Origin of the sequence: Ideonella flava, assembly GCF_051857595.1 — a bacterium.
In the GTDB taxonomy this organism is placed as follows: Bacteria; Pseudomonadota; Gammaproteobacteria; order Burkholderiales; family Burkholderiaceae_C; genus Ideonella.
On record NZ_JBPZHD010000001.1, the window covers coordinates 460,709 to 572,181 of the forward strand.

Consider the following 111,473-nt stretch of genomic DNA (forward strand, 5'->3'; position numbering starts at 1 on the left):
CGATGGCGATGGCGATGGCGATGGCGATGGCGATGGCGATGGCGATGGCGATGGCGATGGCGATGGCGATGGCGATGGCGATGGCGATGGCGATGGCGATGGCGATGGCGATGGCGATGGCGATGGCGACGGGGATGGAGACGGAGACGGAGACGGAGACGGGGACGGGGACGGGGACGGGGACGGGGACGGGGACGGGGACGGAGCGGGGGCGGGTGGCGGCGGTGCCGACCCGACGGGCTCATGGCCCGAGCCACCCCCGCCGCAGGCGCTGATCGTCAGCGACAAGGTCAGCCACAAGCCATTCAATCGGCGCCATCTGTTCATGTCTTTCATGGGCGGCATGATTCCGGCCGGCGTGCGAAGGGTCATGATGCTTGGCTAACGATTCGCCGATGAGGCTGCGACATTTGTCACCGACCGTACGGCCGCGTCCGACCCTGGCGCGGGGGCGGCGAAGGCGGGGTTCATTCGTAGTCCAATACCGGTTGCCACACGAAGACAAGCATGACCACCCTCGAACTCATCGAACAGATGACCGCCCGCCTCGAACAGGCGGGCGTTTCGTTTGGCCACGGCACGACCAACGCCTTCGACGAAGCCGCCTGGCTGGTGCTCTGGGCGCTGGGCCAGCCGCTGGATGGCCTCGACATGGTCGCCGACCAGGCTGTCACCGAGGGCAAGGCCGCGGCCGCCCGGGCCCTGGTCGAGCGCCGCATCAGCACCCGCAAGCCTGCGGCCTACCTCACCGGCGAGGCCTGGCTGCAGGGCGTGCCGTTCAGCGTCGACGAGCGTGTCATCGTGCCGCGTTCGCTGATCGCCGAGTGCATCGCCGAAGCCACGATAGACCCCTGGCTCGGCGCCGAGACCCAGCGCGTGCTGGACCTGTGCACCGGCAACGGCAGCCTCGCCGTGCTGGCCGCCATGGCCTGGCCGGACATCGGCGTCGTCGCGGCCGATCTCTCCGAAGACGCGCTGGCCGTCGCGCGCACCAACGTGCGCCGCCACGAGCTGGCCGATCGCGTCACCCTCGCGCAAGGCGACGGCCTCGCCGCTGTCGCCGGCCAGCCGCCCTTCGACCTCATCCTCTGCAACCCGCCCTACGTCAACTCGGCCTCGATGGCCGCGCTGCCGGCCGAGTACCGTGCCGAGCCGGTGCTGGCCCTGGCCGGTGGCGAGGACGGCATGGATTTCGTCCGCAAGCTGCTGCGCGAAGCGCCAGCGCACATGACCCCCGAAGCCGTGCTGGTGCTCGAGATCGGCCACGAGCGCGAGCACTTCGAGGCTGCCTTTCCTTCGCTCGACGTCGTGTGGCTGCCCACCAGCGCCGGCGATGACCACGTCCTTCTGGTGACGCGCCAAGCGCTGACCACCCTCTCCCGATGATCACTCTTCGCAACCTGACGCTGCGGCGCGGCACCAAGGTCGTGCTCGACAGCGCCTCCGTGACCCTCAACCCCGGCGAGAAGGTCGGCCTCGTCGGCCGCAATGGCGCGGGCAAGTCCAGCCTGTTCGCCCTCGTGGCCGGTCGCCTGCATGCCGATGCGGGCGACTTCGAGATGCCGCCGCGGTGGCGCATGGGCGAGGTCGCCCAGAGCATGCCCGAGACCGACGACCCGGCGACCGAGTTCGTGCTCCAGGGCGACATCCCGCTGGTCGAGGCCCAGGCCGAGCTGGCGCAGGCCGAAGCCGCCGACGACGGCGAGGCCATGGCGCACGCGCATCTGGCGCTCGAGGAGGCGGGCGCCTTCGATGCCCGCTCGCGAGCGCAGACCCTGCTGCTGGGCCTCGGTTTCAGGAAGGAGCAGCTCGACGCGCCGGTCAACAGCTTCTCGGGCGGCTGGCGCATGCGGCTGCAGCTGGCACGCGCGCTGATGTGCCCGGCCGACCTGCTGCTCCTGGATGAGCCCACCAACCACCTGGACCTGGATGCCCTGGTCTGGCTCGAAGGCTGGCTGCAGCGCTACGCCGGCACCCTGCTGGTCATCAGCCACGACCGCGAGTTCCTCGACGCCATCACCGGCGTCACGCTGCACCTCGACGACGCCAAGCTGACCCGCTACGGCGGCAACTACACCACCTTCGAGGAGATGCGGTCCGAGCGCCTTTCGCAGCAGGCCTCGGCCTTCGCGAAGCAGCAGGAGCGCATCGCCCACCTGCAGCGCTTCATCGACCGCTTCAAGGCCAAGGCGACCAAGGCCAAACAGGCCCAGAGCCGGGTCAAGGCCCTGGCGCGAATGGAGAAGCTCGCGCCGGTGCTCACCGCCAGCGACTTCAGCTTCGAGTTCCGAGAGCCGAACAACCTGCCGAACCCGATGCTTGCGCTGCGAGACGTGGTCTGCGGATACAAGCACGGCAACGAGGACGGGAGCGACAAGCCCATCGTCCATAACATCGACCGCACCGTGCTCGCGGGGCAGCGCATCGGCATCCTCGGGGCCAACGGCCAGGGCAAGTCCACCTTCGTCAAGACGATCGCCCGCGAGCATCCCGCGCTGGCCGGCACCATCACCGAAGGCAAGGGCCTGGCGATCGGCTACTTCGCGCAGCAGGAGATGGACCTGCTGCACGCCGACGACACGCCGCTGCAGCACATGGTGCGGCTGGCACGCACGGCCGGGCCGGATGCGCGCGAGCAGGAGCTGCGCGACTTCCTCGGCCAGTTCCGCTTCGTCGGTGAGATGGTCCACCAATCCATAGGCACGCTCTCGGGCGGCGAGAAGGCCCGCCTGGTGCTGGGCTCGCTGGTCTGGCAGCGCCCCAACCTGCTGCTGCTGGACGAGCCGACCAACCACCTGGACCTGAACACCCGCGAGGCGCTGTCGATGGCGCTCAACGAGTTCGAGGGCAGCGTCATGCTGGTCAGCCACGACCGCGCCCTGCTGCGCGAGGTCTGCGACGAGTTCTGGCTGGTCGCCGACGGCAAGCTCAGCTCCTTCGACGGCGACCTGGACGACTACCAGCGCTGGCTGCTGGAGCGCAGCCGCGAGGCCGCTCGGGCCCTGTCAGGCAAAGGCACGCAGGCTGCGGCACCTGCCCCGGCGCCGGCCCCCAAGGCCGCAACGCCCGCCGCGGCACCGGCCCCCGCCCCTGCCGGCAACCGCGACGACCGCAAGGCCGCGGCGCTGGCCCGCTCGCGCCTGGCCGACAAGACCCGGCCCCTGCGCAACGAGGTCGCCGCGCTGGACAAGCGGCTGGAGAAACTTCACGGCGAGAAGAACGAGGTCGAGGCGCAACTGGCCGCCCCCGGCCAGACCGGCGAGCAATTCGCCGAACTGGGCCGCCGCCTCGCCCACATCCAGGCCGAGACCTCCATGCTGGAGGAGCGCTGGCTGGAGCTGCAGACCGAGATCGAGACGATCACGGCGAATGGGTGACACAGGCCGGCACCGCTGGGCCGTCCAGGGAGGTCCCCGCAGCGGCCGGGCTCACCCGATCCGCTCGAAATCCATCTCCCAGTTCGTCTCCCAGGTCTTGCCGCCGTCGGTGGAGAAGGCCTGCTCCCAGCGCGGCGTGGGGGTGGTCGTGCGCAGCCACAGGAAGCGCACCTTGATGGGCTGGCCGCGCAAGCTGTCGTCGGCGTAGAAGACGCCGTCGCCGCCCTCGAAGCGGCCGACCATCGGCACGTCGATCTGCCCGGGGAAGCGGGCATCCAGCCACCAGATCGACCAGTGCTTGTGCACGGGATCCCAGCAGCGGATCGTCGAGGCCCGGTAGCGGCCGGCCGGCAGGTCCAGCACGTTGTGGTCGACGTTGCCCTGGCCGCCCATCAGCGGCTGCATGTGGCTCACGCCCTCGAACAGCTCCCACTCGGTGCAACCGGCCAGGCGTTCGCGCAGGCGGCGGTGGTGCACGCGCCAGTCGCCGAACAGCGGGTCGAAGTCGTGGCAGGTGCCTTCGTGGGCGGCGGTGAGGTCATGGAGGGTGGGCATCAAGGTCTCCTTGCAGGGTGGAAGCAGCGCTCAGGCGCGGGGTGATCGGGGCGTCGGCAGCAGGTCGAGCACGAGCGGATCGGCACGCAGCCAGCGGCCGAAGGCGGCGAGGCCGGGCACCGGCAGTTCGTGCCGCCAGGTGGCCAGCAGCACCAGCACCGGTCCATCGCTGCGCACCGGCAGGCGGGGGAAGTTGTTGGGCGAGGGCTCGGTCTCGAAGACCGCGGGCAGCTGCGCACCGGCGTCGCGGCACACTTCGAGCCAAGGCCGCACGACACGCTCGCGCAGGTCGTCTCCCAAGGCCTCGGCCAATGGCAGCACGACCGCCCGCCAGTCCCGGGCAGGCCCGTGACGGCCGGCCAGGCCGAGGCCGGGAAGGCCCGCGATCGGGCGCAGAAGCAGCACGTCGTCGGAATCTTCCATCGTCGCGTTGGCCGCCTCGCGGTGCGCCTTCCACACCGGGCCGCCGTAGAACGCGTTCAGCGCCTTCTCGCGGGTCGCCATGCTGGCGTAGCCGCGCAACCACGTGAACCGGTCCGGATCTCCAGCCTCCCTGAAGATGCCCAGCACGGGCATCCCCACCGCCGCCTGCGGCTCGATGAATTCGCGCTCGAACAGCGCCACGAGATCGTCCCGCCGGCCGGACTTCATCCGGTAGCGGCGCAGTTCGATGACCGAAAGTGATGGCTCTTGGTAGTTCATGGCCGCCATCGTGCGCGGCGAATGCTGACAAGGTATGTCAGACTTTCGGACCAGGGGTGCGCACGCGGCCCTTCGACAGGCTGAGGGCGAGCGGTGTGGAAAGCTCAGTGCGAACGAAGCTGGAGTTTCGAGATGGGACCGCGATCCATTGGTGATGAGACTCCCCTCCCCGTTCGGTCTGAGCCTGTCGAAGCCAGCGACGTGCCCCTGGGCCCTTCGACAGGCTCAGGGCGAACGGCAGTGGAAAGCTCAACGCGAGCGGAGCTGGAGTTCGAGATGGGACCGAGATCCATACGCGATGGGGCCCCCTCCCCGTTCGGGCTGAGCCTGTCGAAGCCAGCGACGTGCTCCTGAGCCCTTCGACAGGCTCAGGGCGAACGGAAGTGGAAACCTCAACGCGAGCGGAGCTGGAGTTCGAGATGGGACCGAGATCCATACGCGATGAGACTCCCCTCCCCGTTCGGGCTGAGCTTGTCGAAGCCTCCTTGTGCCGCGCACTTCCCTTCGACAGGCTCAGGGCGAACGGTGGGAATTCGGGCTGAGCCTGTCGAAGCCCCGGTGAACTCCAAACCTGCCGATCCATGAAAGCCAGTCGACTCCTGTCCATCCTGATGCTGCTGCAGACCCGCGGCCGCTTGAACGCGCAAACGCTGGCAGATGCGCTGGAGGTCTCTGTGCGGACCATCTACCGCGACGTCGATCACCTGAGCGCCTCCGGCGTGCCGATCTGGGCCGAGAACGGGCGGCTGGGGGGCTTCGAGTTGCAGGCCGGATGGCGCACGCAGCTCACCGGCCTCACCGTGCCGGAAGCACGCGCGGTGTTCCTCGCCGGCCTGCCCGGCCCGGCCGCCGAACTGGGCCTCGGCGAGGCGATGGCCTCCGCGCAGCTCAAGCTCATGGCCGCCCTGCCAGACGGCTGGCGCAGCGATGCCGACCAGGTCGCCAGCTGCTTCCATTTGGATCCGGCGGACTGGTACCACGCGGCCGTGCCCTCGCCGCACCTGCGCGAGGTTGCTACCGCCGTCTGGAGCCGCCAGAGAATCCGCATGCGCTACGAGAGCTGGCGCCAGGTGGCCGAGCGGACGGTGGAGCCGCTGGGCCTGGTGCTCAAGTCGGGCCGCTGGTATCTCGTCGCCCGCAGCGCACGCGCCGATGCCGAGCCGCGCATCCACCGGGTCGATGCCATCCAGACGCTGGAGCTGCTGCCCGAGCACTTCTCGCCGCCCAAGGCATTCGCCCTGCCCGCCTGGTGGGCGGAGTCCACGGCCCGCTTCGAGGACGAGCTCTACCGCGCCAGCGCCACTCTGCGCGTCACCGAGCGCGGCATGAGCCGCCTGACCCAGATGGGCACCCGCATCGCCGAGTCCGCCCTGGCCCACGCCAGGCCGTGCGAGCGCGAAGGCTGGGTGGAGACCGAGGTGCCTATCGAATCAGTCGAGCACGCCGCACGCGAGCTGCTGCGCCTGGGCGACCAGGGCGAGGTGCTGGCGCCGATGGAGTTGCGCCAGCGGCTCGCCGAGGGGCTGAGGCAGGCCGCGGCGCTGTACGAGGCGTGACGCCGGCAGCGGCCAGGCCCTGAACGAGACTCAGGCACCCGGCCCGCAATCGAGGCACCGCTCCACCGGCGGCGGGCCCATTCGAAGCGCGCGCTGCACGATCCGCAGCGCGGTGCGCAAGCCCTCTTCCACCACCGGGTGGTAGAAGGGGCTGTCCAGCATCTGCTGCACCGTGTCCCCGCGCTGGATCGACCAGCTCAGAAGGTGGCCCAGGTGCTCGGCCGCCGGGCCGAGCATCTCGGCGCCCAGCAGGCGGCCCGTGCCGTGCTCGGCATACACGCGCAGGGCGCCGTGGTTCTTCAGCATCACCCGGCTGCGCCCCTGGTCTTCGAACGAGACCTCGCCCGTCTCGAAGGCCAAGCCGTCATGCCCCAGCTCGAGGTGGCTGCGGCCGGCAACCATGATCTGCGGGTCGGTGAAGGCCACCGCCAGCGGCGCCCGGCGAGGCCGCTCGCGGACATCCGGAAAGCGCCCGGCGTTGTCGCCGGCGATGCGGCCTTCATCGGCAGCCTCGTGCAACAGCTCGACTTCGCTGTTGGCGTCACCGGCGATGAAGACGTGGCTGTCGCCGATCTGCCCGGTGCGGCGATCGAAGCGAGGCACGCCTTGGGCATCCAGCGGCAGATGGGTGTTCTCCAGGCCCAGCTGGCGCAGGTTCGGCGCACGGCCGGCGGCGGCGAGGACCCATTCGAAGCGCTCCTCGCCGGCCTCCGTCTGCACGATCACCTCTTCGCCCTCGCGCCGCAGGTGCAGGTTCTTGGCCTCCAGCTGGAGCGGCAGCTCGGCGCTGAAGACCTCGCGCGTCAGCGCCTGCAGGGCCGGGTCCGTCAATGGGCCGATGCGGCCACTGCGGCCGTACAGCCGGATCCGCACGCCCAGGCGATGCAGGGCCTGCGCGAGCTCCAGCGCGATGACGCCGGCACCGAGCACCGCGACCGACTTCGGCAGCGTGTTCCACGCGAAGACATCGTCGTTGACCAGCAGCCGGTCGCCCGCCGCCTCGCGCCACTGCACGGGCACGCTGGGATGCGAGCCGGTGGCGATGACGATGCGGTCGGCCTGCACCCGGGTGTGCTCACCCACCTGCAGCAGGTGGTCGTCGACGAAGCGGGCGAAGCCGTGCAGCCGGTGCTCGGCGGGCCACTGCTCGACCGCCTCGAGCACGAAGCCGACGAAGCGGTCGCGCTCTTCGCGCACCCTGCGCATCACGGCCTCGCCGTCGATGCGCACCGGCCCGCAATGCACGCCGAACGCGCTCGAATGTGTGGCCGTGTGGGCAGCCTCTGCCGCGGCGATCAACAACTTGCTGGGCATGCAGCCCACCCGGGCGCAGGTGGTGCCGTAGGGGCCGCCCTCGATGACGACCACGTTGCGCGTGTGCGCCAAGGCAGAACGGTAGGCCGTCATGCCCGCCGTGCCTGCGCCGATGATGGCGACGTCGACCTGCCGTTGCTTCATGGACTGCCCCCGTGGGATGCGGATCGCCGCAGCGTACTGCAGGACTTTGGATCCCGCCAAGGCGGCACGCGCAGCTCAGACCCCATCGGCGCCCGCCGGGGCCCGGCTGAAGGCGTTGTTGCCGCGCACCAGGGTCAGGAGCATGCGCATGAACTCGGCCCGCTCGGGCGGCGGCAGCGGCTGCAACATGCGCTCCTGCGCACGTTGCATCGCCGGCACCACCCGGGCCAGCATGGCCTCGCCCTCGGGCGTGAGCGCCAGCAGGCGCACCCGCCGATCGGCCGGATCCAGGCTGCGTTGCACCAGGCCGCGGGCTTCGAGGCGGTCGATCACGCTGGCGATGGTGGAGGTGTCGAAGCCGATCGAGCGCGACAGCGTGCGCTGATCGACCCTGGGGCTGTTGGCCAGGGCCTGGAGCGCCGCGAACTGCACGGGCGTGATGCCGGTGGATTCGGCCTCCTGCAGGAAGATCGCGACGGCAATCTGCTGCATCCGGCGGATGGCGTTGCCCGGCAGGGCGTCGAGGTCGATCTCCGCGGCGTGCGGTGCGGGATCCAGGGATAGGGGGGAGTTCGTCACCATCCGCCGCACTGTATCGCCGGGCGCGAGCGGCCCTGCGCGGCTTGTTCGCAGCCGGCCCCGTGGACAGTCAGTAGTGCGGCGGCAGCTCGTCGCGCAGGCTCCGTGGCGTGCCCGCGCTGTCGCTGGGCACCTGCTCCCGCAGGTGCATCAGCTCGCGCGTGAGCAGGTCGATCTGCTGCTGTTGCCGCACGATGGCGGCGTTGAGGTGGTCGATCAGGTCTTCGCTGAAGCTGGCCTTGATCTCCAGCTCGGTCAGGCGGCGGTCGGTCTCGCGTTGCTGTGCGGCATCGTCGTCATCGTGCGGGGCGCTCATTCCGCTATTGGACAACAGCACATCACTCGACCGGCCGCCGCCTGGCAGCGTTGGTGGGGCGGCGCTGGGCGCGGCCCCGCCCTGGGGCAATCAGAACTTGAAGTTCAGGCCGACCGTGGTCTCGCCGATGCCCGGCTTCTGCTCGTAGGCGTTGGTGTACATGTAGCGGTCGTACTTCGCCCGCAGGCCCAGGGCCGGCGTCAGCTGGTACTGCACACCGGCGCCCAGCTTGAAGGCTGAACTCGAGTCATCGCCGTTGGTCGTGTCGAATCGTCCCTGCGCCACACCCGCCGAGCCCAGCAGCGAAAAGCGCTCGTTCAGCGGATAGGAGCCCACGGCATCCAGGTACGCGCCACGCACGTTGGCCTTGCCGGTGGAGTTGTCGATGTGGCCGAGCTCGTAGGCGCCCAGTTCGACCGCGAAGTTGGGGTTGAACTGATAGCCGCCGTACAAGTTCACACCGGTGCCGCTACCGCCGCCCACCACGCCGTTGATGCTGCTGTGGTAGTCGGGCACGCCCACGCCGCCGCCCACATAGATCCCCTCGGCCTGCGCCGCGCCGATCGCGCCAGCCAACAGGGTCGCGCCCAACGCCAGCTTGGCGATCGCGAATTGCTTGTTCTGCATGAGAAGACTCCTTTTGCTTCGATTGCGACGCATCGACCTGATGCGCTGGGCCTCATGCTCACGAGGCCGCATTGCCCCTGCGTTGCGCCGTCTGCGCGGCACATGACAGCTGAAACCGAAGCGGCAAAGAAGCTTTACTTCCCTAAGCTGCTGGATGGCCGGCCAGGACCTGCGGCGTAGAGTGGCCTGTGCAAGGAGGTGCGTGCCATGTCGTTCCCGCTGAGGCAGTACTCGCCGCTGGACGTGATGCTCGGTCGACAGGGCGCCGACGACTTCCCTCAGCACCCTCGCCGCTTTCTCGCCCAGGGGGACTCGTGGTTCTCGTTCGGCTCCGCGAACCCAACCCTGACCGGCAACATGATGGACGGCATGGCGTTCGAGAAGGACAGCTGCGTCGTCAACTGCGCCCATCCGGGCGACGTGCTGCACCACATGGTCGACAAGCGGCGCGAACCCTTGTTCGCCAACCTGCTGTTCGGGCCCATGGCCTGGCGTTGGGATGCGATCCTGCTGTCGCCGGGCGGCAATGACCTGATCGACTTCATCCGCGTGCCCTTCGTGGATGGGCAGGGCCTGCCGGTGCCCCCCTTCCTGCGCGCGCTGCTGACGCCCGAGGAGCGCGGCGGCGATCCGGACCGCGCCTCGTCCTATGTCAGCGAGCAGGGCTGGGAAACCTTCATGCAGCACATCACGCCGCAGTTCCAGGAATTCATCGCGATGCGCGATTCACCGGACAGCCAGAGCCAGGGCGTGCCCATCTTCGTGCACACCTACGACTTCATCACCCCGCGCGATGCGGGTGCGGGCGCCGGCAGCGGGCCGTGGCTGTTCCCGGCCCTGCAGGCCTATGAGGTGCCGCAGGCGGTGTGGCTGGCGCTGACCCGTCTGTTCCTGTCTCGGCTGACCGGCCTGATGCGAGGCATGAACCTGCCCAACTTCCAGGTCGTCGACACCCAGGGCACGCTGGTGCCGGCGGACCTGGGCAGCACCGGCGACGACCACGACTGGGCCAACGAGATCCACCCCAATCCCGGGGGCTATGCCAAGCTCGGCGCGGTGTTCGCGGCGGGCATCGAGGCGCTGATGCCTTGACGCCCGCCGGAGTGAGCGTGCTTCAGTGCGCCGGCTCCGCCACTTCCTTCTTGGCACCGACCTCACCACCACACCAGGCGGCTTCCTTCTTGGCACCGACCTCGCCACCACACCAGGCAGCCTCCTTCTTGGCACCGACCTCGCCGCCGCACCAGGCAGCTTCCTTCTTGGCGCTCACCTCACCGCCACACCAGGCAGCTTCCTTCTTGGCACCGACCTCACCGCCACACCAGGCAGCTTCCTTCTTGGCACCGACCTCACCGCCACACCAGGCAGCTTCCTTCTTGGCACCGACCTCACCGCCACACCAGGCAGCTTCCTTCTTGGCACCCACCTCGCCGCCACACCAGGCAGCTTGCTTCTTGGCACCGACCTCGCCACCACACCAGGCAGCTTGCTTCTTGGCACCGACCTCGCCACCACACCAGGCAGCTTTCTTCTTGGCGCCGACCTCGCCACCGCACCAGGCGGCTTCGTTCTTGGCGCCCACTTCGCCGCCGCACCAGGCCGCCGCGTTCGCCGGCACCTGCTCGCCGAAGTCCTTGGCAAACGACTCGTGAAGGGCCACGGCGGCGTGGTCGCGTGCGAGCTCGTCGTCACGCAGGCCGAGGTAAGGATCGTGGTGAAGGAACTCGCCGAAGATGCGCTGGCAGTCGGCGGCATATTGACGGGTGTCGAGGATGTGCGCGTGCCAGAAGGTGTCGATGTCACGCGTCGGTGCGACCGTCGTGCCGGGGTGACCGGCCAGCACCATCAGGAACTGCCGATAGGCGCGTTCGATCTTGTCGGCGTGCTCCGCGGTCCAGCCCGGGCCTTCGCCCTCGTGGGCGAGCTTGCGGCGGACCATGGAAAGGTCCAGGGCTTCGATCTCGGCCTTCGATCGGGCGAGTTGTTCTTGTTCGTTGTGCAGGGTGGGCATGGTCAAGACTCCCTAGTCGCGTTGAGGATCAAGAGGAAAAGCCGTCGGCCCGATGAGGCTCCCGGCGGGGCACCTGAAGCCCGGTGGAATGCGGCGCTCAAGCCGCCACCGCCGGGCTCAAGAGGTGTCTGACGTCGCGGCCGAGGAAGTGGCTCATCTCGTCCGCGGTGATGGGCTTGCTGAGGAAGAAGCCCTGGATCTGGTCGCAATGGCTGGCGCGCAGGAAGCCCAGCTGCTCCACCGTCTCGACGCCTTCGGCCACCACCGTCATGCGCAGGCGCTGCGCCAGGCCGATGATCCCGGACGTGAGCGCTGCGGCGTCGTCGTCGCCGGGCAGGTCCTTGATGAAGGAGCGGTCGATCTTGAGCGTCGACAGAGGGAAACGCTGAAGGTACGACAGCGACGAGTAGCCGGTGCCGAAGTCGTCGATGGCCAGCGACACGCCCAGCTCCCGCAGCTCGCGCAGCTGGGCCGCCGCGCGTGCCGGGTTGCGCATGACGCCGCTCTCGGTGATCTCCAGCTCCAGCCAGCGGGCGTCCAGCGCCTGCGCCGCCAGCACCTGCTGCACCTCTTCCACCAGGGCCGGACGATTGAGTTGCCGCGGCGACAGGTTGACGCTGACCTGCACCGGGTGGCCTTCGTCCTGCCAGCGACGCGCGTCGCGGCAGGCGACCTCGAGAGCCCATTGGCCCATGGTCTCGATCAGGCCCGAGTCCTCGGCGATGGGGATGAACTGCGCCGGCGAGACCATACCCAGCGTCGGATGGTGCCAGCGCATCAGCGCCTCCACGCCGGTGATGCGTCCGGTCCGCAGCTCCATCTTGGGCTGGTAGACCAGGTACAGCTCCTCGCGCTCCAGGGCCCGGTGCAGGCTGCTCTCCAGCACCAGCCGCTGCTGCCCCTGCGAATGGCCCTGCGTGGAATGGAACTCGTAGCTGCCGGCGCCCTTTTCCTTGGCCCGGTACATCGCCTCGTCGGCGTGCATCAGCAGGGCTTCGACGTCCTGCCCGTCGTCGGGGTACATGCTGACGCCGACGCTGGCGCTGGGCGTGATCTCGCGGCCGTTGATTTCCACCGGCATGCCGATGCGGTTGAGGACCTTGGACAAGGGCGCGACCACGTCGGCGGCGCCGGAAAGGCCCTCGAGCAGCACCACGAACTCGTCGCCGCCGAAGCGCGCGACCGTGTCGCTCTCGCGCACGCATTCACGAAGGCGCTGGCCGCACACCCGCAGCAGGGCATCGCCGGCGCTGTGGCCGAGGCTGTCGTTGACGTGCTTGAAGCGGTCCAGGTCCATGAACAGCACCGCAACGCGCGTGCCGAGCTGGCCCGCGCGCTGGGTGGCCTGGGTCAGGCGGTCGTGCAGCAGCGCCCGGCTGGCCAGGCCGGTCAGCGCATCGTGGTTGGCCACGTGGCGCAGCGCCTGTTCGGCCTGGCGACGCTGCAGATACTGGGAAAGCTGCGCGGCGACCGAGCGCATGAAGCCCTCGATGTCGCGGTCCGTGCCGAGCGCGCCGTGCTCGAAGAACTCCAGCGCCACGCACTGCCTGCCGGCCAGCACCGGGACGACCAGGGCCGACCGCAAGTCGAAGTCGGCCGCGAGGCGATCCACGTCCTGCGTCGCCCCGATGGCCGGGATGCTTCGCCACGTAGGCTGGCCACTGGACCAGGCCGGGTCCAGGTGGAGCTCGCCTCCGCTCTCCATCCGCGAATGGAAGGCCGCGGCAAAGCGCGCCGAATCCTCGGGCAGGCCCTGGGCCCAGGCGTGCAGGCAGCGCACGCCGCCGGCCGCATCGCGCAGCCAGCAGGCTGCCGCCCGCCAATGCAGCTGCGTGGCGATGGTCGACATGACGAAGACCATGGCGCGCTCGGGATCGTCCTCGGCCGCCAGGCGCTTGGCGATCTCGTGCTCGAGTTCCAGGCGCTGGGCGGCCTTGCGGCGCGCCGTCTCGTCGCGAACGGTGGCCCGCACCTGCTGGCTCTCGCCCGCCTCGGCGTCGCTCACCCGCTGCAGCGTCACGTGGACCCAGCGCTCGGCGTCCGCCGCGCCGTGCAGGGGACGCACCGCGTGATCGATCTCGACCGGCACGATGGAGTGCTGCGCCTGCTCGACCGCTTCACGCACGGCCGCTCGCTGGGGCTCGGGCACGAGGGTCAGCAGGCCGGCCAGGCTCATCGGCCCGCGCGGGCTGCCGTAGATGCGGCAGGCCTCGCCCGAGCTTTCGATGCGCCCGCTGGCCACATCCAGCACCCAGCTGCCGAGCCGTGCCAGCGACTGCGCCTCGGCCAGGCGTTGTTCGCTGACGCGAAGGCTTCGCGTCATCTCGTACGCAATGCCCAGCGCCCGCCGCTTGGAGCCCATGAGGCTCAGCAGCACGCCGGCCAGCAGCACGCTGATGATGCAGCCGCCCGCGACGATCACCACGGGCAGCATGCGCTCGGAAGGACTGACGCCGGCGTCCAGGGGAGCCGATGACTCAACCAGCCACACGCGGCCGCCGAGACGGAAGGACTGCACCTGGTACTGCCCGTTCTTGTCGGTCGGGGTGTCGGTTGCGCCGGCCTTGGCGGTGTCGAACAACAGCTTGTCGGGCTGGACCACGGCGCCCGGCCGCGCGGCCGCCTCGGGGCCACCATCGAAGACACGCAGGCGCAGCTCCGGCGAGATGCCCGGCAGGTCCTGCAACATGCGCGTGACCAGGAACCCTGCGCCGACGCTGCCCACGTAGGCCTCGCGGCGCTGCTCGACCGTCTGCAGCGGCAAGCCCGGCCGGTACACCGGCAGGCGCATCGCCAGCCCGATCTGGCCTTCCTGGCCGCGGACCTGGATCATCTTGCCGGAGGCACTGAGCCGCCCGGTGTCGCGCGCGCTTTCCAGCGCCTTGCGCACGTCGGGGAAGGCGGCGATGTCCTTGCCGATGTAGCGCTCGTTGCCCGCCAGCGGCTCGATCATCGCGATGGGCTGGTACTCGTCGCGCTCGCCGGCGGGCGTGATCGCGTAGCGGCCACCCGCAGGTGCGCCGAGCTCGCGCTGCAGCGACTGCTCGAACGCCTGCCGGTCGCTGCCCGGCACCTGCGGCGCGAAGTTGAGCACCTGGAAGCCGGGGAAGCTGCGCTTGAGGTCCAGCGATTCGGCGTACAGCGCGAAAGCCTCGCGCGGAACTTCGCCGGTGCTGAACAGCGCCCGCAGGCCGGTCAGGACCTCGACATAGGCTTCGAAGCGCCGTTCGACCTCGTCGCCGCCGGACAGCGCCGCCGCCTCGAAGCGCACCTGGGCGTTGCGACGGGTGTCCTCCCGCGCCGTGTGGCTCATGGCCAGAGACAGCGCGAGACCGCACAGCAGGACCAGCGCAACACCGAGCCAGTGCGTCCCGTGCAATCGTCGATCAGCCTTGATCATGGGTTCTCCCTGAGCTGAGGGCCGGTTTTCGAGTGATGGGGTCCGGGCCTCACGTGAGCCAGTTTCGGCAGGGGTGATCGGAAACTGTTGAGGCGAATCAAGCGTCGGGACGCCTGGAACACCACTTGCCAAGGACTCCCCACAGGCCCTCGCGCCGGCCCTGTCCGGACCTCAGGTGAACACGTGTAAAAGCGCACGGATCCCGTCGGCGGGGGCGCATGCCGCGGCGTTAGCCGGGCATGTTGCAGTCGAGAAGAAGGTTGCTGTCATGAACACGCGCAGACGTTCGATCCTCGGGCTGGCCGCCGCAGCCGGTGCCAGTGCCCTGCTGGCCGGTTGCTATGTGGTCCCGGCCCGTCCCTATTACGCCGACGACGGCTACGAATACGGCCCCGTGGTGGGCGTTGCACCGCCAGCGCCCCAGGTCGAGGTGATGGGTGTCGCGCCCTACCCCGGCGCCGTCTGGATCGGCGGCTACTGGGGCTGGTACGGCGGCCGCCATGTCTGGATCCGCGGGCGCTGGGACGCTCCGCGCCCGGGCTATCGCTACGAGCCGCACATGTGGCGCCGCGACGGCAACGGCTGGCGCGAGGCGCCCGGCCGGTGGGTTCGCTGACCCGCAACGTCCCTTTCCCGCACCGTTGTTTCAATTGACCGGCCCCTGGCGTTGAATCCGTCGCAGGGGCCCGCGGCGTTCGCATGAACAATCGGCGGATGCCGAAGCACCCCGCCGAAACCAGCCATGACCTTCAGGCGCTGCGAGAGGAGGTGGAGCGCCTGCGGCGCTTCAACCGCGACGTGGCGCATGAAATGCTCGGCGCCGTCGCCTCGATGACCCACCTGGCCGCGTTGGGCGAACTCGCGCTGCATCGCGGCGACCCAGCCCGCCTCGAGACCATGTTGCGGCTGATGCGCGAGGAGGCTGCCGCGGCCACCGGCCTGGTCGACGGCCTGGTGGCGCTGGGCGAGCATGCCCTGCCTCCGGCCTCGTGCGAGGTCGTGTCGCTGGCCGGCTGCGTGGCCAAGGCGCAGCGCAATCTCATCCTCGACCGTCGCCACGAGGCGACCGCCAACATGCCGGTCCACGTGGGCCATCTGCCGCGCGTCTGGGGCCACGAGACGCTGCTGGTGCAACTGTTCACCAATCTCATCGGCAATGCCCTGAAGTTCACGCAGCGCAACCCCAGCGGGCGGGTCGAGGTGTTCGCCGAGGGCTACGGCGACCAGATCGCCGTGTGCGTGCGCGACAACGGCATCGGCTTCGATGCCCGCCAGGCCGACCGCCTGTTCGAGCCCTTCCACCGCGGCCACGGCGCGTCCTATCCGGGGCACGGCCTGGGGCTGAGCGTGGTGCGCTCCATCACCGAGCGCCATGGCGGCCGCGTCTGGGCCGAATCCGAACCCGGCCAGGGCGCCCGCTTCTACGTCTGCCTGCCGATCTGCTCCGACATGGGACTGGCCGGCGGCCCGCCGCCGGCCCCACGCCGCGCCGCGGACGAATCCGAAGACGAAGCCGACCGGGAAGAGCTCGACGACGTTCGGCTCGGCGACTGGGCGCAGGCCTTCGTGGCCAGCCCCGACCAGGTGCGCGACGCCGTGCGGCGCGTCGGCACCGACCTGCAGGCCATGGGACGCTACTTGCTGGGCCTGCGTCCGTCCACGCCGCAATAGGTCGGCTGCAGGCCGCGGCTGGCGGCGCTTGCAAGCCGCCTGGCCACCCTCATCTTGGTCGTCACGGCACTGCCCGATCGGGCAGTCCGGCGCCTGCCCACCCGGCGGAGGCGCGCGGTCGCGGCTCGGCGCACGATGCACTCCGATGCCTGACGCCGGAGATTGCGCATGACCCCCTCGCCCGACCCGTCCTCCTCCTCCTCGCTGGCCGACGCCGTCGAACGCGTCGCCCCGGCCGTCCTCAACGTCTCCACCCGCCGCGCCACCGGCACCGGCCTGGCGTGGCGAGACGGCGTCGTCGTGACCAGCGCACGCCTCGTCTGGCGCACGCGCGAGGTTTCGCTGCTGGCGGCCGATGGCGAGCCGCTGCCGGCTGAGATGGCCGGCGTCGATCCCTCGACCGACCTGGCCGTCCTGCGCGTGACCGGCGCCACCGCCTTGCCCGCGGCGCGAGTCGCCTCCGACGCGCCCCACCCGCGCGTCGGCGATGCGGTCTTCGCGGTGGCGCGGGATCCGTCGGGCCTGTTGCACGCGAGCTTCGGCCGCCTGGGTGCGGTCGGCGGAGCCTGGCGCACCTGGCAAGGGGGCGCCGTCGACCAGTTGCTGCGCCTGGACGGCGGCCTCTACCCCGGGATGGAAGGCGCGCCGGTGGCCAACGCCGCAGGCGAGGTGCTGGGCGTGGGCAGCTCGGCCTTCTCGCGCCACCATGGCGTGGTGGTGCCGGCCTCCACCGTCGAACGGGTGGTGGACGAGTTGCTTGCGCACGGCCGTGTCGCCCAGGGCTACCTCGGCATTGCGGCCCAGCCGGCCCAGGCCCGGCTCGGCGAGGAGCGTGTCGAGGGCCTGCTGCTCACCTCGGTGGCCGAGGACGGCCCCGCCGCTCGAGCCGGCCTGCTCGTCGGCGACATCATCGTGAGGGCCGGCGACGAACCGGCCACGGCGCTGGACCGGCTGCGCGCGCGGCTGCAGGTGGGCTCCAGCCTGGCGCTGACCGTGGTTCGCGGCGGCCAGTCGTTGACGCTGGCCCTCGAGGTCGGTGAGCGGCCCGAGCCGCCGGAACGAGGCGAGCGGCGCGGGTGGCACGGCGGGGGCTGCCGGCCATGAGCGCTTGCGCCCTCCCGTCCGGCGGTGCCGCGAGCCACGGCCCTAAGGTGCCGCGGTGAGCCTTCCACGCGTCATCGTCGTCGGCGACTCGCCGCTGATGGTGCAGGGGGCCGTGGCGGCCCTCGCCGCGTCGGACGAGTGGCAGGTGGCCGCGGGCCTGCGCAGCGATCCGGCTGAGGCCTGGGTGCTGCTCGACGACGGCATCACCGTGCTCGGCCATGCCGACGACGGCGTGCCTGCCCAGCACGTGCCTTCTGCGCTGCTGTCGGCAGAAGCCGACCCGGAACGCCTGCGCGTGGCCGTGGCGGCCGTGCTCCAGGGCCTGTCCGTGCGCGAGCACGCCTGGGCCCCGCAGGCGGTCGACGGCCCTGCCCATGAGCCGCTCACGGCTCGCGAGCTCGAGGTCTTCGAGTTGCTCGGCAAGGGCCTGTCCAACCGCGACATCGGCGGCGTGCTCGGCATCTCGGCGCACACGGCCAAGTACCACGTGGCGCAGATCCTCGCCAAGGTGGGCGCCGCCACGCGCGCCGAGGCCGTGCGCGAGGGCCTTCGAAGCGGATTGATCGGCCTGTGAACGACGACTTGACCCTGCTCGACGCTTATTCGCAGGCTGTCGTCCGGACGCTGGAGGGCGCCCGCGGCAGCGTGGTGTCGCTGGCATTGCGGCAGCGGCGCGGCGGCCGTGGCGGCGCGGGAGCGGGCTTCCTGCTCACGCCCGATGGCTACGTGGTCACCAACCAGCACGTGCTCGAGGCTGGCGACGAAGTCCGTGCCACGCTGGACGATGGCCGCGAGCTGCCGGCCGAGAAGGTCGGCGGAGACGTCGCCACGGACCTCGCCCTCCTGCGCGTGCAGGCCAGTGGCCTGCCCTGCCTGGCCCTGGGCCCCTCCGCCGCCCTGCGGGTCGGCCAGGTGGTGATCGCCATCGGCAACCCTCAGGGCCTGTCGCACACGGTGACGACCGGGGTGGTGTCGGCGCTGGGCCGCAGCCTGCGGTCGCGCGATGGCCGGTTGATCGAGGGCGTCATCCAGACCGACGCCAGCCTGAACCCGGGCAACTCCGGCGGCCCGCTGCTGGACACGCGCGGGCAGGTCGTGGGCGTCAACACCGCGATCGTCGCGGGTGCGCAATGCCTGTCCTTCGCCGTGCCGTCGGACACGGTGCGCTGGGTCGCCAGCGAGTTGCTGCGCCACGGCCGGGTGCGTCGGGCCTGGTTGGGCGTGGCCGCACAGACAGTCCCGCTGGCGCGCCGGACGGTGTTGCACCACGGCCTCCTGACCGCCAGCGCCGTCGGGGTCGACGAGGTGACCCCGGGCGGGCCGGCGGCGCAGGCCGGCGTCCAGTCGGGCGATCGCATCGTCGGGGTCGACGCCACGCCCACCGAGGACGTCGACGCCCTGCACCGCCTGCTGGGCGGCGAGCGCATCGGCCGCGCCGTCCGGCTGGATCTTCTGCGCGGCACGCGCCGGATGGCGCTGGAGCTGGTGCCGGGCGCGCGCGCCTGAAATCAAGCCGTCAGAGCCGCTCGAACACCGCGGCGATGCCCTGGCCGCCGCCGATGCACATCGTCACGAGCGCATAGCGGCCCCCGGTGCGCTGCAGCTCGTAGATCGCCTTGGTGGCGAGGAAGGCGCCCGAGCAGCCGATGGGGTGGCCGAGGGCGATCGCGCCGCCGTTCGGGTTGGTCTTCTTCATGTCGAGCTCCAGCCCCCGCGCCACCGCGATGGCCTGGGCGGCGAAGGCCTCGTTGCTCTCGATGACGTCCATCTGGTCCAGCTTGAGGCCGGCCTTCTTCAGCGCCAGCTTGGAGGCCGGGATGGGGCCTTCGCCCATGATCTCGTTGGGCACGCCCGCCACGGCGTAGCCGGCCAGGCGCGCCATCGGCTTGTGCCCGGCGTTGGCGGCCACCGTGGCGTCGGCCAGGACGAAGAAGGCGGCGCCGTCGTTGATGCCCGAGGCATTGCCGGCCGTCACCGAGCCGTCCTTCTTGAAAGCGGGCTTGAGCTTGGCCAGGCTCTCCATCGTCGTGCCGGCCTTGACGTGCTCGTCGGTGTCGAACACCACCTCGCCCTTCCTCGTCTGCTTGACGATGGGCACGATCTGGCTCTTGAAGCGGCCCTCGGCGATGGCGGCCGCCGCGCGCCGGTGCGATTCGACCGCCAGTGCGTCCTGCTCTTCGCGGGTGATGCCCCACTTGGTCACCAGGTTCTCCGCGGTGATGCCCATGTGGCCGACGCCGAACGGGTCGGTCAGCGTCGCCACCATGGTGTCGATCAGCTTGGTATCGCCCATTCGGGCACCGGTGCGCATGGCAGTGCTCAGGTACCCGCCGCGGCTCATCACCTCGACCCCGCCGCCGATGCCGTAGTCGCAGTCGCTCAGCAGGATGTTCTGCGCCGTCGTCACGATGCCCTGCAGCCCGGACGAACACAGGCGGTTGACGGCCATGGCCACCGAATCCATCGGCAGGCCGGCCTGGATGGACGCCACCCGGGCCACGTAGGCGAAGCGGCTCTCGGTCGGGATGGTGTTGCCCACCGTCACGTAGTTGATCGCCTTGGGATCGACGCCGGAGCGCTCGACCGCCGCCTTCATCACCTGGCCGGCCAGCTCGGCCGGCTCGATGTCGGCCAGCGCACCGCCGAAGGTCCCGATCGCCGAACGCGCCGCGCCCAGTACCACCACATCACGCTTGCTCATGCCTGATCTCCGAAGTCGATTGCGATGCCACGATGATGCGCCCGGCCGACCGCCGACAGACCAGGGGGGCGTTACGCGAGATTGCTTAATCGCAACCCCGCAGAAGGTTCGCGCAACGGACCGTGCGCGAAAGTGCTATGGCGGCTACAATGCCGTGTTGCCGCGTTTTGCTCTCTGTCGTGGCAGCCTGCCTGCGGCAGAGGCGGCACACCGCCCCCAAGCTCGCAGCAGCGTGTCGCCTGACACGGCCTCGCAGCCCACGGCTGCACCCGCCGCCTCTGCCGACCGGGCCCGCCCCTTGCCGGGGCATGCCATCACCGCGGCGAGCCCAATCCGGCCCTCATCACTCCTTTCAGGCCGGGCACCGTCGGCCTTGACCAGGCCTGTTTCCCCTGATCCGGCAATCGCCACGCGCGATACCCATGCCACCTCTTCATGGTTGGCGCCCACCAGGCGCTGCCAACGAATGACCACCATCCGCGAAAAGACGTTCTCGGTGGGCAAGTATCTTGTCTCACCCCTCATCCGCCTCACCGACAGCGGCGAATACGCCGCCTCGCTGTCCATCCGCAGCGGCAGCGGTACCAGCGCCCACGACAGGGTGTACCGCTTCATCCCCCAATTTGCCACCCGGGCCGGCGCCCGCCGCTACGCCATCGAGCAGGGCATGACCTGGCTCGGCGAAATGCGCGCCGCCTGACCGCTTCCATTCACGAAGGACGAAACCATTGGCCAAGGAAGAACTCATCGAAATGCGCGGGCTCGTCGAGGACGTGCTCCCCGATTCGCGCTACCGCGTCGTGCTCGAGAACGGGCACGTCCTGGTCGCCTACACGGCCGGCAAGATGCGCAAGAACCACATCCGCATCCTGGCGGGTGACCGCGTCTCGCTCGAGCTGTCGCCCTACGACCTCAGCAAGGGCCGGATCACCTTCCGCCACCTCGATGGCGGCCGGCCCTCCGGCCCCTTCACTCGTCGCCGCTGAACCCGGCGGCCTGAACCATTTCCCCTCGCGTGCGACCTCGCACGCTTCACTTGAAAGGCACCCTCATGGGTAACAAGCTCTACGTCGGCAACCTCACTTACACGATGCGCGACGACGATCTCCAACAACAATTCGCCGCGTTCGGGTCGGTGACGTCCGCCAAGGTCATGATGGATCGCGACACGGGTCGCTCCAAGGGCTTCGGCTTCGTCGAGATGAGCTCGGACCAGGAAGCCCAGGCGGCCATCCGTGGTCTCAACGGTCAATCCATCGGTGGGCGTCCCCTGGTCGTCAACGAAGCTCGTCCCCGTGAGGAGCGTCCGGGCGGCTTCGGTGGCGGCGGCGGCGGCGGTGGTGGCTACCGCTCCGGCGGCGGCGGCGGCGCCGGCGGTGGTGGCGGCTACGGCGGTGGCCGTCGCAGTTACTAAAAAGGTGCCCCCACGGGCTGGGCTTCGCCCGGCCCGCCCCCCAGCGGGGATGTCAAGCAGGTGGCGGAGCCACCTCAGCTTGAGAGATTCTTGAAGGCGGCGCTCAGCCGCCGCGCCTGCGCGCCAGGGTGAGTCCATCGCCCACGGTCAGCAAGGCCACCTCGACCCGCTCGTCGCGATGCAGCTTGTCGTTGAGCGCCTGCAGCGCAGCGGTGTCGGCGTCCTGCGCCGGCCGCGCGACCAGACCGGACCAGAGCGTGTTGTCGAAGGCGATCAGACCGCCGGGGCGCACCAGCTGCAGGCAGCGTTCGTAGTAGTCGTCGTAGGCGCTCTTGTCCGCGTCGATGAAAGCGAAATCGTAGGCACCGGCCTCACCGGCGGCGAGCCGCTCGTCCAGGGTCTTTAGCGCCGGCGCGAGCACCAGCTGGATCTTGTGCTCGACACCGGCCTGGCGCCAGAACGGCCGGCCGACCCGCGTGTATTCATCGCTGATGTCGCAGGCCAGCACGCGCCCGTCCGGCGGCAGCGCGAGCGCCACGGCCAGCGCGCTGTAGCCGGTGTACGTGCCGATCTCGATCGTGCGCCGGGCGCCGAGCAGCCGTACCAGCATCGCCATGAACTGGCCCTGGTCCGGTCCGATCTGCATGCCCGAGTGCGGCACGGCCGCCGTGGCCTCTCGCAGACCCGCCAATGCCGGGTGCTCGCGCACCGAATGGTCGATGACGTACTGGTAGATGCGATCGTCTACGGGTAAGGTGCGCGAGGTCACGGTCACTCCTTGGTCTGTCGACAGTTCAGGGGCAAGTACACATCCTGCACGTCGGTCCGGTCGGTGCCTTGCGCCACCATCTTGCCGGGCACACGGCCACCCGCGCAGACCCACGCGACCGGCACCAACGGCGTGTCGGGCACCACCGCCGGCCGCAAAGTCAGCACGCGCCCCTTGATCGCCCCGTTGGCGCTGTTGCCGAAGGTGAGGTGGATGGCGCCGTTCTCGACGGTGACGGCGCTCACGTAGGTGCCGACGAGCTTCTCCGCCACGGGCAGGCCGGCGTCTTCATTGTCGGCCGGCATCGCCGCGCTGGCGGCCCAGGCGGCCGCAATGGGCGGCTTGGCCACGTCCGCCAGCTTCGCTCCTTCCACGATCTGCTCGCGCACCAGCCGCGCCTGGATGCTGGGCACGGCCATCACGGCCAGGATGCCGATGATCGCCAGGGCGACGATGATCTCGATCAGCGTGAAGCCGCGGCGGGATCGTTGGGAGGCTGGTGGCACGGCGGCGAGGGTCTGGTGCGAAAAGCGGGCTACTGTACGCCGCCGCTGGCCGGTGGACCGGCCGGTTCGGGCGTGTCGCGGCGCCGGGCGTCGAACCAGCGCAAGGCATCTTCCAGCGGCGTCGTGTCCAGGACGTGTCCGCCGGGGACGAACTCGAGACGCAGGTGGCGAAAGCCGTCGCGGGCGAGGTCGGATTCGATCGCGCGGTGCTGCGCCGGCGTGGCCACGCGGTCGCGCGTGCCTCCTTGAAGGAACACCGGCACCTCTCGCAGCGAATCGTCGAGGATGCCGAACTGGCGAGCCGCCTCGCCGAAGGTGTTCTGGTTCACGCCGGCCATGTAGACGCCGGCCAGCCGCGCCCCCTGCCGGCGGAACAGCGCCGCGAGGTAGCCCGAGTACTTCGCGCCGCCGGAGAAACCCGCGAAGGCGAGCGGCGCGCGGCCGGCGTCCTTCCACTGCGGCTTCAGGGCGACCAGGGTCGCCAGGTCCAGCGCGAAGCGCAGCATGAGCTGGTCGTCGCCCTGTGACACCGCGGGCTCGGGATCGGCGGCGACGATGATCCAGCCCGCAGCAGCAGCCGCTGCGCGATAGGCACGAAGCAGCTGGCGGCTGGAGCTGTAGCCCGGGTCGGACGTGGCGTTGACCACGAGCACGGGCCACTCGCGACCAGGATCGAAATGCGAGGGCGGCGCGACGGCCACCAACGCGTGCGTGACCGGCGTCGGGTGGCCGCGCTGGCCGGCCAGCTCGCGCAGCTCGGCGGGCAGTTCGATGCGAAACTCGGTCAGCTCGCCAGGCACGAGTGCCGGCGCGGCGCCTCGGGCGCCAGAGGGAGCGGCCCCCGCGGCCAGGCTAGAGGAGATCCAGGCCAGCCAGGCGCGCCGCGAGCGCTTGAAAGGGAAATCCATGGTGGACGACATCATGCCGGCCGCCTCGCCACGAGGCCAGAATGCGGAGATGCGCCGTCACCTGCGACTGCTGGCCGTCGTGCTCTTCTTGGCCCTGCTGTGGGCCTTGTTCGAGTGGAGCGGGCTGCGCGGCCATGTCACGCCGGCCTTCCTGCGCGAACGCTTCGAGCACGATCTTTTCTGGGGCATGCTGGCCTATTCGAGCCTGTTCGCCCTGGGCAACCTCGTGCAGATCCCCGGCATGATCTTCCTGGCCGCGGCGGTGCTGGCCTTGGGCCGCGTGTGGGGTGGAATCGCCACCTATGTCGCGGCGTGCCTGTCCTGCTGCCTGAGCTTCTGGGTGGCCCGCTGGCTGGGCGCGGATGCCTTGCGCGAGCTGCCGGGGCGCTTCGCCCGGCGGGTGCTCGCGCGACTGGATTCGCACCCGGTCCAGAGCGTGGCGGTGCTGCGCTTGATGTTCCAGACGGCGCCGGTGCTCAATGTCGCCCTGGGCTTGTCGGGCGTGGGCTTTCGGCCCTATGTCCTCGGCACCTTGATCGGGCTGCCGTTGCCCATCCTGCTGCTGACCCTGTTCTTCGATTCCATTTCACGCCTGGTGAGGTGACCCATGCTGCTCGAAGGATCCTGCCATTGCCATGCCGTGCGCTTCTCGGTCGAATCGCACGAGCCGATGCCCTTCATGCGCTGCTACTGCTCGATCTGCCGCAAGACCGCCGGCACGGGCGGCTTCGCGATCAACCTGGGCGCCGTGAACTCGACGCTGAAAGTGGTGGGGCGCGAGCACCTGGCCGTGTACCGCGCCACGCTGGACGACGGCCGGCGCAGCACCGGCGAGCGCCACTTCTGCCGGCTGTGCGGCACGGCCCTGTGGCTGTGGGATCCGACCTGGCCGGAGCTGGTGCATCCGCACGCCGGGGCTGTCGACACGCCGCTGCCCGAGCCGCCGTCGGTGACGCACATGATGCTGAGTTCGAAGCCCGGCTGGGTGGAGGCCCACGTGAAGCCCGGCGACGAGACCTTCGACGAGTACCCCGAGGAGTCGCTGGCCGACTGGCACCGGCGCCACGGCCAGGCGTTCTGAGTGCCCCCAGGCCTGCACCGCGGGTTCAGAAGCCAAGCAGCGGCGGCCCGCTCCTCGCTCAGGCCGTCACCGTGACGACGTGCGCCTGGATCCAGCTCTCGATCTCGCCCGTGCCATAGCGCTGCGCCAGCAGCGCTTCAGCCGCGCGCGTGGCGGCGGCCAGGCCCTGATCGCCACCACGCTTGACGATCTCGTCGCGCATCGGCGTGCCCTGGCAGATGGCCACCGCCGGATGCAGTGGCGAAGGCGCGCGGCTGCGCTTGGCCACCGTGTCGATGCGAGGCTCCTCGGCGAAGCCACCGGCGGCCACGTCGCGCCTGATGGCCTCGATGTCGAAGTAGCCATGCGGCGTGCGCGCCATGAACCGAGGAGGATCTTCGGGGAAGAGAGCGGCCAGCGCCTCCATGACGGTGGCCGTGAATTCGTTGCGCTCCAGCGAGTCCCACACGTTGAATGCCAGCGTGCCGCCCGGCCGCAGCACGCGCCGCGCCTCGGCAAAGGCGCCGGGCTTGTCGGGGAAGAACATCGCGCCGAACTGGCAAACGACGAGGTCGAAGCTCGCATCGTCGAAAGGCAGAGCCTGCGCGTCGGCGAGTTGCCACTGCACCGGTCGCGCAGAGCCCAGGGCCTGGGCGCGCGCCAGCATCGGCGGGTTCAGGTCGGTGGCCGTGATCTCCGTCTCGGCGGGCAGCGCCCGGGCCAGCGCCCGCGTGACCACGCCGGTGCCGGCTGCCGTCTCGAGCACGCGCCGGGGCGACAGGGCCGCAGCGCGACGTGCCATGTCACCGGCATAGGGCGCGAAGATGAGCGGCACCATGTGCGATTCGTACAGCTCGGGCACCGAGCCGGCGAAGGTGGCGTCGCCTTGGGGATGTGGCGTGCTGGACATCGGAGCTCCTCGGCAGGGGCTGCCGGGGGTGGGCGCTCGGCTCAGGCCGTCGCCGTGCTCACCTGCAGCAGGTGTCGGCCCAGCGCCTCGGCCACCTCGATGCCGTCGACCCCGGCGGACATGATCCCGCCAGCATAGCCAGCGCCCTCGCCTGCCGGATACAGGCCCCCTACGTTGAGGCTCTGGTAGTCCCGGCCCCGGGGGATGCGCAGGGGCGAGGACGTGCGCGTCTCGACGCCGGTCAGCACGGCATCGGCCATGGAGAAGCCGCGGATCTGCTTCTCGAAGGCCGGCAGCGCCTCCCGGATGGCCGCTAGCGCGTAATCGGGCAGGCTGCCGCGGCCAGGTTCGGCCAGGTCGGTGAGATGGACGCCGGGCTTGTACGACGGCAGGACGCTGCCGAACTCCCGCGCCACCTGCGCGCCGTGGCGGCCGGCGACGAAATCGCCCACCAGCTGCCCCGGGGCCCTGTAGTCGCCACCGCCCAGCTCGTAGGCTCGCGATTCCCACAGGCGCTGGAACGCGATGCCGTCCAGCGGCGAAACGGGCCCTTCATCGCGCCCGTCCTGGCGGTAGTCCTGCGGGGTGATGCCGACCACGATGCCGGCATTCGCATTGCGCTCGTTGCGCGAGTACTGGCTCATGCCGTTGGTGACGACGCGCATCGGCTCGGACGTGGCCGCCACCACCGTGCCGCCCGGGCACATGCAGAAGCTGTAGACCGACCGGCCGTTGCTGGCGTGGTGCACCAGCTTGTAGTCGGCCGCGCCGAGGATGGGGTGGCCGGCATTGGGCCCGAAGCGCGCCTTGTCGATCACGCTTTGCGGGTGCTCGATGCGGTAGCCGATGGAGAAAGGCTTGGCCTGCATCTCGACACCGCGCCCGTGCAGCATGGCGAAGGTGTCCCGGGCGCTGTGGCCGAGCGCGAGCACGACGTGGTCGGCGTCGAGCTGCTCCCCGCCGGCGAGCACCAGCCCGCGTACGTGACCGTCTTCGATCAGGATGTCCGTCACCCGCTGCTCGAAGCGGATCTCGCCGCCCAGCGCCTCGATGTCCGCCCGGATCTTCTCGACCATGCTGACGAGGCGGAAGGTGCCGATGTGCGGCTTGCTGACCCAGAGGATCTCTTCCGGCGCACCGGCCTTGACGAACTCGGTCAGCACCTTTCGGGTGAGGTGACGCGGGTCGCTGATCTGGCTGTAGAGCTTGCCGTCGCTGAAGGTGCCGGCCCCGCCTTCGCCGAACTGCACGTTCGACTCCGGGTTCAGCACGCTCTTGCGCCACAGGCCCCAGGTGTCCTTGGTGCGCTCGCGCACCGGCTTGCCTCGCTCGAGCACGATCGGCCTGAGGCCCATCTGCGCCAGGATCAGCGCCGCGAAGATGCCGCAGGGTCCGAAGCCGACGACGACCGGCCGGGGCCGGCCGCTGGCGTGGAAGTCGGCCGGCGCGGTGCCGACGGGCTGGTAGCGGGTGTCCGGGCTGGGCCTGACGTGCGGGTCGCCGGCGTGGCGGGACAGCACCGCCGCCTCGTCGATGCCCCCGGCCAGCGTGCAGTCGATGGTGTAGATCAACACCACCGCGGTCTTCTTCCGCGCGTCGTAAGCGCGGCGGAAGACCGTGAAATCGGCGAGCTCCTCGTCGCGCAGCTTCAGCCGCGCGAGGAGGGCCGGCCGGAGGGCGCCCGGCTCATGGTCCAACGGCAGCCGCAGTTCAGTGACACGAATCATCGCAATCAGGCGGCGGGGCCCCCGCGCCGCGACGCAGGCCCAGGCGCTCCTCAGGAGCCGCCGCATTCAAGTGGCGTGCGCGGATCCGGCTGCAGCCGGGCCGCTGCGCGAGCCGCCCTCAGGGGCGGCCCTCGGAGGGGGCGTTGGGGGCCTGGCTCACCCGCCCTTGTGGGGGCGCTTGCCGGGGTTCTTCTTGCTGCGGGTGTGCGAGCCGCGCTCCAGGCTGCTGCGCTGGCCACGGCCCTCGGTGTAGGTGACGCCGGTCGGCGTGGTGACGCGCGGGCTGGCCTTGCGGTCGGCTTCGGTGACGATCTTGTTGCCCATGATGGCTCCGGTCGAAGGGGTTGGAAGAAGGCGAAAGGCGTGATTATCAACGCTGCCGCCCTCCCTTCCCTCCGGCCGCCCGCCGCGAGGTGTCCGGAGCCGCCCATGACCTCGGCCCAGACGCGGCCGAGCCGCCCATCGAAGCCCTGTCGGGCTCAGGTCAGCTCGACGGGGTCCAGCCGGCGGTGCGGCACGTGCACGAGCTCGCGCCGGTGCCAGCCCCGGCCCGGCCGGATCGGGTACTGGGCGGCGTACCGGCCGTCCGCCGAAGCGATCTCGAGGTACAGGTGCGGGCCATCCTCGGCGCCTCCACGCTCGCAGACATAGGCGAACAGCGATTCGGGCCGCTGCTCCGCCAGGAGCCTGTCGAAGGCCTGGCGACGGCGGGCCGGGTCCGCCAGTGCCACCGGGTCGTCGAGGCCGCGCATCGAGGGCGGGATCCAGTCGGTGCCCAGCAGTTCGCCGGGCACGCAGGCGTCGAGCTCGATGCCGTAGATCTGGCCCTCGTTGCTCATGCCACGGCGGATGGCCGTGCGCAACGGGCCGAACAAGGCCCGGAAGGCGGCGTTGATGTCGGCCGATTCCATGTAGCGGTGCATGCGCCCGCCCGGATGCTCGCCCTCGGGCGCCACGCGCAAAAACAGATCGCGGATGTCCATGCCCGGCGTCTTCGGCGAGCCCGCGCGGGAATTAAGTCCGGTCCGTTTCGCCTGGAAACGAGTGTCAAGGACTTGTGCAATTTCGCTTGCTGAAGTAGCTACTGCACAGGAACGCGCCTTGCCGCATCGCGGGCTGCATCCAAGGAGTCATGCGATGGACAGCCCCCACCTTCTCGACAAGCTTTCACCGGCCATCACCCGGATGATCCGCATGGATCATTCCCATGTGCTGGTGCTCTCCCACAAGTTCACGGCCAGCGCCTCGCCCGACAGGAAGAAGGCCATTGCCGATGCCGTCTGCCTGGCGCTCGAGATCCATGCACGGCTGGAAGAGGAGATCTTCTATCCGGCCCTGCGGGAAGTCGACGGCGCCAACGAGGTGCTCGGCAAGGCCCAGCCCGAGCACGACGAGATGCGCCGCCTCATCGACGTGCTGCGAACCATCGGGCCGACGGACGTGCACTACGACGCCACCTTCCACCAGCTCATGCGCAACGTCACGCATCACGTGGCGGACGAGGAGGCCGTCCTCCTGCCCGCCGCCGAGCGCCTGCTGGCCGACCGCCTGGGCGAGCTGGGCATGCAGATGACCCGCCGCCGCCTGCAGCTGGCCAGGCCGCATGCAGGCCAGCTGGTGGTGGCTCAGGCCCGGACCATGCCGGCGACGACCATGCTGATGGCCGGCGGGCTGCTCGCCGGCGCCTGGTGGCTGGGCCGGCGCGGCCTGGAGCACTATCAGCGTCACCACTGACCGAAGGCGACCGTGAAACACGCCCTGCTCCCTGCGGCCCTGGCCCTTGTCATCGCCATCGGCGCCGTCGCCACTCAGGTCTGCCCGGTCGACAAGACCACCATGACGGCGACCGGCGAGACCCGCGAGGAAGAGGGCAAGACGCTCGCGGAATACCGCTGCGAAAAGGGGCACGTCTACTGGATCGCGGTCGACTGACCGGCGTTGCGCCGCGCCGGGCACGCGAAATCGCCAGTGGCGCCGGCCACTGGCGCGCCACGGCTCAGTGCTTCAAGGCCTCGGGAACCTTGCCGCCGTTCTCCCCCAGCTTCTGCATGACCTGCTTTTGCAGCCAGATGTTCATCGTGGCGGAATCGTGCATGTCGCCGGTGTAGCCCAGCTCTTTCGCGAGGCTCTGGCGATTCGCCAGGCTGCTGTCCAGGTCGAGCAGCTTCATCAGGTCGACGATCGACGTCTGCCAGTTGAGCTTCTGCGGATTCTTCTGCGCCAGGGCACTCAGGACCGCCTCTACGTCGACGGGCGGAGCCGTCCGTGCAGAAGAGGCCGCCGAGCCCGGCGCCGCGCCGGCCGCAGGCGTTGGAGCCGCCGTCGCGGTGGCCCCAGGCGCCGTCGACGGGGCAGGAGCGCCCGTCACCGCCGGATGGTGGGAGGGAAAGATCTTGCGGAGGATGTCACCAAAGATGCTCATGTCTAACTCCAGGCTGATGGGTCACTTCATGCGCTTGGCCATCTGCCCGAGCGCGATCGCCAGCACCGAACCTCCGAGGATCTTGAAGACCTCGGGGTGCTGGGCATAGAGCTCACCGACGCGGTCCGGCAGGCTGGGGTCCTTCCTGGCCGCCTCATCGGCGATTTCGCGCACCTGCTCGGAGCTGACTCCGGCTGCGTCGGCGGCGGAGACCTGCGGCTGCGCGCCGGCGCCCTGCCCCAGACGGGCCAATGCTCCGCCCGCGATGCTCGAAAGGAGGCCCGGCCCCAGGCTGCGGATCAATTGGCCCAGCAGTCCTGCGCGCTGGTTCGGATCCGACTGGCCGAAGAGCCGGCTCGTCAAGTCCGCGAAAGCCGGCGTCTGGTCCGAGCGCATGGCCTGCGCCATCCCGTCACTCAGCACATCCCTGGGAACTTCGCGCGCCACCTCGTCGAAGTCGGTGTGCGTGTCCGTCGGCCGCTCGGCGTACTGCCGAAGAATGTCCATGACGCCCAATTCGGTACCTCCGGGAAACAAGCTGTGGATCGGGCAAGCCCTGTACCCGGTCCGTCTTCAACGGTCGTCAGGGAACGATCTGGCCACGCAGCTCACCTTGTTTGTAGGCGATGCTGGAGACGGTGACGTAAAGCGCGCCTGCGCGGAAGGCGTTGATCTGCGGCGGGCTCAGGCGGGCGCCGGCGACGACCGTCCAGGTGTTATCGCCCGTCTTGGTCAGGTAGCCGACCAGGGGTCCGTTGCGCCCAGGCTCCGCCAGGTGGAGCTCGGCCGAGACGGCGGTCATGTCAGTGACCGTGACGCTGCCGCTGACCGTGCCGTCGGTGGACACGTCGATGCTGCCGTAGCCGCTGGCAGAGGACTGCGATGGCGGCACCACCAGGTTGCCCGAAAGCTTGAAGTCGGCCGGCCAGGCCGGCGATGCCAGAAAGATGGCGGCCATCGTGAGGGCTGGCCAGACTGCAATTCGGGACGTACGCATGGATGCTCCTGCTGCGCGTTACACGCAGCAGGAGCATCCGGCATGCCCGGCAGGTTCAGGGCACGGTCTGCCCGCGGAGCTCACGGAAGCGGGCGACTCCGTCGGCCTGGGGCGCCGTCTAATCCACGGTGGCGCCGGATTCCTTGACGATGCGGGCCCACCTGGGCAGCTCTTCGCGGATCAGGCTGGCGAACTGCTCCGGCGTGCTCTTGAAGGGTTCGCAACCCACGCCAGCCAGCTTTTCCTTGACCTCGGGCGCCTCCACGGCCTTCGCCACCTCGGCCTGCAGCTGGGCGACAAGCGCCCTGGGCGTGCCCGCCGGGGCGAACAGGCCATACCAGGGTGTCGAGCCGAAGCCCTTGATCGTCTCGCCGATGGTGGGCACGTCAGGCAGCGCGGCCACGCGGTGCTCGTTGACCACCCTCAGCACCTTGAGCTTGCCGGTCTTGATGAAGGAGATCGACGACGGCAGGCTCTGCACCGAGAGCTGGACCTGGCCGCCCACCACGTCCGTCACCGCCGCCGAAGCCCCCTTGTAGGGAACGTGCATGAGCTCGATCCCGGCCGAGCGCTGGAGCATCTCGGCGATCAGGTGGTTCAGCGTCCCGTTGCCTGCCGAGGCGATGGCCAACTTGCCCGGCTGGGCCTTGGCGGCCGTGACGAGCTCCGCCACGTTCTTCGGCGCGAAGGCCGGGTTGGCCACCAGCACGTAGCCGGCGGTGGCGACGGGCGAGATGGGCTCGAAGTCCTTCACCGGGTCGAAGCCCGGCTGCTTGTACAGGGCCGGGTTGATGACGTGGGCGCTGTTGACCGTCAACAGCAGCGTGTACCCGTCCGCCTTGGCCTTGGCGGCCGCCGCGGTGCCGATGTTGCCCCCGGCGCCCGGCTTGTTGTCCACCAGGAACTGCTGGCCCGTCTGCTCCGACAGCTTCTGCGCCACGATGCGCGCGATGGTGTCGTTGGCGCCTCCAGGGGCCTGCGGAACGATGACCGTCACCGGCTTGCCGGGGTACTTTTCCTGCGCGACGGCCTGGAAGGTGGCCAGGCCGGCGAGAACGGCCAGGGTGACGCGGCGCGAGAGCTTCATGGGTTTGTCTCCGTGCGGGCTCGTGAAGTGGCCCGACGCGGATTCTGCGATCCGCTTCCTCGCGGCGGAATGGCGGCGTGGCGAGCCGAGCTTTCGCGAAACGCGAAAGCCAGGTCGCTCAGCGCTTCACGGCCGCCAGCATCGTGTCCATCACCTGCTGGCGCACCCGCTCCAGTTCTCCACTGGCCTGCATGGTGCGGATGACCTGCCCGACCTTGGGCACCAGATCGCGGTGGCGCTCGTGCAGGAAGTGGTGCAACGGGATGTGCTCCAGCGGTGGGTCGACCGGCTGCACCTTGCCTTCCAGGCCCAGCTTCCTGATCACCAGCAGCCCGCTGAAACGGTCATTCACCGCCACGTCGAAACGGCCGGCATCCAGCGACTGCATCAGGTTCTCCATGGTGGTCACCGGCTGCACCGAGGCCATGCCTTGCGTGCCTCGCTCCGACGAGCCCACGCCGCGCACGATGCCGATGCTGTGCTGTGCGATCGACTTCCAGCCGTCCACACGCAGAGTCACGCCGCTGCGCACGAAGGCCGCCGGCTCGATGGAGTTGAAGCTCGGCTGCACGGCCAGCAGCGTGGGGTACTGCTCCTGGACGGCCAGGATGCGCTGGACCTCGCCATCGACCCGGCCTTCGCTGGATTCGAGCAGCGAGCGCTTGGCCGGAAGGTCGACGAATTCGACCGTGATGCCCAGCCGCTTGTAGATGGCGACCAGCATTTCGCCGCCGAGGAACTGGTCGGGCACGTTCTCCAGCCGGGAGATGCGCACGACGGTCTGTGCGTGCGCCAGGCCGAACGCGCCGAGCAGGCATGCGCCGGCGCCGGCCTGGAGCCAGCGTCGCCGCGCCGCCTCGTTGCTTGTCTTCACGCTCTTGCTCCTCTCAGAGGGGGCCGGCCGGCGATGATGCGCCGTCCAGCTCCTGTTTCAAGGACTGGCGCCGAGGGCCCAGCCAGCGGGCCAGCGTCGAAAACATCTGGCCGACGTTGATCGGCTTGGCGATGTGGTCGTTCATCCCGGCGTCCAGGGCTTTCTGTCGGTCGCTCACCATCGCGTTGGCGGTCATCGCGATCACCGGCAGGTCCGCCAGCTCGGCACGCTTTCGCAAGGCCCGCGTCGCCGCGAAGCCGTCCATCACGGGCATCTGGCAGTCCATCAGCACGGCGTCGAAGCGCTCGCGCTCCAGCATCTGCAGGGCCTCGCGGCCGTCGAAGGCAACCGCCACGCTGATGCCTTCGTCGGTGAGCAGCTCGAGCGCGAGTTCCCGGTTGACCTCGTTGTCCTCGACCAGGAGCAGCCGAGCCCCCTGGAGCCTGGCCTGGTGTTCCACCTGGGCCTTCTGTCGCCGCTGGCCCCTCAGCGCTGCCGCCGATGCCACGCCCAACGCCTGGCAGCTGGCATCGAACAGGGTGGAAGGCGTGACGGGCTTGGTCAGCAGCGCGGCGACCTGCACGCGCTGGTCCGCCAGCCTTCGCAGCACCTCGTCGCGCGAGAAGGCCGTGAGCATCATCACTGTGGGCGGGCGCGGGTGCGACCGGGTGAGCTCGTGCAGGCGTCTTGCGCAATCGACACCGTCCATGCCGGGCATCTTCCAGTCGAGCAGGACGATGTCATAGGCCGTTCCTCCGGCTTCAGCGGCGGCGACCTTCTGCAAAGCCTCGTTGCCATCGACTGCCCAGTCGGCCTTCAGCCCCAGCATTTCAACCATCTCGACGAGCAGCTCGCGCGCGCAAGCGTTGTCGTCCACGACCAGCGCCCGGCTGCCCAGCAGGCCTTCCTGCCGCAGCGGCACGGGGCCAGGCTGCTTCGCCTGCAGCGTGAAGCGCAACGTGAAGAAGAAGCGACTGCCCCGCCCGGGCTCGCTTTGCACTTCGAGCTCGCCGCCCATCAGGCGCACCAGCTGACGGCTGATGGCCAGCCCCAGGCCGGTGCCGCCATGCCGACGGCTGGTCGACGCATCGGCCTGTTCGAAGGGCTGGAACAGGCGCTCGAGCTGCGCCGGGGCGATGCCCATGCCGGTGTCACGCACCTCGAAGTGCAACTCGACCCCATCGGGATCCTGCGCCTTCTTCTGCACCGTGAGGGCGACCTCGCCCCGCTCGGTGAACTTGACCGCGTTGTTGCCCAGGTTGAGCAGCACCTGGCTGAGCCGCAGCGGATCGCCCACCAGCGCCTGCGGCAGGTCGGGTGGCTCGACGTACACCAGCTCCAGGCCCTTTTCCTCGGCCTTCATCCCCAGCACGTTGGCCAGGTTGTCCAGCACTTCGCCGAGGTCGAAGTCGACCGCCTCCACGTCGAGCTTGCCGGCCTCGACCTTCGAGAAGTCGAGGATGTCGTTGACGATGCCGAGCAGCGATTCCGCGGCGGCGTGGATCTTCTGCACGTAGTTCTGCTGGCGGGAATCCAGCGCGGTGCGCATGGCGAGCTGCGACATGCCGAGGATGGCGTTCATCGGCGTGCGGATCTCATGGCTCATGTTGGCCAGGAAGTCGCTCTTCGCGCGGCTGGCCTCCTCGGCACGCTGCCGGGCCTCCTCGGCGCGCAGCGTGGCTTCCTCGAACTGGGCGGTCCGCTGCCGCACGGTGGCTTCGAGCTCGTCGCGATGGCGGCGCAGGACCTCGGCGGCCTGCTTTCGATCGGTGATGTCGGTGGCCAGGCCCTCCAGGCCGGCAGGGCCTTCGCCCTCGGCCTCCTGGGGCCGGGCATTGAGCTGCACCCAGATCTGCAGGCCGTCGGCGCGAGTCAGTCGCTGCTCGGCGCCGATGATCTGTTGGCGCTCGTCCAGGTCGCGGAACAAGGCCCGCACCTGCTCGGCGCAAAGGAAGGGCGCAGGCTCACGCGAGACCGCGCCGGGCGCGTTGGCGGCTTCCATCAGCGCGTCCGCGCTGGGGTAGCCCATCAACGAAGCGAGTGCCGGATTGGCGTCCTGCAAGCGGCCTTCGCGATCGAGCCGGAAGATGCCCTCGGCGGCGTTCTCGAAGATGCTGCGGTACTTGGCCTCGCTGCTGCGCAGGCGGTTGGTCGACTGGTCCAGCGTGTCGGCCATGGCGTTCACTCGAGTCGCCAGGCGCCCGAGTTCGTCCTGGCTGGTCGCTGCGCAGCGGGCACCGAAGTCGCCCGACGCGATGCGGTCGACCATTTCCTCCATGCGCACGATGGGCCGGCCCACCAGGCGCCGCAGCAGGACGAAGGTCACCGCATACAGCACCACCATCACAGAGACGATCAGCGCCGTGATGGTGTTGCGCGCATTGCGGATCGCGGCTTCGGCCAGCTCGCGGGTGAACACCACTTCGACGCGACCGACCTCCTGCGGCGAACCGCCCTGGGGGGTGAAGACGATGGGCAGCTCGCGGGTGACCGCCTGGGCAGGGTCCACGTGGCGCTGGCGCACCACCTCGGCGACGAGGCCCTGGCGCCCCGCGCTGACCCGAAAGCTCACCAGTTCGGGAATCGGGGCCAGCGCCTCCAGCTGCCCCTGCACGGCCTCGTAGTCCACCGTCCACAGGGTGGGCGCCAGCGAGCGGCTGAGCAGCGAGGCGATGCGGTCGGCCCGCGCGTCGAGCTCTCGCATGCGTCGTTCGCGTTCCTGGCCCGTCAACACCGTGACCGAAGCCGCCGCCATCGCGACCACGACCGCGGCCAGCGTGAGCATCAACTTCGTATGGAGGCTGGCCGTGCGCAGTGCTATCCCCATGGCTGTCTCGGGAAGACGGCCGCGCCGGGACGGATGGAAGACTGCGCCGCCGAGAGCATTGTGGGCAGGCGGCGATCGCGTGTCCATCGGAGCAACGCGATGACGTGCCGCGCCCCGCCGCTCGACCTGCCTTCGAACGGCGCCGGCTCATGGCTGCGCGGCGCAGCCGGCCGAGGCTCAGGGCTTGATCTGCGCGCGGATCTCGCCGCCCTTGTTGGCCTCGGTGTGCACGTTGACGTACAGCTCGCCGGCCTGGTAGGCCTTGAGCTGGTCGGCATTCAACTTCGAGCCGGCCGGCACCGACCAGGTGTTGCCGTCGGCACTCTTGGTCAGCGGCACGACGACCGGACCGTTCTTGCCGGCCGCGCCATGGTGGATGTGAGCGGCCGTGCCGTTCAGCCCGGTGGTCATGACGCTGCCGCTGACCGTGCCATCGGCCGCCACCGAGATGTTGCCGGTGCCGGAGGCCGAGGTCTTGACGGCAGGCACCTCCTGGTCGCCGGCGAGCTTGACGTCAGCTGCCAGGGTGGACGAGGCAGCGAAGACCAGCAGTGCGGCAGTACAGCTCGACAGGGCGAAGCGAAGCGTGTTCATGGCGATTCCTTTCTTGGGATGAGGCTGGCGCTTCCGGCTGCGTGCTCTGCGCACAGCACCCTCTTTCGCGCCAACGCCATGTTCGGCAATCCGTGTGCCCGAACAGCACCGGGTGGCGGGCACGCTCTCGCAAGGCAGCCCGCTCCCCCCGTTCGGGGGGCCCCGGGTGGGGATGGCTGGACCGAGGCGCCGCCCGTAAGGTGCCGCCCTGCCGCACCGACAATGACCGGATATGACCATGACCACCCCCTTCCTGGCGCCCACCGCCCCGCTGTTCACCCGCCTGCAGGGCTCCGGCCAGCACACCGTCCTTTGCCTGCACTCCAGCACCGGCAGCCACGCCCAATGGCGCACCCTGGCGAATACGCTGTCCGCGCACGCCCGCGTCGTCTCGGTCGACTTTCACGGCCACGGGCGCAGCCCGGCCTGGCCCTCGGAGGGGCCGGTGACGCTGCAAGTCGATGCCCAGGCCGCCGACCAGGCGCTGCGCGATGCCGCGCCGGATGCGGATGGCGTCCACCTGGTCGCCCACTCCTACGGGGCCGCCGTGGCTTTGCAGATAGCTCTCGACCATCCCGGCCGCATCCGTTCACTGAGCCTGTACGAGCCGGTGGCCTTCGGTCTGCTGCATGGCGCGCCGGCCGCCGCGCAGCCCCTGGCCGAGATCGAGGCCATCGCGGACGAGGTGGCGCTGCTGACGGCCCAGGGGGACCGCGCCGCAGCCGCCGAGGCTTTCGTCGACTACTGGGGCGGGCCCGGCGCCTGGCAACAGATGGGCGAGTCCCAGCGCGATGCGGTGCAGGTGCGCATCACCGCGATCCCGCGCCACTTCGCCGCGCTGTTCCGCGCCCGCTGGACAGCCCACGACCTCAGCGCCTTGCGCATGCCCACGCTGCTGATGCACGGCGGGCGCACGCGCGCCTCGGCGCGTCGCGTCGCCGACCTGCTGGCCCAGGCCCTTCCCGGTGTCCACCGGCACGAGCTGCCGGATGCCGCTCACCTCGGGCCGATGACACACGAGGCCGCTGTCAACGCGCGGGTCGTGGAGCACCTGCAGGCTTGTGGCGCCCTGCCGGCCCTGGCCGGCGAGTCGATCGATGCGCTGGCCGCCCAAGCCGCATAGGACCTGGCCTACAGCCGAGAGGGCGGTTGCCGGATGGCGAGACGCCCACCCGCTGCCTACGATGGATTCATGGGCGGGCGAAGAGAACAGCAGAACACTGCGTCGCCCGTGTCATATCCACCTCACGTCGAAAGGACTCGTTCCATGGAATCGAACCAAGTGAAGGGCCAGATCAAGGAAACGGCCGGCACCGTGCAGCGCAAGTTCGGCGAAGCCGTCGACAGCCCGAGCCAGCAGGCCAAGGGCCTGGCCAAGGAAGTCGAAGGCAAGGCACAAAAGGCGGTCGGCAACGCGCAGGAAGCGGCCAAGGATGCCGCCGACGACCTTCGTGACGCCGAACGGCGCACGCCTCGCTGAAGCCCCACGCGACCAGGACTTGGTCGCGTGAGTCCCGACGCCGCAGCACCCGCTGCGGCGTTTTCCTTTCTGGGAACAGCGCTTGCCGTGACGCCCTGAACCGCAGGAGTACCCCATGGCCAGCCCCGACCCCGCCGCGTCGCCGGCACCCGATGAACCCGCCGTCCCGGACCTGGAGCAACGTCCATCGTCATCCGACCCCGGGCGGGGCGCGCAGCCCACCCACCGCGACAGCGCCGAGGAGCCCGGGCCGGTCGAGAGCGAAGACGACATCCCCACTGAAGACGCGCCGGACGAGTGACCGGCACGTCCCAGGAACGCTGCTTGCCCTTTCCGCCGTCCGGAGGGACACGTTCGGTCATTCACGGACCGTCGTGGCGCCCTGATGGAAATATCTTCCCCAGCGAGGAAGGCAACGCATGCCCAGCACGACCGAAAGGACTGCCCCACCGACGGGGCTGCCCAAGGCCCCGACCGGCATCCAGGGGCTGGACGAGATCACCGGAGGCGGACTGCCGCGCGGCCGGCCCACCCTGGTCTGCGGCAGCGCCGGCTGCGGCAAGACGATGCTCGCCGCCGAGTTCCTCGTGCGCGGCGCGCTGGAGCATGGGGAGCCGGGCGTCTTCATGATGTTCGAGGAAAGCGCCGAAGACCTGCGCCAGAACCTGCGCTCCATCGGCTTCGACCTCGCCGCCCTGCAGGAAGACGGGTTGATCGCGCTGGATCACGTGCACATCGAGCGCAGCGAGATCCAAGAGACCGGCGAGTACGACCTGGAGGGCCTGTTCATCCGGCTGAGCCATGCCATCGACTCGATAGGCGCCAAGCGCGTGGTCCTGGACACCATAGAGGCCCTTTTCGCCGGCCTGCCGAACGAGGCGGTGCTGCGGGCGGAGCTGCGGCGCCTGTTCCGCTGGCTGAAGGACCGTGGCATGACCGCGGTCGTCACCGGCGAGCGAGGCGCCTCGACGCTGACGCGCTACGGTCTCGAAGAGTACGTGGCCGACTGCGTGATCCTGCTGGACCACCGAAGCAGCGAACAGGTGTCGACCCGGCGGCTGCGCATCATCAAGTACCGCGGTTCGGCCCATGGCACCAACGAATACCCTTTCCTGATCAACGAACGCGGCATTTCGGTGCTGCCGGTGACCTCGCTTCGGCTGAACCACGTGGCGCATGACGACCGCGTCTCGACGGGCGTTCCGGCCCTGGACACCATGCTGGGCGGCCAAGGGGTCTACCGGGGCAGCAGCGTGCTGATCTCCGGCTCGCCGGGCACCGGCAAGAGCAGCTTGGCCGCCGCCTTCGTGGACGCGGCCTGCAGCCGAGGGGAACGCGCCCTCTACTTCGCCTACGAGGAATCGGCCAGCCAGCTCTTTCGCAACATGCGTTCGATCGGCTTCGACCTGTCGCGCTGGCAACGCGATGGCGTCCTGAACGTGCATGCCTCGCGGCCCACTCTCCAGGGGCTGGAGCAGCACCTGGTCGAGATGCACGACGTGGTGCAGGAGTTCAAGCCGTCCGTCGTCGTGGTGGATCCCATCAGCAACCTGTCGGTAGACGCCCACGACGAAGCGCTCAAGGCGACGCTGATCCGCCTGATCGACTTCCTCAAGCAGCGGGGCGCGACGGCCATGTTCACCAGCCTCACCAGCGAGACCTCCCTGACGCTGGCGCAGACCGAGATTGGCGTTTCGTCGCTGATGGACACCTGGCTGCTGCTGACCAACCGCGAGGCCAACGGCGAGCGCACCCGCACCCTGCAGGTGGTGAAGTCGCGGGGCATGCCGCATTCCAACCAGGTGCGCGAGTTCCTCATCGGTCCGCGCGGCGTCGAGTTCGTCGACGTCTTCTCGGAAGGCAGCCACGTGCTCACCGGCTTCGCGCGCACGCACGCCCAGCTGCAGCATGAATCCGCCGCCGGCACCGAAAAGGAGTGAGGACGATGGCCAGCGTTCCCTTGCAGACCCCGAATCCGGACACCCGCGTGCCCGGCACGCCTGAATGGCAGCTGAAGCTCTACGTCGCGGGGCAGACGCCCCGCTCCATGGCGGCGCTGACGAACCTGAAGCGCGTGTGCGAGACGCATCTGGCCGGCCGCTACCAGATCGAGGTGGTCGACCTGCTGGTCAACCCGCGCCTGGCGGCCGGCGACCAGATCCTGGCCGTGCCGACCCTCGTGCGCAAGGTGCCGGAGCCGATCCGCAAGATCATCGGCGACCTTTCCAACGAAGAGCGCGTCCTGGTCGGCCTGGACGTGCGGCCGTTCACCTCCTGAGCCATGACTGCGTCATTCCCACCCCCAGCGGTCAAACAACGCGGCAAAGCCCCATTTGCCTGAGAGCATGGACTTGCATCGCCTGCGCCTGTACGTCGTCGGCACCACGCCGGCCTCGTCGCGGGCGATCGTCAACACCCGCCGGTTCTGCGAGGAACACCTCGGCGGCGCCTACAACCTGGACGTGGTCGATCTCTCGCTGGACCCCGCGGCCGCCACGATCGCCAACGTGATCGCCGCGCCTACGCTGGTGAAGGAGTCCCCTCCGCCCGTGCGGCGCTTCGTGGGCGACATGTCCGACACCGCGCGTCTCATGGCCGGATTCGGCCTGGAGCTCTCGCGCGAAGACAGGTGATCCGGCATGCAGGACGGCGAGCGCTTTTCCACCGCGAAGTTCGACCAGTCGGGCCCGGGCGCCGAGATGGAGCGGCTGCGGGTCCGCCTCGCCGAGGCCGAGGACACGCTGCGCGCGATCCGCGCCGGCGAAGTCGAAGCCCTGGTGGTCGACCACCGGCTCTACGTTCTGCAGGACGTCGAATCCCTGGCCAGCCGGCTGCGCAACGACGTGATCGCGCAGATGGACGACGCCGTGATCGCGATCGACAACGACCAGCGGGTGACCTACCTCAACAGCGCCGCAGCCCGCCAGTACGGCGTGCCGGCTTCGGACGCGCTGGGCCGCCCGCTGGCAGCCCTGTATGACTTCCGCTGGCTGGCCGAGGGCGACGCGGACGCCGCCAGCGAGGCCCTGTCGACGACGGGCTCATGGCGGGGCCGCAACCTGCACGTCAAGCGCTCGGGCGAAGCCATCCACGTCGAATCGACCGTCACGGTGATGCGCGACATGCACGGCCAGCCCGCCGGCACCCTGGCCGTCATCCGCGACGTGAGCGAGAGGGTCAAGGCCGAGGCCGCGGTGGCCGACGCCGACCGCCGCAAGGACGAGTTCCTGGCCACGCTGGCCCACGAGCTCCGCAATCCGCTGGCGCCGATCCGCAATGCGCTGGAGATGATGCGGATCGACCCCGACGCGCTCAGGCAGGCGGACGCCCGCGGCATCATCGAACGGCAGCTCGCTCAACTGGTGCACCTGGTGGACGACCTGCTGGACGTCGGGCGCATCAGCCAGGGCAAGGTGGAACTGCGCCGCGAGAGAGTCGACCTGGTCGACGCCGTGAAGGCGGCGCTGGAGACCAGCCGGCCGCTGATCGCGACCGGCCGCCACGAGCTGACTGTGCACCTGCCGCCCCCCGGCGAACTGGTCGTCGAAGCCGACCTGACGCGCCTGACCCAGATCATTGCCAACCTGATGAACAACGCTGCCAAGTACACCCCCGAACGCGGCCGCATCGTCGTCTCGGCCGAACGGGCCGGGCCCGGAGAGGCGCTCATCCAGGTGCGCGATTCCGGCGTGGGCATCCCGTCGGACATGCTGCCCCGGGTCTTCGACCTCTTCGCGCAGGTCGACCGCTCGCTGGACCGCGCCCAGGGCGGCCTGGGCATAGGGCTGGCGCTGGTGCGCAAGCTCGTCGAGATGCATGGCGGCCGCGTGCAGGCCCAGAGCGACGGCGCCAACCGGGGGTCGACCTTCAGCGTCCGGCTGCCCCTGATAAAACCCTCGGGCGAAACGCCCGCGGAGCATTCTCCGGCCGCCTCCAACCTGCAGCCGGGCGAGGACAACGGCGTCGGCGTGCTGGTCGTCGACGACAACGTCGACAGCGCCCAAAGCATGGCTCAGCTGCTGGCGATCCTCGGCTACCGCACCTGGACCGCCCACGACGGCCAGGAGGCCTTGCAGGTCGCCGGCGATCACCGTCCCGATGCCATCGTCCTGGACCTGGGCCTGCCCAAGCTGAGCGGCCTGGACGTGGCGCGCCGCGTGCGGGCCCAGGCCGGCTGGGGAGAACGCGTCCTGCTGATCGCCTTGAGCGGCTGGGGGCAGGACGAGGATCGGGAGAAGACGCGCCAGGCAGGCTTCGATCGGCACTTCGTCAAGCCGGTGGACGTGGACGAACTGATAGGCGTGCTGGGACGCCTGCATCGCTGACCGGCGCGCCGCGTCAGCCGGTCGAGAACGGCCGGGGAGGCTTCTCGGCCCGCGTGACGCCCAGCCGCTCGTACTCGGCGATCACCTGCGCGCCTAGCAGCAACAGGGTGGCGCCGATCTCGAGGCTCAGCAGCACCGCAATGGCGGTGGTGAGCGAGCCATAGACGGCGCCGATCTGCGACAGGGTCGCGAAGTACCAGACCAGCACGCGGCGCGAGACTTCCCAGAGCAGCGCCGCCACCACCGCGCCCAGCAGGGCCTGCCGCCAGGACAGCCGCCCGACCGGCATCACCATGTAGATCGACGCGACCACGAAGACCTCGCCGGCGAAGCCGATCAGGTACAGCAGCACGCCCGACAAGCCCCGCATCGACCAGCCGCGGCCGAGGAACTGCACCTCCTCCTGGCCCATGACCTGCAGGCCACCGGCCACCAATGTCACCACCAGCAGGCCCAGCCCCAGGCACAGGATGTAGCCGTAGGGCATCAGCGCCGAGACCATGAAGTGCCGCCGCCGGATGGCGACCCGGTGGTGGAAGATCACCGACATCGCGTTCTCGAGCACGGTGAAGGCCAGCGAGCTGAAGAACAGCATCGTCGCCAGCAGCACCAGGCCGATCACGCCGCGGTTGGCCAGGAAGCGGGCCAGCTCCGCCACGATGGCCGCCGACTGCCCCGGCACCAGCCATTCGAGGTAGTGCCCCACCGTCTGCAACAGCTCGTCCTGGCCGACCACGTGCGACAGCGCGATCACGGTGATGATCAACAGCGGCACGATGGACAGCAGCGCGTAGTACGCGACCGCACCGGCCAGCAGCAAGCCCTGGTTGGCACGAAAGGCCTTCAGCGTCCGCAGAGCGAAGTGCCACGGGTGGCGCGCCAGCTCGGCGGCCGCGGCGGTGGTGGGGTAGTGCATCGTGGCTCGCATTGGATCTCAGCAGCAGCAAGCACCATGCCGAAGCCGTCCTTCCACGTTCGAGACCTGGCGATCGCCTGGCTGGTGGCCACCGTCTTCAGTGGGGCGCCCTCCACCTTGCTGGCCCTGGCCACCGGCGGCGACCCCGCCCAGGCCACGTTCGCGGCGGGGCGCATGCTGGTCGATTCGGCCTCGCCGGTCGTGCTGTGTGCCGCGGCCGCGCTCGTGCATCCCGCCATCTCCGCCTTCTGGACCTTCGTGGCCGCCCTGGCGCTGCCGGCCCGCCACATCATTGCCGGGGCGATCGCGTTCGCGGCCGCCGTCGGGCTGCTGGACCTGCTTCTGATCGCTCCCCGCTGGTTCCCGGAGGTGGCTTCCCTCGCCTTCTGGCCGCAGATGGCGGACCACCTGATGTGGGGCGCCTGCCTCGGCGGCACGTTGCATGCCCTGGCCTCACGCCGCGCCTGTCGCCCGGTGGATACGGGTAAGTACTGAGGCCGTGCGGACGGGGTAGCCGCTCTGTCGAGCACTGCAGGCTTTGCGCCGGATCAACACGGCGCGGGCCCGACAGAGCGATGTTCCATTCATCCATCACGCAAGGCTGTACCTCATGAACCGCGACCTCGCCCGTTCCTCGCTCCGACCGGCCCTCGCGGCCGCCCTGCTGGCCCTGGTGGCCACCGCTGCTCCGGCCGCCACCTGGTACACCGTGAAGGACCTGGGCACGCTGCCGGGCGACACCGACAGCATCGCCACCGGCCTGAACAACCACGGGGACGTGGTCGGCTGGAGCAACGGGCCCAACGGCTACCGCGGCTTCGTCTACACCTCGGCCGGCGGCATGGTGCCGCTGCAGGGCCTGGCGGACCGGCCCCGCGCCTTCCCGCGGGACATCAACGACTTCGGCGACATCGTCGGGACGGCCGACAAGGGCGGCGTGGACCTCGGCCACGCGGTGCGCTGGCGCGGCGGCGTGCCGCAGGACCTGGGCACCCTGCCCGTCGGCCCCTACAGCGCCGGCTGGGGCATCAACAACGCGGGCGACGTGGCCGGCTCTTCCTGGACGCAGGTCAACGGCATCAACCTCGAGCACGCCTTCGTCTACACCGACGCCACCGGCATGGTCGACCTCACGCCCGGCGGCACCGACTCGTATGCCCATGACATCAACGACGCCGGCCAGGTCACCGGCTATCGCCTCGTCGGCGGCTACCACGCGTTCCGCTGGCAGGGCGGCGCGTTCCAGGACCTCGGCGTCCTGCCGGGCATGGCCCACAGCTTCGGCTTCGCGATCGAGCCCGGCGGCGCCGTGGCCGGGAGTTCTTCGAGCGCGAGCGGCAACAGCGAGCGCGTCATGCGCTACACCGATGCGAACGGCATGCAGGACCTGGGCGGCACCGGCGAGCACAACCAGGCCTGGGGCATCAACGCCTCGCTCACCGTCGTGGGCCAGCTCGGCAACTCCGCCGCCCGGGCCTTCGTCCACACCGATGCCGAGGGCCTGCGCAACCTGAACGACCTGATCGACAAGTCGCGCGGCTGGGTGCTGCAGACCGCCTTCGACGTCAACGACAGCGGCCAGATCGTCGGCCGGGGCTTCAACAACTTCGACGGCAACACGCATGCGGTGCTGCTGACCCCGACGACCAGGAAGCCGCCCGAGTGCACCGAGCGCTGCCTGCGCTCCAAGCGCATCGACCTCAAGGGCCAGTTCAGCGGCGGCCAGGCCCATGTCACCGGCAAGGTGCTGGTGAAGGACGAGAACGGCACGCCCATCCCCGAGGCCATGGTCACGGTCACCTGGACTCCGCCGGTCGGTGCCCCGTACAACCAGTTCGCCTGGACCAATGCCAAGGGCCTGGCGCCCATAGACACCACGGGCGCAGCCGGCACGTACGAGGCCGAGGTCATCGGCATCTACAAGAGCCTCTACACCTTCAACCCGAAGAAGAGCGTGCTGACGGCGACCGTGACCGTGCCCTGACCCCGGCGGGGGCCTGCGCGCCAGCCGTGGCGGCGCCCCCGCTATTCCAGCTGCAGCTCGCCGCCGAAGGTGACCTCGAGGTCCAGGCCCTCGATGTGCAGCGTCATCGTCAGCGGGAAGGTCTCGCTGCCGGTGATGGCGCCGGCGGCGACGGCCTGGCGCACCGCCCGCTCGATCTCGTGCTGCGAGCTCACGCCCACGGTCTTCAGGAACTTGCGGATGCTCTGGTTGAAGATCTCGTCGTCCATGGTCGGCAGTCTCCGGCTGGGGTCAGGAACGGGCGGGATGGGGTACCACGCTGCCGATCATGCCTTCCATCCGCCGCCAGTGCGAGCCCTCCCAGTAGACGCGGCCACAGCCGTCGCAGGCGGCGAATCGGTGGTGGCGCTCGAGCACCCCGGGGGGCACCCTGGAATCGACCTCCTCGGCTGAGGCGCAACGCAAGAGCGCGTTGCAGACCAGGCACCGCGTGAAGGGGCGCATCGATCCGGTGAGGTCGAGCCGGTCGACGACCTCTCGCAGCTGTTCCGGCGGATGCAGCGCGCGCACGTAGCAACCGTGGGTGACCTCGCGGCGCTTGAGAAGGCCGCGGTCGCGTGTCAGCACGATGCGGCCCTCTTCGGCACACAGTCGCGCGATCTCGCGATCGTCGAAGTGGTTGTCGTAAAGCGTGTCGAAGCCGGCCAGGCGGAGCAGCCGGGCCAGGCCACCCATGTGGGCATCGGCCACGAAGCGCGTCTCGCGAAGCGCACGCTCGCGCACCCGCAGCAGCGGCGTGATGTCGAAGGCCTCGAACTTCGGATAGACCGCGACGCGTTCCCCATCGGCCAGCAGGTGGTCGAAGCCCACCGACTCGCCATCGACGAGCACCAGCTCGACCTCGGTGTGCGGCACGCCCAGGGCCTCGATCATGTGCTTGACCGTCGCCGCCTGAGCGATGGGGCAGCTGAACGTCCGCCGGCGCCGCGCGGACGGCAGGAAGTCGTTCAGCTCCTCGTAGAAGCGGAAGCTCGCGGTGGGCCCGACACCGGCATCCATGGCGCCAGTTTGCGCCCGGCCCACCGCTGGCGAGCCGCTATTGGCAGCTGAAGTTCTCGGCCAGCTCCTGGCTGCCGTTGCCCAGGTAGCGTGCCACCTTGGGGTAGGCGCAAAGCGGGCGGCTGCGCAGAGGCGACCAGGTGGCCGGGACGTCGGCGTTCGCGCCGCCGGGGTTGCCGGTTCCGCGCACGTTGGCCAGCACCTGGTCCGGCGCCTCGCCGCGTTCCACCCAGGCCACCAGCGGCTTGAGCATGTCGAACTGGTCCGTGGCCGGGCCGCCGGCGCAGTGGTTCATGCCGGGCACGCGGTAGAAGCGGGCGAAGTTGCTCGCGTCGCCGCTGTTGGCCGTGCGCAGGTTCTCGTAGAAGGTGGTCGTGTCGTCGCTGGAGAAGATCGGGTCCGCCGTGCCGTGGTAGATCATCATCTTGGCGCCGCGGTTCTTCAGCTTGCCGAGGTCGCTGGGGTTCGGCGGGGTCATGAACGACAGGCCGGACTCGGTGTAGGTCGCGTCGGTGGCGTTCACCTTCGCGAGCATGGTGTCCACGTTGCCCGTCAGCGCGAAGGTCGGGCCGGAGAAGGTGGCCGGGTCTTCCGGCGGCACCTGCCAGATCAGGCCCACGGCGCCCGAATCGAGGATCAGCGGCGCGGTGAACTTCCAGAACGACCAGCCGTTGGTGGCCAGCCCGTTGTCGTAGGGGAAGCTGTTGTAGATCGTTGCCCCGGTGCTGGTGGTGGCCCCCGCGAAGAGCTTGGCGATGCCGGTCTTCTGGGCCGCCGACAGGCAGGTGCCGTCGCGCTCGCCGCTGCAGGTGGGCACGTCGCGGTCCAGGCTGAAGGCGGCCTGGCAGGCCGTGGTGTCCTGCACCAGGCCGTCCGTGGCGCCGTCGAGCGCATCGCACTTGGCCAGCACGGCGTTGGAGACCAGCGTGCGCTCGGCCACGGTGAAGCCGGTGCCGAGGTCGGCCGGATTGGTGGCGAGCGTGGCGTAGGTCTGCGCGCCGGCGATGTTGGCGATGGCGGCCTTGGGCAGGTTGAAGCCGGGGTCGCCGACGAGGTAGCCGTCGTACTGGTCGGCGATGCGCGCCGCCGTCACCATGGTGTGGCGCCCGCCGTTGGAGCAGCCGCCGATGTAGGAGCGGTCCGGGTTGCGGCCGTAGGCCACCTTGATGACCGCCTTCGCCATGGGCGTGAGCTTGGCCACGGCTTGATAGCCATAGTTCAGGCGGGCCTGCGGGTCGATGCCGAAGAAGGGCCCCATGGAGCCGGCGTGGCCGGCGTCGGAGCTGATCACCGCGAAGCCCATGTTGAGCGCGTTGTCCAGCCCGCCACCCCCGTTGACGGCACCGGTGGCGGGAACGACGTTGCCGTCGATGCCGCCGTTGGCCTGGTAGAAGAAGCGCCCGTTCCAGGCCAGCGGCATGCGCATCTCGAAGCCGATGGCGTAGCTGTTGCCATCCACGTCGCTGACACGCTGCTCCATCGTTCCTACCACCCGGCAATGCGCGCCCACCGGCGTGCCCGCGACCGTCAGCGTTCCGGCACTTACTTCTTCAACCGAAGTAAATGTCGTATCAGAAAAGCTCAGCCTGGTGGCCAGGCCGGCGCAGTCGGCCAGCGTGCCCGGCTGGGCCTCGCCCAGTTGAGGCAGGCCTTTGTCGTCATCACCGCCGCCGCACGCCACGAGGGCAGCGACAGCACATATTCCCGCGACGGGAACCAGGATGGAGGGGCGCATGAGATGTCTCCTTTCACCGGCCGGCAGGAGCCGTCCGGAGGCTGTTGATCAGTACCGACTTTATTTAATCTACTTAATCACTTGCCTAGGGATAGCCCGTATCCGGACCGCCAGCAAATGCGGCATCGCCACTTTGCTTGATCCCCTCACGGGGGGCGGGCCGGAACCGGCCCTGGGACGCTCACAATGCGCGCCATGCCGCCTTCACCACGACCGAAAACACCCGCTGGCCACCTCGTCGAATCCGGCCTGCAGCACATCCTCGGCTACCAGATCGCGCAGGCGGCCATCACCACCGACTCGGTGTTCCGCCAGCGGGCGGGCGATCCCCTGGGGCTGCGGCGGGTGGAATACACGATCCTCATGCTGATCCGCGAGAACCCGGCCTGCACGTCCGGGCGCCTGGTGAGGGCGCTCGACGTGACCGCTCCCAACATCACCATGTGGATAGACAAGCTGGAACAGCGCGGCCTGGTGCGCCGCGCGCAAAGCGCGTCGGACCGGCGGGCCAACCATCTCGAGCTCACGGCCGAGGGCGAGTCCCTCGCCCAGGAGGCCACGCGGCGCCTGATCGAAGGCGAGGCGGAGATCCTGGCAGCCCGGCTGACCCCGGGCGAGCGCGGGATCCTGCTGGAGTTGCTGCACAAGGTGGCGCTGTGCCGCGCCGCCTGAGCGACTCCCGGCAAGAAGGGAGTGCCGCCCGGCACTTGCTGAGGTAGCCTGCCGGCGCGAGTGGAAACTCCCGGGAGGTCTTCCGCATGGGCGCCATCTTCATCAGCTACCGCCGCAGTGATGCGGAAGGCCAGGCCGGCCGGCTGTTCAAGGATCTTCAGGAGCGCTTCGGCCCCGAAGCCGTGTTCATGGATGTCGTCGACATCGAGCCCGGGCGCGACTTCCGCCGCGTGATCGACCAGCAGGTGTCCCACTGCGGCGTGCTGCTCGCGCTGATCGGTCCGCGCTGGCTGGAGGCGGCCGACGACAAGGGCCAGCGCCGCCTGGACGACGCTGGAGACTACGTTCGGCTGGAGACCGCGGCCGCCCTGAAGCGGGACATCCCCGTCGTGCCGGTGCTCGTGCAGGGAGCCCGCATGCCCTCTGCGGGTCAGTTGCCGGCCGACGTCTCCGACCTGGCCTATCGCAACGCCGTGGAGCTCACGCACGCGCGCTGGGACTCCGACGTCGAGGTGCTGGCACGCGCGCTGGAGCCCCACGTGACGGACCGCGCTGCCGGGCGGCAGGGCGCGCCAGTCCCCCGGCCCGAGCCGGACGCCGGCCAGGCCGGGAGGGCGGTTCGATGGCCGTGGATTGCCGGCCCTCTCGTGCTCCTCGCCATGGCGGGCGGATGGTTCGCCTATGAACGCAGTCGCCAGGCGGCCGGCGGGGCCACGCTGCCGCCCCAGCGCGTGAGCTTCCAGGGGCGCGTCCCGGGGTTGGACCCCTGCAACGGCCAACGATTCCGCACCACCGGCACCACTTCGCTCACGGTCACCGGCAACGCCCAGGGCGGCGTCGTGGTCGAGGAGCAGTACGAAGGTTCGGGCTCCGGCTACACCGTGCGCTTCTCCGGCCGCAAGAGCTTCGACCAGCGGGCGGCCTTCTACGACATCCCCATTCGCGGCGAATGGAACGGGCCCGACGGCAGCCGCTTCGAGACCCACGCCGTCGATCGCATCCTCACCGGCCCCGACGGCGCCCCGACCGGCGACGCCTTCCAGTCGGACAACTCCCGCTGCCTGAGCCGATAGACGCGACGACGGCCATGCGCATCGTCACCTGGAACTGCTGCCGCGGCCCTTTCGACAAGAAGCTGGCCGCGCTGGAGCGACTGCGACCCGACCTGGCGGTGATCGCCGAAGCGCTGGCGCCGCCGGAGCAGACCGACCAGGTGCGCTGGTTTCCCTCCAACGCGTCGCGCCTGGGCATCCAGGTCCGCGCCTTCAACGGGCTGCGGCTCGCGCGGCTGAGAAAGCCCGCCGCCGACCTGCCCAACTGCGTGGCGCCGCTGCGGGTCACCGGCGGCCCGGTCGACTTCAACCTGCTGGCGGTGTGGACCTGGCCCGCGCCCAGCTACACCAAGGCCTTCCTCAACGGCTTGGCCGCCTATGCCCGGCTGCTGCAGCGCGGGCCCACCATCGTGGCCGGCGACTTCAACGGCAATCCGGTGTTCGACAAGCCGGGCGCCCGGATGAAATGGTGGACGCTGGGCTTCGATCAATTGCATGCCGCCGGTCTCGTCAGCGCCTACCACCGGCACCACGCCGTGCCCTACGGGCGTGAAGAGCATGCCACCCACCACTTCCTGCGCAGGCCGGAGCGGCCCTTCCACATCGACTTCTGCTTCGTGCCCCAGGCGTGGGCCGAGCGAAGGCTGGCGGTGCAGATCCCAAGGGACGAACCCTGGCAGGCGCTCAGCGACCACTTCCCGCTGGTGGTGGACACCGAGGCGTGAGGCCCTGCGCCGGGCTCTCAGCTGCGCAGCTTCAGCATGTGCGCCACGACCCCCGCGATGCTGCTGTCGATCTCCAGGGACTGGGCGAACGCGGTGCCGCTCAGCAAGGCGGGCATCCAGTCCTTGTCCTTGAGCGTCTGGCTCCAGGGCGCAGACTCCGCCGCGCCAAGAACGATGGACCGCAGGACGGACTTCTGCACGTCGGTGATGCCTGCGGGGCAGAAGACGCCGCGCCAATTGGCCAGCTCGATCGGCAGGGCCTGCTCGCTCAGCGAGGGGATGCCATGCAGCGAACGCGCGGACGAGACGGCCAGCGGCACCAGCCGCTTCGCGTCGATCTCGGCCTTCAGCTCGCTGTACCCCGAGATCAGGACCTGGGCCTTGCCAGCCTCCAGCAGCGCGATCGACTCCTTGGCCGCCGTCATCGGCAGGTACTGCAGCTCATTGGTGTCCAGCTTCAGCTGCCGCACCACCATGCCCGCCAGCATGTGGTCAACCCCGCCCAGCGAACCGCCGGTGAAGGTGACGCTCGCGACCTTCTGCTGCAACTGGGCGTTCATCGCCTTCAGGTTGGCAAAGGGACTCTTCGGCAGCGCCACGATCGCCAGGTAGTCGTTGGTCAGCCTGGCCAGGGGCGTGACCTGGGCCAGCGTCACCTTGGGCGCCGACGCGGCGATGGCGCCCACCATCACCATGCCGCCGATCATCAGGGCCGCAGGGTCGTGGTCGAAGCGCTCGACGAAATCCGCGAGTCCTATCGTGCCGCCCTTGCCGCCCTTGTTTTCATAGTCGACCTTGGGCACCAGGCCGGCCGCCTGGATCGCCTCGCCCAGCGCGCGACCGGTCTGGTCCCATCCGCCACCGGCGCCGCCGGGAATGTAGATGCGAAGCGCCGGCAGCAGCGGCGCGGCCGGCCGGGCGGCGTTCGGAGCGGTCCAGGCCCGGCCGGCCAGGCTGCCCAGCGCTGCACTGAGAAGCAGGTGACGACGATTCAGCTTCATGACCCATCCGCGGCAAGAACTCGATGGCCGAGGATGCCAGCCGCCTCCCCCGGCCTAAGCGCCGGGTCCAGGGTTCATCCGGACTTATTGCACGCTCAGATCTGCGCCGTTGCCTCAGCCGCCGGGTGCCGAATCCGAATCGACCGGGCCGCGGCTGGGCTCGGGCATGGAACGCCGGGACGAGACGGGCCGCTGCCGCTCATTCCCCCAGCGCCCAGCCCACCAACAGGGCGACGCCGACAGCCCCCAGCGCCGGGACGACCATCGGCCGCTTGGCATAGGCGTGACCGTGCGCATCGACCAGTTGCTTGCTTCGCTGCTGCATGGACAGGAAGTACCAGAACACCGTGGCATGGCCGTCGCGATGCTCGCGCGAAACACCACGAAAAGGCCCGGGTTGAGGCGATGCGCGACGAACACGGCCATCACGGTCAACACCGCCATCGCTGCCAGCCACGCGGCATCGCGCCGCTGGGCCCCGCGATCGCCGGCCGCCAACGAGTTGGCCAGTTGAAGGCTGGCGCCGAAGACCGGGGTCAGGGCAAAGCTCCACACCGTGGCGCGATCCGGGCTGAACACCGCCGCGGCCAGCGGTCGCGTCGTCGGCGCTGGCGCCTTGTCGCCGTCGTCCAGCTCGAAGGCGCCCGCGCGAAATTCGGCAATCGCCTGCCGCGCCGCAGCGGCCTGGCTCGCCGGCACCAATACCCTCACGCCACCGATCGTCTGAGCCAGCAGCATTTGCGCCTGGGCCAGGTTCGCGTCCGTGACGGTGGGCGCGAGTCCGCAGGCCTCGAGCACGTTCTTCAGCAAGTGCGCCTCGGTGGGCGTGGCGCAGCTGGCCACGCGAACGAAATCGCCCTCGCCAGGCATGGCCTGGTCTTGCATTGGATGTCCCTCCCCTCGAAGAGGAACCAGTCTAGAACCGGTCCACGCCCGCGCGCCGGCGGGCCCCGCCAAAGCGCCCCGCAGCGAGACACAGTCCGCAGTTTGCGAGCGCCGCTGGGCGCCATTGCGCCTGGGCACCGGCCTGGCGGCTGTCGATAATCGCCGCCTCATCATCACGCACCGCCTGGGAGGGCAGGAATGGACGAGCTGAACAAACTCACGCGGCTGAGCCAGTCGCACGGGGCCCTGCGGCCGGGCAAGGGAATGGTCTCGGGGGTGATAGCGCTGGGGCTGGCGATCCTGTGCTTCCTGGGCGTGCTCGCCTTTCACTGGCCGGAGTATCTGACGACACCGCAGCTGCGCCAGGCCTACAAGGTGGACGTCGTCCGCCAGCTGATGTTCTGGTCGCTGGTGCTGTCCGGCGCCATCGCCCTGTTCAACATCATCCGCGGCCGGGCCCGCTGGCTGGCCTTCGCCACCTTCGCGCTCATCGGCGTGTCGCTCGCGTTCGGCGGGCACAAGGTGCCGGTGGACAGCGACTTCCCCGACCACACGCCATACATCGGACTGGACTGGTTCATCCTCGACCTGCTCGGCTCGACGCTGATCTTCGTCTTCATCGAGAAGCTGTTCGCGCTTCGCAAGGAGCAGCCGGTCTTCCGGGCCGAATGGCAGACCGACTTCCAGCACTTCGTCGTCAACCACATGCTCGTCGGCTTCGTGCTGCTGGCGACGAACCTGCTGGTGCACAAGCTGTTCGGCTGGGCGGCCAACGACGGCGTGCGCGGCTGGGTGCAGCAGCTGAACTTCTGGGTGGCGCTGTTCCTGATCGTGCTGGTGGCCGACCTGGTGCAGTACTGGACGCACCGTGCCTACCATGAGGTGCCGGTGCTGTGGCGCCTGCATGCCGTGCACCACAGCGTCAAGAGCATGGACTGGCTCGCGGGCAGCCGCCAGCACATCCTCGAGCTCATCATCACCCGCACGCTGGTGCTGGCACCGATCTACCTGCTGGGCTTCAGCAAGGACGTGATCGATGCCTACATCATCGTCGTCGGCTTCCAGGCGGTGTTCAACCACGCCAACGTGAGCGTTCGACTGGGGCCGCTGCGCTACCTGGTCGTCACGCCCAACTTCCACCACTGGCACCACTCGCAGGACACCGAGGCGATCGACAAGAACTACGCCGCCCACTTCGCCTTTCTCGACCACCTCTTCGGCACTGCCGTGAAATCGGATCGCGAATGGCCGGCGCACTACGGCGTGCTGGGCGACTACGTGCCGGACGGCTTCTTCAAGCAGGTCGCCTTCCCGTTCGTGTGGAAGGGCTGAGCGAGGCGCCAGTGAATTCATGAGGTCGGCCAGGGCAGGCGCATGGGCAACCCAGGTCATGGTCGATACGGGCGCACGGTGAATCCACTGGTGAGCCTGGCGGGCATGGCGATGTGGCTGCTCGCGGCCTGTGGCGCGGCGGCCGCCGCGCCCGCATCGCCTGAATTTCCCATCACCGTGGCCGGGCTGCGGCTGGAAGCGCTCGTGCGAAGTATCAACGAGGGCGATGCCCGGTCACTGGAGCGCCTTGCCGCCGAAAGCTTCGCGCAGGCCGAGCAGGATCCGGCCTTTGCCGCCGGCCAGGCGGACCAGCTGCATCGGCTCTTCGAGCTCACCGGGGGACTGTCACTGCGGCGCATCGAGGCGTCCGACACCGCGACCCTGCAGGTGCTGGCGCAAGCCAAGGCGACCGCCGCCTGGTACCGCCTCTCGCTCTTCGCCACCGCCGCGCCTCCTGAATTCACCCGAGCGGCCCCGCCCTACAAGATCGTCGGTTTCGGTGTCGACGCGGTGACCGCCCCGCCGGCGCTGGCCGACTCAGCCGTCGACGACAAGCAGCTGCGCGAGCGGCTGGACCGGCTCCTGGCCCAGCTGGTCCGCCGTGGGGGCTTCGCCGGCGTGGTGCAAGTGCAAAGAGGCGAACGCACGCTCTACGCGCGGGCGTTCGGCGAAGCAGACCGCGAGGCTCGCGTGCCGAACGGGCTGAATACCCGGTTCAACCTCGCCTCGATCACCAAGATGTTCACGGCGGTCGCCATCGGCCAGCTGGTCGAGGCGGGAAAGCTCCAGCTGACCGACCCGGTGGGCCGTTGGCTGCCGGAACTGGCGGGTTCCGAGCTGGGACAGCGCGTCACCGTGCACCATCTGCTGTCGCATACGTCCGGCGTCGTCGGGGCCCGCGAGGCCATCGAGAAGGGACTGGAGCCGCCGAGCGAGGCCACCACCCTCGCGCAGATGGCGGCACCGTTCGTCGGCGCTCCGCTGTCGTTCCACCCGGGGCAGCAGTTCGACTACAGCAATGCGGGCTACGTCCTCCTGGGCGCCATCATCGAGCGCGCGGCCGGCGAGACCTACCACGCCTACGTCCAGCGGCACGTCTTCGACGCTGCCGGGATGCGAGAGACCGGATTCTTCATGCGGCCGGGTCGGCATCCGGGCCGGATGGCGGTCGGCTACAAAGACGGCCCGGGCCATCAACGGGTGCCCAACACCGCCGATCTCCCGCTGATCGGCACGCCGGCGCATATGGCGTTCTCCACGGCCGGCGACATGGCACGTTTCGCCGCTGCCCTGTATCGGGGGCAGCTCCTGCGAGCCGAGCTGCTCGATCGCTTCTGGACGGGCGTGACCGAGCAGCCCGACGGGGTCGAATACGGTTACGGCGCCCGCATCGAGCAGCAGGACGGGCGACGCATCGTGTGGCACGGCGGCGGAGCACCGGGTGCGACCAACCGGTTCGAGATGGTCCCGGCGGAAGGCCTGACGATCGTGGTGTTGTCGAATGTCGACTCCGAGCCCGCGATCATCGCGAACAAGCTGCGGGAGTGGCTGTCTCCAAAGGATGCAGCGGTCTTGCCCGCCTCGTCGAAGCCGCCGGACCTGGTACTTTCGATGACCCAGGTCGAAGCGACGACGAGCGCCCGCACCGGCACCACCCTCGAGGTGCAGGTCTCGAACCGGGGCGGCACCGCCCATGCGGCCCTGGTCGATGTCGAGATCAAGGACCAGGCCGGTCGCAAGGTGGAGCAGCAGATCGTCGCCGACCAGCGCCTGGGTGCCGGGCAGACGCGGATCTTCCGCTTCGAGTGGACGCCGGACTCCCCGGGCCGATACCGCGTCGACGCCGGCATCTTCGGCCCCGGTTGGAGCAAGAAGCTGCTGTTCGTCGAGGGGCTGGCGACGATCGAGGTGCGCTAGCCGTCCAGCCCGCTAGCTTTTCGAAAGGCTCTGGATGAGCGCGAGGATGTTCCCTTCGCTGTCCCTGAACCATGCCGCCTTGGCGCCGCCGGCGATCACGGCGTCCCCGGCAGTGCCCTCCCCGGCCGCGGCAATTCGCCTTCGGGGGCCGAAGTGCGGAAGTCCCGTCTACAGTCGTGCCCTGCCGGCCACGAGACGGCCGTTGGGAGACCCGATTGACCTTCGAATACGTCAGCGTCGAACAGGCCTTGCAGCGTCCCGGCCTGCGCATGGTGGTGGTGGGCGGCGTGCCCAGCCCCTGGGGCGAGGCGGCCAAGGGCCTCTTCCACGTCAAGCGACTCGACTGGACCGCCGTGCGCCTGGACTACGCCAGCGACGCCCTGAAGCAGTGGACCGGCGGCCGCCGCGATGGCCCGGTGGCCCTCCTCGATGACGAGCCACCTCGCCACGCCTGGGACCAGATCCTGCTGCTTGCCGAGCGCCTGGCGCCCGAGCCCCCGCTGCTGCCGCGGAATGCCGTCGATCGCGCGCTCGCGATGGGCCTGGCGCATGAGATCTGTGGGGAAGGCGGGTTGGGATGGACGCGGCGGCTGCAGCTGGTGCACGCGGGCCTGCAAGGCACCGGCGGCTTCCCGCCCAAGGTGGCCGCCTACCTGGCGAAGAAGTACGGCTACCGCCCCGAAGACGCGCCGGGCTACGGCCCGCGTGTCATCGAGCTGCTCGGGATGCTGAGCACCAGGCTGCGGGACCAGCAGGCCGCGGGCAGCCGCTACTACGTCGGCAGCACCCTGAGCGCAGTGGACATCTACGCGGCCACGTGCCTGGCGTTGTTCAGCCCGCTGCCGGACGAACTTTGCGTCATGGATCCCGCGACGCGCGCCGCCTTCGAGACCCTGGACGAGCCGACCCGGCAGGCGCTGGCGCCCGAGCTCCTGGCCCACCGGGACAGGATGTATGCCGACCACCTGGCGTGTCCGCTGTCGCTCTGACCGGGCGGGACGGCGAGCCCGGCAGCCCGCAGCAAGGTCTTTGTCCGGAGAGCCAAAGGCCACTCGGGTAGCATGGGTCGGGTAGACATGTGCAAGACCTTCGATTCGCAGGTCTCTTCTGTTCCCCGCTCGCATCAGCAGCGGGCCTCGGTCGATCTCCCCCTTCGTTGATTTTCTTGGCGTTCTGCAATGCGCAGGCATGTGCCTGCGCAGGACTCTGGAGGATCGAGATGACCCATCCCACAAGCGCGATGCGCTCCGCGAAGCCGGGGCCGCACAGGCGCGAGACATTGCGTGAAGCCCTGCAGACCTCGGTCGACATGCTGTTCCGACGCCGGGCCCGAGACATCCCGGAAGGCTATATCGACGACTACGTGGCGCTGAACTGGCTCGAATGGCGCGGCGGCGACCTGAAGCTGACGCCCCTGGGAGGCGAGATCTGCAGCGAGGCGTCCGGCAGATCCGAAACGCACGCCGCACTGGCACCGCCGGAACATGCCGAACTCGTCAGGCAGGGGGCCAAGGCGGCCGCCCGGGGCGACACCGCCTGTTCCAACCCCATGAGCAGCACGCAGAACGGGCCCGAAGCGACGGGGGAATCGCAAGAGCGATGGACCCAGCGCAGCGAGGCCTGGCTCGCGGGGCACGACCTGCAGTCCGCCATGGCTCGCCTGACCCGTCGCGGGGCCGATGCACGAGGCGAAGAGACTCCTGCGATCCGCAGCTGACCCCACGCTCTTGCCAAGCGCTCATGGCGTCGCGACGCCGCGTGCCTACCGGTGCCGCTGCGGCCGGCAGGTGTTCTTTCGGAACAGCCGTTGCCTCGCCTGCGAGGCCGCACTGGGCTATGTCCCTTCGCGGTGCGCCCTGTACCCGATGCAGGCCGCGGCCGAGCCGGACACCTGGCAGATCTCCCTCGACGGGACCCAGCCGCCGGCCGTGTACCGCCGGTGCGCCAATTTCGCCACCGCGGCGGCGTGCAACTGGCTCATCGAACCGGAGGAAGGCGGGGGTTCGACGCTTTGCCGGGCCTGCCGCCTCAACCGCACCATCCCCAACCTTTCGCAAGGCCGCAACCGGGCCCACTGGCTGTGCCTGGAAAGAGCCAAGCGCAGGCTCGTCTCGCAGCTCATCGGCCTGGGCCTTCCGGTGGCTTCCAAGGTGTCCGAGGACCGCGAACGCGGACTCGCCTACGACTTCCTGAGCAACCAGCCCGGGCAGCCGCGCATCATGACCGGGCATGCGCTTGGCGTCATCACGATCAATCTCGAGGAGGCCGACGATGTCGTGCGTGAGCGAACCCGTGTCGACATGGGCGAACCGTACCGCACGCTCCTGGGCCATCTGCGCCACGAGATCGGGCACTACTACTGGGCCCGGCTCATCGCGCGCACCGAATGGCAGGCCCCCTGCCGGCGCCTGTTCGGCGACGAGCGAAAGGACTATGCCCTCGCCCTGCAGACCCACTACGAGCGCGGCCCGCCTGCAGACTGGCGACAGCGCTTCGTCAGCGCCTACGCGAGCGTGCATCCCTGCGAGGACTGGGCCGAGAGCTGGGCGCACTATCTGCACTTGCGGGACAGCCTCGACACCGCGGCCAGCTTCGGCATGGAGCCCCAGCGGGTCGAAGGCGAGGCGGATGCCTTCGGCGTGGCCGACCTATGGCGGCCCAGAGCCAGCGGAGCCCAGGCTTTTCTCGATATGCTGCATCGATGGGTCCGGCTCACCGGCGCGATGAACGAGATGTCTCGCGCGATGGGGCAGCACGATTTCTATCCTTTCGTGCTGCCGCCGCCCGCGGTGGCCAAGCTCCGTTTCATCCACTGCACGGTCACCGGCTTCCCCGGCGGCCCACCGCACAGGAAAGGGTCCCCATGAACAGCAATGACGCCACGGCCAAGGTCCGCATCGACCTGCAGATAGGCCTGGGCTACCGGATCGAATCGCCCGGTGCCGATTTCATCTTCAACATCCACCCGGCCCATACCCCCTGCCAGTCGGTCTCGGCGGAGGAACTCTGGCTCAGCCAGCCCATCCGGCCCGACATCCAGACCGATCCCATCAGCGGCAACCGCTACTTGCGCCTGCAAGCCTTGCAGGGTGATCTGCAGCTGTCGTACCGGGCTACTGTGGAGCTGCGGCACCACCGCGCCGATCCCGCCCAGCTGCAGGAGATCCCCATCCAGCGGCTGCCTCTGGAGGCGCTGGGATACGTGTACCCGAGCCGCTATTGCGAGTCCGACAAGCTGCTGCGCCTGGCCATGAAGCAGTTCGGCCACCTGGCCCCCGGCTATCCGCGCGTGCAGGCCATCATGGACTGGGTGCAGCAGCAGGTCACCTTCACCTCGAACACCTCCAACCCCAGGACCTCGGCGATCGAGACGCTGGTCGAGCAGGTCGGCGTGTGCCGCGACTTCGCGCACCTGATGATCGCGCTGTGCCGGGCCGTCAACATCCCGGCGCGCTTCACCACGGGCACCGACTATGGCGCCGACCCTGCGCTCGGTCCGCCCGACTTCCACGCCTATGTCGAGGTCTACGTGGGCGACCGCTGGTACATCTTCGATCCCTCGGGCACGGGCATCCCGCTGGGCTTCGTTCGCATCGGCACCGGCCGCGATGCGGCAGACGCCGCCTTCGCCACCATCTTCGGCGGCGTCGTGCCGACCAGCGGTCCCATCATCTCGGCCACCGCATACGAAGACGCTTCGCAGAACTTCGTCCGCCCGCACCACACGCCCTTGGCCGTGTCGACGGACGCGCCCAAGCAGTAGCCCGACCTGATCAACCCATCGGGGCGCGCTTCGCGCCGCCCCTCCAAGCGGCGTGCGCGGATCCGGCTCCGCCGGTCCCGCTACGCACCTCTCGCCAGGTCTGCGTCGCCTTCCGAGCGCGCGCAGCGCCGCTCCCTTCAACGGCGTGCGCGAGCCCCTTCCGGGCAGGCCCCGGCAGGGGCGTGCCCTCCGAGCGCGCGCAGCGCCGCTCCCTTCAAGGGCGTGCGCGGATCCGGCTTCGCCGGTCCGCTGCGCGAGCCCCCTTGGGGGGCAGGCCCCGGAAGGGGCCGTGGGGGCCTAATCCAGGTAGGCCCGCACCTTCGACGACTGGCTGGGGTGGCGCAGCTTGCGCAGGGCCTTCGCTTCGATCTGGCGGATGCGCTCTCGCGTCACGTCGAACTGGCGCCCGACTTCCTCCAGCGTGTGGTCGCTGGTCATGTCGATGCCGTAGCGCATGCGCAGGACCTTGGCCTCGCGCGGCGACAGGCCCTCGAGCAGCTCGTTGACCGCACGACACAGGTCGGCCTGCAGCGAGGCCTCGACCGGGTCCGGGTTGTGGCCGTCCTCGATGAAATCGCCGACCGTCGCCTCGCCCTCGCCGCCCGCCGGCAGCTCCAGCGAGATCGGCTCCTTGGCGATCTGCATGATCTCGCGGATCTTGCCTTCCGGCAGCGCGAGCTTCGCGGCCAGCGTGGGCACGTCGGCGTGGAAGCCGAACTCGTGCAGATGCTGGCGGCTGGCGCGCGTGAGCTTGTTGATCGAGTCCATCACGTGCGCCGGCACGCGGATGGTGCGCGAGGTGTCGGCGATGGACCGCGTGATGGCCTGGCGGATCCACCAGGTCGCATAGGTCGAGAACTTGAAGCCGCGCCGGTACTCGAACTTGTCGACCGCCTTCATGAGGCCGACATTGCCCTCCTGGATCAGGTCCAGGAAGTGCATGCCGCGGTTCACGTACTTCTTGGCGATCGACACCACCAGCCGCAGGTTGGCCTCGATCAGCTCCTGCTTCGCTTCGAGCGAGGCGCGTTCTCCGTCGGCCATCCTCTGGTGGATGGCCTTGAGCTCGGCCAGCGGGATCACGCCGCGGCTCTGGATCTCGGCGAGCTTGGCCTGCAGGTCCTGCACGGCCGGCACCTGGCGGCCCAGCGCGGCGCTGTAGGACCGCCCCGCTGCCACCTCGGCCGGCGCCCAGGCCGGATCGAGGGCATGAGGCGGGAAGTGCTCGGCGAAGTGCGCCTGGGGCATGCCGCAGCGGTCGACGGCGATGCGGCGCAGCTCGCGCTCATGGCGGCGCACCTGCTCGACCTGTTCGCGCAGCAGGTCGCACAGGCGGCCTATGGTCTTGACGGTGAAGCGCACCGTCATCAGCTCATCGCTCAGGGCCTGCTGTGCGGCGCGGTAGCGGGCCGATCCATGCCCCTGGCGCTTGAACGCCTGGCCCAGGCGATCGAAGCTGGCCCGCATCAGGGCGAACTTGGCCAGCGCGGTGACCTTCATCTGCTCCTGCTGGCGGCTCAGGGCCTGGCCGCCGCCCTCGCCTTCCTCCTCGTCGTCCGCATCGTCGAAGGAGTCGTCCTCCTCCTCGGCGACGTAATCGTCGGCCTGGCCCTCGAAGACGAAGCCGTCGACCACGTCCGAGATGAGCAGCTCGCCCGTGGCGACCTTGTCGCCGCAATCGAGGATCTCGGCCATCACCATGGGCGACGAGGAGATGGCCAGCATCATGGCCTGCATGCCGGCCTCTATCCGCTTGGAGATCTCGACCTCGCCCTCGCGGGTCAGCAGCTCGAAGGTCCCCATGTCGCGCATGTACATGCGCACGGGATCGGTCGTGCGGCCGAAATCCGAGCCGACGGTGGCCAGCGCGGCCTCCTCCGCCTCTTCGTCGGTGGCCACGGCGGTCGCACCGCCCTCGACCAGGAGAGTGGCCGAATCAGGCGCCCGCTCGTAGACGGTGACGCCCATGTCGCCGAGCAGCTTGACCGTCGCGTCCAGCGATTCGGCATCGGCCAGCTTGTCGGGCAGGTGATCGCTGATCTCGCGCTGGACCAGGTAGCCGCGGGCCTTGCCTATCTCGATGAGCGAGCGCAGCTGGCTGCGGCGCAGCTCAGCCTCTTCCTCGCTCGGCCTCTCCACGTCGAGGCCGAACTCCCGGACGAGCGCACGCTGCTTGGATTTCGGCACCTTCATCCGCAGCGGCTTGGCGGCCTGCTTGGGTGCAGGCACCTCGTTGTCGAGAGCGCTGGGATCGGAGGGCGTGCGGATCATTCGGTTCCTAGGCGAGAGGAGGAAGCCGGTGGCCCATTGCCACACTGCCGGCCGCGACCGCAAAAAAACAAAAGCCCGCAGCCAGGGTCATTGGCGGCGGGCTGGCATTCCGGCAGGCCCCTCGGGGCTGCGGTGGACTGGCGCTGGTTCGAGTCAGGACCGGTCCGCCCAATGGTGCGGCCGGCTCGAGCGCGGAGGAAACAGGCAGTATATGCCCCCGGCCGGACACCCCCCGGCGGGCCTCCAGTCGCAACCCGTCCTCTTCCTGTGGGGATCGCGAGCAGGGCGATGGGCCGGCCTTGCCGATGCTGCCACTCAGCCATGGCGTTAGGTGATCGGGACAGGCATGACGGATGCCCCTGGCCGCCGCGCACAGAGGGGCGTCCGCAGTTGACACGCGTCAATCAGCCGCGCCGCGTCGCCGATACCCTGACGCGGCAGGAGGTGAAGTCATGACCTCGATCACTCGGCGTCGATTCGTGCAGTCCGGCCTGGCGACGGGCATCGTGCTGGGTTCCCCCGCCGCCTTCGCGGCATCCCCGGCATTCAAGGGCAGGCAGCTCGCGAAGTACCTGGAGCCTGTGCCGCTGCCAGGCGCCGGCATCGTGGTGGCAGCAGCCAGTGGAAAGAACGAGTACACGTTCACGCAGCGCGAGATCCGGCGGCAGCTTCATCCCGATCTGCCGCCCACGCCGATCTGGGCCTACGACGACGGTTCCGGCCTGAGCGGCCAGGCCGGCTCGTTCGGCATGGCGGTGGTCGCCCAAAGTGGAACTCCACTGACCCTGCACTTCAGGCACGCGCTGCCGAGGATCTATCCCGACTGGCTGCCGGTAGACACCCGATTGACGCCGCTCGGCGATCGGGTTCGCGTCATGACGCACCTGCACGGGGGTTTCGTGGCCGCCGACAGCGACGGCAGCCCCGCCACGACGCCGCTCGGCTTCGGCCCCGGCCAGACCCAGACCGTGCTGTACACCAACCAGGCGCCGCAGATGCCGGCCTCGCTGCTCTGGTTCCACGACCATGCCCTGGGCGCGACCCGCCTGAACGTCTTCGCCGGCCTCGCCGCGGCCTACATCCTCCGCGACCAGTTCGACACCGGCACGGAGCCCAATCCGCTGGGCGTCCCCGGGGGCGCCTACGAGATCCCGCTGGTGATCCAGGACCGCCAGTTCAACCCGGACGGCAGCTTCCTCTATCCACGCAGCGACATCGAAGGCACGACCTGGATCGGCGAGTATTTCGGCGACGTGATGCTCGTCAACGGCAAGGTGTGGCCGTATCTCGAGGTCGAGCCGCGGATGTATCGCCTGCGAATCCTCAATGGCTGCAACGCGCGCATCCTCCACCTCGACATCGGCGGTGCGACCTTCTGGCAGATCGGCGCCGAAGGAGGGCTGTTCGACATCCCGGTAAGGATGGAGCGGCTCGTGCTCGCTCCGGCCGAACGCGCCGACGTGATCGTGGACTTCAGCCGGTTTGCCGGGCATGCGGTGCCGCTGAAGAACCACCGCCCACCCCGGCCGGTTTCCAATCCCGCCCCTCCGCTCGCGGCGGTGATGCAGATCCGCGTCGGCACCCAGGTCACCCACGCGGGACCCTCGTCCATTCCGGCGAGCCTGCCGGGCCGCAAGGCCGATCTGCATGGCCCCGTGACCACGCGCTACATCACCCTGAACGAGGTCGAACCCGAAGAGGCGCAGTGGTCTCTCAATCTCAGCGCGGCGCGCTTCGATGAACCGGCGACCGAAAAGCCCAAAGCCGGTACCGTTGAGGACTGGGTCTACATCAACCTCACGGCCGACACCCACCCGATGCACCTGCACCTGGTCACTTTCCAGGTCATCGGCCGCACGCCCTTCGACGCCAAGGCGTATGCGGCCGCTTATGGCGGGCCACATGGCGTGCCCGGAGGTATAGACCCTTCGCCCTTCGCGACCGGGCCGATGCTGCCGCCGGAGCCCGAGGAAAGAGGCTTCAAGGACACGGTCAAGGTGAACCCCGGCTACTTCACGACGATCCGCGCGAAGTTCGATCTCCCGGATGGCGTGAGCGCGCCCCAGCGCTATGCGCACCACTGCCACATCGTCGAACACGAAGACAACGACATGATGCGTCCGTTCGTCGTGGTGCCCTGACGAACTACTTGGCGGCGGGTGCCGAAGCTGCAGCCTGGCGACGATGCGCATCGATGGCGGCCTGCAGGTCGCGCATCTCCTCGCAAGGCAGGGTGCAGATGGAGCGCAGCGCGTCGAGGTGCTTCTGCGCGCCGGCCACGTCGCCCACCATCAGGTAGGCCTCGCCGATGTACTCGTGCGCGCTGCGGTGGCGGGGGTCGATGGCCAGGGCGCGCTCGTAGTGCTCGAAAGCCTTCGGGAATTGCCCCAGGTTGCGGTAGGTGTAGCCCAGCTCGTTGTGGAGATTGGCCGCCTCGGGAAACCGCTTGAGCGCCGCCACGAAGCGCGGCAGAGCCGCAGTAAAGTCGCGCGCCTTCACGGCCTTCAGTCCAGCCGCATAGTCCGCGTCCGCGCTGAGCGCCTGGTCGTCGCCATCGTCGGACGGGGCGCCGCTGGTACCGCCGGCAGCACACGCCAACGCGCCGGCGATCAGCAATGCGCGGCGGGGCACCATCACTTCGCCGCGACGTAGCTCTTGGCCTGCGCGATCACCGGCAGTGGCGTGTCGGCGTCCTTCGTCAGCTCGAGCAGCCTGGCGTAGTGCTGACGCGCCTTGTCTCGGTCACCAGCTGCCTCGGCGGCCGCCGCCGCGCCCGCGTAGCCGCGCAGGCGATTGGGCTCGCGCAGCTGCGACCGCTCGAACTCCTTCAGCGCCGCTTCTGGCTGCTTCAGCTCCATCAGCATCTCACCCAGCAGCTCCCGCGCGGGCACGATGCGCCCCGGCGTGACGATGTGCTTCTCGCTGCGGTCCTCGAGGTCGGCGGCCGCGCGCATCAGCCGCACCGCCTCGTCGGGCTGCCCCTTGGCCTTGGCCAGCCAGGCGGCGACCGTGATGCGCTGCACCTCGACTTCGGTCGCCCAGTAGTTGTTCTTCGCCTCGACGAGCGCCTTGTTCTGTGCCTCGAGCTTGAGCGCGTCCTGCTCGGCGGCGGCCACATGGCCCATGCGCGCTGCGCCGAGCGCGCGCGCAAACGCTGTGATCGCCTCGCAATGGGGAAATGCCGTTCCCTGCATCGGCAACTGGGCTGCGGCAGCCCAGTCGCCTCGCTCCATCGCCAACCGCGCAGGCATCGCCACGGCCGCGTAGGGGCCGGCGAACTGGGGCAGCGTGGCCCCGCCTGCGCTCTTGAACTCGTCGAGAACGCGGCGCGCATCCTGGTCGCGGCCGAGCTGAAGGTCCGCGTAGACGAGGTAGTCGGCCGCGTGGTAAGCCTCGGCCGTGCTGCCGTCCTTCCTGGCGGCGTCGGCGGAGCGGCGGTTCAACGCCACGGAATCCTGCCAACTGCCGACGCGGGTGAAGATGTGCGAAGGCATGTGCAAGGCGTGCGGCGCATCGGGTGCGATGGCGGCATATTTGCGCGCCGCCGGCAGGCCCTGGCTGGCGATGGGCGGCGCGTCGTAGATGTGGATCAGGTAGTGGGCCACGCCGGGATGGTCCGGGTACTTGACGAACTGCTTCTCCAGGATGGCCGCGGCCTTGAGGTAAGCGGCGTAGGTCTGGTCGGACTGCGCCTGCGTCCCGGCGAGGTAGAGCGCAGAGAAGATCTGCGCCTCGTCGTCGTCCGGGTACTTGGCGGCCAGGGCCTCGAATGCCTGCGAGCGCGAAAGCTGGCGGGCCCGCTCGGGCCGGTCGGCGAAATCGACGTAGTAGGCGGCGACCGCCTCGACGTAATCACGCTCGCGCTGGGTCTTCGCGCCGGAGCTGCGCGCATGCTTGATCGCGGCCATCGCGGCCTCGGCCCCCTTGGGCGATGCGCCCTGCCCCGCCAGCGGGTTGTTCATCAGCAAGGCGGCGATGCCGAAATCCGCCACCGCGCAGTCAGGGTCGTCCTCCAGCACGTGGCGGAAGGTCTTCTCGCCGGCGTTGAACCAGAACGAATGCAGCATGGCGACGCCACGCTGCAGTTCCTTCTGGACCTTGGCGTCGCACGAGTTCGCGAAATGGACCGTGCCGAGTTGACCGGTGCCGGGCTCGGACTCGTGGGCACCGGCCGGTGCTGTCATCGCCAACGCCAACGAAGCCGCCGTGAGAGTCGTCCATCGCATGATGTCCTCCAATCGGACCGATGACCGTGCGGGAAGCTGCCGTGCAACCCGTCGATTCTGCGCGCCGGCCCGACCGGCGGCAAGGCCGAATCTGCGCTGGACCCGGAGCTCGCGCCGCGAGCGAATGCAGGATGTAGACAAGACGTTCTAGAACAACTATTCTGGACGCATCGTCGACCCCTGATGCGAGTGTCCATGGCGACCGTTCCCAAGCCCACTGCCGCCGAGCTGGAGCTGCTGAAAGTGCTCTGGCAGCTCGGCCCTTCCACGGCGAAAGCCGTGCACCAGCAGGCCAGCCAGACGCGCCCCGAGCTGGCCAGCGCCACGGTGCTGCGGCAACTCCAGGTCATGCACGCCAAGGGGCTGGTGACGCGCGACGAGAGCCAGCGCTCCCACGTCTATGCGGCCAGGCAGGCGCAGGGGCAGCTGCAGACCCGGCTCCTGCGCGACTTCATCGGCCGGGCCTTCGGCGGCTCCGGCAAGGCGCTGGTGCTCGCGGCGCTGCGCGGGCATGTCAGCGCCGCCGAGCGGGCGGAGATCCAGCGCCTGCTGGCCGAGACCGAGGCAAAGGAGGCCAAGAGATGAACGCCGCGCTGGAGGAAGTCGTCGTTCGCCTGGGCATGGCGCTGCTGCATTTCGTCTGGCAAGGGGCGCTGGTCGGTTGCCTCGCCGCCATCGGCCTCGCCCTGCTGCGCAACGCTCGCCCGCAGGCGCGCTATGCGCTCTGTGGCACGGCGCTGGTGCTGTGCATGTGCCTGCCTGCGTGGCACGTCCTGGCTCCCGCGCCTGCGCCGGCAGAAGCCTGGATGAGCGAAGCGCCGATCCATGTCGCAGGCGTCACGGCAACGATGCCGCATCGAGTCCAGGCCCTGTCCGTGGCAGCCCTGGCGCCCGGCCTGCCGGCAGTCGTGCTGATCTGGAGCATCGGGGCGGCTCTGATGTCGCTGCGGCTGGCGCTGGGCGTCGGCTGGGTGCGGCGGCTCCATGTTGCCGCCCGTGCTTCGAACCATCGCATCGATCCGGTCTGGACGGCGCGGCTGGCTGAGCTGGCGCAGCGCATGGGCCTGCGCCGGCTGCCGCGCCTGCATGTGCTGGAAGGCGTGGAAGGGCCGGTCACGGTCGGCCGCTGGCGCCCGATCATCCTGTTGCCCGCGGCCCTGCTCGCGCGCATGCCGGCCGAGCTGCTGGAGGCATTGCTGGCCCACGAGCTCGCGCACATCCGGCGGCTGGACTACCTGGCCAACCTCGTCCAGAGCATCGTCGAGGTGCTGCTGTTCTATCACCCCGTCGTCTGGTGGCTTTCGCACCGCATCCGCATCGAGCGGGAGCAGATCGCCGACGACCTGGCCGCCGAAGCGCTCGGCAATCGCCGCCAACTGGCGCTGGCCCTGTCCGAACTGGCGCGATGGCAGTCGCCCCAGCCCCTGCTCGCCCTCGCTGCAAAAGGAGGAAGCCTCATGACACGCATCAGACGTCTGGTCCGGCCGATACATCAACCGCTGGGCGGCAAGCTGCTGCTCCCGTTCGCCGGGTTGGCCGCGCTGGCGATCGCCGCGCATGCGTCAGGGTTGGCGGCAGCCGCCGCGCCGGTGGCTCGTACGCCGGCTGCATCCACCGTGCCGGCCACCCAGGCCGTCCAGCGCCCCAGCGAGACGCGCGACGACCGCCAGCCCTTCGCCTTCGCCTTCATCTCGGAGGACGGCAGCAGCACGATGTCGGCCGATGACCAGGACATGCGCGAACTGCAGGCCCGGCGCAAGGGCATCCACGGCGACTTCCTGTGGGTGCGCCAGGGCACGCAGCGCTACGTGGTGACGGATCCGGCGGCGCTCGCCGAAGTCCGGGCGTTGTGGGCGCCGGTCCAGGCCTTCGATGCGAAGATGGACGAGCTCGGCCAGCAGATGGACGCGCAGTCGGAAGCGCTGGAGCGCGTGGCCCGCGAGACCGAGGCTGTGCACGAGGCGCCCGCAGCCGAACTCCAGGCGCTCGGCAAGGAGATGGCCCTGCTGCAGAAGCAGCGCGACAAGGCGCAGGCCGAGGTCGACAAGCTCACGCGAAGGATGAACACCACCCGCGACGAGAAGCAGCTCGCCAGGCTCGAGCAGCAGCAGGAGCAGCTGGAGAGGTCGCTGGAGCCGCTGGACGAATCCATCGAGGCCTTGAGCGATCAGATGGACAGGGTGAGCGAATCCTTGGAACAGGCCCTGCACCAGAGATCGGCCCAGCACGAACAGCAAGCAGACCAGGCGATGGAGGAGCTGGGCCGCCAGATGGAGGCGCTGAGCCGCCAGCAGGAAGCCGCCGAGAAGGCCGCCGAAGAGCAGCTGCGCGCGCTGCTCCAGGATCTCGTCAGGCGGGGCCTCGTGCGGCAGGGTTGACCGCGAGGCGGTCGGGCTCGTCGGCGCCCAAGGGAGGCGCCACGTGCTCCAGGGGCTTGCACTCGGCATCGACCGCGTAGCGCCAGGCGATCGCCGAGGCGACAAGCACCAGTGCCGCGCCTACCGCATAACCCACGAACACGTTGCCGCGGCTGCCGGTGGCGATGAGCGCCCCGAAGAGCGCGGGCGCGGCAAAGCCGCCGACCCCCGTTCCGACGGCGTAGAAGATCGAGATGGAGAGCGCGCGCATCTCGAGCGGGAACACCTCGCTCACCGTCAGGTAGGCCGAGCTCGCTGCCGCGGAGGCGAGGAAGAACACGCCCGACCAGGCGAGCGTCTGGGTGGTCGCATCCAGCACGTCGAAGACAAAGCCCAGGCCTGTGAGTGCGAGGCCCACGCCGGAAAGCGCATACGTCGCGGCGATCATGACGCGGCGGCCTATGCGGTCGAACAGGGGCCCGAGCAGCAGCGGCCCCAGCACGTTGCCGGCGGCGAACGGGAAGATGTACAGCGCGACGTCCGCCTCGCCCACGCCATAGAAGCGGGTGAGCACCAGGGCGTAGGTGAAGAAGATGGCGTTGTAGAAGAAGGCCTGCGAAACCATCAGGGCCAGCACCAGCGCGCTGCGTCGCCGGTAGCGCCGCAGCAGCACGTGCGCCACCTCGCCCATCGTCGGCAGCCGCGTGCGCCCGACGGGCAGCGCCGCGTGCGCAGGCAGCTCGGCCAGCGGCTGGCCGGAGCTGGCGCGCACGCTGTTCTCGATGTCCATCAGGATGCGCTCCGCCTCTTCGGTGCGCCCGCGCGCGATGAGCCATCGAGGGCTTTCGGGGACGTAGCGGCGCACGAGCACGATCGCCAGCGCGAGGACACCGCCGGCGAGGAAGGCGACGCGCCAGCCGAGCTGCGGGCCCAGCACGCGCTCGTCGAGGAGCACCAGCGAGAGCAGCGCGCCCAGCGCGGCGCCGACCCAGAAGCTGCCGTTGATGGCGAGGTTGACGCGGCCGCGCACGCGGGCCGGGATCAACTCGTCGATGGCCGAGTTGATGGCCGCGTATTCGCCGCCGATGCCGATGCCCGTGACGAACCGGCACGCGGCGAAGCCCCAGAAGCCGCCGGTGAACGCCGTGGCCATCGTCGCCGCCATGTAGACCACGAGGGTCAGCAGGAACAGGCGCTTGCGTCCCAGGCGGTCGGCCATGCGGCCAAAGGCGAGCGCACCCAGCACGGCGCCGCCGACGTAGAGCGATCCCGCCCAGCCGACCTGGGCTGCGCCGAGGCCGAGCGTGTCGCCGCGCTCGAGCACGCTGCCGATGGAGCCGACGATCGTCACCTCGAGTCCGTCCAGGACCCAGGCGACGCCCAGCGCGATCACGACGCGCCAGTGCCAGGGCGACCACGGCAATCGGTCGAGCCGGGCCGGAATGCTATGGGAGGCCACGGGCCGGACTATCGCCGAATCGGCCGCGGCAAGGGACCGCTTCAGGCTACGAATTGCAAGGGCGCGAGAGCCCTCGTCGTGCGGACGGCCGCGCTACGGTGCCATCGGTGTCACGGTCACCGCCACGCGCGGCACCGCGCTGCCGCCGCCCCGGATCACCCCCCGCAGCGGCGCGACATCCGCGTAGTCCCGCCCCCAGCCCAGTGCGACATGGTCCGTGCCGACCACCACCGCATTCGTCGGATCGAGCCGTATCCAGCCCTGGGCCGGGCACCACACCTGCACCCAGGCATGGCTCGCGTCGGCACCGACCAGGCGGGGCTGGCCCGGCGGCGGCTGCGTCAGCAGGTAGCCGCTGACGTAGCGCGCCGCCAGACCCAGCGAGCGGCACGCGCCGATCATCACGTGGGCGAAGTCCTGGCACACGCCGCGCAGCTCGGCCAAGGCTTCGGGCGCGCGGGTGGCGACGTTGGTGGATTGCGGTTCGTAGGTGAAGCGCTCGTGGATGAGGTGCATCAGGGCCAGCGAACCGACCACCACCGAGGCCCCTGGCGTGAAGGCCTCGCGCGCGAAGGCGGCCAGGGCCGCGTCCCGCGGAGCGTAGGTGGAGGGCAGGCTGAACTCGACCTCCTCGCTTCGCACCGCGCCGGCGTGGTAGCGGAGCTCCTGCGCCGCTTCTTCCCACGGCGGGCTGTTGTCGGGGTCGGGCTCGGGCATGTGACGCAAGCCCGCCTCGAAACTGCTGACGACCTGCAGCCTGGCGTGAACGCGGGCGTGGCTGAAGGCCACTCGCGTGTTGCCCCAGCTGTCGACGCTGCTCTGGCCCTGGGGCACGCCGCCGTCGACTATGGGCCGGCCTTGCAGCCATTCGTCGGGCGGGGGATCGACGTAAAGGCGCCAGTCGCGCACCTGCTGCCGCGGTGTCTCTCTGGGGGCGAGGTGGGCGATGTGGTGGGCCAGCTCGACCGGCGCGTCGTAGTCGTACACGGTCTCGTGGCGGACCTTCAGCCAGACCAGGTCGTCGGCCTGGCCGGACACGGCCTGCAACGGCGGCGCGGCTTCGGGGATGGAAGCGGTGGATTCGTTCATCGTGGCCCTGCCCTCTTCCATCACTGCCACACCGCGCGGTCCACGCCGCTCACGTGCGAGAACAGGCGCCGGCTCAGCGCATCCGACAGAGAGAGGGCGAGGGTGCTGCAATCCTGAAGCGCCGCCACCAGCGTGGCATGGCCGCCGTCGGCGTCTTCGGCGGCCATCACGTCCAGCGGCCAGTCCTCGGGGCGCGGCAGGGTCTGCGCCAGCTCGTGGGCCCACAGGGGCTCGTGGCGGGCCAGCTTCACGAAGCGGTCGCGCATGGTGCGGGCCACCCACGCGAGCGAGCGCGGGTTGTCGGTGTCGTGGACCAGGAGGTGCAGCAAGGGCGGTACCTCGCGCCGGGCCTGGAACTGGGCGCGGTAGGTGATGGTGGAGTCGAACACGCCCAGCAGCAGCGCGAAGCCGTCGTCTAGCCGGTGCAGGCCGTGCTCGAAGCCGGTGGACAGGGCGTGGGCCAGGAAGTCCAGGCGCTCGATCTGGCGGCCGACGCTCAGCAATCGCCAGCCGTCGTCGCGGGTCATTCGATCGGTCTGGGCGCCGGTGATGGCAGCCAGGTGCGTGGTGACGCGGTTGAGCACGCCCAGCGCGTCGGCCAAGGGCTCGCTGGCCGGGCTTTGCATGACCTGCTCGTAGTGCTGCTCGAAATGCTCGCCCACCTCGTGGATGAGCTTCCAGTGCTCTTGCGAAAGGCGTTCGCGCAACGCCTGCGCGCAGCCCTTGAGCGAGCGCAGGTTGAAGGCGACGCTGTAGCTGGACTCCGCATCGCCAAGGGCATAGACCAGCGACCGCTCGAAAAGGCGCAGGCTCTGTTCAGGGGACGGCACGCCGGCGCCGACCAGGCCGTGGCGTCGCGCCAGCGCATCGAGCACCGCCAGCGACGGGGGCGACGCGTCGTAGACGAAGCTGCCGGACAAGGCCTCCAGCGTCAGGCGCGCGAGGCGGACGGAGTTCTCCGCCCGCTCGGTGTAGCGGCCCAGCCAGAAAAGGTTCTCGGCCGAGCGGCTGGTCACCGTGCGATGCCAGCCCTGCAGATCCGCCGCCGTGAGCGGCTTGGGCAGCAGGCTGGTGGTGTCGACCTCGCCTTCGGTCTGGACCCAGGTGTCGGCGCTGGCGCTGCCGCGCTGCATCGACAGCCACGGGTCGTGCGCGCCGTCGCGGCGGTGGCTCACGCGTGTCAGTCCTCCTGGGAGGACGCGCCAGCCGCCCGCTCCATCGCTGACCGCGAATACTCGTAGCACCGCCGCGCGGGGCTCGAGCACCCCTTCGCGCCAGACGGGCGTCTCGCTCGGCCGCACGCGCGCCTGCAGGGTGTGCGCGGCCGGGTCGCCCTCGATGCGCGCCTGCAGGGCGGCGCGCGCGCCGGGCGCGAGTGCGGCGGCGACGAGCGGCGCAAAGCCGCTGGTGCCCGTGCCGGTGACCTCATTGGCGGGAAAGGTCGGGGCCACCACGTAATCGGCCAGCTTGGGCGCCAGCTTCTGCCAGACGGCCTCTTCGCCGCACCACCAGGTGGTGGTCGCGGGCAGCAGCAACTCCTCGCCCAGGAGCTTTTCGGCCACGCCGGGCCAGAAGGCCATCAGGCCGGGGCTTTCCAGCCAGCCGGCGCCCGGGGCGTTGGCCACCACCACTTCGCCCGCCCGCATGGCCTGCAGCAGGCCGGGCACGCCGAGGGCGGAGTCGGGGCGCAGCTCCAGCGGGTCGAGGTAGTCGTCGTCGACGCGGCGCAGCAGCACGTGCACCCGCTCCAGGCCGTGAAGGGTCTTGAGGTACAGGCGGTTGCCGCGCACCGTCAGGTCCCCGCCCTCGACCAGGGTCAGCCCGAGGTAGCGGGCGAGGAAGACCTGCTCGAAGTAGGTCTCGCTGTGCGGGCCCGGCGTGAGCAGGACGACGCGCGAGCGTTCGCCGGCGGGCGACAGTCGCAGCAGGCCTTGCAGCAGGGTCTGGAAGCTCGCGGCCACCCGCTGCACGTGCAATCCGCGGAAGGCCTCGGGAAACTGCTGGGCGATGATGAGCCGGTTCTCCAGCAGGTAGCCCAGGCCCGACGGAGCCTGGCAGCGCTGGGCCAGCACGCGCCAGCCGCCGTTCACCCCGCGGGAAAGGTCGAAGGCCGCGACGTGCAGGTGCACGCCGCCGCGCGGGGTGATGCCGTGCATGGGCCGCAGGTACTGCGGGTGTCCCAGCACCAGCGAAGGCGGCAGCAGGCCCTCGTCGAGCAGGCGGCGTTCACCGTAGACATCCGCCATCGCCGCGTTGAGCAGGCGGGCGCGCTGGGCGATGCCCGCCTCGATGCCGGCCCATTCGTCGGCCGCGATGAGCATGGGCAGCAGCTCCAGCGGCCATTGGCGCAGGGCCTGGCGGTTGCTCTCTTCGGAATAGACGTTGTAGGTGGCGCCGTCCTCTTGCACGCGGCGCTGCACGCGCTGCGCTCGCGCGGCGAGGTCCTGCCAGCCCGAGGTGCCGCCGGCGTCGAAGAACTGGCGCCAGAGCGGGGCGATGGTGGTGCGCGAGGCGCCGGGCGCGTTCAGGCGGCCGTGGAGCTCGTCGAAGTGGCCTTCGCTGCCTGACAAGGCGGCGGCAGAGGCCAGGATGGCCGGTTCGGGGAGCTCGTCGGGCAGCAGGCTGGGCTGCTGGCGGGACGGATCCGCGGGCGGAGGGAGGGACATGGGTCAATCATGCCTGCGCTGGCAGGCCGGCACCCTCGGGAGCCGCCCTGCCGGTGCGAAGGCACGTCATGCTTTGCGCAGATCCAGCGTGAACGGGAACTCCAGGCTGCGCACTGGCGGCGGAACCTGCTGCGTGCCCACCGTGTGGCCCATGTCGAAGAAGCGCGCCAGGCGGCGGCTCTCGGCCTCGTAGGCGTTGACCGGGAAGGTGACGTAGTTGCGCCCGCCCGGGTGGGCCACGTGGTACTGGCAGCCGGCCAGCGCGCGGTTCATCCAGGTGTCCACCAGGTCGATGGTCAGTGGCACGTGGGCACCTATGGTGGGATGCAGGGCCGAGGGCAGCTGCCAGGCGCGGTAGCGCACGCCGGCGACGTACTCGCCCGCCCGGCCGGTGGGCTGCAGCGGCAGCGCCACGCCGTTCACCGCGACGCGGTGGCGCGGGTCGACCAGGCCGCTCACGTGCACCTCGATGCGCTCCAGCGACGAATCCACATAGCGCACCGTGGTGCCGGCGGCGCCCTCTTCGCCCATCACGTGCCAGGGCTCCAGCGCATTGCGCAGGGTCACGTGCACGCCGCGGGATTTCAGCTCGCCGATCTTGGGGAAGCGGAACTCGAAGTGCGGCGCGAACCAGCTGTCGTCGAAGGCGTAGCCGGCCCCGGCCATGTCCTGCAGCACGTCCTCGAAATCCATCCTGACGAAGTTGGGCAGCAGGAAGCGGTCGTGCAGCTCGGTGCCCCAGCGCACCAGCGACGCCTGGTAGGGCTCGCGCCAGAAGCGCGACACCAGCGCGCGCAGCAGGAGTTGCTGCACGATGCTCATGCGCGCATGCGGCGGCATCTCGAACGCACGCAACTCCAGCAGCCCCAGCCGCCCGGTGGATGAATCCGGCGAGTAGAGCTTGTCGATGCAGAACTCGCTGCGGTGGGTGTTGCCGGTGACATCGACCAGCACGTTGCGCAGCGTGCGGTCGACCAGCCAGGGCGGCATGTGCTCACCGTGGACCTTCTTCGCCTTGGCGATCTCTCCGATGGCGATCTCGAGTTCGCGCAGCTGGTCGTTGCGGGCTTCGTCCACCCGGGGCGCCTGGCTGGTCGGGCCGATGAACAGGCCCGAGAACAGGTAGCTCAGGCTCGGATGGTTGTGCCAGTACGCCAGCAGCGAAGCCAGCAGGTCCGGCCGCCTCAGGAAGGGCGAATCGCTCGGCGTGGAGCCGCCCAGCACGAAGTGGTTGCCGCCGCCGGTGCCGGTATGGCGGCCGTCCAGCATGAACTTCTCGCTCGACAGGCGCGACTGGAAGGCGGCCTCGTACAGGAACTCGGTGTGCTGCACCAGCTCGCGCCAGGAGTGCGCGGGGTGGATGTTGACCTCGATGACGCCGGGATCCGGCGTGACCTGCAGCAGCTTCAGCCGCGGGTCGCGCGGGGGCGGGTAGCCCTCGAGCACGATCTTCACGCCTTGCTCGGCGGCCGTGGCCTCCACGGCGGCGAGCAGCTCGAGGTAGTGCTCCAGCGCCTGCAGCGGCGGCATGAAGACGTAGAGCACGCCGGTGGCCTGGCCTTGCGACTCGGCCTTGGGGCCGTTGGCGCGGCGCGGGTCGCGCACTTCCACGCACACCGCCGTGCGGGTGATCCAGTGGGCCGACTGCTGGCGCGAGGGGAAGGCGGTGCTGAGAAAGGAAGCCGCGGCGGCCGATGTGGGATCGCCCGTGTCTCCCGCGGCTGCAGCCAGGCCTTGCGCGCCCTCCTCTCGCGGCCAGGGCTCGCCCCGGCGGCGCCATTGGACGGCCACCGTGCCGCCCTCGGCAAAGCCGGCGGCCTCGGGGCCGGGGTAGCCACCGCCGGCGTACTGGGCCCGCAGCGTGGCGGCCGCGGGCAGCTGGTCGCGCGGGGCGAAGGGGTCGTGCTCGTGCAGGTAGGGGAAATCGCCCTTGCTGACCCACGGCAGCGAATCGAGCGGCAGCCGGTAGCCCATGGGCGAGTCGCCCGGCGTCAGGTACATGCGCTCGTCGCGGAAGAACCAGGGGCCGGTCTGCCAGCGCGAGCCTTGCAGGGCCGGGCCTTCTGCGCGCTTGATGGGCAGCACGTAGCCCACCTCGTGCTCCAGGCCCTGGGTGAAGACGCGGCGCAGGCGCATCCGCTCCTGCTCGTTGTCCAGCTTGGCATCGAACGGGTCGACATTCACCGGCAGACGGCGCTCGCGCCAGAGGTAATACCAGGTGTCCTCGTGGCCGGTCTGCACGTACTGCGTGTCCAGCCCCAGGCGCCCAGTGAGCGCGTGGAGGAAGCGCTTGGCATCGGCGCTCGTGTAGGCGTGCGGGTCGCGCTCGTCGGCGAACAACGAGGGATCGTGCCAGCAGGGCTGGCCATCGGCGCGCCAGTAGATGGACAGGGCCCAGCGCGGCAGCTGTTCGCCGGGGTACCACTTGCCCTGGCCGAAGTGCAGGAAGCCTCCCTGGCCGTATTCGGCGCGCAGGCGCTGCACCAGGTCCTGCGCGTACATGCGCTTGGTCGGGCCGAGGGCATCGGTGTTCCACTCCGCGCCGTCGCGGTCACCCACTGCCACGAAGGTGGGCTCGCCGCCCATGGTGAGGCGAACGTCGCCGGCCTGCAGGTCGGCATCGACCTGGTCGCCGAGCTGCAGCACGCCGGTCCATTGATCCTCGGTGTAGGGCCGGGTGACGCGCGGCGACTCCCAGATGCGGGTGATCGCCATCTCGTGGCTGAACTCGACCTCGGATTCGTCCACCGCGCCGCTCACCGGCGCCGCGCTGGAGGGCTGGGGCGTGCAGGCCAGCGGAATGTGGCCCTCGCCGGCCATCAGGCCGGACGTGGGGTCGAAGCCTATCCAGCCGGCGCCCGGCAGGTAGACCTCGCACCAGGCATGCAGATCGGTGAAATCCACCTCCGTGCCGCTGGGGCCGTCCAGCGCCTTCACGTCCGGCGCCAGCTGGATCAGGTAGCCGGAGACGAAGCGTGCCGCCAGGCCGAGATGGCGCAGCGTCTGCACCAGCAGCCAGCCGGTGTCGCGACAGGAGCCGCTGGCCTTGAGCAGCGTCTCCTCCGGCGACTGCACGCCCGGCTCCATGCGGATGAGGTAGCCGATCTCGTTCTGCAGCCGCTGGTTGAGGCCGACGAGGAAGTCGATGGTGCGCGCCTCTTCGCGAGGAATGCTGTCGAGGAAGCGGCGCATGGCCGGCGTGGCGAAATCCGCCACCAGGTACGGCGCCAGCTCGCGCGCGAGCCCGGGCTCGTAGGTGAAGGGGAAAGTTTCGGCACCGGGCTCGAGGAAGAAGTCGAACGGGTTGTAGACCGACATCTCGGCCACGAGGTCGACCGTGACCTTGAACTCGGTCGTCTTCTCCGGGAAGACCAGGCGTGCCAGGTAGTTGGCGAACGGATCCTGCTGCCAGTTGATGAAGTGCTCTGCCGGCTCGACCTTCAGCGAGTACGACAGGATGTTGGTGCGGCAATGCGGCGCGGGCCGCAGGCGGACCACTTGGGGCGAGAGGGCAACCCGGCGGTCGTACTTGTAGTGAGTGACGTGCTTCAGCGCAACATGGATGCTCATTCGGATGTCACCAGGAAGTCGCGGCTGATGCCGAGGCCCAGGTCGCCGACGCGGTCGAGGAACTGGGTGAGATAGGCGTGCAGCCCGGTGGCGAGGATCTCGTCGATGCGGCCGAACTCGAGATCGGCCAGCAGGCGGCCGGCGCGGCGGCGGGTGTCGGCGGATTGCTCGTTGGCCACCAGCTTGAGGTTGGAGACGACCTCCTGCATGCAGGCCGCGAGCGAGCGCGGCATGTCGTGGCGCAGGATGAGCAGCTCGGCCACCTTCTCCGGCGTGATCACGTTGCGGTAGACCTTGCGGTAGACCTCGAAGCCGGAAACCGAGCGCAGGATGGCGGACCAGTGATAGAAGTCGTACTCGCTGTCGCGCTCGCTCGCCGCCCCGTAGAAGTCGCTTTGCACCGCGTGGAACTTCACGTCCAGCAGGCGTGCAGTGTTGTCGGCCCTCTCCAGCGAAGCGCCTATGCGGATGAAGTGGAAGGCCTCGTCCTGCAGCATGGTGCCCACGCTGACGCCACGCGACAGGTGAGAACGGAACTTGACCCACTCGAACACGGCACCCGGGTCGCGCGCCAGCAGGCCGTCGCGCATGAGGCGGTTGAACTCCAGCCAGGTCTGGTTGGTGGTCTCCCAGACCTCGGTGGTGAGCGTGCCGCGCACGGCCCGCGCGTTCTCGCGCGCGGCGCGCAGGCACGAGAGGATGGACGAGGAGTTGTGCTCGTCCTTGACCATGAAGGCCATCACCTGCCGGGGGTTGATGCCGCCGTAGCGCTTGGTGTAGTCGTCGGTCAGCTCCGAGATGCTGAGCAGGCCTTGCCAGCCTTGCTCGGCCACGGCCGCAGACTGGGGCAGCAGTGCCGTCTGGTAGTTGACGTCGAGCATGCGGGCGGTGTTTTCGGCCCGCTCCATGTAACGGGCCATCCAGAAAAGATGGTCGGCAGTTCGCGAAAGCATCAGGCAGTCCTCCCCATGGCCGAAAACACCGCGCACGCTGGCGCGTGCGGCCGTGTTGTGGCTTCGCCGCAAGCGCTTTGCGCTTGAACCGCCCGCTCCATGTAACGGGCCATCCAGAAAAAACGGTCGGCGGTACGTGAAAGCATGTGCATGGCTCCCGTCGACTTTCAGTCTTCGAGCACCCAGGTGTCCTTCGTGCCACCGCCTTGCGACGAGTTGACGACGAGGGATCCTTCCTTCAGTGCCACCCGCGTCAGGCCGCCGGGCACCAGTTGCACGTCCGTGCCTGAGAGCACGAAGGGACGCAGGTCGATGTGGCGCGGGGCGATGCCCGATTCGACGAAGGTCGGGCAGGTGGACAGGCTCAGCGTGGGCTGGGCGATGTAGTTGCCGGGGTTGGCAATGAGGTGTTCGCGGAACCTGGCGATCTCGTCCTTGGTGGAGGCCGGACCGACGAGCATGCCGTAGCCACCCGCGCCGTGGACTTCCTTCACCACCAGGTCGGACAGGTGGTCCAGGACGTACTGCAGGTCGCCCGCGTCGCGGCACAGGTGGGTGGGCACGTTGTTGAGGATGGGCTTCTCGCCGAGGTAGAACTCGATCATCTTCGGCACGTAGGGATAGATCGACTTGTCGTCGGCGATGCCGGTGCCGATGGCATTGCACAGCGTCACGTTGCCGGACTTGTAGGCATTGACCAGCCCGGCGCAGCCGAGCGTCGAATCCTTGCGGAAGACCAGCGGGTCGATGAAGTCGTCGTCGATGCGGCGGTAGATCACGTCGACCCGCTTCGGCCCTTGCGTGGTTCGCATGAAGACGAAGCCGTCCTTGACGAACAGGTCCTGGCCCTCGACCAGCTCCACGCCCATCTGCTGGGCGAGGAAGGCGTGCTCGAAGTAGGCCGAGTTGTACATGCCGGGGGTCAGCACCACCACCGTCGGCTCGTTCACGCCACTGGGCGCGACGCTGCGAAGCGTCTCCAGCAGCAGGTCGGGGTAGTGGGCCACCGGGGCGACGCGGTGGTCGCTGAAGAGCTCGGGGAACAGCCGCATCATCATCTTGCGGTCTTCGAGCATGTAGCTCACGCCGCTGGGCACGCGCAGGTTGTCCTCCAGCACGTAGTAGGTGCCGCTGCCGTCGGGGTTGGCGGCGCGCACGATGTCGATGCCGGCGATGTGCGAGTAGACGTTCTGCGGCACCGACACGCCCATCATCTCGGGCCGGAACTGCGCGTTGTCCAGGATCTGCGCCTCGGGGACGATGCCCGCCTTGAGGATCTCCTGGCCGTGGTAGATGTCGTGGATGAAGCGGTTCAGGGCGGTGACGCGCTGGCGCAGGCCCTTTTCCATCTCGCGCCATTCGTGCGCCGGGATGACCCGGGGAATGAGATCAAACGGGATCAGCCGCTCGGTGCCCTCTCCGTCGTCCTTGTCGCCATAGACGGCGAAGGTGATGCCCACGCGGCGGAAGATGACCTCGGCCTCCTCGCGCCGGCTCTTCATGATGTCCCGCGGTTGTTGCGACAGCCATTGGTCGTACATGCGGTAGTGCTCGCGCACCGTGGCGCTCGTCGCCTGCATCTCGTCGAAGCTCGGTCTTGTCATCCAGACTCTCCTTGACCTACTCGTTAGCAACAACCGCACCACCCGCGGGCGACGTGGCCGGGGGCTGCCAATGCCAGTATCGCCGCTGCACGACGCGTGTGCACCATGCACCGGCATCATTCGAAAACCATGCACCGCAGTGGTCCGTGCGCACCACCGGGATGCCCGCGGCGGCGTAGCGGGCCAGCACGGCGGGATGCGGGTGGCCGAAGCGGCTGCGGTAGCCGGCCTGCGCGATGGCGACGCGCGGCCGGACGGCGGCCAGGAAGGCAGCGGTGGACGAGGTCTGGCTGCCGTGGTGGGGAATGAGCAGGATGTCGCTGCGCAGCGCCGGGCCCAGACGCTCGGCCAGCGCCGCTTCCTGGTCGGCCTCGATGTCGCCGGTCAGCAAGGCACTGTGGCCGGCGGAATCCGCCACGCGGAGGACGCAGCTCATCGCGTTGGGCTTCAGGCCGGGGTGCCAGGCGCCTGCGGCGGGATGAAGGACCTCGAAATGCACGCCGTCCCAGTCCCAGGACTGGCCTGCCTCGCAGTCCACGTGCGGCACATTCAAGCCGCCCGGGCCGGTGGACTGGCGCAAGGCGTGCCCCGGCTCCAGCCCGGTTCGCAGTTCACCCACCGGCAGCGCGGCCAGCAGCGCAGGGGCACCGCCGACATGATCCGCATCGCGGTGGCTCAGCACCAGGCTGTCCAGGCGAGTCTCGCCGCGCGCCCGAAGCAACGGCAGCAGCACTCGCTGGCCGGCGTCGTTGTCCTGCCCGTAGCTGGGGCCGGTGTCGTGCAGCAGCAGGTGGTTGGCGGTGCGCACGAGGATGGCGCTGCCCTGCCCCACGTCGGCGGCCAGCAGTTCGAAGCGGCCCGACTCGGGGCGCTGCACTGGCGGCGCGAGCAGAGGCAGCAGCAGCGGCAGGCCCGCCAGCCGTGCCTTCCACGGCAGCGGCAGCACCAGCAGGGCACCGCCTGCAAGCCCCAGGGCGCCGGCCCACACAGGCGCGGCCGGCACCGACCACACGGCCATCGGCAGCGGCGCGAGCAACCGCAGCAAGGCGAGCAGAGGCTGCAAGGCCCAGCCGGCCAGCGCCCACAGCGGCGACACCACCAGCCCGGCCAGCGCCAGCGGCGTGACGACCAGCGTCACCCACGGCACTGCGACGAGGTTCGCGAAGAAACCGACGATCGAGATCTGCTCGAACAGCAACAGGGTGAGCGGAGCCAGGGCCAGCGTGGCCACCACCTGCTGTCGCAGGGCGCCGTAGAGCACGCCGCTCAGGCGTTGCCGCCAGCTCATCGCCTGGTCCGCAGCGCCCGCAGGCCCTTGGCTGGCAATCAGCAAGGCCACCGCGACGAAGGACAGCCAGAAGCCCGGCTGCAGCAAGGCCCACGGGTCCACCGCCGCGACGGCCGCGCCGGCCACGAGGCAGACCAGCAACGGCGGCCAGCGCAGGCCGAGTTGCAGCAGGCCGACGGTCAACCCCAGCATCCAGACGGTGCGCTGTGCCGGGACGCCCCACCCCGCGACCAGCGCATACCCCGTGGCCATCAGCACCCCGCCCCAGCGCGCGGCGAAGGGCGCCGGCCAGGCATGCATCAAGCGCGGGCTGGCGCGCCACAGGCGCCCGATGAGCGCCGAGGCCAGCCAGGCGAACAGGGTGACGTGCAGGCCGCTGATGCTCATCAGATGGGCGACGCCGGTCTGGCGGAACAGCGCCCAGCCCGGCGAATCGATGGCCGATTGGTCGCCGACCGTGAGCGCCGCCAGCACGCCGGCGACCTCGGGCGCGCCGCCCTTGAGCAGCGCGGCATCGCGCCACCGTTGTCGTGATGCGTCGAGCTGCTCGTCGAGCCGCCACCCGCGCGGTCCGTCCAGGCGCTTGGGGTCGGTCGGCGCGCTGGCGCGCACGCTGCCCGTCGCTCCAATGCCTTGCTCGAAAAGATAAAGCTCCGCGTCGAAACCCTCGGGGTTCATCGCGCCGTGCGGCCGCTTCAGGCGCAGCGGAAGTTGCCAGCGCTCGCCCGCCATCGCATGCTGGGGCGCGCCGGCCATGCCGGATTCGCCGAGGCCGGCGCGGGGCCACGACAGCCACAGATGCGAGGGCAGTGCCACTGGCTGCCCTTGGGCGTTGCGGGCCGGCCCGTCCGGTGCGAACACGAAATGCAGCCCTTCGGCATCGACCTGGGGCAAGCGCACGATGCGGCCGGTCGTCACGAGATCGATGCCTTCGAGCGCGGCCGGCAGCGTTTCGGCCACCCGGCCGTCACCGCGCAGACCCGCCAGGCCGAAGGCCAGCAACGCGCTGACGGCAATGGCAACGGCCGCACCCATGGCCCGCAGGCGGGCCTGACGCAAGCGCGCCGCCGCCGTCACTCCGCCCACCAGTGCCAGCCCCGACAGCCCCGCCATCAGCCCGTAAGCCGTCGTCGGCCAGAGCTCCGGTTGCTGCAGCTGACATGCCGTACCCGCCAGCCAGGCCAAGGCCAGCGCGGCAATCACTCCTCCCTGCATGCCCCAGTGTAGGATGCCCGCCGCACTGATTTTTCGCTGGAGAAGCCATGTCCATCGCCGCACGCCTGAAGGCCCTCGGTATCGAACTGCCGCCGGTGGCGATCCCCGCCGCGGCGTATGTCCCCTTCGTGCAGACCGGCCGGCTCGTCTTCCTGTCCGGCCACATCGCCAAGAAGGACGGCAAGCCCTGGGTCGGCCAGCTGGGCCTGACGATGACGACCGAAGAAGGCAAGGCCGCGGCGCGCGCCGTCGCCATCGACCTGATGGGCACGCTGAAAGCGGCCTGCGGCGATCTGGACCGTGTGACACGCATCGTCAAGGTGATGAGCCTGGTGAACTCCACGTCCAGCTTCACTGAGCAGCACCTCGTGACCAACGGCTGCTCGGAGCTGCTGGGCGAAGTGTTCGGCCCGCAGGTCGGCGCACACGCCCGCAGTGCCTTCGGCGTCGCGCAGATCCCGCTCGGCGCCTGCGTGGAGATCGAGCTGATCGCCGAAATCGAGGGCTGATCGCATGGGTCTGCTTCGCCGTCCGGCCACGCTGCTGGCGCTCATCGCCCTGGCCTGTTTCGGCGCCGTCGGAGCGGCGCTGATCTCGCAGTACCGGTTCGACATGCAGCCCTGCCCTTGGTGCACGCTGCAGCGGTTGATCTTCCTGATCGTCGGCAGCTTCGCGCTGCTCGGCCTGCTCATCCGGTCCAAGGGCGTGCGTCAGGTGCTCGCCCTCGGCGGGCTGCTGTTCGCGATGTCGGGCATGGCGAGTGCGTTGTGGCAGCAGTTCGTGGCGGCCAAGAGCGACAGCTGCAATCTCACGCTGGCCGACCGCATCCAGAAGGCGCTGGGCCTGTTCGACCTGGCGCCTTCGGTCTTCGCTCCGACGGCCTCGTGCGCCGAGGCGGCCGTGAACCTGCTGGGCATCCCGTACGCGATGTGGAGCCTCGCGCTGTTCCTGCTGTGCGCCATCGGCTGCCTTCAGGTGATGCGCAGCACGCGCATCTGAGCAAGCTCTGATTCGGGTCAAGCCCGAGCGCCGGGGCGGTGGAGACACTGTCCCGCGTGAAGACTTCCAGCCCTGATACCTCCATCGCCGACGTGCTCATCGTCGGCGCCGGCCCCGCCGGCCTGGCCCTCGCCATTGCGCTCGCGCAGGCGGGCATCGCCAGCACCGTGCTCGAGCAGGCCCCACTGGCCAGCCTGGCCGACCCGCCGGAGGACGGCCGCGACATCGCCCTCACCCACCGCGCGCGCCACGTCCTCGAATCGCTGGGCCTGTGGCAGGGACTGCCCGCCGCGGAAATCGCGCCGTTGCGCCAGGCTCAGGTGGTTGATGGCACGTCCCCTTGGGTGTTGCCCTTCAGTGCGGCCAGCGAAGGCCACGAGGCCCTGGGATGGCTGGTGCCGAACCACCACATCCGCGCGGCGTGCCACGCGCTGGCTACCCGGGTGCCCGAAATACGCCTGCAGGGCGACGCTTGCGCCGTCGCCTTCGGGCGAGACCGCGATAGCGCATGGGTGGAAACGAACGGCCCGCAAGGGCCGGGCACCACGCGTCATCGCGCCCGTCTGGTCGTGGCCGCTGACAGCCGCTTTTCCGCCCTCCGCCGGCTCGCGGGCATGGGCGCCCGCATGCTCGACTTCGGTCGCACCGCGATCGTTTGTCGAATGGCGCACGAGCGCGAGCACGAAGGCGTCGCCCACGAATGCTTTCGCTATGGCAACACCTTGGCGATGCTGCCTATGGCCGGTCGCCAATCGTCAGCGGTGCTGACAGTTCGCAGCGACGAAGCGCCCGGTTGGCTCTCGTTGGGCGAGCAAGCGTTTGCCGCACGCCTGGCCGATCAGTTCGCACACCGGCTGGGCGGGATGAAAGTGGCCGGACGGCGCCACGCCTATCCCTTGGTGGCGACCTATGCCCAACGCTTTGCGGATCCGCGTTTTGCCCTGGTGGGTGATGCCGCGGTGGGCATGCACCCCGTCACGGCGCATGGCTACAACTTTGGGCTGTATGGCATCGAGCGCCTGGCCGCAGCGTTGAAAGCCTCACACGCGACTGGGCGCGACCTTGGCGATACGGCTGTCCTCGAGCGTTGGGCGGCGGAACATCGACGGGTGACGCTGCCCATCTACCTCGGCACCAACGCCATCGTTCGCCTGTTCACCGACGACCGCGCGCCCGCCCGCCTGGCCCGTGGCGCCGTGCTGCGCTTGGCGAGCGGAATCGGGCCCTTGAAAAGCGCGATCGCCCGGCAGTTGACCGGGCGATCTCCACTCCAGCGCGCTTAGCGCATGCGCGCTCAGCTCATCCGGGGCTCGCCGTTCTCGTTGACGGTGATCATGGTCCCCGGCGCCGGCGGCTGCGTCATCTGCATGTGGTGCTCGGTGCCGCGGAAGACGTAGACCACGTCCCAGTACTGCGGCCGCTCGCGCTCGCGGCCCGAAGTGCAGCGCTGCACCTTCGTCGTGCTGTAGTCCGGCCCGTTGTCGACATTCGAGCCGATGACAGCGCCCGCGACCGCGCCGCCTGCGGTGGCCAGGTCACGCCCCGAGCCGGCTCCGATCTGGTGGCCGATGACGCCGCCGATCAGGGCGCCGACCACGGCGCCGCCGACGTTGGGCTGGTCCGTCGCCACCCGTTCACGCTCGACCCAGCAGCGCTGCTCCGGCGGCCCCATCACGGCCCGCACGTCGACCACAGCTACCTCGAACAGGCGTTCGCCGTCACGACGGCGCCAGCGCTCGGGCTCCCTCACCACGAGCTGCGGCTCGGGCGCGAAGCGGTGCGGCTCGACCCGCACATTCCACGGAATCGGGCGCACCGAGCTGACCATGTTGTTCAACCCCATGGCCCCCAGCGATGCGTAGCTGCCCGGCCGCAGGATCACGCAGCGCCCCTGGAAGCGCTCGTGCTCGCAGACCTCGTAGCGTTGCCCTTCAACGACCACCGAGGACGCCTTGTCGTTCAAGCCGTAGCGGTCGAGGTTGACGATGGTCTCGTAGGTCGTGAACGCACGGCCTGCAAAACCTTCGCGTTGATAGAACGTGATCTCGGCACTCGCCTGGGCCGCCACGATGGCGGCCGCGAGTGCGACCGTTGCCTTGATGGTGGTGTGCATCGCCTTCTCCGTTGTTGAGGGAATGGCATGGGCCACCATCCCTCCACCGAGACAGACGCTCTGTCGGAGCCGGGGCACATGCTGGCTCCATCGTGAAGATGCCGCTCGGGCGGGGCTACCAGACGCCCGCGCGCAAGCCTGTAGCCGCCGTCCTACAGGGCGGCGGCTACAAGCGGGACAGCTGGAAACGCGGGAGTGGAAAGGCTTACGGGAAGGCCGGCATCGTCAGGTCGACACCGCGGTCTGCGGCCTCGGGATGGCGCTTGTGGAGCAGGTCCTGGATCTCCTCCACGCGGCCGTGGGGCACGTCGACCATCAGCAGGATCTTGCCGTCCTCGATGTCCTTCTCGAAGGTCTTCAGGCTGGTGCTGGGCGTGGACACGCCGATCAGCGTGGACATCCAGGCGCCAAGCACCAGTCCGCCCAGGGTGCACAGCATCACCGTGCCCACATCGAAGTTGATGTCGCCCAGCTGGCTGACCTTGAGGAACACACCGACAGCCGCACCCCCGATCACGCCGATGCCCGCACCCAAGAAGGCGGCGTGGCGCACATCGGTCTTCTGCAGAAAGCTGGCTTCGTGCAGGTCTTCGAGCGACATGTCGCGCCGCCCCAGGAAGTGCATGTGCCGGTCCTCGATCCGGGCCAGCAACAGGTCATTGGCAGTCTGGCGTGCGCTGGCCACGTCAGGCAACACCACGTACAGGCGTCTACGCATACGGCCTCCTCACCCGCGCGGACGCCGTAGGTTGGCAGCGCGGTAAGGGAGATTTACGCCTGATGTTGTGCCATGTCAATCCGGGGCGGCAGTCAGCCCCTGCACGTTGTGATAGGGATGTGCGCCGCGGCGAAACCGGACTTGAACGGTGTATCCGCCCGTGTCGGCTCGTGGGAGCGTGGCATCATCGAGCCATGAACAATGGCTTTGGCATGGAGGCTCACGGCAAGCAACCGGCGAATGCCCATCGCAAACCGGCTCGCTACCTGCTGCTGATCGATGCAGGCGGCAGCACCATCGCCAGGCTGTTCACCGACACACGCGAAGCGGCCGGCGAGTTCGACGCCGGCTCCGAGGAAGTCGCCGTGATGACCCAGCGCCTGAAACCCGGCAGCGGTGCCACCGGCCACGAATGGGATCGCGCGCTCGAAGGCCACAGTGCCGCGGAACGCGCCGCGGCCGTCGTCTACACCCTCGACATCTGACCGCCACCGCCAGGCGGCGCAGTCGGATCTCATTCCCCTATTAATTGTGCGCATTTAAATTGTGCGCAATACTTCTGCCCATGGCGAAGACCCCCAGCCCCTCCAAGCCCGCTGCCAACTGGCTGGCGCTGGACATGCAGTTGTGCTTCGGCCTGTATTCGGCCTCGCTGGCCATGACCAAGCTCTACAAGCCGCTGCTGGCGCCGCTGGGCCTGACCTATCCACAGTACCTGGTGATGCTGGTGCTGTGGGAGGAGGACAGCCAAGCCGTCAGCGCGATCGGAGACCGGCTGACCCTGGATTCCGGCACGCTCACGCCCCTGCTCAAGCGGCTGGAAGCCGCCGGCCTGGTGCAGCGCCTGCGCGATGCGGTTGACGAGCGCCGCGTGCTGATCCAGCTCACGCCGGCCGGCCGCTCGATGAAGGCCCGCGCGAGCAGCATCCCGCAGCAGATCCTCTGCGCAACCGATTGCCAGCTCGACGAAGTTTCCTCCCTCACGCAACGCCTGAAGTCCCTGCGTGACAACCTCACCCAGGCCGCGGCCTGACCTATCCCTTCAATCACCCAAAGGAAGACAACATGGCTCTCGAAAAGGTCCTCTACACCGCCCACGCCACCTCCACCGGTGGCCGCACCGGCACCTCCAAGACCGACGACGGCCGCCTGTCGCTGACGCTCAGCACGCCGAAGGAACTGGGCGGTGACGGCGGCGCGGGCACGAACCCCGAGCAGCTCTTCGCTGCCGGCTACTCGGCCTGCTTCATCGGCGCGATGAAGGCCGTGGCGGCCAAGCAGAAGATCTCGCTGCCGGCCGACGTGTCGATCAGCGCCGACGTGGGCATCGGCCCCATCCCGGCCGGCTTCGGCATCCAGGTCGCCATGCGCATCACCGTGCCCGGAATGGAAAAGGCCGCCGCCGAGGCGCTGGTCGCCGCCGCGCACCAGGTGTGCCCGTACTCGAACGCGACCCGCGGCAACATCGACGTGTCGCTGACCGTCGTCTGAGCGGGGGGAGACGGCACCAAGCCGTCACCGTTCATCGCGAAGCTCCTCGGGTTTGTCCACCCGAGGGGCTTTTTTCATGGTGCACCTCAAGAGTCGGCTCTGCGCGCTGGCGTCCCCTCAACGTCGTCGGAGTGGCCCGCAGCGGTTCAAGAAGAAGGCGGCAATAGCAGCTGCAGCAGCAGTTCCACCCGCGCCTTGGCCGGCGTGAGGACACCAGCCGTAGGCAAGGCCCCTTCGGGCGAGCCGACGATCGCTCCGCCCGAGCATCGGCTCGCCCTGAGCACCGGCAGGCCAGCCGCCCGCGCCCGCGCCAGGGCCGCGAGCAGCGACGCGTGCACGGTGCCGTTCCCGGTGCCCTCGACCACGAGCCCGCGGGCACCGGCGGCCACCAGCGCCTCCACCACGACGCCGTCCGCGCCGGCATGGCTCACCACGATGTCGACCCGCGGCCACGTGCCGGCATCGGCCGCGATCCGCTCCAGGCCGAGCGCCTCGCCCGAGGGCCAGGAGCGCAGCGCTCTGACCTGCCCTTCCTGCACCACCGCCAGCGGGCCGTCCTCGCCGGATTCGAATGCATCCAGGGCGAAGGGCTGGCGCTTGCGCACCTCGGCCGGGCCGTGGACGCGGCCCTGCAGCACGGCCACCACACCCTGTGCGCCCGGCCAGGCAGCGAGCGTCACCGCGTCCAGCAGGTTCTGCGGGCCGTCGGCCTGCAGCGAGGTCGCCGGGCGCATGGCGGCTGTCAGCACGACCGGCTTGGCCGGGGCCAGCACCCGCTGCAGGAACCAAGCCGTCTCTTCCAGCGTGTCGGTGCCGTGGGTCACGACCACGCCGGCCACCTCTTCACGCGCGAGGTGGTGCGCCAGCCGCTGCGCCAGCCGCTGCCAGATGGCGTGGCTCATGTCCTTGCTGTCGACCTGGGCCACCTGCTCGGCCTCGAGCTGGCGCCCGGCCAGTGCTGGCACGGCCCCCACCAGGGCCTGCACGCTCATTTGCCCCGCCGTGTAGCCGACGTCGTCGCCGGAGCCGGCAATGGTGCCGCCGGTTCCCAGGATCACGACCGTGCCCGCCGCCTGCTGTGATTTGTTTTGCATTTCAACGATGTCTGGATAAAAATACAGATACTGGATGCAAACTCAGCCGTACCGCTTGCCCGGTAGGCCCGCCGCCATGATTGAAAGCCCGAAGCTCACCGCCCGCCAGCAGCAGATTCTCGACCTGGTGCAAACCACCATCGAGCGCACCGGCGCCCCCCCCACCCGGGCCGAGATCGCGGCAGAACTCGGTTTTCGCTCACCCAATGCCGCCGAGGAGCACCTGCAGGCCCTGGCCCGCAAGGGCGTGATCGAGCTGGTCGGTGGCACCTCTCGCGGCATTCGCCTGCAGTCCAACACGCTGCGGGCCCTGAACGAGGCCCGCGGCAAGCAATTCTCGCTGCCCCTGCCAAGCCTGGCCCAGCTGACCTTGCCGTTGGTCGGGCGCGTGGCCGCCGGCAACCCCATCCTCGCCCAGGAAAACATCGACCAGACCTACCTGCTCGAGGCGAGCCTTTTCCCGCGGCGTCCCGACTACCTGCTCAAGGTCAAGGGCATGAGCATGCGCGACGCCGGCATCATGGACGGCGACCTGCTCGCGGTGCAGAAGACGGCAGAAGCCCGCAACGGCCAGATCGTCGTGGCGAGGCTGGACGACGAGGTCACGGTCAAGCGCCTGCATCGCACGCGCCACACGATCGAGCTGCTGCCCGAGAACCCCGATTTCCAGCCCATCGTCATCGCGCCCGGCCAATGCGAGTTCGCCATCGAGGGCGTGGCCGTCGGCCTGGTGCGGCAGCACATGGTGTTCTGAGCGAACGTTGCCATGGCTCGCGCCGCATCGCCCGTACGCCCCATCAAGGCTCCCAAGGCCGCCTGCGCCGACGAATGCGCGGTGCTGGAGCAGTTGCCGAACGTCGGCCCGGCCATGGCCGGTGACCTGCGCCTGCTGGGCATCCAGCACCCGGCAGAGCTGCGCGGGCGTGACGCCTTCGCGCTGTACCGCGCACTCGAGCACGCCACCGGCCACAGGCAGGATCCCTGCGTGCTCGACACCTTCATGGCCATCGTCGATTTCATGGAAGGCGCCGCGCCCAAGCCCTGGTGGGCCTACACCGCCGCGCGCAAGCAGCGCCACGGCCAGATCACCAACTGATCGCTACCACCCGCCTGCCCCGCCAAATCTCGGGATGCGAGCCGCCGCCAGCGCACGCCTGATCGCCGCCGGATAACTCGGCCCCACCGGCAGCTCCCGCCCATTGCGCAGCGTGGCCATGTACTCGCCGCCGCCCACGGGATAGAGCGAGCGCAGTTGCGCCAGGTTGACGATGTAGGAGCGATGGATGCGAAGGAATCGCGTCGCCGGCAACTGCTGCGCGAGCACGCCTATCCTCTCCCTCACATCCAGCACCTCGTTGCTGCCGAAGTGCAGGGTGACGTAGTTCGCCGCAGCGCGGATCAGCTCCAGCTCGTCGAACGGCACGAACACCAGCTGGTGGCCGCTCTTGACCACCATGCGATCGGGCTCGATCGCCAGCGGCGGCGGCACCTCGATCAAGGTCAGCTCGGCGGCCCGTGAACCGAGGAACTGCCTAACCCTGTCCAGCGTGGCCTCGAAGCGCTCGCGGCGGAAAGGCTTCAGCAGGTAGTCCAGCGCCTGGGCATCGAAGGCGCGCAGGGCGAACTGCGCATGCGCGGTGACGAAGACCACGGCCATGGCGGCCACCGAGTCCTGTGCAGCGGCGCGCACGGACTGCAGCAGTCCGAAGCCATCGGCGCCCGGCATCTGAACGTCGAGGAAGAGCAGCTGCGGCGCTTGCGCGGCAATGGCCCCGGCAGCGCTGGCTGCATCCGCGCATTCACCGACGATCTCGAAATCGTCCTCCTCGGCCAGCAGCGTCGCGAGGTTCAGGCGGGCGAGCGGTTCGTCGTCGACGATGAGGGTGCGGATCTTCATGGCTCACGTGACAGCGCGAAAGGGCATTCGCAAGGTGACCCGCGTTCCCGCCCCGGCCCGCCCATCGAGCTCGAAGCTGTGCGCGTCGCCGTAGAGCTGGCGCAGCCGCTTCTTCGCATTCGCCAGACCGACCCCCGGCCGCGGCGCCTCCGGCAGGCCCGAGCCATCGTCCTGGACAGCGAGCAGCAGCTCGGCGGCCTCCCTCCGTGCGGTGATCTCGAGCCGCCCCGGCCGGTTCACCGGTGCTATGCCGTGCACCACCGCGTTCTCGACCAGCGACTGCAGCACGAGCGTGGGCACGGCGGCATCCAGCGCGTCGGGATCTATGGACTGCACCAGCGTCAAGCGCTCGCCCAAGCGCCGCTGCTGGATGCGCAGGTAGCAATCCACCACCGCCAGCTCGCGCCGCAAGGTGGTCTCATGGGCCGCCGGATCCTCGAACGAGGCTCGCAGCACCTCGGCCAGGTCGGACACCATGTCCTCCGCGGCGCGGGGATCCACGCGCATCAGGGCGGACACGGCGTGCAGCGTGTTGAACAGGAAGTGCGGCTGGATCTGCGCCCGCAACACGGACAGCTGCAGGTCGGCCATGAGCTGGCCCAGCCGGCTGGCCTGCAGGGCACGCTCCCGCTCCGCCGTGTGAGCGTCGATCAGGGCCTTCACGCCGACCAGCGGCCAGTACATCCACAGGTCGGAATAGAACTCCTCGAGAAAGCGCAGCACCAGCGGCGAGCCGGCGAACTGCTTCGGCACGAGCGCGAGCGGGCTGCCGATGGCCTGCGCGACCACGCAGTGAACCATCGACAGGGCCACGAAGAACAGCATGTGCAGGCCGAACGCCCGCCAGCGATTCGGGCCGGTGAGCGGCACACGGTGCGCCAGCGCAAACACCACCGGTGTGAGCGTGGCCCAGATCCAGTGCTCGATCAGCGGGCGCTTCAGCACCTCGATCACCGGCGTCGGCCGCCCGGCCAGTTGCAGCCAGGCCAAGTCCGCCAGCCCGGTGCACAACGCGATCAGCGTCCACAGGCCGGCAACGAGGAGGAACTGGGGGGCGAGGTGGCGGAATGCGGACTTCAAGAGCAGGACTTCGGCGACGCCCGCAGCTTCGCACAGGCGACGAGCCCGCCGCAACCGGCTGGTGGCGCGGCAACGGGCGTTGGTCCCGGCACGGCGGCATTCGTCCCCGGGCCGCACAGGCAAAGCGGCGGTTCCAGAGACTGGCGCCCTCTCTTCAACCCAGGAGATCCGCATGCTTACCCTCTTGCGCGGGCTCTTCGCCCCGGTGCTGGCCGCCACCGCCCTCCTCGCGGCCGCCCCGGCCGTTTCTGCGGCCGAAGCCGACACCACGTACCGCTATCGGGCCATCGACTACCCCGGTGCAGCCAATACCGCGCTCTACGCGATCAACGTGCGCGGCCATTACGTCGGCGCCATGAAGGATGCCGTCACCGGCGCGCACCACGCCGTGCACGGGCAAGGCGGCAGCATCAAGCTGCTCGATCCGGATGGCCCCGTCGGCCACGCGAAGGAAAGCTGGGCCTTCACCACCAACGGCCTAGGCCAGATCGGCGGGGTGTACCTCGACGATGCAGGCATGCGCCACGGGTTCATCCTTCACCCCGGCGGCGCGGTGCGAACGATAGACATGCCCGGCGCCTTCGGCACCCAGGTCTACGGCCTGAACGACCGCGGCCAGTTCATCGGCCTGTACCGCGACGCCGCTGGCGCCGATCACGCCTACGTCAACCGCAACGGCACTTTCGAGAACGCCGACTTGCCCGACGGCCTGCAGACAATCCCGTTGTCGATCAACGACTCAGGCCAGATCGTGGGCGAGTTCGTCAGGACCGAAGGCACCACGGGCTACGGCTACATCCAGTACCCGGACGGCCGTTTCACGCTGCACACCGCGCCGGATTCGCCCCCCGAGCAGACGTTCTTCATCTCGATGAACAACCGGCGGCAGGTCCTGGGCGCGTGGTTCGACGCCGACGGCTTCGCCCACAACTTCATCCGCCGCCACGGCCGCTACACGCCTTTCGACCTGCCGGACAGCATGGGCGCCATCTACGTGCAGGCCGAGACGATCAACGACCAGGGCGACGTGGTGGGCTACTGGTTCGACTCGAACTGGGTCGCCCATGGTTTCCTGGCGAACTGAGACACCCGGTGGCGGAGTACCGCCACCACCCTCCGAGAGGGTGCGCGGCCGCTTGGGAGCGGCCCTGCGCTGGCCGCGAAACCGAGACACCCGGTGGCGGAGTACCGCCACCACCCTCCGAGAGGGTGCCGGCCGCTTGGGAGCGGCCCTGCGCTGGCCGCGAAACCGAGACACCCGGTGGCGGAGTACCGCCACCACCCTCCGAGACGGTGCGCGGCCGCTTGGGAGCGGCCTTGCGCTGGCCGCCCAGCCTCGAGATCCGGGGTTCTTCAGCTCGGGCGCAGGCGGTCGCGCCGGGCGAGATCGGGGAACAGCTTCCACCACAAGGCCACCACGGCCAAGGTGCCGAAACCGCCCAGCAGCACCGAGCCCACCGGCCCAAGCAATGCGGCGGTGACCCCCGATTCGAACTCGCCCAGCTGGTTGCTCGCGCCGATGAAGACGGAGTTGACCGCGCCGACGCGGCCGCGCATGTCCTCGGGCGTCTCCAGCTGCACCAGCGATTGGCGGATGACCACGCTGAACATGTCGGCCGCACCCGAGACGGCCAGCATGACGAAGGCGAATGCCGCTGAGCGGGCCAGGCCGAAGCCAATGGTGGCCAGGCCGAACACGGCCACGGCCCCCAGCAGCCAGGCGCCTGCATGGCGCTCTATGCCGCGCCGGGCGAGCAAGAGGCCCACCACCACCGCGCCCGCCGCAGGCGCGGCCCGCAACAGGCCCATGCCTTCGGGGCCGATCTTCAGGATGTCGCGCGCAAAGATCGGCAACAGCGCGGTGGCGCCGCCCAGCAGCACCGCGAACAGGTCGAGCGAGATGGCGCCCAGCATCACCTTGCGCCGCCAGATGAAGCGCAGGCCCGCCGTGACGCTCTCCCAGCTCGCGGCGGCGGTGCGCGCGTGGGTCGAGCGATGCCGCAGCATCAGCGCGCCGGCGATGGCCGACAACAGCAGCACCAGTGAAGTGCCGTAGACAACTACGGCGCCCGGCTGTGCGCCCGGAAGCACTTCGCGATGCGAGGACGCCCAGCCATACAGGGCCCCGCCCAGCGCCGGGCCGATCACGATGGCCCCCTGCATCACCGAGCTGCTGGCTGCCACTGCACGAGGCAGCAGCACCGCCGGCACCAGCGAGGGCGTCAGCGCCTGCACCGAAGGCATCTGCACCGCCCGCGCCATGCCCATCAGCACCGACGTGGCGAGGATCCACCGCGCATCGACCCAGCCACCGCCGCTGCCCCATGCCAGGACCGCCGCCACCAGCGCCTGCAGGCCCAGGCTGGCGGCCAGCATCAGGCGACGGTCGTGCCGGTCCACCAGGTGACCGGCCGGAAGCGTGAAGAGCAAGGCCGGCAGGAACTGCGCGAGCCCGACGAGGCCGAGCGCCCAGGCGCTGGCGGTGAGTTCGTAGACCTGCCATCCCAGCGCGACCATCAGCATCTGCTGGGCCGCCGTTCCGGCGATGCGCGCCACGAGCAGGCGCAAGTAGTCGTGTTGATCGCGCAGACGGGGCGCGGCCGGTTCCAGGGTCAGTTCAGCCATGCAGCCCGCGATTGTCGCTTCAGCTCTTCAGCCTTCGCAGGCCCAGCCTTTCTCGACGGCCGCGCGCAGCGCCGGCCACTCCCAGGGCGTGCGCGGATCCGGCTTCGCCGGTCCGCTGCGCGAGCCCCCTCGGGGGGCAGCCCCCGGTAGGGGGCGTGGGGGCTCCATTCAAGCGGACTTGAAGGCCATCACCGCCTGGTTGCGCAGCGTTCGCAGCAGGGAAAGCTCGCGTTCGCCGAAGTCGATGGCGGTGCCCGTACGGTCGGCATAAATGAGCGCGAACGAGGCGCTCTTGAGCATCAGTGGCAGCAGCAGAAAGCTCAGCGCCGGCGCGCCGCGGTACCAGGCCGGCAGCCGGGGCGCGAGGCTGGCGCTGCGGGCGTCCGCGATCATCGTGTCCGCACCCTTGAGGCATGCGGCCGCGAAGAGGTCGGCCGCCTGCGGGCCGCGGGCATCGATGCAGAAGCGCTTGGCCAAGGCTTCTGCGCCGTCGCCCAGACCGATGCGCCCGGTGAGCAGGCCGGACTTCGGATCGCGCAGGCAGAAAACGACCCGGTCGAAGCCTATGCCCTTGTGGATGGTGCCCAGGATGACCTGCAGCACTTCGTTGAGCTTGAAGCTGTCGGCCGCCATCGAGCTGGTCACCTCCGCGATGCCGGCCGAAAGCATGGCCTCGGCCTGCTCGTGGCTCGGCGTCTGCGGCGTCAGGACCAAGGTGTCGGCATCGCCCTGCGCCGCCGCAAGCGGGGCGGAAGCAACTGCAGCGGACGCAGCCGGCACCGGTGCGACGGGCTGCAAGGTGGCCAGCAGGCGGCGCGCCGGCGCCTTGGCCGGCGGCTCGATCTTCAGGGTCGCCGCCATCTCGGAAAGATGGACCCTTGCCAGCTTCAGCGCGGCGCCGAAATCCTCGGGCCGCAAGCCCAGCGCGCGGGCGTAGCGCTCGCCCAGCGCCAGCACACGGGAATCCGCCTGGGAAGGATCCGCTTCCATCAGCAGCTGCACCATCTCGGCCGACGCGCGAACACGCCAGCGCATCCGCTCGGTGGGCGCTTCGATCAGGCGGCCGGGGACGTCCTCGGTGGGCAGGCTCATCACCTTGCGCAGGCTGTCCGGCAAACCCCAGGACTGCGCCACGCCCAGGCCCAGGTCCTCGTAGCTCAGGCCCAGCACGTCGGCCGAGGCGCGTGTCTCGCTGGGCGCCTCGGCGCTCGACTGCCGCAGGCCGCTGGAGGCGATGCGCTGGCGCACTTGCACCGCCTCTTCGGGGAAGTAGTACTCGGCCAGCATGCGCCCCAGGTGGCTCATCATGCCGCCGAGGAAGGCCTCCTCCCGCTCGCGCGAGGGCGGCGAGAGCTGGTCGACCAGCGTGCCGGTCAGCAGGGCCTGCAGGAACAGCTCCTTCATGCGCAGGGCATGGGTCTGGTCCTTCATGTGCTCCAGCAGCACGACCGACAGCGCCATGTTGCGGATGCCGGCGAAGCCGATCAGCGCGGTGGCTCGCGAGACGGTGCTGATCTCGCCGGCGCCGACGTGGCGGAAATGCGCGGTGTTGACCAGGCGCAGCAGCTTCTGGGTGAGCGCCACGTCCTTCAGGATCTCGGACGACAGCGCCTGCAGGCTCTCGTTCTCGGACGCGGTGACTTTCTGGATGCGGGTGATCGAATCGGACAGCGCAGGGAAGTCGCCATGCAGGCGCATGCGGCGCAGGAGGAACTCGAGCGTCCCGTGGCCACCCGGTTGCGGGGCCGCATCGGGCGGCGTGAGCCAGCGGGCCAGCGCATCCCGGAACTCCGCCGCGCTCGCGAAGCGCGCTTCGGGCGCCCGGGCGGTGGCGCGCATGACCATGCTGCGCAGCTTGTCGTCCACGGCCACCTTGCCGGCGGGCCAGACCACGTCCAGCTCGATCGCCTCGCGCAAGGCCGCTTCGGCCGTCGACGGAATCGGCCGCAGATGGCCGCCCAGGAGCAGTTGGCCGAACATCATGCCGGCCGAGAAGACGTCCATCGCCGGCGTGGCGCGCTGGCCAGCGGCCGCCTCGGGCGAGATGTAGCCCGGCGTGCCGACGATTCGGCCGTCGTGCGCCTCCGCCAGCTTGGCGGCGATGCCGAAGTCCATCACCCGCGCCCGGCCGTCGCTGCCGACGAGGATGTTGGTCGGCTTCAGGTCGCGATGAACCACGCCGCGGGTATGGGCGAAGGCCAGCGCATCCAGCACCTCGCGCATCAGCTCGGCCGCCTCGCGCGCCGGCATGGGCCCGAGGCCCTTGATCTTCTCGGCCAGGGTCGGCCCGTCGACGCGCTCGAAGACGAGGAAGACGGCCTTGCCGTCCTGGTCCGCCTCGTAGACCGGCACGATGCCCGGGTGGGCGAGCGCGCTGGTGGCGCGCGCCTCGGTCAGCCACTCGCTGACCGCGTCGGCGCTCGCATCCGCATGGATGACCTTCACGGCCACTTCGCGCTGCAGCTTGGGATCCCAGCCGAGCCAGACCGTCGCCTGGGCGCCGCGGCCCAGCACACGCTGCAACTCGAAACGGCCGACGCGTTGCACTGCGGTTCGCGCAGCGGCAGCGACGCTCATGAAAGAGTCCCTTCAAGCGCCGCGGACCAGGGCCCGGCCGGCCGCTTGGGCGACGCGGCCGGCCGGGCCTGGCCATCGGCTGGTGCGGCTTCGGCCGGCGCCTGCCGCCGTGCGCCCTCGCCCTGCAACGCCTCCTGGATCTCCTTGCCGGTCAGGCCCAGCGGGCGAGCGTAGCGCTGCACCACGAGGTTGAGCGCCTTGGTCGCGCGGGCCGCGGGCAGCGTCATCGCGTCGATCAGGTCGTTGGCACAGGTGGCGGTGACGCGCAGGATGTCGGAGTCGGATTCAGGCGTGCGCACCGGCGCCGAGGGCGCGATGCGGCGGATCATCTGCTGCACCGAGTCGTCCAGGCCCCAGTGGCGTGCGACAGAGGCGCCGAGCGCCTCCATGTCGGCACCCAGCACTGCATACGAGGCGGCTTCGGCGCTCATGCCGGGCTCTTCCTTGGTCTCCGGCGGGGCCGACGCGTGCTTCTGCGGCAGCGTCACGACGGTCGGCTGCATCAGGCGGCGGATCTGGCCCGCCTCTTCGGGGAAGTGGTACTGCACCAGCAGCCGCCCCAGGTTCTGCAGCAGGGTGACGAGGAACACGACTTCGCCGTCATAGCCAGCCGGCACCAGGCGGGTCGCGACCCGGCCCGCGCGCTTGACGCGGCGGATGAGGGTCTCCATCTCCCCGGCCGCCTGCTCGTTCATCGGGCCGGGCCAGCGGCGCAGCGACAGGGCCGCGCGGCGCACGCCATCGAGCCCGACCATCGCGATCGCCCGGCGCAGCATCAGCACCGGGCCATCGCCGCCCACCTGGGCGTTGTTCACCATGCGCAGCAGCTCGAAGCTGAGCGCGATGTCCTCGAGCACCAGGTCGGCCAGGTCGCTGGTGCGGGCGCCTTCCATCAGGGCCATGTGGGCCGCGCGGTCGGCCGCGCCGGGCTGCGCCGGCAGCGTGCCGACCTGGCGCAGGCGATCCAGCAACAGGGCCAGCGGGCCGCCGTCCTGCTCGGTGCTGGTCTTGATCCAGCCTTCGAGTGCCCGTTGCAAGGTGCGGGCATTGAGGTAGCGGTGTCGCTCCTGGCGGTCGGTCGCCCGGTTGACGATGGCACGCAGCGGCTCAGGGATCGGACGCGGCACCGTCCACGGCAGGCGGACGAATTCGCTGCCCAGCGGAGGCATCCGCTCCATCACCTTGCCGACGTCGGGCTCGTCCAGCGCCGGCTGGCCGGCCAGGCACCAGTGGGCCACCAGGCCCAGCGCCAGCACGTCCTGGCCTGCGGCGTCGCGCACCGCGCGCAGCTCGTCGAGGCCGCCCGGCTGGGTGACCGAGGCGCGCGGCGCGGCGGCCACTTCCAGCCCCATCACGCGCACCCGGTGTTCATCGTCGACCAGCAGCCACCAGGGCTGCAGGTCATGGTGGGCGGCGCCCGCCTCGTGCGCGAAGGCCAGGCCTTGCGCGGCCTGGGCGACCCAATGGGCCAGCTCGGCACCGGACAGGCCTTGCGGACCCAGCCGTTCGGACCAGGTCACCGCGTTGCCGCGCTCGTAGACGACATACGGCCAGCGTTCGTGCTCGCCCACGTCGAGGGGCCGGGCCAGATTCGGGTGATTCAGGCGCGCCCCGCGCCGCACGGCCTGCTGCCACGAATGGCTCGCTTCGCCAGGCTGGGTGCGCGGCATGGCCAGCATCACCTCCTGCTGGTCGCGCGGATCCACGGCGAGCCACAGCATGCCGCGATCGCTCTTGCCGAGCAGGCGCAGCAGCTGGAAACGGCCGAACAGCCGCACCGCGCCGGCGGGGGCAGCGGTGCCACGGGATTCAGGAGGGTGCTGGGCAGGAGTGGCCATTCAAGCTGAACATCGGCTCAGCTCCGATTGAACCAAGCCGGAGCGATCCTCGGTGTGCGGAACTGCGGTCGAAAGCGTGATCATTTCGCGCTCTCACGCCGCGCCCGACCGCCTCGTGCCGGGGCGACCCCCGCCCCGGCCGCCCCAGCCGCTCAGGCCGGCTCGATCAGCTCGCCACGCGCGTTGATGAACGCTGCCCGCACAGGCTCCCCGGGCTGCAGCGACGCTACCGCCTGGCGGTAGCGAGCGAGCTGGATCCGGTTGTCCTCGTCGTCCTGGGGATGCGGCTCGAGCTTGTAGTCGAGGACCCACCAGGTGCGCGGCTCCAGCAGGTCGTTGCGGACGGCGACCAGGCGGTCGATGCGCAGGGCATCGCCGCCTTCGGCCACCGGCACCTCGTCGCCCGCCCAGACGATGCCGGGGCCGCGCAGAAATGGCGCGCAGGCGCGGCTGGCCCAGACCGCCTCGGCGGCGCGGCGCGCGAAGGCCGCCTCATCCGCCGACAGGCCGAACTCGGCCGCCGCGGCAGGCAGTGCCATCTCGAGCCAGGAGGCCAACTCGCCGTGCCGCGGGCCGGCCGGTGCAGTACTCCACTGCATCAGGCGGTGAAAGGCTTCGCCCATCAGCGTCGCGCGGGTGTCCGCGCCCGCGAGCAGTTGCGCGGGCACGGCGCGCGGCACCGCGGGCTCGCTGAACACCGGTGCGGGCCAGGCCACCACCTCGATCGCCTCGGCAGCCGCGGCGGCCGGCGGCACGGCGGCGGCGGGATTCCAGGGCTGCGCATGCGCCAGCAGCCGATCCCACCAGGCCGGGTCGGAGGCCTTGCGGCGCGGGTCGATGGACGACACCACCAGCCGGCGCCGGGCGCGCGTCATGGCCACATACAGGCCGTTCATCTCTTCGCGGGCCGACTCCGCATCCTCGGCCTCGCTCAACGGCCGCAAGGACGGCGCCAGGCGGGCCCACCGGCCGACGAAGGCAACGCGGGTGGGATGGCTGGCCTCCACCGGCCAGTCCACCAGCAGGCTGCCGGTCTCGGGGTTGCGCGCCTCGGGGTCGGTGTCCATCAGGAACACGACCTCCGCCTCCAGGCCCTTGGCGCCGTGCACGGTGAGCAACTGCACCGCGTCTTCCACCGCGGCCACGCTGCCGGTGAGCCAGCCGCTCTTGAGGGCGCGCACGAAGCGGTACGGCGTCGTGTAGCGGCCGCCGTCGAGGGCGAGCGTCTGCGCGATCAGGCTGTCGATCACTGCACGGGCATGGTCGCGCCGCTCGGGCGGTGCGGCGCGCAGCATGCGGGCGGCGATGTCGCCCTCGTGCAGGATGCGGTCGAGCAGGTCGTGCGGCGGCAGGACGTGCGCGGCGTCGGCCCATCGGGACAACAGTGCGGCAGCCCGGACGAGCGAAGCCGGCGCATCCGCCCCCGCCGACTGCAGCGCCGCCCACCAGCCGCCGCTGGCCGGGCCGCGAGATCGGGCGGCCAGCCACAGCAGCTCGTCGTCATCCGCACCGAACACCGGGCTTTTCAGTGCCTGGGCCAGGGAAAGGTCGTGGCCTGGCGAGGCCAGCGCGTCGATGAGCGCAACGAGGTCGCGCGCCTCCGGCTCGTCGGCCAGGCGCAGGTCCTCGGGGCGGACATGCGGGATGTGCAGCACGCGCAGTGCGTCGGCCAGGTGCCCGAGCACTTCGCGGCGGCGGGCGAGCACCTGGATCTCGCCGGGCCTGACCTGGCCCGCGGCCAGCAGCTCGGCGATGGCCGCCGCGACCTGGCGCGCCTCGGCCGCCGTGCGGCGCTCCTCCTCTTCCAGCCGCGGCTCGGTGAGGCTGTCCCGCCAGACCAGCGGCGCGTCGCGGTCCGCGCGCCCGCGCGACGGCGGCTTCGCCTCTCGGGGCAGCGAGAACACCCCGGGCAGCGGATCGCCGGGCGCCGCTTCGGCCGCGGTGGTGTGCGGGCGGAATCCCGCGTACTGCCCAGCCACCTGGGCTGCCGCGAACACCTCGTTCAGCGCGGCCAGCACGGCGGGCGCATTGCGGCGCGTGTGATCGCACGACAGGCGCCGCCCCGCGAGGGCTTCGGCCACGAACTCGCCGGCCGCGGCGAAGACGCGCGGCTCGGCGCGGCGGAAGCGGTAGATGCTCTGCTTGGGGTCGCCGACGATGAAGACGGACAAGGGCTCTCGCCCACTGAACCCGCCGCCGGCGCCGGCGTAACCCTCCAGCCAGGGCCGCAGTGCGTGCCACTGCAAGGGGCTGGTGTCCTGGAATTCGTCGATCAGCAGATGGCGCAGCCGCGCATCGAGCCGCTCCTGGATCCAGGCCGCCCAATCGCCCTCGCCCAGCAACTGCAGCGCGACGTGCTCCAGGTCGCCCATGTCGACCAGCCCGCGCTCGCGCTTGAGCGCCGCATACTCGGCCAGCAGCACGCGCACGAGGGGAATCAGGCGCTGCTGGTCCTCGTGCGCGTCGTGCTGCTTGAGCTGCTCGTCGATCTCGCTCAGGCAGTCGCTCAGCGCGGCGAACTCGGAAGGGACGTCCTTGAGCTTGCGCAGCTCACCTTCCTTCGTGTGCACCGCGAGCCAGGCGTGGGCGAAGGCTTGCCGAGGGTCGGACGCGGACAGGGCCAGCCGCAGTGCCATGGCGGATTCCAGGTGCTTCTTCTTGCCCGCCGTCCCTGCACGCTCGAGGGCCGCGGCGAGGTCGGACATCAGGTACTGCAGCGGCGCCCCGCCCCAGGCGTCCAGTGGATGGGCCAGGCCGGCGCAAACCGGAAAGTGGATCGACGCCGAAGGGATCGATCCCTCCAGCACGCCCGCCGCGTCCGCGCGCTCGATCTCGCTGCGGCGGCTCCACGCGGTCTCCAGCCAACGCTGGACGGTGGAGCGCCCCTGGCGCGCGACCAGCGCGTGATAGTGGACGCGCAAGCCCTCGTCTGCAGCGACCCGGCGCTGGAAGCGGCGCATCAGCTCGGGGCCCAGCTCCGCCGGATCCTCGATCAGGCCCATGCCGGGGGACAGGCCGAGCTCGCCCAGGACCTCCAGCGGTGCCATGCGCAGCAATTGCGCGAACCAGGCGTGAAAGGTGCGCACCTGCACCGTTCGGCCACTGGCCAGCACGTGCTCGTGCAGTTGGCCCAGCGCCGGGGCCAGGCGCTCGGCCTCGGCTGCAACCAGCCCTCGGTCGACCAGGGCCTGAACGCGCTTGGGGTGATCGCTGCGGGCATCGGAGAACTCGGCCAGCCAGCCGGCGAGGCGCTCGCGCATTTCGCCGGCGGCCTTGCGGGTGAAGGTGATGGCCAGGATCTGCTGCGGCTCGACGCCATCGAGCAAGGCCCGCAGGATGCGCGACACCAGCATCCAGGTCTTGCCCGCGCCTGCGCAAGCCTCGACCACCACGCTCTGGCGCGGATCGCAGGCGGTGGCGTAGAAGTCGCCGCGCTGCGCAGGCGCTCCGTCGATGCGGTAGGCGGGGGACGTCATCCTGCAGTCTCGTCCTCAGCGGCCCAATGGTCGCGACGGCAAAGTCCCCGCGCTTCACAGTGATCGCACAGCGCCCCCTGCCCCAGCGCCTGCAGGGGCTCGCCGGCCCGCAGGCGCTGCAGTTCCTCGCCCAGGCGCTGCACCAGCATCACGGCCGTCTCGCCGACTTGCGCATGCGGCAGCTCCACGGGCGAGAGGCGATCGTCCAGCGCCAGGTAACTGGCGGCGATGGAGCTCGCCGGGGCGTCGTCGGCCAGCAGGGCGGCATAGAAAGCCAGTTGCGTGTCCTCGCTGCGATCGACCAGGTGCTCCTTCAGCGTTGCCACGCTGCCCGTCTTGTAGTCCAGCACCTGCACGCCGCCTTCGGCATGACGGTCTATGCGATCGAGGCGCCCGCGCAGGGCCATGCCACCCAGCTCGGGCGGCAGGATGCGGCGATCCACCTCGCCCTCGGCCCATCGCCAGCCTTCGGCCTCGCGCCCGTGCAGCCAGCGCAAGTAGGGCTCGACGAGGGCCTCGAAGCTGGCCAGGTAGGGCAGCAGCTCGCCTTCCGGGTGGGGCGATTCATCCTGTTCGTCACGCGCGGCGGCGCGCAGCCTTTCGCGATCGGCCTCGAGGTCGGTCGTCGGCGTTCGCCCGAGATGGAATCGCCAAAGCACTGCGTGCAGCCAGTTGCCGTAGTCGCGCTTGGCGAGCATGCGGTCGAGCTCGTCCGCCTCGCCCAGGCCGAGGATCACACGGCTGAAGAAGCGGTACGGGCAGGCGCGCAAGGCCTCTACCGCGCTGGCGCTCAGGCTGTCCGGCCAACGCGTGGTGGCCCGTGGCAGCGGCGGCCTCACGGGCTCGGGTGCAACGCGACGCGTGGGCAATGCGCGTGAGACGCTCGGCAGGTCTCGCGCGCCCTCGGGTGCGGCCCGCCATGCCAGGCGCAGTCGCTCGACCAGTGCGCTCGCACCCAGCACTTCGCTGCCCTCGGCCACGCGGCGCAACAGCGTCACGCGCGGCTGGCGCAGGACCTGTGCGAAGGCCAGCGCCTCGCGCTCTCGTTGCGCGGACAAGCCCTCCAGACCGAGCGTTTCCGCCAACGCCGGCGTGACGAGTTCGGCCTTGGGTTCGGAGGCGCCAAGCCTGCGTTCGTCCGTGCCCGGGAAGACCACCGCGCTGAACGGCCGCAGCATGGCTCGGGCGAGCGGCGTGATGACCACCGGAGCCTTCGCGTCGTGCGGCGGCACGAAGCTCGCCTCGGCCAGCACTTCGTCGACCCAGGTGACGAAATCGTCCAGGGTCATTGCCACCTGTCGGGCCAGGGCCTGCCAGGCCCCCGCGGGAACGGGGTCCATCCGCAGGGCCGACAGCACCGCGCGGCCGGCGGCATCGTCACGCCAGCGCGCCGCTTCGAGCGGCTCGCCCAGGCACAGGTCCGCCAACTGCTCGAGCCAGGCGGCAAGGGCCTGCCGCCGCTCGATCAACAAGGGGCCGAGGCGAGCCTGGGCATCCGCCCACAGCGCTTCGGCTTCGGCCTGCGAAGACTCGGGCACCCGGCGCCCACGCCAGCGGGCCTCGAGCGCGGCCAGGGCGCGTGGCCGCGCGAGTCCGAGCGGGTCGTCCTTCAGCCAGTCCAGTCGCTGGTCGGCCGCAGTCGACTCCGCGCGGCCCGGCCTGAGCCCCTGGGCCGCTCGCAGCAGGGTCATCAGGCGCGCGGCGGCGCGCGTGGTCGCCAGGCGCCATCCCGTGTCGTCCACCACCGCAACGCCGAAACGCTCCAGCAAGGCCCTCACTCGCCGCACCGCCTCCCGGTCCTGCGCTATCAGGGCGACCGGATCGGCAGGCGCTTGCGCCAACTCCTCGAGGACCTGCGCACAGGCCGCCTGGGCCTCGCTTTCGGCATCGGCGCACAGGCACTCGGCAGGCGGCGCCTGCAGCCCGATCGACATCGCGAACAACGCATCGCGCGGCGGGTCGGCGTCGAGCACCAGGCAGGGCGTCCCGCGCGCCGCCGCTTCGGCCAGGATGGATTCGGCCAGCGGATCCCGCCCGCCGGCCCGCAAGAGCAGCCATGCCGAGGGGCGCAATTCGCGGAGCTCATCGGCGTCCGCCGTGGCCGCGCTCGCGGCCCACTCCAGTGCGATCCTGGCGAGCAGCCGCTCATCGCCGCCCGGGCCCTGTCCGCCGGACAGGGATCGCCGCGCCTGATCCCACCAGGCGGATCGCTCGGACGCGGGACGGCAAGCCGCCGCCTCCTGCATCGATTGCGCACAACGCACGAGTGCATCGACCCCTTCGCGAAAGGCCCGACGGTCATCCTGCGCCCAGGCCGCGCCGGCGGGTTGCTCGCGCAGCCACTGGGCTGCCTGCAATCGGTTCAGCACCGGATCGAAGCCGGGCCCGCCTGCGCTCACGCGTGGGCCCAGCTGCGCGCGCAGCGTCGCCAGCGTTTCCACCCTCGGTTGCCAGCCCCCAAGGCGGCTCCAGGCGCGCCGCGCCACCGGCATCAACGCCGAGTACGGCAGCAGCCAGATTGCATCGCGCAGGTCGATCTGGCGCTGTTCGGCCCATTGGCGGGCGCCACCGGCGGCCGCCAGCCACCATGCCGCGTCGGTGGGGCCGGCCGGCAAGCCGGCGATCGTGGGCGTTGAGGAATGCATGGATGGGAAGCGGTGTCCAAGCACCCGCCTGTAGCAGGGGTGCCGGGAGACCGGAGGCGGCGGCCCGACGGTCTTTATGTCAGAATCATTGTGCCCGGCTCAGAACGGGCAACATGGCCGGCGCAGCCTCTTGAAAGTGACCCGCGTCGCCCCCATCTGAGGGTCGCAGCGTCGCCAGCGACGCGGCCTTCCACTGGCCCCAGGCCACCCCCGAGGACTCTTCATGAGCAGCGAATTGATCAAGCACATCTCCGATGCCTCGTTCGAGGCCGATGTCCTGAAGTCCGACAAACCCGTCCTGGTCGACTACTGGGCCGAATGGTGCGGACCGTGCAAGATGATCGCGCCCATGCTGGACGAGACCGCCAAGGAATATGGCGATCGCCTGCAGATTGCCAAGATGAACGTGGACGACAACCGTGACGTTCCGGCCAAGTTCGGCATCCGCGGCATCCCGACCCTGATGTTGTTCAAGGGCGGGCAGCTCGCCGCCACCAAGGTCGGCGCCCTGTCGAAAGCCCAATTGACCGCCTTCCTCGACGGCCATCTATAATCGCGTCTGACGCATCGGTGGCGGCGGCCTCACCGGCCCCCGCTCCGGTGCTAGCGAATCAGCTTCCAGGCCACGGCGCCCCGGTCTACAACCGGTAAATCGCGCCGGTTCCAGGCCTCAGCTTCCCGAATCCTCACGTTCGAATCGCGGCTGGCGATCCCGGGTGCTGGTGAATACCGGCCACGGCGCCTGACCGAAACAGCCCGGCGCAAGGGATGCGCGCGCGGTTACCTTCCCCCAAGGGTGTTTGCCGATGCATCTGTCAGAACTCAAGGCGCTTCACGTTTCCGCCCTCATCCAAATGGGCGAGGAGCTGGAGATCGACAACGTCTCGCGCCTGCGCAAGCAGGAGCTGATGTTCGCGATCATGAAGAAGCGCGCCAAGGCCGGCGAACAGGTCTTCGGCGACGGCGTGCTCGAGGTGCTGCCGGATGGCTTCGGCTTCCTGCGCTCGATCGACACCAGCTACATGGCGTCCACCGACGACATCTACCTCTCGCCCAGCCAGATCCGCCGCTTCAACCTGCACACCGGCGACCTGATCGAAGGCGAGGTGCGTGTTCCCAAGGACGGCGAGCGCTACTTCGCGCTCGTCAAGGTCGACCGCGTGAACGGCCTGACGCCCGAGGAGAACAAGCACAAGATCATGTTCGAGAACCTGACGCCGCTCTTCCCGAAAGAGCCGTTCAAGCTCGAGCGTGAAGGGTTCAAGGGCGAAGAGAACATCACCGGCCGGATCGTCGACCTGATCGCGCCCATAGGCAAAGGCCAGCGCGCACTGCTCGTCGCCCAGCCCAAGACCGGCAAGACGGTGATGATGCAGCACCTCGCGCACGCGATCGTCGCCAACCACCCCGACGTGCACCTCATCGTCCTGCTGGTCGACGAGCGCCCCGAGGAAGTGACCGAGATGCTGCGCACCGTGCGTGGCGAGGTCATCAGCTCCACCTTCGACGAGCCGGCCGCCCGCCACGTGCAGGTGGCCGAGATGGTGATCGAGCGCGCCAAGCGCCTCGTCGAGCTGAGGAAGGACGTGGTCATCCTGCTCGACTCCATCACCCGCCTGGCCCGCGCGTACAACAACGTGCTGCCGAGCTCCGGCAAGGTGCTGACCGGCGGCGTGGATGCCAATGCCCTGCAGCGTCCGAAGCGCTTCTTCGGCGCCGCGCGCAACGTCGAGGAAGGCGGCTCGCTGACCATCATCGGCACGGCGCTGATCGACACCGGCAGCCGCATGGACGAGGTGATCTACGAGGAGTTCAAGGGCACCGGCAACTGCGAAATCCACCTGGATCGCCGCATGGCCGAGAAGCGCGTCTACCCGTCCATCCTCATCAACAAGTCCGGCACCCGCCGCGAAGAGCTGCTGCTGAAGCCGGAGATCCTGCAAAAGACCTGGATCCTGCGCAAGCTGCTCTACCCGATGGACGAGATCGAGGCGATGGAGTTCATCCTCGACAAGATGAAGTCGAGCAAGAACAACCTCGACTTCTTCGACATGATGCGTCGAGGCGGCTGAGCCCCGCGGCCGGAGCCCGCCCCGGACATCATGACCAGACAGCCCGCGATGCGGGCTGTTTGCTTTCCAGCGAGGACACCAGGCATGCCCCATTCCGTCAGCCTCATCACGACCCTGGCCGCGGGCTTCGGCCTCGCCCTCGTGCTGGGCTTCATCGCCGTGCGCCTGAGGTTGCCCGCGCTCGTGGGCTACCTGCTGGCCGGCGTGGCCATCGGACCGGCGACGCCAGGCTTCGTGGCCGACGGCGCGATCGCCGCCCAGCTGGCCGAGATCGGCGTGATGCTCCTGATGTTCGGCGTCGGCCTGCACTTCTCCGTCGCCGACCTGCTGGCCGTTCGACGAGTGGCGCTGCCAGGGGCCATTGCGCAGATGCTGGTCGCCACGGCCATGGGCGCCGGCGTCGCCACCCTGTGGGGCTGGCCCCTCGGTGGCGCGCTCATCTTCGGCCTCTCACTGTCCGTGGCCAGCACCGTGGTCCTGCTCAAGGCGCTGGAAAGCCGGGGCCTGCTGGATTCGGCGGACGGGCGCATCGCGATCGGCTGGCTGGTGGTCGAGGACCTGGCCATGGTGCTCGTGCTCGTCTTGCTGCCTGCATTGGCGCCCCTGCTGGGAGGCGACGAAGCATCGCCCGCCTCCGACCGCGGCCTGCTGGCAACGCTGGCCATCACGCTCGGGCAGGTCGCCGCCTTCGTGGCCTTCATGCTCATCGTCGGCAGACGCCTGTTCCCCTGGGTGCTGTGGCAGGTCACCAAGACCGGATCGCGCGAGCTCTTCACGTTGTGCGTGGTGGCAGCGGCGGTGAGCATCGCCTACGGCTCTTCGGCCCTGTTCGGCATTTCGTTCGCGCTCGGCGCGTTCTTCGCCGGCATGGTGCTGCGCGAATCCGAATTCAGCCAACGTGCCGCCGAGCAGACCCTGCCTCTGCAGGACGCCTTCGCCGTGCTGTTCTTCGTCTCCGTGGGCATGTTGTTCGACCCGGCGGTGTTGATCGAGCAGCCGCTGCAGGTGCTGGCCACCGTCGCGATCATCATGCTCGGCAAGTCGCTCGCCGCAGCCGGGCTGGTTCTCGTCTTGCGCTACCCGGTTCGCACGGCGCTCGCCGCATCTGCCAGCCTGGCCCAGATCGGCGAGTTCTCCTTCATCCTCGCCGGCCTGGGGCTGTCGCTCGGGCTGCTGCCGCGCGAAGGCCAGAGCCTGATCGTGGCGGGCGCGCTCATCTCCATCGCGCTCAATCCACTGGCTTTCCGCATCGCCGACATCGCGCACGCCTGGCTGCAAGAGCGGCCCCGCCTGGCCAACCGTCTGGAACCGGCCGAGGATCCTCTCGCCGCCCTGCCGATGTCGACCGAGGCGAAGTACCTGTCGAACCAGGTCGTGCTCGTGGGCTGGGGCCGAGTGGGCAAGCGCATCGCCGACGCGCTCTCGGCCGAAGGCGTGCCCTTCGTCGTCGCGGAGCAGAACCGCGATGCCGTCGAGCGCCTGCGCGCGCTAGGGCACGCCGCCGTGTGGGGCGACGCCACGGAGCCGGAGGTGCTCGTGCAGGCCCACATCAAGGACGCCAGGGCCCTGGCGATCGCGACGCCCGACACCGTCCACGTGCGAAAGATGGTGGATGCGGCCCGGGCGCTGAATCCCCAGATCCACGTCGTCGTGCGCAGCCACAACGCCGAGGAAGCAGAGCTGCTGCGCCGGGACGGTGCCGGCACGGTCCTGGTGGGCGAGCACGAATTGGCACTCGGAATGACCCGGCACGTGCTCTCGGTGGTCGACGCCCGGGCCGGGGCCAAGGCTCATGCCCTATAATCCAATGTTTTCCCGCTTTGGGAAGCAATCCGCTTGGTAAGTGCGCGTATCGCCGGTTCAACCGGTATCAGGGCGCGTGGCTGCCGACACCACTGCAGCGAGAGGTTTGCGCATGAAAGAAGGCATCCATCCCAACTACCGCGACGTCTGCTTCGTCGACCTGTCCAACGGCTTCAAGTTCGTCACGCGCTCCTGCGCGCAGACCCGCGAAACCGTGAAGATGGATGACGGGCGCGAACTGCCGCTGTTCAAGCTGGAAACCACCAGCGAATCGCACCCGTTCTACACCGGCCAGCAAAAGAGCGTGGACACCCTGGGCGGCCGCGTCGAGAAGTTCCGCAACAAGTTCGCGCGCGTCGGCATCAAGAAGTGATCCGGCGTTTGACGCCACCGCACGAAAGGCAGCCCCGGCTGCCTTTTTTCTTTTTTGCATTCGCCCGGGCCGAGCTTGATGCCGGCTTGGCATGATCCCAGCCGTGGATTCGCCCCAGCCCACCCCTGCCCTCGTCACGCAGCGCGCCGCCGAGCGGCTACCCCGCCTGGCCCTGTTGTTGTTCTGCGCGGCCTACCTGTTGCCGGGCCTGTTCGGGCGCGACCCCTGGCGCGGTGCCGACGTCACGGCCTTCGGCACCATGCTCGGCATGGCCGAGGGCCGCACGTCCTGGTGGGCTCCGACACTCGGCGACCTGCCCCCGGAGACAGCCCTGCTCCCGCACGCGCTCGGCGCGCTGGTCATCAAGTTGCTGACGCCGGCGATGGACCCCGCCCTGGCCGCCCGACTGGCTTTCGGCGCCCTGCTCGCCCTCACCCTGGTGTTGGTCTGGTACGCCACGTTCCACCTGGCCCGCACTGAAGCGGCCCAGCCCATTCCCTTCGCGTTCGGCGGAGAGGCCGATCCCGTCGACTATGCGCGTGCACTGGCGGATGGCGCCCTGCTGGCCATCATCGCAACCCTCGGGTTGCTGCAGCTGGGGCACGAGACCACGCCGGAGCTGATGCAGCTCAGTGAGGTGACGCTGCTGCTGTGGGCCCTGGCGGCCGCGCCGTACCGATCGATCGCGGTGCGCGCCGCGCTGCTGCTGGCACTGCCCGCGCTGGCCACCAGCGGCGCGCCCAGCATGGCCATGGCCCTGGGCGTGCTCGCCCTGGTCGTCACCCTTCGCTCCAGTTATGCCGAGGTCCGCTCGCTATGGCCCTGGCTGCTGGCCTCTGTGGCGTTGGCGATCGCGGCCGCCAGCGCACTGGGCGCCTGGCAACCGCGCCTGGCAGCGCCCAACGCCGCAGGGACATTGCGGCTGCTGCTGTGGTTCCCGTGGCCCGTGTGGCCGCTTTCGCTGTGGACGCTCTGGCGCTGGCGCCGCCATTGGCTGCGCCGTCACATCGCGGTGCCGCTGGCGACCGTGATCGTGGGCGTGGTCAGTGCATTGGCGATGGGAGGCTCGGAGCGGGCATTGATGCTGGCGCTTCCCGGCATGGCCGTCATGGCGGCCTTCGCCCTGCCCACGCTCAAGCGCAGCGCCGCCGCGGCGATCGACTGGTTCTCGGTCTTCTTCTTCAGCCTGGCCGCGCTCACGGTATGGGTCATCTACCTGTCGATGCAGACCGGCGTGCCGGCCAAGCCGATGGCCAACATCCTGCGGCTTGCGCCGGGCTTCTCGCCCCGCTTCTCCTCCATCGAGCTCGTGGCCGCGGCGCTAGGAACGCTGGCCTGGCTCTGGCTGGTTCGCTGGCGCACCTCGCGTCACCGTCACCCCTTGTGGAAGAGCCTTGTGCTCTCCGCCAGCGGCGTAGCCCTGAGCTGGCTCCTGACGATGACCTTGTTGCTGCCAGCGCTGGATTACGCACGCAGTCCGCGCACGCTGGTTGCGCTGGTGGACAGGCACGTGCCGGCCGGCGCGTGCGTGCTCGCGCCTGGCATGACACGCGCCAACGTGGCGGCGCTGGAAGTCTTTGGCAAGCACCGCGTCGTGACCCAGCCGGAGCGCGACGTGCCGCCCGACTGCACCCGTCATCTGCTCGTCGCCTGGCGCGGTAGCACCCTGCCGGCAGCACCCGCCGGATGGAAGCTCGAAGTGCAGCTGCGGCGCCCCGGCGAGCGCAGCGACCAGATGCTGATCTACCAACCGGTGCCCTGAGCCGCCGCGCTCAGGACAGGCAGGCGCACGCGGGCCGGCGGAAGCATCAGCGTGAAGCGAGATCCTTCGCCGACGGTGCTTTCGATCAGCAGCTCGCCCCCATGGCGCTGCGCCACGTGCTTGACGATGGCCAGCCCAAGCCCCGTGCCGCCGGTATCGCGCGACCGGCTGCCGTCGACCCGGTAGAAGCGCTCGGTCAGCCGCGGCAGGTGCTCGGCGGCGATGCCGGGCCCGGTGTCACGGACCGAGATCTCGCCGGCGCCGTCATGCCGTTGACCCCAGCTCACCTCGACCGTCCCGCCGTCAGGCGTGTAGCGCACCGCGTTGCTGACGAGGTTGGTCACCGCGCTGAGGAGCTCCGCCTCGTTGCCGGCCAGCTCGATGCCCTGGCCCCAGTCGAAGGCCAGGCGATGCCGGCCGGCGGACAAGCCGCGCGCGTCGAGCTCGACGGCGGCCCCCAGGCGCGCCAGCGGCAGCCAGGAGTCTGCCGCCGGCCGTGGGCTGCCCTCCAGCCGGGCGAGGGTCAACAGGTCTCCGACGAGCGATTGCATGCGGTGCGCCTGTTGCGCCATCAAGGCCAGGACCCGCTTGCGCTCGACTTCGGACAACGGAAGATTGGTCAGGGTCTCGACGAAGCCGGCGACCACGGTCAGGGGCGTGCGGATCTCGTGCGACACGTTGGCCACGAAGTCGCGCCTCATCGCGTCGGCCCGCTCCCGCTCGGTGATGTCCTGCGTCAACAGCAGACGCTGTCCCTCGCCATACGGTCTCACGATGACCGACAGCAAACCCCGGCCGGCCGGGTGCGGAATCTGGACGGGCTGCTCGAAGGCGCGGGCTTGCAACATGGCGACGAACGCCGGAGCGCGGACGAGGTTGGTCACGCGCTGACGGAGGTCGCGTTGGCGATCCAACCCCAGATGTTCCGCGGCCAGCTGATTGCACCATTCGATCTGCTCACTGGCGTCCAGCAGCATCACGCCGTTGGGCGAGGCCTCGATGGCGGTCAAAAATTGCGCCAGCCGCTCGCGTTCGGCCTCGGCCTGCCGCTCGCGCGAGCGCAGCGCCCGCTCGATGCGGCTGCCCAGTTCGCCCCAGAAGCCGGCCATGGCGGGCGAGGCTTCGTGCGCCCCGACACTGAGCCATCGCAGGACCCGGCGGCCCATCAGCACGTCGCGAATGAGCAGCAGCACCACGCCGATCAGTGCGCCTGCCAACGCGCCGCGCACGGTGTA

The 111,473-nt window shown here is 69.7% G+C and carries 103 protein-coding genes (1 of these 103 cut by a window edge); 52 read left to right on the forward strand and 51 right to left on the reverse strand.

The genetic code is table 11. The features are described from left to right. The 3 genes from ACS5PM_RS02030 to ACS5PM_RS02040 form a co-directional block, all read left to right on the forward strand. A partial coding sequence (locus ACS5PM_RS02030; RefSeq protein WP_439384884.1) for a hypothetical protein occupies positions 1 to 275 on the forward strand: 275 nt, incomplete at its 5' end. A 232-nt stretch (positions 276 to 507) separates the two neighbouring features. Continuing rightward, positions 508 to 1,386 (forward strand): 50S ribosomal protein L3 N(5)-glutamine methyltransferase, encoded by an 879-nt coding sequence (gene prmB / locus ACS5PM_RS02035; RefSeq protein WP_439384886.1) that lies wholly within the window; start codon positions 508 to 510, stop codon positions 1,384 to 1,386. Continuing rightward, positions 1,383 to 3,377 (forward strand): ABC-F family ATP-binding cassette domain-containing protein, encoded by a 1,995-nt coding sequence (locus ACS5PM_RS02040; protein ID WP_439384888.1) that lies wholly within the window; start codon positions 1,383 to 1,385, stop codon positions 3,375 to 3,377. Before prmB ends, ACS5PM_RS02040 begins: the two co-directional genes overlap by 4 nt. Before the next feature lie 51 nt (positions 3,378 to 3,428). Here ACS5PM_RS02040 and ACS5PM_RS02045 read toward each other — a convergent pair whose 3' ends face one another. Then, a complete protein-coding gene (locus ACS5PM_RS02045; RefSeq protein ID WP_439384890.1) occupies positions 3,429 to 3,932 on the reverse strand; it encodes a DUF1579 domain-containing protein in 504 nt (167 codons plus the stop codon). A 30-nt stretch (positions 3,933 to 3,962) separates the two neighbouring features. After that, on the reverse strand, positions 3,963 to 4,634 hold the full coding sequence (locus tag ACS5PM_RS02050; protein WP_439384892.1) for an NIPSNAP family protein: 672 nt from the start codon (positions 4,632 to 4,634) through the stop codon (positions 3,963 to 3,965). Between the two features lie 581 nt (positions 4,635 to 5,215). On the opposite strand from ACS5PM_RS02050, the gene ACS5PM_RS02055 reads away from it, so the two are divergent. Continuing rightward, on the forward strand, positions 5,216 to 6,190 hold the full coding sequence (locus tag ACS5PM_RS02055; RefSeq protein ID WP_439384894.1) for a helix-turn-helix transcriptional regulator: 975 nt from the start codon (positions 5,216 to 5,218) through the stop codon (positions 6,188 to 6,190). Positions 6,191 to 6,220: 30 nt separating this feature from the next. On the opposite strand, the gene ACS5PM_RS02060 is transcribed toward ACS5PM_RS02055, so the two are convergent. From ACS5PM_RS02060 to ACS5PM_RS02075, 4 genes are all read right to left on the reverse strand, one after another. Further along, the gene (locus ACS5PM_RS02060) at positions 6,221 to 7,648 is read right to left on the reverse strand and encodes a dihydrolipoyl dehydrogenase (RefSeq protein ID WP_439384896.1); all 1,428 of its coding nucleotides are present in this window, start codon (positions 7,646 to 7,648) and stop codon (positions 6,221 to 6,223) included. Between the two features lie 75 nt (positions 7,649 to 7,723). Further along, positions 7,724 to 8,230 (reverse strand): MarR family winged helix-turn-helix transcriptional regulator, encoded by a 507-nt coding sequence (locus ACS5PM_RS02065; protein ID WP_439384898.1) that lies wholly within the window; start codon positions 8,228 to 8,230, stop codon positions 7,724 to 7,726. A gap of 67 nt (positions 8,231 to 8,297) precedes the next feature. Beyond that, on the reverse strand, positions 8,298 to 8,543 hold the full coding sequence (locus ACS5PM_RS02070) for a SlyX family protein (RefSeq protein WP_439384900.1): 246 nt from the start codon (positions 8,541 to 8,543) through the stop codon (positions 8,298 to 8,300). Between the two features lie 90 nt (positions 8,544 to 8,633). Next, on the reverse strand, positions 8,634 to 9,170 hold the full coding sequence (locus tag ACS5PM_RS02075) for an outer membrane beta-barrel protein (protein ID WP_439384901.1): 537 nt from the start codon (positions 9,168 to 9,170) through the stop codon (positions 8,634 to 8,636). A gap of 207 nt (positions 9,171 to 9,377) precedes the next feature. On the opposite strand from ACS5PM_RS02075, the gene ACS5PM_RS02080 reads away from it, so the two are divergent. Then, positions 9,378 to 10,262, forward strand: a complete 885-nt coding sequence (locus tag ACS5PM_RS02080; RefSeq protein ID WP_439384903.1) for a hypothetical protein — start codon at positions 9,378 to 9,380, stop codon at positions 10,260 to 10,262. 22 nt (positions 10,263 to 10,284) lie between these two features. Here ACS5PM_RS02080 and ACS5PM_RS02085 read toward each other — a convergent pair whose 3' ends face one another. Both ACS5PM_RS02085 and ACS5PM_RS02090 read right to left on the reverse strand, forming a co-directional pair. Beyond that, the gene (locus ACS5PM_RS02085; protein WP_439384905.1) at positions 10,285 to 11,181 is read right to left on the reverse strand and encodes a glycine-rich domain-containing protein; all 897 of its coding nucleotides are present in this window, start codon (positions 11,179 to 11,181) and stop codon (positions 10,285 to 10,287) included. A 97-nt stretch (positions 11,182 to 11,278) separates the two neighbouring features. Next, positions 11,279 to 14,581, reverse strand: coding sequence for a bifunctional diguanylate cyclase/phosphodiesterase (locus ACS5PM_RS02090; protein ID WP_439384907.1), 3,303 nt, complete (start codon positions 14,579 to 14,581; stop codon positions 11,279 to 11,281). A 268-nt stretch (positions 14,582 to 14,849) separates the two neighbouring features. Here ACS5PM_RS02090 and ACS5PM_RS02095 point away from each other — a divergent pair, with 268 nt between their 5' ends. From ACS5PM_RS02095 to ACS5PM_RS02115, 5 genes are all read left to right on the forward strand, one after another. Then, on the forward strand, positions 14,850 to 15,197 hold the full coding sequence (locus ACS5PM_RS02095; RefSeq protein ID WP_439384909.1) for a hypothetical protein: 348 nt from the start codon (positions 14,850 to 14,852) through the stop codon (positions 15,195 to 15,197). A gap of 98 nt (positions 15,198 to 15,295) precedes the next feature. Then, positions 15,296 to 16,252, forward strand: a complete 957-nt coding sequence (locus ACS5PM_RS02100; RefSeq protein WP_439384911.1) for an ATP-binding protein — start codon at positions 15,296 to 15,298, stop codon at positions 16,250 to 16,252. A 168-nt stretch (positions 16,253 to 16,420) separates the two neighbouring features. Further along, positions 16,421 to 17,356 (forward strand): S1C family serine protease, encoded by a 936-nt coding sequence (locus tag ACS5PM_RS02105; RefSeq protein ID WP_439384913.1) that lies wholly within the window; start codon positions 16,421 to 16,423, stop codon positions 17,354 to 17,356. A 55-nt stretch (positions 17,357 to 17,411) separates the two neighbouring features. Beyond that, positions 17,412 to 17,930 (forward strand): LuxR C-terminal-related transcriptional regulator, encoded by a 519-nt coding sequence (locus ACS5PM_RS02110; RefSeq protein ID WP_439384915.1) that lies wholly within the window; start codon positions 17,412 to 17,414, stop codon positions 17,928 to 17,930. After that, positions 17,927 to 18,862, forward strand: a complete 936-nt coding sequence (locus ACS5PM_RS02115) for a S1C family serine protease (protein ID WP_439384917.1) — start codon at positions 17,927 to 17,929, stop codon at positions 18,860 to 18,862. Before ACS5PM_RS02110 ends, ACS5PM_RS02115 begins: the two co-directional genes overlap by 4 nt. 10 nt (positions 18,863 to 18,872) lie before the next feature. Here ACS5PM_RS02115 and ACS5PM_RS02120 read toward each other — a convergent pair whose 3' ends face one another. Then, the gene (locus tag ACS5PM_RS02120; RefSeq protein WP_439384919.1) at positions 18,873 to 20,057 is read right to left on the reverse strand and encodes an acetyl-CoA C-acyltransferase family protein; all 1,185 of its coding nucleotides are present in this window, start codon (positions 20,055 to 20,057) and stop codon (positions 18,873 to 18,875) included. Between the two features lie 466 nt (positions 20,058 to 20,523). Here ACS5PM_RS02120 and ACS5PM_RS02125 point away from each other — a divergent pair, with 466 nt between their 5' ends. From ACS5PM_RS02125 to rbp, 3 genes are all read left to right on the forward strand, one after another. Further along, positions 20,524 to 20,757 (forward strand): DUF6566 family protein, encoded by a 234-nt coding sequence (locus ACS5PM_RS02125; RefSeq protein WP_439384921.1) that lies wholly within the window; start codon positions 20,524 to 20,526, stop codon positions 20,755 to 20,757. A 28-nt stretch (positions 20,758 to 20,785) separates the two neighbouring features. Beyond that, the gene (gene infA / locus ACS5PM_RS02130; protein WP_439384923.1) at positions 20,786 to 21,043 is read left to right on the forward strand and encodes a translation initiation factor IF-1; all 258 of its coding nucleotides are present in this window, start codon (positions 20,786 to 20,788) and stop codon (positions 21,041 to 21,043) included. 65 nt (positions 21,044 to 21,108) lie between these two features. Then, positions 21,109 to 21,471, forward strand: coding sequence for an RNA-binding regulator (gene rbp / locus ACS5PM_RS02135; RefSeq protein WP_439384925.1), 363 nt, complete (start codon positions 21,109 to 21,111; stop codon positions 21,469 to 21,471). Between the two features lie 103 nt (positions 21,472 to 21,574). Here the strand turns inward: rbp and ACS5PM_RS02140 are convergent, their stop codons facing one another. Genes ACS5PM_RS02140 through ACS5PM_RS02150 form a run of 3 tightly spaced genes read right to left on the reverse strand, consistent with a single transcriptional unit; the run spans position 21,575 to position 23,669 of the window. After that, entirely contained in the window at positions 21,575 to 22,240 is a 666-nt protein-coding gene (locus ACS5PM_RS02140) for a class I SAM-dependent methyltransferase (protein WP_439384927.1), read from the reverse strand. Between the two features lie 2 nt (positions 22,241 to 22,242). Further along, a complete protein-coding gene (locus ACS5PM_RS02145) occupies positions 22,243 to 22,746 on the reverse strand; it encodes a pilin (RefSeq protein ID WP_439384929.1) in 504 nt (167 codons plus the stop codon). Positions 22,747 to 22,775: 29 nt separating this feature from the next. After that, on the reverse strand, positions 22,776 to 23,669 hold the full coding sequence (locus tag ACS5PM_RS02150; RefSeq protein ID WP_439384931.1) for an alpha/beta hydrolase: 894 nt from the start codon (positions 23,667 to 23,669) through the stop codon (positions 22,776 to 22,778). Positions 23,670 to 23,703: 34 nt separating this feature from the next. On the opposite strand from ACS5PM_RS02150, the gene ACS5PM_RS02155 reads away from it, so the two are divergent. Both ACS5PM_RS02155 and ACS5PM_RS02160 read left to right on the forward strand, forming a co-directional pair. Then, positions 23,704 to 24,258 (forward strand): TVP38/TMEM64 family protein, encoded by a 555-nt coding sequence (locus tag ACS5PM_RS02155; protein WP_439384933.1) that lies wholly within the window; start codon positions 23,704 to 23,706, stop codon positions 24,256 to 24,258. 3 nt (positions 24,259 to 24,261) lie between these two features. Next, on the forward strand, positions 24,262 to 24,735 hold the full coding sequence (locus ACS5PM_RS02160) for a GFA family protein (RefSeq protein WP_439384935.1): 474 nt from the start codon (positions 24,262 to 24,264) through the stop codon (positions 24,733 to 24,735). A 58-nt stretch (positions 24,736 to 24,793) separates the two neighbouring features. Here ACS5PM_RS02160 and ACS5PM_RS02165 read toward each other — a convergent pair whose 3' ends face one another. The 4 genes from ACS5PM_RS02165 to ACS5PM_RS02180 all read right to left on the reverse strand — a co-directional run bounded on the left by ACS5PM_RS02165 (position 24,794) and on the right by ACS5PM_RS02180 (position 28,334). After that, on the reverse strand, positions 24,794 to 25,624 hold the full coding sequence (locus ACS5PM_RS02165; RefSeq protein WP_439384937.1) for a class I SAM-dependent methyltransferase: 831 nt from the start codon (positions 25,622 to 25,624) through the stop codon (positions 24,794 to 24,796). A 41-nt stretch (positions 25,625 to 25,665) separates the two neighbouring features. Beyond that, a complete protein-coding gene (locus ACS5PM_RS02170; RefSeq protein WP_439384939.1) occupies positions 25,666 to 27,351 on the reverse strand; it encodes an NAD(P)/FAD-dependent oxidoreductase in 1,686 nt (561 codons plus the stop codon). A gap of 156 nt (positions 27,352 to 27,507) precedes the next feature. Beyond that, positions 27,508 to 27,675, reverse strand: a complete 168-nt coding sequence (locus ACS5PM_RS02175; protein WP_439384941.1) for a hypothetical protein — start codon at positions 27,673 to 27,675, stop codon at positions 27,508 to 27,510. A gap of 155 nt (positions 27,676 to 27,830) precedes the next feature. Beyond that, on the reverse strand, positions 27,831 to 28,334 hold the full coding sequence (locus ACS5PM_RS02180; protein ID WP_439384943.1) for a hypothetical protein: 504 nt from the start codon (positions 28,332 to 28,334) through the stop codon (positions 27,831 to 27,833). 154 nt (positions 28,335 to 28,488) lie between these two features. Between ACS5PM_RS02180 and ACS5PM_RS02185 the strand changes: the two genes are divergently transcribed. Together ACS5PM_RS02185 and ACS5PM_RS02190 are read left to right on the forward strand one after the other, a co-directional pair. Further along, positions 28,489 to 29,085, forward strand: a complete 597-nt coding sequence (locus ACS5PM_RS02185) for a hemerythrin domain-containing protein (protein WP_439384945.1) — start codon at positions 28,489 to 28,491, stop codon at positions 29,083 to 29,085. 12 nt (positions 29,086 to 29,097) lie between these two features. Beyond that, complete coding sequence (locus ACS5PM_RS02190) at positions 29,098 to 29,283, forward strand: hypothetical protein (protein WP_439384947.1); 186 nt, start codon at positions 29,098 to 29,100, stop codon at positions 29,281 to 29,283. 64 nt (positions 29,284 to 29,347) lie between these two features. Here ACS5PM_RS02190 and ACS5PM_RS02195 read toward each other — a convergent pair whose 3' ends face one another. From ACS5PM_RS02195 to ACS5PM_RS02225, 7 genes are all read right to left on the reverse strand, one after another. Then, entirely contained in the window at positions 29,348 to 29,773 is a 426-nt protein-coding gene (locus ACS5PM_RS02195) for a DUF3597 domain-containing protein (protein ID WP_439384949.1), read from the reverse strand. A 21-nt stretch (positions 29,774 to 29,794) separates the two neighbouring features. After that, positions 29,795 to 30,280, reverse strand: coding sequence for a hypothetical protein (locus ACS5PM_RS02200; RefSeq protein ID WP_439384951.1), 486 nt, complete (start codon positions 30,278 to 30,280; stop codon positions 29,795 to 29,797). Between the two features lie 76 nt (positions 30,281 to 30,356). Further along, the gene (locus ACS5PM_RS02205) at positions 30,357 to 30,770 is read right to left on the reverse strand and encodes a CHRD domain-containing protein (protein WP_439384953.1); all 414 of its coding nucleotides are present in this window, start codon (positions 30,768 to 30,770) and stop codon (positions 30,357 to 30,359) included. Positions 30,771 to 30,888: 118 nt separating this feature from the next. Then, entirely contained in the window at positions 30,889 to 31,857 is a 969-nt protein-coding gene (locus tag ACS5PM_RS02210) for a Bug family tripartite tricarboxylate transporter substrate binding protein (RefSeq protein WP_439384955.1), read from the reverse strand. A 118-nt stretch (positions 31,858 to 31,975) separates the two neighbouring features. Beyond that, complete coding sequence (locus tag ACS5PM_RS02215) at positions 31,976 to 32,731, reverse strand: substrate-binding periplasmic protein (protein WP_439384957.1); 756 nt, start codon at positions 32,729 to 32,731, stop codon at positions 31,976 to 31,978. 13 nt (positions 32,732 to 32,744) lie between these two features. Then, on the reverse strand, positions 32,745 to 35,558 hold the full coding sequence (locus tag ACS5PM_RS02220) for a hybrid sensor histidine kinase/response regulator (RefSeq protein WP_439384959.1): 2,814 nt from the start codon (positions 35,556 to 35,558) through the stop codon (positions 32,745 to 32,747). A gap of 177 nt (positions 35,559 to 35,735) precedes the next feature. Further along, entirely contained in the window at positions 35,736 to 36,152 is a 417-nt protein-coding gene (locus ACS5PM_RS02225) for a CHRD domain-containing protein (RefSeq protein WP_439384961.1), read from the reverse strand. A gap of 238 nt (positions 36,153 to 36,390) precedes the next feature. Here ACS5PM_RS02225 and ACS5PM_RS02230 point away from each other — a divergent pair, with 238 nt between their 5' ends. The 7 genes from ACS5PM_RS02230 (at position 36,391) to ACS5PM_RS02260 (ending at position 41,957) form a co-directional block, all read left to right on the forward strand. Beyond that, complete coding sequence (locus tag ACS5PM_RS02230; RefSeq protein WP_439384963.1) at positions 36,391 to 37,275, forward strand: alpha/beta fold hydrolase; 885 nt, start codon at positions 36,391 to 36,393, stop codon at positions 37,273 to 37,275. 144 nt (positions 37,276 to 37,419) lie between these two features. Beyond that, positions 37,420 to 37,632 carry a CsbD family protein gene (locus ACS5PM_RS02235; RefSeq protein WP_439384964.1) on the forward strand — a complete coding sequence of 71 codons (213 nt, stop codon included), beginning with the start codon at positions 37,420 to 37,422 and terminating at the stop codon, positions 37,630 to 37,632. A 115-nt stretch (positions 37,633 to 37,747) separates the two neighbouring features. Further along, on the forward strand, positions 37,748 to 37,933 hold the full coding sequence (locus ACS5PM_RS02240; protein WP_439384966.1) for a hypothetical protein: 186 nt from the start codon (positions 37,748 to 37,750) through the stop codon (positions 37,931 to 37,933). Positions 37,934 to 38,051: 118 nt separating this feature from the next. Continuing rightward, a complete protein-coding gene (gene kaiC, locus ACS5PM_RS02245; protein ID WP_439384968.1) occupies positions 38,052 to 39,572 on the forward strand; it encodes a circadian clock protein KaiC in 1,521 nt (506 codons plus the stop codon). Positions 39,573 to 39,577: 5 nt separating this feature from the next. Beyond that, positions 39,578 to 39,910, forward strand: coding sequence for a circadian clock KaiB family protein (locus tag ACS5PM_RS02250; RefSeq protein WP_439384970.1), 333 nt, complete (start codon positions 39,578 to 39,580; stop codon positions 39,908 to 39,910). A 67-nt stretch (positions 39,911 to 39,977) separates the two neighbouring features. Then, entirely contained in the window at positions 39,978 to 40,265 is a 288-nt protein-coding gene (locus ACS5PM_RS02255) for a circadian clock KaiB family protein (protein ID WP_439384972.1), read from the forward strand. Positions 40,266 to 40,271: 6 nt separating this feature from the next. Next, positions 40,272 to 41,957 (forward strand): hybrid sensor histidine kinase/response regulator, encoded by a 1,686-nt coding sequence (locus ACS5PM_RS02260; RefSeq protein ID WP_439384974.1) that lies wholly within the window; start codon positions 40,272 to 40,274, stop codon positions 41,955 to 41,957. Positions 41,958 to 41,970: 13 nt separating this feature from the next. On the opposite strand, the gene ACS5PM_RS02265 is transcribed toward ACS5PM_RS02260, so the two are convergent. Then, a complete protein-coding gene (locus ACS5PM_RS02265; RefSeq protein WP_439384976.1) occupies positions 41,971 to 42,873 on the reverse strand; it encodes a YihY/virulence factor BrkB family protein in 903 nt (300 codons plus the stop codon). A 36-nt stretch (positions 42,874 to 42,909) separates the two neighbouring features. Between ACS5PM_RS02265 and ACS5PM_RS02270 the strand changes: the two genes are divergently transcribed. Both ACS5PM_RS02270 and ACS5PM_RS02275 read left to right on the forward strand, forming a co-directional pair. Further along, the gene (locus tag ACS5PM_RS02270) at positions 42,910 to 43,368 is read left to right on the forward strand and encodes a hypothetical protein (RefSeq protein WP_439384978.1); all 459 of its coding nucleotides are present in this window, start codon (positions 42,910 to 42,912) and stop codon (positions 43,366 to 43,368) included. Between the two features lie 115 nt (positions 43,369 to 43,483). Continuing rightward, on the forward strand, positions 43,484 to 44,857 hold the full coding sequence (locus ACS5PM_RS02275; protein ID WP_439384980.1) for a hypothetical protein: 1,374 nt from the start codon (positions 43,484 to 43,486) through the stop codon (positions 44,855 to 44,857). Between the two features lie 41 nt (positions 44,858 to 44,898). On the opposite strand, the gene ACS5PM_RS02280 is transcribed toward ACS5PM_RS02275, so the two are convergent. Genes ACS5PM_RS02280 through ACS5PM_RS02290 form a run of 3 tightly spaced genes read right to left on the reverse strand, consistent with a single transcriptional unit; the run spans position 44,899 to position 47,630 of the window. After that, positions 44,899 to 45,105 (reverse strand): DUF6494 family protein, encoded by a 207-nt coding sequence (locus ACS5PM_RS02280; RefSeq protein WP_439384982.1) that lies wholly within the window; start codon positions 45,103 to 45,105, stop codon positions 44,899 to 44,901. A gap of 22 nt (positions 45,106 to 45,127) precedes the next feature. Next, a complete protein-coding gene (locus ACS5PM_RS02285; RefSeq protein ID WP_439384984.1) occupies positions 45,128 to 45,895 on the reverse strand; it encodes a Mut7-C RNAse domain-containing protein in 768 nt (255 codons plus the stop codon). Positions 45,896 to 45,932: 37 nt separating this feature from the next. After that, a complete protein-coding gene (locus tag ACS5PM_RS02290; protein ID WP_439384986.1) occupies positions 45,933 to 47,630 on the reverse strand; it encodes a tannase/feruloyl esterase family alpha/beta hydrolase in 1,698 nt (565 codons plus the stop codon). A gap of 195 nt (positions 47,631 to 47,825) precedes the next feature. On the opposite strand from ACS5PM_RS02290, the gene ACS5PM_RS02295 reads away from it, so the two are divergent. From ACS5PM_RS02295 to ACS5PM_RS02305, 3 genes are all read left to right on the forward strand, one after another. Then, on the forward strand, positions 47,826 to 48,302 hold the full coding sequence (locus tag ACS5PM_RS02295; protein ID WP_439384988.1) for a MarR family winged helix-turn-helix transcriptional regulator: 477 nt from the start codon (positions 47,826 to 47,828) through the stop codon (positions 48,300 to 48,302). 86 nt (positions 48,303 to 48,388) lie between these two features. Further along, on the forward strand, positions 48,389 to 49,375 hold the full coding sequence (locus ACS5PM_RS02300; protein WP_439384990.1) for a toll/interleukin-1 receptor domain-containing protein: 987 nt from the start codon (positions 48,389 to 48,391) through the stop codon (positions 49,373 to 49,375). Positions 49,376 to 49,389: 14 nt separating this feature from the next. Next, entirely contained in the window at positions 49,390 to 50,079 is a 690-nt protein-coding gene (locus ACS5PM_RS02305; protein ID WP_439384992.1) for an exonuclease/endonuclease/phosphatase family protein, read from the forward strand. A gap of 17 nt (positions 50,080 to 50,096) precedes the next feature. Here the strand turns inward: ACS5PM_RS02305 and ACS5PM_RS02310 are convergent, their stop codons facing one another. Both ACS5PM_RS02310 and ACS5PM_RS02315 read right to left on the reverse strand, forming a co-directional pair. Next, positions 50,097 to 51,080, reverse strand: a complete 984-nt coding sequence (locus tag ACS5PM_RS02310; RefSeq protein WP_439384994.1) for a Bug family tripartite tricarboxylate transporter substrate binding protein — start codon at positions 51,078 to 51,080, stop codon at positions 50,097 to 50,099. Positions 51,081 to 51,194: 114 nt separating this feature from the next. Next, entirely contained in the window at positions 51,195 to 51,890 is a 696-nt protein-coding gene (locus ACS5PM_RS02315; protein WP_439384996.1) for a hypothetical protein, read from the reverse strand. Between the two features lie 273 nt (positions 51,891 to 52,163). On the opposite strand from ACS5PM_RS02315, the gene ACS5PM_RS02320 reads away from it, so the two are divergent. The 6 genes from ACS5PM_RS02320 to ACS5PM_RS02345 all read left to right on the forward strand — a co-directional run bounded on the left by ACS5PM_RS02320 (position 52,164) and on the right by ACS5PM_RS02345 (position 58,977). Continuing rightward, entirely contained in the window at positions 52,164 to 53,297 is a 1,134-nt protein-coding gene (locus ACS5PM_RS02320; RefSeq protein WP_439384998.1) for a sterol desaturase family protein, read from the forward strand. Positions 53,298 to 53,375: 78 nt separating this feature from the next. Then, entirely contained in the window at positions 53,376 to 55,214 is a 1,839-nt protein-coding gene (locus tag ACS5PM_RS02325; protein WP_439385000.1) for a serine hydrolase, read from the forward strand. Between the two features lie 215 nt (positions 55,215 to 55,429). Further along, positions 55,430 to 56,203: a glutathione S-transferase family protein gene (locus ACS5PM_RS02330; RefSeq protein WP_439385002.1), complete on the forward strand. Its 774-nt coding sequence runs from the start codon at positions 55,430 to 55,432 to the stop codon at positions 56,201 to 56,203. A 230-nt stretch (positions 56,204 to 56,433) separates the two neighbouring features. Continuing rightward, a complete protein-coding gene (locus ACS5PM_RS02335) occupies positions 56,434 to 56,931 on the forward strand; it encodes a CrpP-related protein (RefSeq protein WP_439385004.1) in 498 nt (165 codons plus the stop codon). Then, the gene (locus tag ACS5PM_RS02340) at positions 56,894 to 58,081 is read left to right on the forward strand and encodes a zinc-binding metallopeptidase family protein (RefSeq protein ID WP_439385006.1); all 1,188 of its coding nucleotides are present in this window, start codon (positions 56,894 to 56,896) and stop codon (positions 58,079 to 58,081) included. Before ACS5PM_RS02335 ends, ACS5PM_RS02340 begins: the two co-directional genes overlap by 38 nt. After that, positions 58,078 to 58,977: a transglutaminase-like domain-containing protein gene (locus tag ACS5PM_RS02345; protein WP_439385008.1), complete on the forward strand. Its 900-nt coding sequence runs from the start codon at positions 58,078 to 58,080 to the stop codon at positions 58,975 to 58,977. Before ACS5PM_RS02340 ends, ACS5PM_RS02345 begins: the two co-directional genes overlap by 4 nt. A 297-nt stretch (positions 58,978 to 59,274) precedes the next feature. Here ACS5PM_RS02345 and rpoD read toward each other — a convergent pair whose 3' ends face one another. Next, a complete protein-coding gene (gene rpoD, locus ACS5PM_RS02350) occupies positions 59,275 to 61,248 on the reverse strand; it encodes an RNA polymerase sigma factor RpoD (RefSeq protein ID WP_439385010.1) in 1,974 nt (657 codons plus the stop codon). Between the two features lie 452 nt (positions 61,249 to 61,700). On the opposite strand from rpoD, the gene ACS5PM_RS02355 reads away from it, so the two are divergent. Then, on the forward strand, positions 61,701 to 63,389 hold the full coding sequence (locus ACS5PM_RS02355) for a multicopper oxidase family protein (RefSeq protein ID WP_439385012.1): 1,689 nt from the start codon (positions 61,701 to 61,703) through the stop codon (positions 63,387 to 63,389). A gap of 4 nt (positions 63,390 to 63,393) precedes the next feature. On the opposite strand, the gene ACS5PM_RS02360 is transcribed toward ACS5PM_RS02355, so the two are convergent. Continuing rightward, positions 63,394 to 63,882 carry a tetratricopeptide repeat protein gene (locus ACS5PM_RS02360; protein ID WP_439385014.1) on the reverse strand — a complete coding sequence of 163 codons (489 nt, stop codon included), beginning with the start codon at positions 63,880 to 63,882 and terminating at the stop codon, positions 63,394 to 63,396. Continuing rightward, a complete protein-coding gene (locus ACS5PM_RS02365; protein ID WP_439385016.1) occupies positions 63,882 to 65,474 on the reverse strand; it encodes a tetratricopeptide repeat protein in 1,593 nt (530 codons plus the stop codon). Before ACS5PM_RS02365 ends, ACS5PM_RS02360 begins: the two co-directional genes overlap by 1 nt. Before the next feature lie 195 nt (positions 65,475 to 65,669). Between ACS5PM_RS02365 and ACS5PM_RS02370 the strand changes: the two genes are divergently transcribed. Both ACS5PM_RS02370 and ACS5PM_RS02375 read left to right on the forward strand, forming a co-directional pair. Next, positions 65,670 to 66,059 carry a BlaI/MecI/CopY family transcriptional regulator gene (locus ACS5PM_RS02370; RefSeq protein WP_439385018.1) on the forward strand — a complete coding sequence of 130 codons (390 nt, stop codon included), beginning with the start codon at positions 65,670 to 65,672 and terminating at the stop codon, positions 66,057 to 66,059. Further along, on the forward strand, positions 66,056 to 67,852 hold the full coding sequence (locus tag ACS5PM_RS02375) for a M56 family metallopeptidase (protein WP_439385020.1): 1,797 nt from the start codon (positions 66,056 to 66,058) through the stop codon (positions 67,850 to 67,852). The genes ACS5PM_RS02370 and ACS5PM_RS02375 overlap by 4 nt, the downstream gene beginning before the upstream one ends. Here the strand turns inward: ACS5PM_RS02375 and ACS5PM_RS02380 are convergent. From ACS5PM_RS02380 to ACS5PM_RS02415, 8 genes are all read right to left on the reverse strand, one after another. Then, a complete protein-coding gene (locus ACS5PM_RS02380) occupies positions 67,824 to 69,290 on the reverse strand; it encodes an MFS transporter (protein ID WP_439385022.1) in 1,467 nt (488 codons plus the stop codon). The genes ACS5PM_RS02375 and ACS5PM_RS02380 overlap by 29 nt on opposite strands. 93 nt (positions 69,291 to 69,383) lie before the next feature. Beyond that, entirely contained in the window at positions 69,384 to 70,379 is a 996-nt protein-coding gene (locus ACS5PM_RS02385; protein ID WP_439385024.1) for a transglutaminase family protein, read from the reverse strand. Positions 70,380 to 70,399: 20 nt separating this feature from the next. Then, a complete protein-coding gene (locus ACS5PM_RS02390; protein WP_439385026.1) occupies positions 70,400 to 73,045 on the reverse strand; it encodes a circularly permuted type 2 ATP-grasp protein in 2,646 nt (881 codons plus the stop codon). A gap of 66 nt (positions 73,046 to 73,111) precedes the next feature. Beyond that, on the reverse strand, positions 73,112 to 76,615 hold the full coding sequence (locus ACS5PM_RS02395) for a transglutaminase family protein (protein WP_439385028.1): 3,504 nt from the start codon (positions 76,613 to 76,615) through the stop codon (positions 73,112 to 73,114). Beyond that, a complete protein-coding gene (locus ACS5PM_RS02400) occupies positions 76,612 to 77,568 on the reverse strand; it encodes an alpha-E domain-containing protein (RefSeq protein WP_439385030.1) in 957 nt (318 codons plus the stop codon). The genes ACS5PM_RS02395 and ACS5PM_RS02400 overlap by 4 nt, the downstream gene beginning before the upstream one ends. Next, entirely contained in the window at positions 77,568 to 77,720 is a 153-nt protein-coding gene (locus tag ACS5PM_RS02405) for an alpha-E domain-containing protein (protein WP_439385032.1), read from the reverse strand. The genes ACS5PM_RS02400 and ACS5PM_RS02405 overlap by 1 nt, the downstream gene beginning before the upstream one ends. Positions 77,721 to 77,735: 15 nt before the next feature. Continuing rightward, positions 77,736 to 79,172: a circularly permuted type 2 ATP-grasp protein gene (locus tag ACS5PM_RS02410; RefSeq protein WP_439385034.1), complete on the reverse strand. Its 1,437-nt coding sequence runs from the start codon at positions 79,170 to 79,172 to the stop codon at positions 77,736 to 77,738. A 16-nt stretch (positions 79,173 to 79,188) separates the two neighbouring features. Continuing rightward, the gene (locus ACS5PM_RS02415) at positions 79,189 to 81,663 is read right to left on the reverse strand and encodes a DNA internalization-related competence protein ComEC/Rec2 (protein WP_439385036.1); all 2,475 of its coding nucleotides are present in this window, start codon (positions 81,661 to 81,663) and stop codon (positions 79,189 to 79,191) included. 59 nt (positions 81,664 to 81,722) lie between these two features. Here ACS5PM_RS02415 and ACS5PM_RS02420 point away from each other — a divergent pair, with 59 nt between their 5' ends. The 3 genes from ACS5PM_RS02420 to ubiM are packed head-to-tail and all read left to right on the forward strand — an operon-like array spanning position 81,723 to position 83,957. Beyond that, positions 81,723 to 82,184, forward strand: a complete 462-nt coding sequence (locus ACS5PM_RS02420; protein WP_439385038.1) for a RidA family protein — start codon at positions 81,723 to 81,725, stop codon at positions 82,182 to 82,184. Positions 82,185 to 82,188: 4 nt separating this feature from the next. Further along, entirely contained in the window at positions 82,189 to 82,674 is a 486-nt protein-coding gene (locus ACS5PM_RS02425) for a disulfide bond formation protein B (protein WP_439385040.1), read from the forward strand. A gap of 56 nt (positions 82,675 to 82,730) precedes the next feature. Continuing rightward, positions 82,731 to 83,957: a 5-demethoxyubiquinol-8 5-hydroxylase UbiM gene (gene ubiM / locus ACS5PM_RS02430; protein WP_439385042.1), complete on the forward strand. Its 1,227-nt coding sequence runs from the start codon at positions 82,731 to 82,733 to the stop codon at positions 83,955 to 83,957. Between the two features lie 11 nt (positions 83,958 to 83,968). On the opposite strand, the gene ACS5PM_RS02435 is transcribed toward ubiM, so the two are convergent. Beyond that, entirely contained in the window at positions 83,969 to 84,787 is an 819-nt protein-coding gene (locus tag ACS5PM_RS02435) for a beta/gamma crystallin-related protein (protein WP_439385044.1), read from the reverse strand. Between the two features lie 205 nt (positions 84,788 to 84,992). Beyond that, on the reverse strand, positions 84,993 to 85,505 hold the full coding sequence (locus tag ACS5PM_RS02440) for a DUF1269 domain-containing protein (RefSeq protein ID WP_439385046.1): 513 nt from the start codon (positions 85,503 to 85,505) through the stop codon (positions 84,993 to 84,995). 194 nt (positions 85,506 to 85,699) lie between these two features. On the opposite strand from ACS5PM_RS02440, the gene ACS5PM_RS02445 reads away from it, so the two are divergent. From ACS5PM_RS02445 to ACS5PM_RS02455, 3 genes are all read left to right on the forward strand, one after another. Beyond that, the gene (locus ACS5PM_RS02445) at positions 85,700 to 85,990 is read left to right on the forward strand and encodes a hypothetical protein (protein ID WP_439385048.1); all 291 of its coding nucleotides are present in this window, start codon (positions 85,700 to 85,702) and stop codon (positions 85,988 to 85,990) included. Between the two features lie 80 nt (positions 85,991 to 86,070). Continuing rightward, a complete protein-coding gene (locus ACS5PM_RS02450; RefSeq protein WP_439385050.1) occupies positions 86,071 to 86,538 on the forward strand; it encodes a MarR family winged helix-turn-helix transcriptional regulator in 468 nt (155 codons plus the stop codon). Positions 86,539 to 86,570: 32 nt separating this feature from the next. Then, a complete protein-coding gene (locus tag ACS5PM_RS02455) occupies positions 86,571 to 86,996 on the forward strand; it encodes an organic hydroperoxide resistance protein (protein WP_439385052.1) in 426 nt (141 codons plus the stop codon). A 146-nt stretch (positions 86,997 to 87,142) separates the two neighbouring features. On the opposite strand, the gene ACS5PM_RS02460 is transcribed toward ACS5PM_RS02455, so the two are convergent. Next, positions 87,143 to 88,090, reverse strand: a complete 948-nt coding sequence (locus tag ACS5PM_RS02460; protein WP_439385054.1) for an asparaginase — start codon at positions 88,088 to 88,090, stop codon at positions 87,143 to 87,145. 76 nt (positions 88,091 to 88,166) lie between these two features. Here ACS5PM_RS02460 and lexA point away from each other — a divergent pair, with 76 nt between their 5' ends. Together lexA and ACS5PM_RS02470 are read left to right on the forward strand one after the other, a co-directional pair. Continuing rightward, positions 88,167 to 88,844 carry a transcriptional repressor LexA gene (lexA, locus tag ACS5PM_RS02465; protein WP_439385056.1) on the forward strand — a complete coding sequence of 226 codons (678 nt, stop codon included), beginning with the start codon at positions 88,167 to 88,169 and terminating at the stop codon, positions 88,842 to 88,844. A gap of 12 nt (positions 88,845 to 88,856) precedes the next feature. Continuing rightward, on the forward strand, positions 88,857 to 89,186 hold the full coding sequence (locus ACS5PM_RS02470; RefSeq protein ID WP_439385058.1) for a helix-hairpin-helix domain-containing protein: 330 nt from the start codon (positions 88,857 to 88,859) through the stop codon (positions 89,184 to 89,186). Positions 89,187 to 89,189: 3 nt separating this feature from the next. On the opposite strand, the gene ACS5PM_RS02475 is transcribed toward ACS5PM_RS02470, so the two are convergent. Together ACS5PM_RS02475 and ACS5PM_RS02480 are read right to left on the reverse strand one after the other, a co-directional pair. After that, the gene (locus ACS5PM_RS02475; RefSeq protein ID WP_439385059.1) at positions 89,190 to 89,987 is read right to left on the reverse strand and encodes a LytR/AlgR family response regulator transcription factor; all 798 of its coding nucleotides are present in this window, start codon (positions 89,985 to 89,987) and stop codon (positions 89,190 to 89,192) included. 3 nt (positions 89,988 to 89,990) lie between these two features. Beyond that, on the reverse strand, positions 89,991 to 91,067 hold the full coding sequence (locus tag ACS5PM_RS02480; RefSeq protein ID WP_439385061.1) for a sensor histidine kinase: 1,077 nt from the start codon (positions 91,065 to 91,067) through the stop codon (positions 89,991 to 89,993). Positions 91,068 to 91,239: 172 nt separating this feature from the next. Between ACS5PM_RS02480 and ACS5PM_RS02485 the strand changes: the two genes are divergently transcribed. Beyond that, entirely contained in the window at positions 91,240 to 92,151 is a 912-nt protein-coding gene (locus tag ACS5PM_RS02485; protein WP_439385063.1) for a hypothetical protein, read from the forward strand. A gap of 269 nt (positions 92,152 to 92,420) precedes the next feature. On the opposite strand, the gene ACS5PM_RS02490 is transcribed toward ACS5PM_RS02485, so the two are convergent. The 5 genes from ACS5PM_RS02490 to ACS5PM_RS02510 form a co-directional block, all read right to left on the reverse strand. Beyond that, positions 92,421 to 93,692: an MFS transporter gene (locus tag ACS5PM_RS02490; protein ID WP_439385065.1), complete on the reverse strand. Its 1,272-nt coding sequence runs from the start codon at positions 93,690 to 93,692 to the stop codon at positions 92,421 to 92,423. A 168-nt stretch (positions 93,693 to 93,860) separates the two neighbouring features. Next, complete coding sequence (locus ACS5PM_RS02495; protein WP_439385067.1) at positions 93,861 to 96,269, reverse strand: protein kinase domain-containing protein; 2,409 nt, start codon at positions 96,267 to 96,269, stop codon at positions 93,861 to 93,863. After that, a complete protein-coding gene (locus ACS5PM_RS02500) occupies positions 96,266 to 98,107 on the reverse strand; it encodes a serine/threonine protein kinase (RefSeq protein ID WP_439385069.1) in 1,842 nt (613 codons plus the stop codon). Before ACS5PM_RS02500 ends, ACS5PM_RS02495 begins: the two co-directional genes overlap by 4 nt. A gap of 152 nt (positions 98,108 to 98,259) precedes the next feature. After that, the gene (locus ACS5PM_RS02505) at positions 98,260 to 101,583 is read right to left on the reverse strand and encodes a UvrD-helicase domain-containing protein (RefSeq protein ID WP_439385071.1); all 3,324 of its coding nucleotides are present in this window, start codon (positions 101,581 to 101,583) and stop codon (positions 98,260 to 98,262) included. Next, positions 101,580 to 104,228, reverse strand: a complete 2,649-nt coding sequence (locus tag ACS5PM_RS02510; protein WP_439385073.1) for a PD-(D/E)XK nuclease family protein — start codon at positions 104,226 to 104,228, stop codon at positions 101,580 to 101,582. Before ACS5PM_RS02510 ends, ACS5PM_RS02505 begins: the two co-directional genes overlap by 4 nt. Positions 104,229 to 104,451: 223 nt before the next feature. Between ACS5PM_RS02510 and trxA the strand changes: the two genes are divergently transcribed. The 5 genes from trxA to ACS5PM_RS02535 all read left to right on the forward strand — a co-directional run bounded on the left by trxA (position 104,452) and on the right by ACS5PM_RS02535 (position 110,238). After that, the gene (trxA, locus tag ACS5PM_RS02515; RefSeq protein WP_439385075.1) at positions 104,452 to 104,781 is read left to right on the forward strand and encodes a thioredoxin TrxA; all 330 of its coding nucleotides are present in this window, start codon (positions 104,452 to 104,454) and stop codon (positions 104,779 to 104,781) included. 253 nt (positions 104,782 to 105,034) lie between these two features. Then, complete coding sequence (gene rho, locus ACS5PM_RS02520) at positions 105,035 to 106,300, forward strand: transcription termination factor Rho (RefSeq protein ID WP_439385077.1); 1,266 nt, start codon at positions 105,035 to 105,037, stop codon at positions 106,298 to 106,300. A gap of 84 nt (positions 106,301 to 106,384) precedes the next feature. Beyond that, positions 106,385 to 108,103 (forward strand): cation:proton antiporter domain-containing protein, encoded by a 1,719-nt coding sequence (locus ACS5PM_RS02525; RefSeq protein ID WP_439385079.1) that lies wholly within the window; start codon positions 106,385 to 106,387, stop codon positions 108,101 to 108,103. Between the two features lie 112 nt (positions 108,104 to 108,215). Further along, on the forward strand, positions 108,216 to 108,476 hold the full coding sequence (locus ACS5PM_RS02530; RefSeq protein WP_439385081.1) for a type B 50S ribosomal protein L31: 261 nt from the start codon (positions 108,216 to 108,218) through the stop codon (positions 108,474 to 108,476). 103 nt (positions 108,477 to 108,579) lie between these two features. Further along, positions 108,580 to 110,238, forward strand: a complete 1,659-nt coding sequence (locus tag ACS5PM_RS02535; RefSeq protein ID WP_439385083.1) for a hypothetical protein — start codon at positions 108,580 to 108,582, stop codon at positions 110,236 to 110,238. On the opposite strand, the gene phoR is transcribed toward ACS5PM_RS02535, so the two are convergent. After that, positions 110,220 to 111,473: the 3' portion of a phosphate regulon sensor histidine kinase PhoR gene (gene phoR, locus ACS5PM_RS02540; RefSeq protein WP_439385085.1), read on the reverse strand. 90 nt of this gene lie beyond the right edge of the window; 1,254 of the gene's 1,344 nt are visible here — the last part of the coding sequence; its start codon lies beyond the right edge, outside the window; its stop codon occupies positions 110,220 to 110,222. The two genes, ACS5PM_RS02535 and phoR, sit on opposite strands and share 19 nt — an antisense overlap.

Excerpts from the sequence above, each read along its gene's own strand:
- ACS5PM_RS02500 (WP_439385069.1), bottom strand. The coding sequence starts at position 98,107 with ATGGCCACTCCTGCCCAGCACCCTCCTGAATCCCGTGGCACCGCTGCC.
- ACS5PM_RS02075 (WP_439384901.1), bottom strand. The coding sequence starts at position 9,170 with ATGCAGAACAAGCAATTCGCGATCGCCAAGCTGGCGTTGGGCGCGACC.
- ACS5PM_RS02260 (WP_439384974.1), top strand. The coding sequence starts at position 40,272 with ATGCAGGACGGCGAGCGCTTTTCCACCGCGAAGTTCGACCAGTCGGGC.
- ACS5PM_RS02400 (WP_439385030.1), bottom strand. The coding sequence starts at position 77,568 with ATGCTTTCGCGAACTGCCGACCATCTTTTCTGGATGGCCCGTTACATG.
- ACS5PM_RS02265 (WP_439384976.1), bottom strand. The coding sequence starts at position 42,873 with ATGCACTACCCCACCACCGCCGCGGCCGCCGAGCTGGCGCGCCACCCG.
- ACS5PM_RS02080 (WP_439384903.1), top strand. The coding sequence starts at position 9,378 with ATGTCGTTCCCGCTGAGGCAGTACTCGCCGCTGGACGTGATGCTCGGT.
- ACS5PM_RS02050 (WP_439384892.1), bottom strand. The coding sequence starts at position 4,634 with ATGAACTACCAAGAGCCATCACTTTCGGTCATCGAACTGCGCCGCTAC.
- ACS5PM_RS02270 (WP_439384978.1), top strand. The coding sequence starts at position 42,910 with ATGCCGAAGCCGTCCTTCCACGTTCGAGACCTGGCGATCGCCTGGCTG.
- ACS5PM_RS02435 (WP_439385044.1), bottom strand. The coding sequence starts at position 84,787 with ATGCACACCACCATCAAGGCAACGGTCGCACTCGCGGCCGCCATCGTG.
- rbp (WP_439384925.1), top strand. The coding sequence starts at position 21,109 with ATGGGTAACAAGCTCTACGTCGGCAACCTCACTTACACGATGCGCGAC.
- ACS5PM_RS02185 (WP_439384945.1), top strand. The coding sequence starts at position 28,489 with ATGGACAGCCCCCACCTTCTCGACAAGCTTTCACCGGCCATCACCCGG.
- ACS5PM_RS02390 (WP_439385026.1), bottom strand. The coding sequence starts at position 73,045 with ATGTCCCTCCCTCCGCCCGCGGATCCGTCCCGCCAGCAGCCCAGCCTG.
- ACS5PM_RS02370 (WP_439385018.1), top strand. The coding sequence starts at position 65,670 with ATGGCGACCGTTCCCAAGCCCACTGCCGCCGAGCTGGAGCTGCTGAAA.
- ACS5PM_RS02425 (WP_439385040.1), top strand. The coding sequence starts at position 82,189 with ATGGGTCTGCTTCGCCGTCCGGCCACGCTGCTGGCGCTCATCGCCCTG.
- ACS5PM_RS02240 (WP_439384966.1), top strand. The coding sequence starts at position 37,748 with ATGGCCAGCCCCGACCCCGCCGCGTCGCCGGCACCCGATGAACCCGCC.
- ACS5PM_RS02365 (WP_439385016.1), bottom strand. The coding sequence starts at position 65,474 with ATGCGATGGACGACTCTCACGGCGGCTTCGTTGGCGTTGGCGATGACA.
- rho (WP_439385077.1), top strand. The coding sequence starts at position 105,035 with ATGCATCTGTCAGAACTCAAGGCGCTTCACGTTTCCGCCCTCATCCAA.
- ACS5PM_RS02440 (WP_439385046.1), bottom strand. The coding sequence starts at position 85,505 with ATGCGTAGACGCCTGTACGTGGTGTTGCCTGACGTGGCCAGCGCACGC.
- ACS5PM_RS02125 (WP_439384921.1), top strand. The coding sequence starts at position 20,524 with ATGACCACCATCCGCGAAAAGACGTTCTCGGTGGGCAAGTATCTTGTC.
- ACS5PM_RS02085 (WP_439384905.1), bottom strand. The coding sequence starts at position 11,181 with ATGCCCACCCTGCACAACGAACAAGAACAACTCGCCCGATCGAAGGCC.
- ACS5PM_RS02455 (WP_439385052.1), top strand. The coding sequence starts at position 86,571 with ATGGCTCTCGAAAAGGTCCTCTACACCGCCCACGCCACCTCCACCGGT.
- ACS5PM_RS02100 (WP_439384911.1), top strand. The coding sequence starts at position 15,296 with ATGCCGAAGCACCCCGCCGAAACCAGCCATGACCTTCAGGCGCTGCGA.
- ACS5PM_RS02235 (WP_439384964.1), top strand. The coding sequence starts at position 37,420 with ATGGAATCGAACCAAGTGAAGGGCCAGATCAAGGAAACGGCCGGCACC.
- ACS5PM_RS02105 (WP_439384913.1), top strand. The coding sequence starts at position 16,421 with ATGACCCCCTCGCCCGACCCGTCCTCCTCCTCCTCGCTGGCCGACGCC.
- ACS5PM_RS02230 (WP_439384963.1), top strand. The coding sequence starts at position 36,391 with ATGACCACCCCCTTCCTGGCGCCCACCGCCCCGCTGTTCACCCGCCTG.
- ACS5PM_RS02065 (WP_439384898.1), bottom strand. The coding sequence starts at position 8,230 with ATGGTGACGAACTCCCCCCTATCCCTGGATCCCGCACCGCACGCCGCG.
- ACS5PM_RS02405 (WP_439385032.1), bottom strand. The coding sequence starts at position 77,720 with ATGCACATGCTTTCACGTACCGCCGACCGTTTTTTCTGGATGGCCCGT.
- ACS5PM_RS02470 (WP_439385058.1), top strand. The coding sequence starts at position 88,857 with ATGGCTCGCGCCGCATCGCCCGTACGCCCCATCAAGGCTCCCAAGGCC.
- ACS5PM_RS02200 (WP_439384951.1), bottom strand. The coding sequence starts at position 30,280 with ATGGACATTCTTCGGCAGTACGCCGAGCGGCCGACGGACACGCACACC.
- ACS5PM_RS02505 (WP_439385071.1), bottom strand. The coding sequence starts at position 101,583 with ATGACGTCCCCCGCCTACCGCATCGACGGAGCGCCTGCGCAGCGCGGC.
- ACS5PM_RS02395 (WP_439385028.1), bottom strand. The coding sequence starts at position 76,615 with ATGAGCATCCATGTTGCGCTGAAGCACGTCACTCACTACAAGTACGAC.
- ACS5PM_RS02485 (WP_439385063.1), top strand. The coding sequence starts at position 91,240 with ATGCTTACCCTCTTGCGCGGGCTCTTCGCCCCGGTGCTGGCCGCCACC.
- ACS5PM_RS02060 (WP_439384896.1), bottom strand. The coding sequence starts at position 7,648 with ATGAAGCAACGGCAGGTCGACGTCGCCATCATCGGCGCAGGCACGGCG.
- ACS5PM_RS02120 (WP_439384919.1), bottom strand. The coding sequence starts at position 20,057 with ATGAGCAAGCGTGATGTGGTGGTACTGGGCGCGGCGCGTTCGGCGATC.
- kaiC (WP_439384968.1), top strand. The coding sequence starts at position 38,052 with ATGCCCAGCACGACCGAAAGGACTGCCCCACCGACGGGGCTGCCCAAG.
- ACS5PM_RS02375 (WP_439385020.1), top strand. The coding sequence starts at position 66,056 with ATGAACGCCGCGCTGGAGGAAGTCGTCGTTCGCCTGGGCATGGCGCTG.
- ACS5PM_RS02180 (WP_439384943.1), bottom strand. The coding sequence starts at position 28,334 with ATGGACATCCGCGATCTGTTTTTGCGCGTGGCGCCCGAGGGCGAGCAT.
- ACS5PM_RS02055 (WP_439384894.1), top strand. The coding sequence starts at position 5,216 with ATGAAAGCCAGTCGACTCCTGTCCATCCTGATGCTGCTGCAGACCCGC.
- ACS5PM_RS02155 (WP_439384933.1), top strand. The coding sequence starts at position 23,704 with ATGCGCCGTCACCTGCGACTGCTGGCCGTCGTGCTCTTCTTGGCCCTG.
- trxA (WP_439385075.1), top strand. The coding sequence starts at position 104,452 with ATGAGCAGCGAATTGATCAAGCACATCTCCGATGCCTCGTTCGAGGCC.
- ACS5PM_RS02290 (WP_439384986.1), bottom strand. The coding sequence starts at position 47,630 with ATGCGCCCCTCCATCCTGGTTCCCGTCGCGGGAATATGTGCTGTCGCT.
- ACS5PM_RS02170 (WP_439384939.1), bottom strand. The coding sequence starts at position 27,351 with ATGATTCGTGTCACTGAACTGCGGCTGCCGTTGGACCATGAGCCGGGC.
- ACS5PM_RS02295 (WP_439384988.1), top strand. The coding sequence starts at position 47,826 with ATGCCGCCTTCACCACGACCGAAAACACCCGCTGGCCACCTCGTCGAA.
- ACS5PM_RS02280 (WP_439384982.1), bottom strand. The coding sequence starts at position 45,105 with ATGGACGACGAGATCTTCAACCAGAGCATCCGCAAGTTCCTGAAGACC.
- ACS5PM_RS02045 (WP_439384890.1), bottom strand. The coding sequence starts at position 3,932 with ATGCCCACCCTCCATGACCTCACCGCCGCCCACGAAGGCACCTGCCAC.
- ACS5PM_RS02305 (WP_439384992.1), top strand. The coding sequence starts at position 49,390 with ATGCGCATCGTCACCTGGAACTGCTGCCGCGGCCCTTTCGACAAGAAG.
- ACS5PM_RS02460 (WP_439385054.1), bottom strand. The coding sequence starts at position 88,090 with ATGCAAAACAAATCACAGCAGGCGGCGGGCACGGTCGTGATCCTGGGA.
- prmB (WP_439384886.1), top strand. The coding sequence starts at position 508 with ATGACCACCCTCGAACTCATCGAACAGATGACCGCCCGCCTCGAACAG.
- ACS5PM_RS02450 (WP_439385050.1), top strand. The coding sequence starts at position 86,071 with ATGGCGAAGACCCCCAGCCCCTCCAAGCCCGCTGCCAACTGGCTGGCG.
- ACS5PM_RS02385 (WP_439385024.1), bottom strand. The coding sequence starts at position 70,379 with ATGAACGAATCCACCGCTTCCATCCCCGAAGCCGCGCCGCCGTTGCAG.
- ACS5PM_RS02360 (WP_439385014.1), bottom strand. The coding sequence starts at position 63,882 with ATGGTGCCCCGCCGCGCATTGCTGATCGCCGGCGCGTTGGCGTGTGCT.
- ACS5PM_RS02285 (WP_439384984.1), bottom strand. The coding sequence starts at position 45,895 with ATGGATGCCGGTGTCGGGCCCACCGCGAGCTTCCGCTTCTACGAGGAG.
- ACS5PM_RS02345 (WP_439385008.1), top strand. The coding sequence starts at position 58,078 with ATGAACAGCAATGACGCCACGGCCAAGGTCCGCATCGACCTGCAGATA.
- ACS5PM_RS02040 (WP_439384888.1), top strand. The coding sequence starts at position 1,383 with ATGATCACTCTTCGCAACCTGACGCTGCGGCGCGGCACCAAGGTCGTG.
- ACS5PM_RS02335 (WP_439385004.1), top strand. The coding sequence starts at position 56,434 with ATGACCCATCCCACAAGCGCGATGCGCTCCGCGAAGCCGGGGCCGCAC.
- ACS5PM_RS02510 (WP_439385073.1), bottom strand. The coding sequence starts at position 104,228 with ATGCATTCCTCAACGCCCACGATCGCCGGCTTGCCGGCCGGCCCCACC.
- ACS5PM_RS02205 (WP_439384953.1), bottom strand. The coding sequence starts at position 30,770 with ATGCGTACGTCCCGAATTGCAGTCTGGCCAGCCCTCACGATGGCCGCC.
- ACS5PM_RS02420 (WP_439385038.1), top strand. The coding sequence starts at position 81,723 with ATGTCCATCGCCGCACGCCTGAAGGCCCTCGGTATCGAACTGCCGCCG.
- ACS5PM_RS02225 (WP_439384961.1), bottom strand. The coding sequence starts at position 36,152 with ATGAACACGCTTCGCTTCGCCCTGTCGAGCTGTACTGCCGCACTGCTG.
- ACS5PM_RS02275 (WP_439384980.1), top strand. The coding sequence starts at position 43,484 with ATGAACCGCGACCTCGCCCGTTCCTCGCTCCGACCGGCCCTCGCGGCC.
- rpoD (WP_439385010.1), bottom strand. The coding sequence starts at position 61,248 with ATGATCCGCACGCCCTCCGATCCCAGCGCTCTCGACAACGAGGTGCCT.
- ACS5PM_RS02340 (WP_439385006.1), top strand. The coding sequence starts at position 56,894 with ATGCACGAGGCGAAGAGACTCCTGCGATCCGCAGCTGACCCCACGCTC.
- ACS5PM_RS02495 (WP_439385067.1), bottom strand. The coding sequence starts at position 96,269 with ATGAGCGTCGCTGCCGCTGCGCGAACCGCAGTGCAACGCGTCGGCCGT.
- ACS5PM_RS02525 (WP_439385079.1), top strand. The coding sequence starts at position 106,385 with ATGCCCCATTCCGTCAGCCTCATCACGACCCTGGCCGCGGGCTTCGGC.
- ACS5PM_RS02490 (WP_439385065.1), bottom strand. The coding sequence starts at position 93,692 with ATGGCTGAACTGACCCTGGAACCGGCCGCGCCCCGTCTGCGCGATCAA.
- ACS5PM_RS02210 (WP_439384955.1), bottom strand. The coding sequence starts at position 31,857 with ATGAAGCTCTCGCGCCGCGTCACCCTGGCCGTTCTCGCCGGCCTGGCC.
- ACS5PM_RS02320 (WP_439384998.1), top strand. The coding sequence starts at position 52,164 with ATGGACGAGCTGAACAAACTCACGCGGCTGAGCCAGTCGCACGGGGCC.
- ACS5PM_RS02310 (WP_439384994.1), bottom strand. The coding sequence starts at position 51,080 with ATGAAGCTGAATCGTCGTCACCTGCTTCTCAGTGCAGCGCTGGGCAGC.
- ACS5PM_RS02195 (WP_439384949.1), bottom strand. The coding sequence starts at position 29,773 with ATGAGCATCTTTGGTGACATCCTCCGCAAGATCTTTCCCTCCCACCAT.
- ACS5PM_RS02530 (WP_439385081.1), top strand. The coding sequence starts at position 108,216 with ATGAAAGAAGGCATCCATCCCAACTACCGCGACGTCTGCTTCGTCGAC.
- ACS5PM_RS02250 (WP_439384970.1), top strand. The coding sequence starts at position 39,578 with ATGGCCAGCGTTCCCTTGCAGACCCCGAATCCGGACACCCGCGTGCCC.
- ACS5PM_RS02255 (WP_439384972.1), top strand. The coding sequence starts at position 39,978 with ATGGACTTGCATCGCCTGCGCCTGTACGTCGTCGGCACCACGCCGGCC.
- ACS5PM_RS02070 (WP_439384900.1), bottom strand. The coding sequence starts at position 8,543 with ATGAGCGCCCCGCACGATGACGACGATGCCGCACAGCAACGCGAGACC.
- ACS5PM_RS02165 (WP_439384937.1), bottom strand. The coding sequence starts at position 25,624 with ATGTCCAGCACGCCACATCCCCAAGGCGACGCCACCTTCGCCGGCTCG.
- ACS5PM_RS02445 (WP_439385048.1), top strand. The coding sequence starts at position 85,700 with ATGAACAATGGCTTTGGCATGGAGGCTCACGGCAAGCAACCGGCGAAT.
- ACS5PM_RS02300 (WP_439384990.1), top strand. The coding sequence starts at position 48,389 with ATGGGCGCCATCTTCATCAGCTACCGCCGCAGTGATGCGGAAGGCCAG.
- ACS5PM_RS02355 (WP_439385012.1), top strand. The coding sequence starts at position 61,701 with ATGACCTCGATCACTCGGCGTCGATTCGTGCAGTCCGGCCTGGCGACG.
- ACS5PM_RS02175 (WP_439384941.1), bottom strand. The coding sequence starts at position 27,675 with ATGGGCAACAAGATCGTCACCGAAGCCGACCGCAAGGCCAGCCCGCGC.
- lexA (WP_439385056.1), top strand. The coding sequence starts at position 88,167 with ATGATTGAAAGCCCGAAGCTCACCGCCCGCCAGCAGCAGATTCTCGAC.
- ACS5PM_RS02150 (WP_439384931.1), bottom strand. The coding sequence starts at position 23,669 with ATGATGTCGTCCACCATGGATTTCCCTTTCAAGCGCTCGCGGCGCGCC.
- ACS5PM_RS02090 (WP_439384907.1), bottom strand. The coding sequence starts at position 14,581 with ATGATCAAGGCTGATCGACGATTGCACGGGACGCACTGGCTCGGTGTT.
- ACS5PM_RS02475 (WP_439385059.1), bottom strand. The coding sequence starts at position 89,987 with ATGAAGATCCGCACCCTCATCGTCGACGACGAACCGCTCGCCCGCCTG.
- ACS5PM_RS02220 (WP_439384959.1), bottom strand. The coding sequence starts at position 35,558 with ATGGGGATAGCACTGCGCACGGCCAGCCTCCATACGAAGTTGATGCTC.
- ACS5PM_RS02095 (WP_439384909.1), top strand. The coding sequence starts at position 14,850 with ATGAACACGCGCAGACGTTCGATCCTCGGGCTGGCCGCCGCAGCCGGT.
- ACS5PM_RS02410 (WP_439385034.1), bottom strand. The coding sequence starts at position 79,172 with ATGACAAGACCGAGCTTCGACGAGATGCAGGCGACGAGCGCCACGGTG.
- ACS5PM_RS02160 (WP_439384935.1), top strand. The coding sequence starts at position 24,262 with ATGCTGCTCGAAGGATCCTGCCATTGCCATGCCGTGCGCTTCTCGGTC.